Consider the following 106,454-nt stretch of genomic DNA (forward strand, 5'->3'; position numbering starts at 1 on the left):
GTCAGTACTGCCACATGTGATTGACGGGGCCGGAACCTTTGCCCATGTCAAAGCCGGCGGCGAGGGCGCCCGTTAGGTAGGCCTTGCCCGCGTTGACGGCGTCGGCAAGATCCATGCCCTGCGCCAGCGCGCAGGCGATGGCGGACGAGAGCGTGCAGCCGGTGCCGTGTGTGTTGTCGGTCTCGATGCGCTTGTGGCGGAACCACGTGGTGAGTGGATCTCCCAGATGGTTGCCCTCGTCATCGAGTGGCGCGGGTTCGGCCAGTACATCGTTGGCCTCGTTGACAAGATGCCCACCCTTAACGAGGGATGCGCAACCAAAGCGGCGGGTGAGGAGCATGGCAGCATTTTGCTGCGTGCGCTCGGAGTCGACCTCGTAGTCGAGCAGGGCCATGGCCTCGGGAATATTGGGCGTGATAACCGTCGCTAGCGGGAACAGGCGGCGGGTGAGCGCCTCGGCGGCATCTTCGGCAATCAGCCGTGCGCCCGAGGTGGCTACCATGACGGGGTCGACTACTACGTTTGTCGCGTTCCAAGCGCTCAGGCGGTCGGCGATAACCTCGATAATCTCGGCAGAGGAAACCATGCCAATCTTGACGGCGTTGGGGCGGATATCGTCAAAAACGGCATCGATCTGTGCCGCGACAATATCCGGGGAGATGTTCTGCACGGCGGTGACGCCCAGGGTGTTCTGTGCGGTGATAGCGGTGATGGCCGTCTCGGCATACAGGCGGTGCGCCGTGATGGTCTTGATGTCGGCCTGAATGCCGGCGCCACCGCTGGAATCGGATCCTGCGATGGATAGAACGGCAGGTACCTTACTGCGATCCATGTTCGCTCCCTTGTTCGGTCGGAATCAAATGGGTCTATAAGCCAGCATTATAAAGATGCCCGGGCCGACTCTATGTCGAACCCGGGCGGGCGATGCAATCTTTACGCAAATGCAAGCAAATGTTCACACGTCAACAATTGACAGGCACCGGCTCGCCGCCAGAAGCGGCCGCGGCGACAGGGCTAGTCCTCCATGCCGAGGTCGATCGTGGTGCCCTCGAAGATTTTGTTGACGGTGCGGACGGCGCACATCTTGCCACACATGGTGCAAGTGCCCTCGGTGGCGGCGGGGGACTCCTCGTAGCGCTTCTTGCCCGTAACCGGGTCGAGCGCGCACTTCCACATGGCGTCCCAGTCGAGCTTGCGGCGTGCCTGGCCCATCTTGTCGTCCATGTCGCGGGCGTGGGGCACCTTTTTGGCGATGTCGGCGGCGTGTGCGGCGATCTTGGTGGCCATGAGGCCGTCGAGCACATCCTGGGCGTTGGGCAGGCATAGGTGCTCTGCCGGTGTCACGTAGCACAGGAAGTCGGCACCGGAGCTGGCGGAGATGGCGCCGCCGATGGCAGCGGTGATGTGGTCGTAACCCACGCCGATATCGGTCACCAGCGGCCCGAGCACATAGAACGGAGCATTGTGGCACAGGCGCTTCTGCAGTTTCATGTTGGCGGCGATCTCGTCGAGCGCCATGTGACCCGGGCCCTCGACCATGACCTGGACGCCGGCGGCCCAAGCGCGCTTGCACAGCTTGCCCAGCTCGATCATCTCGGCGGTCTCGGTGGCGTCGTTGGAGTCGTAGAGGCAGCCCGGGCGGCAGGAGTCGCCGAGCGAAATCGTCACGTCGTACTCGTGGCAAATCTCGAGCAACTCGTCGTAGAACTCATAGAACGGGTTCTCGTTACCGGTGACCTCCATCCAGCCAAACAGCAGTGAGCCGCCGCGGCTCACGATGTTCATCAGGCGGCCGGTCTCCTTAAAGGTCTTGGTGACCGACTTGTTGATGCCGCAGTGAATGGTCATAAAGTCCACGCCGTCCTCGGCATGCGCGCGCACGACTTCGAACAGGTCGTCCTTGGTGAGCTTGACCAGCGGCTTTTCCATGTAGCCGATGGCGTCGTACATGGGGACGGTGCCTACCATGAGCGGCGTCTCGTCGATGAGCTGTTGGCGGAACTGGCGCGTCTTGCCCGAGTTGGAGAGGTCCATGATGGCGTCGGCGCCAAAGTCCTCGGCGATCTTGACCTTCTTCCATTCCTCGGTGGCATCGGCCTTGTCGCCCGAGATGCCCAAGTTCACGTTGACCTTGGTGGAAAGGCCCTCGCCGACACCAAAGGCGCGCATGCCCTTTTTGATATGCACGATGTTGGCGGGAATGGCGATGCGGCCGTCGGCCACGCGCTCGCGGATGTACTCGGGGTCGCGATGCTCGCGCTCGGCGACTTCCTTCATCTGCGGCGTGATCTGCCCGGCACGGGCGAAGTCGATTTGCGTGACGAGCTTGGGCTCGGTCTGTGTGCTCATTGGCACGGCTCCCTTCGTTGGCATTACCCATATCAGGTTTGCGGGTCAGGGCGGGCGCGCCCAATCTCAGCCTGCCGTCTTGTCCTGCAAGCTCCCCGTTTATGTAATGGGCTCAAGTATAGCCTGAATGGGTACGATTGGGCCAACGAGCGTGCCTGTGGGGAGGCGAACATGGAAGACAAGCATCTATATCGAGAGACGCAATGGGATGTATCGGCCGAGGAAAGCCGTGCGCACCATGGTCTTGTCGCGATTGGTTTTGCGGTGCTTGCCGTGCTGGTGATTGCCTTTTGTATCTGGACGTTTGGTGGTCGCGGCGGCGCTGCATGGGAGTTTGAGGCCGACGATGCCCTGCCGATCATGACGGTGAAGGTCACTGGCGGTAACACGGTGGCCGCGCCGGGCGACTACTGGTATCTGCGCGACGAGTTTGTGCAATTGCAGCTGAGCGGCGGGTCTATTCCGGGCGAGGAAATCGAACGCGTGACGTTTGATGAGGCGCTCAAAACACTGACGGTGGAGCTCAAAGATCAGGGCGATGTGCCCACGACCATGGATATCGCTCTGACGGAGTGGCGTCTGGAACCTCCGTCGGGCGTTACGGTATCCGACGTAGAGCGCGTTAAGGTTACCTACCAAGATGGCTCAACGAGCGAGATTGCAAAGGCCGATGGCTTGGCGGAGTAACGGGGCGTTTGGAAACGGCGGGCCTATTGTGCCTGCGCGTTCATGAATGCCAGGGTGTTTTTGTCTGAAAGCTCGGGGATGTGCCGATAGCCGATGTTGAATGCGGTAAGTTCGCTTGCATCCTCGAGCTTGTTTTCTGCCATCCACCGCACCATGGAGCCGCGCGCCTTTTTGCTGGCGGTCGAGCGCTGGATGGGCTTGCCGTTGCGGATACCCTCGCCAAAAAGGCATGTGACGGCCATGGCGTCGTCCGCGAGGTGGGGCAGAACGGTTTTGGCATACTCTACGCTGGCGAGATTGACGATCGTGGTGTTTGAGCCTGCCGGGGCGATAGCCCGCGCGAGCTTGTCGCTCCAAAACGCGTAGAGGTCTTGGGCATCGTCAACGGCGAGCTTCGCGCCCATCTCCAGTCGATACGGTTCGACGGCATGGAAGGGACGAACGCACCCGTAGAGGCCGGAGAGGATCCACAGATGGTCTTGCAGCCATGCGAGCTGCACTGAATCCATCACCTCGGGTGCCATGCTCTGGTACTGAATGCCGTGATAGGACATGATGGCGGGGGAGAGGTGACGGGCGAGTGCGGGATTGTCGAGATCGCCGTTCCCCAAGATGGGCTCGAACTCATGCAAAATGTCGAGACAAGGGGCCAGCAGCTTGTCGCTGACGTTCCACAGAGCTTGTAGGCCGCTGTCGCCTTCGGTTCGTTCGATGTCCAAGAGCGCATGGTGCAGCTGAGCGGTCTCGCGCGCAAAGGGCGGAATCCCCTGAACTTCAAAAGCATCTTGTGCCGCGCGCATTTGCTTGGCGGGTGAAACGATGACCTGGAGCATGAACTCTCCTCTGCCAAAAAAGTCGCGGCGGAATACGGTCTGCGCGAGCCGGTTGAAGGCCAGGTTAGTCCGTATTCCACCGCAAGTTATAAAGGGCTGGTTTGGTGCGCCTTACAAGGGTTGGTTAGGCGCGCTCGAGGAAGGCTTTGTACCCGCGATAGGCCTCGTAGATATCGGCCTTGTTGGCGACCTCCCACAGGGCGTGCATGGACAGGACGGCAACGCCGGAGTCGATGACGTTCATGCCATACTTGGCCATGATGTAGGCAATGGTGCCGCCGCCGCCCGCGTTGACGCGACCGAGCTCACAGGTCTGGAAGTCCACGCCGGCCTCGTCCATGATGTCGCGGACGAGGGCCACGTACTCGGCATCGGCGTCGTTGGAGCCGCCCTTGCCGCGGCTGCCCGTGTACTTGTTAAAGCACAGGCCGCGACCCATAAAGGCCGCGTTCTTGGTCTCGAACTTGCCGGCATAGCCCGGGTCGAAGCCGGCGGACACGTCGGAGGAGAGCATGCGGCTGCGGGCGAGTGCGCGGCGCAGGGCCAGCGGGCTATCCTCGCCGGCGAGCGTCATGATCTCGGCGACGGTGTTCTCGAAGAAGCGGCTCGTCATACCGGTGGCACCCACGGAGCCGATCTCCTCCTTGTCGACGATGAGCGTGATGCTCGTGCGCTCCACGTTGGCGACGTCGATCTGGGCGAGCATGGAGGGGTAGGCGCAGACGCGATCGTCGTGGCCATAGCCCAAAATCATGGAGCGGTCGAGGCCCATGTCGCGGGCGGGGCCGGCGGGCACGACCTCGATCTCGGCGGAGAGGAAGTCCTCCTCCTCGACGTCGTACTGCTCCTTGAGGATGTCCAGGAACATCTGCTTGACGGGCTCCTTGGGGGCGTCCTTGTCGTCCCCATCGAACTTGACGGGACGACCGCCCACGATCACGTCGAGGATCTCGGCATCGACGGCGTCCTTGGCAGGCTTGGACATCTGCTCGCTCGAGAGGTGGATCAGCAGGTCGGAGATGGTAAAGACCGGGTCGTCCGCCTTGTCGCCGATATTGATGTCGACGGTGGTACCGTCCTTTTTGCAGATGACGCCCACGAGTGCGAGCGGGGAGGCTACCCAGTGGTAGCTCTTGACGCCGCCGTAGTAGTGCGTGTCGAGGTAGGCCATGTCGCCGGCCTCGAAGGCGGGATTCTGCTTAAGGTCCAGGCGCGGCGAGTCCACGTGGGCGCCCAGGATGTTAAAGCCCTGCTCGAGCGGGGCGGTGCCCAGGTTGACGAGCATAAGGTCCTTGCCGTGGTTGGCGGCGTACACCTTGTCGCCTGCCTTGAGCTCGCGGCCCTCGGCGATCACGGTCTCCAGGTCGACGTATCCCGCCTCCTCGGCCATCTTGATGCCGGTCTTGACGCACAGGCGCTCGGTCTTGTTCTCGCTCAAAAACTGCTTATAGCCGCGGCAAAGCTCCTCGAGCTCCTCGACTTGCTGTGGCGTGTACTTTTTCCATGCGCAGGGACGCTCCATGACGCAGGCTCCTTTCGGATCGATCGTGCTGGTTGATGTACCGTGAGCCATCGTATCACGCGCGGGCCCGCGGCGGCAGGGAAGCCTGATGTGCGGTGGCCGCGGGGCGGGGAGCGTGTAAACTGGTGTGAGCAAACCGTGCCCAGCCCAAAGCGAGGTATTCAATATGTCTGACAAGCGCCGCACCTTTGCCGTTATCGACGGCAACTCGCTCATGCACCGCGCCTTCCACGCCGTGCCGCCCACCATGAATGCGCCGGACGGCCGCCCCACCAACGCGATCTTCGGCTTTCTGAACATGTTTCTCAAGATGATCGATGCCTTTAACCCCGACGGTGTGGTCGTGGCGTTTGACAAGGGCAAACCGCGCGTGCGCATGGAGATGCTGCCGCAGTATAAGGCGCAACGCCCGCCCATGGACCCCGATCTGCATGCGCAGTTTCCGATGATCAAGGAGCTGCTCACCGCGCTCAACGTGCCGATTCTGCAGTCCGAGGGCTGGGAAGGCGACGATATCCTGGGAACCATGGCGCGCCTGGGTGAAGAGGCCGGCTGCGACATGCTGCTGGTGACCGGCGACCGCGACATGTATCAACTCGTGACCGAGCACGTCAACGTGGTCTCGACCCGCAAGGGCCTGTCCGACGTGGCGATCATGACGCCCGAGAGCGTGGACGACCTGTATCACGGCATTACGCCGGCGCTCGTGCCCGATTTTTACGGTCTAAAGGGCGATACGTCGGACAACATTCCCGGCGTACCGGGCATCGGCCCCAAAAAGGCGAGCGCGCTCATCGCACAGTACGGCAGCTTGGACGAGGTCATCGCGCATGCCGACGAGGTCAAGGGCAAGATGGGCGAGAACCTGCGTGCGCACATCGACGATGCGCTGCTGAGCCGCAAGGTCGCAACCATTCGCACCGATGCGCCCGTCGAGCTCGACTTTGACGAAACGTCCTTCCCGGCGTTTTCTGCCGACGAAGTGTCCGCGGCGCTGGGCACACTTGGTATCACCGCCATGCAGAACCGTTTCTTGGCGCTGGTCGGCGGCGAGGGCGGGGCTGCTGCTGCCTCCAGTGTGGTTGAGATACCTGCTATGGTTCGCGCAGCCGCCGGCGATGCCGACGCGCTTGGTGCCGTTGCGGCTGAGGTCTCCCGCGCGATTGATGCCGGCGAGTGGGTCGCCGCCGTGGTGGACGACGACAAGGAAGAGGGCGCGCTCTTTGGACTGACGCGCACGCTGTGGTTGGCGACGTCCAAGGGCCTGTTCGCGCTCGAGGAGGGCGACAGCTGTGCGGCGGCTGAGGTTGAGGGCTTCAACTTCGTTCACGGCGTGATTGCCGGCGTGCTCGCGCGTCTGTTTATGGAGGGTCGCGTGGCGAGCCCGGATATGAAGGCGCTGTTGCACGAGCTTTCGCCCGTCGATTCTTCTGAGCCCGAGCTCATGGATCCGCTCGCTACCGATTCCACGCGTATCTTCGATACCGTGGTCGCTGCCTATCTGCTGGATTCCGATCGCTCCGAGTTCGATGAGGCATATCTTGCCGATACGTATCTGCAGATGGCGCTGCCTGCGGCGCGCGGCGCAGAGGGTGCCGGTGAGGACGCTCCGGCGCCTGCCGCCCGTACTGCGGCTCTGACGCTGGCGCTCGTGGCACCGTTGCGCGAGTGTATGGCCCGTGAGAATGCCGCCAACGTGTTCGATGGCATCGAGATGCCGCTCGTTCCGGTACTTGCCAAGATGGAGCGCGCGGGCATGCTCGTGGACCCCGACCGTCTGCACAGTCTGTCCGAGGGTCTGGCGACCCAGATTACCGAGGTTGAGCGCAGTATTCGCGACCTGGCGGGTGACGAGACCTTTAATATTGGCAGTCCCATGCAGCTGTCGCACGTGCTCTTTGATGTGATGGGGCTTCCGACCAAGGGCCTCAAGAAGACTAAGCGCGGCTATTATTCGACCAACGCCAAGGTGCTGAGCGACCTTGCGCGTGACCACGAAATCGTGCGTCTGATCTTGGACTGGCGTGAGAAGTCTAAGATCAAGTCCACCTATCTGGACACGCTGGGCCCGCTACGCCGTGGTGACGGTCGCGTACACACTACGTACAACCAGACCATCACGGCAACGGGGCGTCTGTCCTCGAGCGACCCGAACCTGCAGAACATCCCGACGCGCTCGGAGCTGGGTCGTACCGTCAAGACGGCGTTTTCGGCAGGCGAGGGAAGCGTCTTTTTGGCGGTGGACTACTCGCAGATCGAGCTGCGTCTGCTGGCGCATCTCTCAGGTGACGAGCACTTGGTGCGCGCCTTTAACGAGGGCGAGGACTTCCATGCCGAGACGGCGGCGCGCGTGTTCGGTGTGCCGGTGTCCGAGGTAACGCCCGACCTGCGCAGTCGCGCCAAGGCCGTGAACTTTGGCATCGTGTATGGCCAGCAGGCCTACGGCCTGTCGCAGTCGCTGCATATCTCGATGGCCGAGGCGCGCGACATGATCGACCGCTACTACGAGGCCTACCCGGGCGTGCGTACGTTCCTCGACAACGTGGTGGCGCGCGCCAAGCAGACGGGCTACGCCGAGACCATGTACGGCCGCCGTCGTCATATTCCGGAGCTCAAGGCCAAAAATCCGCAACTCCGCGGCTTCGGCGAGCGCACGGCCATGAACCACCCCATGCAGGGCACCGCGGCCGACATCATCAAGATCGCCATGGCCCGCGTAAGCCGCCGCCTGGAAGAGGAAGGCTTTGCCGCCCACATGATCCTGCAGGTACACGACGAACTGGACTTTGAGTGCCCCATCGACGAAGTCGAGCGCCTAACCACCATGGTCCGCGACGTCATGGAACACGTAGTAGACCTCCACGTCCCCCTAATCGCCGAAGCTTCGACTGGAGTGACCTGGGCAGACGCCAAGTAAGGGCATGACCACAATTCCAAAGTAATACAAAAACAGAAGGACGCCCCTCATCAACAAGGAGCGTCCTTCGTTCAATAAACGTCAGCCAAAGTATCTAGGCGCCAAGACGCCATCCAGACGGCAAGCAAGTCACCGCAGGACCTGGCCGGGCGAGGCGGGTAAGTTTTTCGTAGATTCCGCACGAGCCGGAAAGCACTTAATGTGCTTTCCGAGCGAGCCCAGGACCTGACCGAGCGAAAAACTTACCCGCCTCGCCCGGCCAGGTCCGACGAGCAACGTTAACGAGCCGCCAAGATGGCGTCGATGAGCGTCAGTACGCCTCCGTCGTTGTTGCTCGGAATGCGCCACTTGGCGTGCGCGTTCATGTGCTCCTCGGCATTGTCCACGATAAAGCTGTGCCCGACGCGCTCCAGCATGGGGATGTCGTTGTAGGTGTCGCCCACGGCGGCAGCATCGGCAATATCGATGCCCAGGTGCTCGCACAGGTGAGCGACGCCGGCGCCCTTGTCGACGCCCAGGTTCATAAAGTCGATCCACTCGCGCCCGGCGTTGGTGACGTAGAGCTTGTCCGAGAACTCGGGACTATAGGTCTCGCGGAAAGCGGGCTCGGCGTCGTAGCCGGGGAAGAAGACCGAAATCTTGTTGGACTCGAAATCAATGCCATCAAAGCTGTCGACGTAGTTGATTGTGTTGTAGTAGACGCTGATCTCGTCGTGGTATTGATGGTCGCGGGCAAGCACGTAGAACTCGTCGAAGCAGCAAAGGACGGGGACAGCGCGCGGATCCTCCGAGGCACGGCTCAAGACCTGCTGATACAGCTCCACGTCAATAGTGCTCTTATAGATATAGCTGCCGCGATAGATCACGCACGCTCCGTTGTCGGGACAAAAGGCGAGGCGGTTCTTAATGCCCTCGAACATCTCTTCGAGCTTGGGGGCGGGACGTCCGCTGGCGGGGCAGAATACGATGCCTGCGTCGGCGAGCTTGTCCAGACGCTCGTCGAGACCCTGGGGCAGTACGCGATCGTCGGTCAGCAGCGTCTTGTCCATATCGACGGCGAGAATCTTAATGTTGCCGATGTTGGCGTCCGATTCGTAAGTTTGCATAAAAATGCGCCTTTCGTTTCGAGATTGTTTCAGACGTTATAACCATCAACTAGTAGTCGAGCGTATTTTCGCAGGAATGGTGCGTATTTGCACTGCAATTCACAAACTAATGAAAAAACTTTTCAAAAATTTGAATTTGTCGCTTGCGCAGCGTGCACTTTATCGTAATATAGCGAACATCGAAAACGGAGACGGCAAAAGAGCCGTTTACCGAGGAAAAGGTACCGTTTGCGATATTTGAATTGCGCCCGGCGATACGTGAAAGGAGAGGCAGATGCAGTTCGTAAAGATCATCACCACTGCAGACAATGCCATCCGACGCCAGCGCGCAATTTCCCGACGACGATAACAATCGTCTCTGTCCGCATGGGGCGCAATGCCTCAACAGAGTCATTTTGAGGTCGTTGGGTTTAAGCACGACATAGCCGCATGTTTCTAGGGCATGCCTGTGATGCATTCTGCTGAATAACCTGATATTGCACGGTTTTTGACCTCAAGGTGACTTGCAATTGACCGATGTTCTAACTAGCTACCAAGGGCGAAAGGAAACAGCCATGAGCAAGGAAAAAGTCGTTCTCGCATATTCCGGTGGTCTTGATACATCCGTATGTGTCAAGTGGCTCCAGGACGAGAAGAATCTCGATGTCGTTTGTGTCTGCGGCAACGTGGGCCAGGAAGAGACCGGACTGGATGCCAAGAAGCAGAAGGCCCTCGACCTGGGCGTTCTGGACTGTCAGGTGCTCGACCTGCGCGATGAGTTCTCCGATGAGTTCCTGACCAAGGCCATCGCCGCAAACTCCATGTATGAGAATAAATACCCGCTGCTCTCCGCCCTGTCTCGCCCGCTGCTTGCCAAGAAGCTTGTTGAGGTCGCCCACGAGTTTGGCGCGACCTACGTCGCCCACGGCTGCACCGGCAAGGGTAACGACCAGGTCCGTTTTGAGGCCGCCGTCAAGGCCCTCGACCCCGAGCTCAAGGTTATCGCCCCGGTTCGCGAGTGGGACCTGAAGTGCCGTCCCGACGAGGTCGCCTACGCCCATGCTCACAACGTGCCGGTTCCCGAGGGTGCCAACGACAACCCCTACTCCATCGACGACAACCTGTGGGGTCGTGCCATCGAGTGCGGTCACCTGGAGGATCCCTGGAACGAGCCGCTCGATGACGCTTGGGTTATGACCAAAAACCCCGAGGATACGCCCGACACCCCGACCTACACCGAGATCGAGTTTGAGGCCGGCAAGCCCGTCGCCGTCGACGGCAAGAAGATGAAGCTCTCCGAGATCGTCATCGCCCTCAACAAGATCTCCGGCGACAACGGCTTTGGCCGTCTCGATCTGGTCGAGGATCGTCTGGTGGGCCTCAAGAGCCGCGAGTGCTACGAGGTTCCCGGAGCCCTGACGCTCATCACTGCCCACAAGGCACTCGAGGACATTTGCGTCGAGGGCGACCTGCTCAAGACCAAGATCAAGCTTGAGCAGGATTGGGCCACCGCCGTGTACAACGGCCAGTGGTACAGCCCGCTCAAGAACGCGCTCGACGCCTTTATGGCCGATACCCAGAAGTTCGTGACCGGCACCGTCCGTCTGAAGTTCTTTAAGGGCAACTGCCATGTCGTCGGCCGCAAGAGCCCCTTCAGCCTCTACGACTACGGTCTGGCTACCTACGACCGCGACACCACGTTTGACGAGAAGGCCAGCGCCGGCTTTATCGAGATCGATACGCTGTCGCTCAAGACGTGGGCTAAGGTCCAGGGTCCCAGCTCCGCTGCCGCCCAGGCCTAAGGCTTTTCCTTCCTTTGGTATCCGCGCGGCCCATCCGCGTGATACATAACGGGCGCACGGGGTCCCTACCTTTCGTTATGCTTGCTGACACTTCTTAACATCGGTGGCCCCTACGTTCCGCCCGCATATATGATGCCGCGTTTGCGGCTGAGTCCGAGCCCCGCCGGGGTTGTCCGGCGGGGCTCCTTCTATCAATTTGGCGGCTCTGCGCCTATATATAAGGAGTATCCATTATGTTCAATGCTATTGTGCATGCTTTACTTGCCCTCGCGCCCGAGTTCGATGCTGCAAGGGTCGAGGACGTCCCTATGAGCCTGAAAGCCTGGATTGATGGTTCGCAGGGCAACATCCGGAGGGAGACGTTGGGCGCCAAGTGCATGGCGCGTCACTTCTTTGCAAATTAGCTACATGGCTCCGCACACGGTGGGGAATGTGTAAAACTAGCGGTTGAAAAATCGCTTTAGCGATATGGCGCATTGCTTTGGGCGCTTGTTTTGGTATTTGAGAAAGGGGACGGTTCCATGGCTCTTTGGGGCGGTCGTTTTGAGGCGGGCGTGGCCGAGGTCACGCAGGAGTTTGGCGCGTCGCTGCCGGTCGACAAGCATCTCTATAAGCAGGATATCGCCGGCTCTAAGGCACATGCCAAGATGCTGGCCGCCCAGGGCATCATCAGTGCCGAGGATGAGCAGGCGATTGCCGAGGGCCTGACCGGAATCGAGCAGGATATCGATGCCGGCAACTTCATCTTCGATATCAACGACGAGGACATTCATATGTCCATCGAGAGCGAGCTGACTCGTCGCATCGGCGAGGCGGGCAAGCGCCTACATACCGGGCGTTCGCGCAACGACCAGGTGGCGACCGATACGCGCCTGGGCGTCAAGGCACTGGCCAAGGAGCTCATGGAGGCCAATCTTGAGCTGCGCCATGTGCTGGTGGATGCGGCCAAGAAGTACGACAAGGTGATTCTGCCGGGCTACACGCACATGCAGCATGCTCAGCCCGTGCTGCTGTCGCATCATCTGCTGGCGTATTCCTGGATGTTCGCGCGCGACTTTACACGCCTGAAGGCCGCCTTTGATGCTGCCGACAACTGCCCACTGGGCGCTGCCGCGCTTGCCGGTACGAGCTATCCGCTCGATCGCCAGATGACGGCTGCCGAACTTGGCTTTGCGGGCGTGATTCCCAACTCGCTCGATGCGGTTTCCGACCGCGATTTCCTGCTCGATCTGCATTACGCCGGCTCCGTCATGGCCATGCATCTGTCGCGTCTTTCCGAGGAGATCGTGCTGTGGTCGAGCTCCGAATTTGGCTTTATCACGCTTTCCGACTCGTACTCCACCGGCTCGTCCATCATGCCGCAGAAGAAGAATCCTGACTTTGCCGAGCTTATCCGCGGCAAGAGCGGCCGTGTGTATGGCAACCTGGTGCAGCTGCTCGTGACCATGAAGGGCCTGCCGCTTGCTTATAACAAGGACTTGCAGGAGGACAAGGAGGGCGCGCTCGATACCGCCCATACGCTCATGCAGTGCCTGTCGGTTATGGCCGGTATGATTTCGACTTGGACCGTCAACGAGGATGCCATGGCGCGCGAATGCGGCGTGGGACACCTTGCCGCCACCGATGTTGCCGATTACCTGGCTAAGCGTGGTCTGCCGTTCCGCGAGGCACATGCCGTGGTGGGCCATCTGGTCCTGATGTGTGAGAAGCGCGGCTGCAATCTTGAGGACCTGCCGTTTGAGGTGTTCCAGGAGGCAAGCCCGCTCTTTGAGCACGACATTACCGAGGCACTCGACATCCCGTCGATTGTCGCTGCACGCACGACCGAGGGCGGTACCGCCCCTGCCGCCGTTGCCGTGCAGTTGCAGCGTGCCGTGGCACAGCTCGTGGCCGACGAAGGCGTGTTTGGATCGCTGACCAAGGTCGTCGAGATGGGCCACGGGGTAAAGTAGGGCTTTGGCTGAAGCTGTTTTTGCCATGTATTGATAAATCATTTTTTGCTTAACGGGCGCCTGCTGATGCGGACGCCCGTATTTTGTTGCTATGGGGGAGGGGCTTGTCGAGAACTTCTGTAGGACCTTTGGGCAGGTTGTGAAGGGGTTACGTTCGCGGGCGGCAACCGACCGCCTGCTCTGTTCGATGCGGTTGATGGGCGGTCGGATGGTACTCTAATCGGGCTTCGAAACAGAAGTGACACATATGGAACGCTTCAATAAATTGCAACGTTTCAATAAACAGCTTTTTGTTTAACTGCAGCTAAAACTCTGTTACGATGCAGTCCAGGCGGGTGCCGGAATGGGACTTGGGCACGCGCGAACCTACTTGAAAGGCTACCTTATGGCTATCGAGAAGACCTTCATCATGATTAAGCCCGACGCCGTGCGCGACCGCAAGATCGGCGAGATTGTTGCTCGCATTGAGCGCAGCGGCCTTGTCATTGAGCGCATGGAGATGACCACGCTCGAGCGCGCTACCGTCGAGGAGCACTACGCCCATCTGGCCGACAAGCCCTTCTTTGGCGGTCTCTGTGACTTTATGACGAGCGGTCCGGTCGTCAAGATGGTCGTTTCCGGTCTCTCCGCTGTTGCTAAGATGCGCACCCTCATGGGCGCTACTAATCCGCTTGACGCTGCTCCTGGTACTATCCGCGGCGACTTTGCCGTCGATGTCAACGCCAACGTGATCCACGGCTCCGACTGCTTGGAGAACGCCGAGATTGAGATCAAGCGCTTCTTTGGCTAAACCAGCTTTGACTCCTTAAAGCTGTTAGCGTGTGGCTTGGGCGCCGCGGAACTCCATCCGCGGCGCTCTTTTATACCAAAACCTATGAAGGGGCCCGCTCGGATATGAGTTCCGAGCGGGCCCCAGCTGTTAGCTTGCGGCACTGAGTAGTTTAGGCCTCGTCGACGACCTTGAGGCCGCGTGTGTGGTCGATCTCGTTGAGGAGGTTAACGCGACGCTCGTGACGACCGCCCTCAAACTCGGCGTCGAGCCACTCGTCGACAATCATCTTAGCGAGCTCGGAGCCCACGACGCGGGCGCCAAAGGCGAGCACGTTGGTGTTGTTGTGCATACGGGAGAGCTTGGCGCTGAAGGGCTCGGAGCACACGACGGCGCGCACGCCCTCTACCTTGTTAGCAGCCAGGCTAATCCCGACGCCGGTGCCGCAGATCAGGATGCCCAGGTCGACGTCGCCGTTGGCAACGGCCTTACCCACCTTGTAGCCGGCGATGGGGTAGTCAAAGCTCTCGGAGGTGTCGGTGCCAAAGTTCACGACCTCGCAGCCGCGCTCCTTCAGGTGCTCGGAGATGATGTTCTTGAGCTCGACGGCGGCGTGGTCGTTACCGATACCGATCTTCATAGATGGTTCCTCTCTGGTCTGTGCGGCGCAAATGCTAAAGGTGTTTACCGCGTTCGACTGCATGATAGCGCGACTTTTGCGTAAACGCTCGAGCGTTTTTTGGTCAAACGCTTTAGCAGGCAACAAGATCGGCTTCTCATGAATAATGCCACCAATTTGTGCTCGAGCGCCGTCCGCCGGAACCATGGTTGCGGTTTTTGATGCATTGTTATCAAATAAAGGAACTAACCATTCTTGAGAGCCCAGCCCGTTATGCAAGCAGGAGATACCTATGCCTACCGATTCCATCCGTGATGCCGCGTTTTGCGATGTTTTGAACCGTGAGCTTGTCTGCGCGCTCGGCTGTACCGAGCCCATTGCCGTTGCCTATGCAGCAGCGCTGGCGAGCCAGACGCTCGGTTGCGAACCCGATCATATGGATGTTGCCTGCTCGGGCAACATCATCAAGAACGTTAAGAGCGTGACCGTGCCCAACTCGGGCGGTATGCACGGTATTGAAGCCGCGGCCGTGCTGGGTGCCGTGGGCGGCGACGCCAAGAGCGCGCTCGAGGTGCTCGAGAGCGTTAACGATGAAGACCGTGCTCGCGTGACCGAGCTCCTCGCCGACGCCGGCTACTGCGATGTGTCGCTTGTCGAGGGTGTGCCCAACCTCTACATCAAGGTGACTGCGACGGCCGGGGGCCATACCGCGGTCGTCGAGATTACCGACCACCACACCAATGTCACGTGCCATACCCTCGACGGTATTCCGGTGTGCGGCAAGTCGGCGGGGGAGTGTGCCGCCTGCGCCGAGCGCGTCGTGGCCGAGCGGGCGGCAGATAGCGCCGATACGCCCATGTCGATTGAGACCATCATCGACTTTATCGAGGACGGTGACATTGAGGACGCCCGCGCTGCCGTTGAGCGTCAGATTGAGCTGAATGGCGCAATCAGTGCCGAGGGCCTTGCGCACGCTTGGGGCGCCGAGGTTGGCCGCACGCTGCTGGGTGCTCGTGCCGATGACGTCGCCTGCCGTGCCCGCGCCCGTGCGGCCGCCGGGTCCGACGCCCGCATGAACGGCTGCGCGCTGCCAGTCGCCATTGTGTGCGGCTCGGGCAATCAGGGCATTACCTGTGCATTGCCCGTCATGGAGTATGCCGAGTACCTGCGCTGCGACCATGAGCGCCTGGTGCGCGCCGTGATGCTGTCCGATCTCATCGCCGTGCATATCAAGAGCTATATTGGTGCGCTCTCGGCGTTTTGCGGTGCTATTTGCGCCGCGTGCGGCGCCGGCGCTGCGATTACCTGGCTGTGCGGTGGCACGCGCGAACAGATTGGCGCGACGGTCTCGAATACGCTTGGCAACGTGGGCGGCATCGTGTGCGACGGCGCCAAGGCGAGCTGTGCCGCCAAGATCTCGGCTGCCGTCGATGCGGCGATTCTGGGCCACGATATGGCTATGCAGGGTCGCGGCTTCCGCGCCGGCGAGGGCCTGATCCAGGATACCGTTGAGCAGACAATCGCCAGCATGGGCTACGTAGGCCGCGTGGGCATGAAGGACACCGACGTCGAGATCCTCAACATCATGATCGGCAAGACTCGAGTGTGCTAGGACAACTCTTCGGCTACTTGGTGTTCGTAGAAGGCTTCTACTACGGCGTTAAAGTTGCGGGCGAAGTCTTCCATGGTTCCGCGCCAGGTGGCTCGGCTGGGCTTGCCTTGGCCCACAAAGGCAGTTTGGATTCCGCAATCGGGGGACGGGAAGTCGCGTTTGGGATCGTTGCCCACCATAAGGACCTCGTGTGGCTCGAGCCCCATCACCTGAAGCTGCTCTAGATAGTAGGTGGCATCGGGCTTGCAGCGGGTGGTGTTTCCCATGTGCGTGACGAGCTCAAAGGGGGCGTCGACTAGGTCGCCCCAACCCATACGGCACTCGATGGCCCCCTGCGGAAAGCTGGGGTTGGTAAAGAGCGCGCAACGCAGTCCAGCGTCCTGTACGGCCTGGAGCGCGGCGTGCGCGCCCGGCATAGCGTGAGCGTTAATGACCTCGTCGTTCTTGTACGGAAGAACTTCGCGGTCATAGTAGGTAAACGCCTCGTAGATGAGGGGATCGGAGAGGCGGATCCCGCATCGGCGCTCGACCTCTTCTTGGTAAAACTCAAGATTGGTTCGGTTGTCCGTGCCGCTGCGGCGATTGGCGTTGAGGTCGACCAGGATGGTGCCGAGGCGTGCCATCGTGCCACCGCGGCTGCGGCGCCCGATATCCGCGAGCATCGAAGAGACATCCTTAAAATAGCGAAGGATGAACGCGTTGAGGTTGATGCTGAGAAGCGTCTCGTCCATATCGAAAACGACTGCTTTGAGCACGCGGGCACCTTTCTCGAAAAATCGATCTAGAATCGTTGGCTCCGGATACTTTACCCCAAAGCCGAATGCCTAGCCGGTTATCGTCAAGTTGCGGAGACGTGTGTTCATAAGATTACGAAAAAGTCTCCACACGAGTAAAAAATCGCAGTTCACGCTTGAAATCGAACTCATTTCCCCGTAACCTATACGAACGTGATTGCATAAGCGTCACATTAGTATCTGTCGGCTCCCGAGTGTTCCTAAACGTTGTGTGCTTGTCGCACCCTTCTGTAGGTCCTAGCAATCGGGGCCCCGTAGTTCGAAAGGGGTCCACCTTTGAGTGAGATTCAGAACTCGTCCATTTTCTCTCTTGACGATGTCAACGAGGAGGAGATGAACAACCTCATCGACGGTACGATTACCGACTTTGATGAGGGCGATCTCGTTAACGGCACTGTCGTTAAGATCGAGCATGACGAGGTGCTCGTTGACATCGGATTCAAGTCCGAGGGCGTTATCCCGGTCCGCGAGCTGTCCATCCGCAAGGACGCTAACCCTGCAGACATCGTTGCACTCGGTGATCCCATCGAGGCTCTGGTTCTCCAGAAGGAGGACAAGGACGGTCGTCTGGTCCTGTCCAAGAAGCGTGCCGAGTACGAGCGTGCTTGGAACCGCATCGAGGAGAAGTTCAACTCCGGCGAGAACGTCGAGGGCGAGGTTATCGAGGTTGTCAAGGGCGGCCTGATCCTCGACATCGGCCTGCGTGGCTTCCTGCCTGCTTCCCTCGTCGACCTCCGTCGCGTCAAGGACCTCACCTCTTACATGGGCACCCGCATCGAGGCCCGCGTCATCGAGATGGACCGCAACCGCAACAACGTTGTCCTCTCCCGTCGCGTCGTGCTCGAGGAGTCCCGTAAGGCCGAGCGCTCCGAGATCCTGTCCAAGCTCAAGTCTGGCATGCGTCTCCAGGGCACCGTTTCCTCCATCGTCGACTTCGGCGCCTTCGTCGACCTCGGCGGTATCGACGGCCTCATCCACATCTCCGAGCTCTCTTGGAACCACGTCAACCATCCTTCCGAGGTTGTCAAGGTCGGCCAGGAGGTCGAGGTCGAGGTTCTCGACGTCGATCTCAACCGCGAGCGCATCTCCCTGGGTCTCAAGCAGACCACCGAGGATCCGTGGCGCGCACTGGTCAAGAAGTACCCCGTCGGCGCTATTGTCGAGGGCACTGTGACCAAGCTTGTCCCGTTCGGCGCTTTCGTCGATCTGGGCGAGGGCATCGAGGGCCTGGTGCACATCTCCGAGATGGCCAACAAGCACGTCGATCAGCCTTCTCAGGTCACCCACGTGGGCGACAAGGTTCAGGTCAAGGTCATGGAGATCGACCTCGACCGTCGTCGTATCTCCCTGTCCATGAAGTCTGCTGCTGAGACTCTGGGCGTCGAGATCGAGGTTACCCCGCTGCCTTCCGAGAAGAAGGACGAGGAGACCGACGCCGAGTAAATCGGTTTGACGATCACTTGTTTAAGGGATCCGTCCGCAATGGACGGGTCCCTTTTTGCATTTGGTGCCGAGATGCATGATGCTGCCCATGCTATCCACAAGCTATTTGGTTGTCGGTGCATGAAAAAATGCCGACATCCCGCCTCGGGGAGGAGGCGGGAACGCACCGAGTAGACGGAGGGGTGCGGAGCGCGGTCGCGTCTCGACTGACGACGTTGCCCATCGACAGGATTATTGTAGCGCATGGCGGTTCTTGGTATATCGTGTCGAGCGTTTGCGTTGTGCCATTGCCTGCGGCAACGGTGTGTTACACTCTTGCACTGCTGAGTGGGCCAGACGGTCGCGCGATGTGCTGCTTGCAGTACGCGTGAGGAAAGTCCGGGCTCCAGAGGGCGGGATGCCGGCTAACGGCCGGGCGGAGTGATCCGACGGAAAGCGCCGCAGAAAAGAAGACTCCCACCTGCGCCGCAAGGCGTAAAGGGAAAAGCTGAAACGGTGGTGTAAGAGACCACCAGCGTCGTGGTAACACGGCGGCTTGGCAAGCCCCATCCGGAGCAAGCGCGAATAGGAACGCTATGGGCCGGCCCGGTCCGCGTTCGGGTAGCGTGCGTGGAGCTGCACGGTAACGTGCAGACAAGATAAATGACCGTTCACGACAGAACCCGGCTTATAGGCCCACTTGGCATTTTTGTTACCCTAACAATCGATACGGTCTTTGCCGTATTATTGAGGCTGTTTGTTGCTTTGCTTGTTGTTGAGGGGCTTTGTTGGACAGCTATTTTACTCTGCAATCGAATAATGAGGCTACGGGCGAGTTTGTGGACCGCAAGAGCCGGTTTATTGCCCAGCTGGTCCATATTGAGTCCGAGGATGAGGCGAATGCCTTTATCGAGATGGTTCGCAAGCGTCATTACGACGCTCGACACAATGTTCCCGCGTGGATTTTGGTCGATGGACGCGAACGCCAGAGCGATGATGGTGAGCCGAGTCGAACGAGCGGCATGCCGACGCTCGAGGTGCTGCGCGGCGCGGGGCTCAAAAATGTTTGCTGCGTAGTGACGCGCTATTTTGGTGGCACGCTGTTAGGGCCCGGTGGCTTGGTGCGCGCCTATACCGCGGCGACGCAGGCGGCGGTGGCAGCTGCTCGGGAGGCTGGGCAGATCGTCGAGATGACGAGCGTCGTGCCCGTTGACGTGCATGTGGCCTATCCGCAGTATGAGCAGGTGCTTCGTTTGGCGCAGGATTCGGGTGCCAAGGTTTCGGATACCGATTACGCGGATGCCGTGACACTTCATTTGGTGTTTAAGGCGGGGGAGCAGGAGCCATTTTGCGCTAAGATGCGCGAGCTTATGGCGGGGCGCGAGGAGATTGAGGTCGGCGCTCCCGTATTTGCCGAGTTCTAACGGCGACGGCCGGCGTGCTTTTGGATGGATTCCAAGCGCGCCGGCCGTCGTTTTGCTGTTGCTGCCGTTTACTCGGCGAGCTGCTTTAGCATATCGCAGGCGATCTCGATGGCATCGTCGATGCAGCCGGGGCAGCTGCGGAGCGGACCCTTGTCCGATCCGATGCCCTTGAGCGTGCCACAGACGGTTGTCGTGTTCTTCTCGCCAAAACGTTTGGCGATCTCGCGCGACAGCTTGTAGGTCTGGCCCTTGGTCTTGGGGTTTTCCATGCCGTCGCTCATCACAAACCCCATGATGGCCACGGCGCCCGAGATGGCGCCGCAAGTCTCGGTCATGCCGCCCATGCCGGCGCCAAAGCCCTCGGTGAGGGTAAAGGCGACCTGGGGGTCGAGCCCGACGGCGGGCGCGAGCGTGCAGGCGACGGCCTGCGCGCAGTTAAAGCCGCGGACGTGGTACTCGGCAGCCTGAGCCTGGCAGGCGGTGATGTCGAGCTGGGCCGTATCGATTTGCTTCATCGTTGTCTCCTTGGTCACGGTGTACCCGCCTATGGTACCCGTGCCGGTGCATGTAATCATCGAGAGCTTCATGTATGCCTCATTTTTATCTATCGAGCAAATGCCCAAGGCTTGAGATAAATACCCCTGATCAATTAGTCCCATTACCTACCTTTGGGATGGGTTGAGAGGGGTGCAGGGTAGCGGTATCGTGAACCGAATAAAACGTAACCCAGGCAAGGGAGCTAGATATGAGCGAGCAGACCATCGGTACCACATGTGTTCAGGGCGGCTATCACCCGGGAGATGCCGAGCCGCGCCAGGTGCCCATCTACCAGTCCACCACATGGAAGTACGACACGTCGGAGCACATGGGCAAGCTGTTTGACCTGGAGGAGTCGGGCTACTTCTACAGCCGTCTGCAGAACCCCACGTGCGATCTGGTTGCCGCCAAGATCTGCGAGATGGAGGGAGGCACCGCCGCGATGCTCACGAGCTCGGGCATGGCTGCGAACTTCCTCGCGATCTTTAACGTGGCCGGTGCCGGCGATCATGTGGTCGCTAGCTCTGCCATTTACGGCGGTACCTATAACCTGCTCGCCCACACCATGGGCCGCATGGGCGTTACCTGCACGTTCGTCGCCCCCGACTGCACCGATGAGGAGCTCGAGGCAGCCTTTGAGCCCAATACCAAGCTCGTCTTTGGCGAGACGATCGCCAACCCCGCCCTTGCTGTGCTCGATATTGAGCGCTTTGCCAAGGCCGCACATGACCACGGCGTGCCGCTGATGGTCGACAACACCTTCCCGACGCCCGTGATGTGCCGTCCCTTTGAGTGGGGCGCCGACATCGTTACGCACTCCACCACCAAGTACATGGATGGACATGCTGCCTACCTGGGTGGCGTGATTGTCGATCACGGCCAGTTTGACTGGATGGCCCATGCGGACAAGTTCCCGGGTCTCACCACGCCCGATGAGAGCTACCACGGCGTGACCTATGCCGAGAAGTTTGGTCGCGAGGGTGCCTTCATTACCAAGGCAACCGCTCAGCTCATGCGCGATCTTGGTCCTATGCAGAATCCGCAGGCGGCCTTCTTCTTGAACAGCTCGCTCGAGAGCCTGCATGTGCGCATGCCGCGTCATTGCGAGAACGGCCTGGCCGTTGCCAAGTTCCTGCAGAGCCATCCCAAGGTGCGCTTCGTGAGCTATCCGGGCCTGGAGGGCGACAAGTACTATGACCTGGCTCAGAAGTACATGCCCAACGGTACCTGCGGTGTTGTGAGCTTTGGCTTTAACGGTGGTCGTGCGGCGGCCGAGACCTTTATGAAGAGCCTCAAGCTCGCCCAGATCGCCACACACGTGGCCGACGCACGCACTTGCTGCCTGCATCCCGCTAATGCCACACATCGCCAGATGAACGATGAGGAGCTCATCGCCTGTGGCATCTCCGCCGACATGGTGCGCCTGTCGTGCGGCCTCGAGGACACGGCCGATCTGATTGCCGACCTTGAGCAGGCGCTCGAGCAGTGCTAGGCTAGCGTGCGTGCGAGGCGTGGGACGGCTTTTCGGCTGACGACGTCCTCATAGTTCCGATTCCGTAGGCGGGACCCCGATCGTGTCCGTTTGTAGGCGATTGGGGTCCCGTTTTTGCGTTGCACGATAGAAAGGATATACATGGAGAAAACTGCCGAGCAGCTGCGCCGCGAACACATTGCCCTGGAGGGCGACACCCACGGTAAGAATAAATGGGCGATTCTGTTCACCGTGCTCGTCATGACCTTTATGGCGTGTCTGGATGCGAGCATCGTGACGGTGGCGCTCCCAGTGATGCAAAAGGAGCTGGGGGTGGGTCTCGACCGCATTCAGCTCGTGAGCTCGGTGTATCTGCTCGCGACGTGCGTCGCCATGCTGCCGTTTGGCCGCTTGGGCGATGTGCACGGCAAGGTCGGCGTGTTCCAGCTGGGCGTCATCGTCTTTTCGGTTGGTTCGCTGCTGTGCGGCCTTTCGGCTTCGCTCGAGGTGCTTATCTTGGCGCGTTTCGTGCAGGGCATTGGCTGTGCCGCCGCGATGGCCAACAATATGGGCATCATCACCGAGTCGTTTCCGGCGCGTGAGCGCGGCCGTGCCATGGGTATTCTGGCGACCTTTGTGGCTCTTGGCATGATGTGCGGCCCCGTGCTCGGCGGCGTGCTGGTGGCGAGCTTTCCCTGGGAGAGCATCTTCCTTATCAATCTGCCCATTGGCGTAATCTCGTTTATCGTGGGACTCTATACGCTGCCGCATGTGAAGCCGGAGGCTGGCGAACGCCCTATGCCGTTGACAGAGGCGGCGCGTCGCTGCTTTGCGAGCTCGGCTTTCACGATTAACCTGGCTTGCATGCTTATCGTGTTCGTGGGTATCGGTGCCTCCGAGTTTGTGCTGCCGTTTTACTTTCAGGATGCCCACGGCTTTAGCTCCGATATCTCCGGCCTGTTGTTTTTGGCGATGCCGGTCGTGAATGCCTTTGTGGGCCCGCTTTCGGGCTCGGTGTCCGACCGTGTTGGTTGTGAAGCGCCCACGGCCGTTGGCCTGGGCGTGTACGTGTGCGGTCTCTTTGCGGTGAGCACGCTTGACGAGCACTCTTCCATCTTGATGATCGTGTGCTGCGTTGCGTTTATGTCGTGCGGCACGTCGATCTTCCAGAGTCCCAATAATTCGCTGTATATGGGTTCGGCTCCGCGTGAGGCGCTTGGCTTTGCGGGCAGCTTGAGCAGCTTGGCGCGCTATGCGGGCATAGCGCTGGGTATTACGGCGGCGTCGCGCATCCTGTATGGACAGACGAGCGCGGCGATGGGCAAGACGGTCACGAGCTATGTGGCGGGTCGTCCGGACGTGTTCCTCTTTGGCTTCCGTTTGGTATTCTACGTGCTGATGGCCGTTGCTACCGTGGGCTTTGCGCTCACATTGGTACGTTTGGTGAGGACGCGCGCCCGCCATTAGCGCGTTGGGAGGCTGTCTGCCACGATTCGCGCCGTCCCAAAAAGACTGGTTTGTGGTGCGATGCGGCTTGTGGAGCAGGCGGGGGTCGGTCCGTGGTAGACTATCGAACAACGTTTATTAATCGCGCGGTATCGTTGCCGCGAGAAGGGGTTGCGCCATGCAGGAGCTTGAGGATCGTATTCGCCATGACGGCATCGTAAAGGCCGGTAACGTCCTTAAGGTTGATGCCTTCCTCAACCACCAATGCGACGTTGAGCTGTTCGACCACATGGGCGCCGAGTGGGCCCGTCTGTTCGAGGGCGTCGAGATCAACAAGATCCTGACGATTGAGGCTTCGGGCATTGGTATGGCTTGCATCGCAGCCCAGCATTTTGGCGGCGTGCCGGTGGTCTTTGCCAAGAAGGCACAGTCCATCAATCTCGACGGCGAGCAGTATGCCACGACCATTTACTCCTTTACCAAGCAAAAGGAGTACCCGGTCATCGTTGGCAAGCGTTTCCTGTCCGAGGGCGACAAGGTCCTGATCATCGACGACTTCTTGGCCAACGGCTGCGCGCTCGAGGGTCTTATCAAGATCTGCGAGGCTGCGGGTGCCGAGGTGTCCGGTATTGGTATTGCGGTGGAGAAGGGTTTCCAGGGCGGCGGCGATAAGCTCCGCGAGCGCGGCTTCCGCGTTGAGAGCCTGGCTCGTATCGCCGATATGGACTGCGAGACCGGCGAGATCACCTTCGCCTAAGCGCACAACACAAGCGATTGGTATGCGATGTGACAAAGGGACCGTCCCTTTGTCACATTTTTTGTATGAGGGGAGGTGTTGATATGGATGAGAACAAGATGGGATGGCGCGAGTATGCGCGCTATGCCGAGATGTCGGCCGAGGAGTTGGCGCGCGATTGCGAGGTGCAGGTGTTTCGCGCGACGGGTCCGGGTGGGCAGGGCGTCAACACGACGGACTCGGCGGTGCGTATGAAACATATCCCTTCGGGAATTACCGTGACGGCGCGCGAGAGCCGCAGTCAGTTCCAAAACCGTAGTAGCTGCCTGCGTAAGCTGCGCGCTGAGCTTGAGCGGCGCGGGCGTCCAGCGCGCCGACGCGTAAAGACCAAGGTGCCTCAGCGCTCTCGCCAGCGCAGGCTCAATGACAAGCACTTCAACGCCATGAAAAAGGCCAACCGTCGCAAGCCGGGCGGGGAGGAATGATCTTCTCAATAAGTTGCGGTGAAATAGGGACTGTTTGGCGGCTTTAGCTGCATAAACAGTCCCTATTTCACCGCAACTTAGGTTGGGTTAGCGGGTTGGGTGCCAGACTTCGAGAGCGGCGGGAAGGACGTCGACCTCAATGCGCGAGGCGACGATGGGCTCGCCGTCGGCCTGGATGGGGTAGTCGGGCTCCTCAAAGGTAAGCTCAGCATGGCGACAGCGGCGCATGCGAACCGGTGGCAGCTTGGTGTGGTGGCCGTCTTTGGCCGAAAGGAACATAGGCAGGGCTACCGCGCGAGGGACGGGGCCGCAGGCGTAGCAGACGTCGAATATACCGTCACAGGGGTCGGCGTCGGGACAGATGCGATAACCCGATCCATAGGTAGGGCCCAGCTGAATCGCCATGATGATCGCCCTCACGCGCTCGGCAGGCGTCCCGTCAAAGCTGACTGTCATGGGGTAGTTGCGATAGCGTAGGCCAAACTGCTCAAGTCCCGAGAGGGTGTAGAGCGGCGCGCCTGTCAAGCCGGTCTTTTTGCGCAGCTCGGTGGTGCCCAGGCCGATGGCGGCATCGATGCCGACCGAAAGCGTCTGGTCGTAGTACTCAACGGTAGCCTCGCCGCTGCCGCTTGCAGGGCTCCACGAGCGAATGCGCCCGACGTCCTGACGCTGCAGCTCGCAGGTGAGCAGCGCGCCAAAATCCTTGCCGGAGAAATCGTCGATGTCGAGCGTCTGGGCAAAATCGTTGCCGGAGCCCACGGGCAGGACGGCAAGAGCGGGGCGGGCGTCCTCCTCTTGCGTCATAAGCCCGTTGACGACCTCGTGGATCACGCCATCGCCGCCAAGGGCGATAACGGTGCGATAGCCCTGAGCCTGTGCGGCAAGTCCCTTGGCATGTCCCATGCGCTCGGTTAGCATCAGGTCAAACTGGGATGCGCGTGCAGTCATGTCCAAAAAGCGCTGCAGGCGCTCGGCAACTTCATGCGCCGCACCCGACTGGGCGGCTGGGTTGGCGATGATGAGCGTGCGACCAAAATCAGTTGCGTGCATGGGGTGACTCCCGGCGTATGACGTGACGGTGCGGTCGCGCTCAGGTCGAATTGCCCCCGATTGTGGCTGCACGGCGAATATTTACGTCTACTCTATCAGGTCGTTGTGGCGCTCGATAGCATCCGCTACCGTACCGCCCTCATCCACAATAAGCGAACGGCGCTTGGGTGAGATGATGCGCTGGGCGGGGTACACGCCACGGTGTCCGCCGGTTAGGTAGCTGATAAAGGCCACGATGACAAAGAACCCGGCGGCCGTGCCGTGGAACAGGTCGATGGCCATCATGCAGGTGGTGATGGGCACGTTGAGGCCGGCGCAGAACACGCCGAGCATGCCTAGCGCCGCCAGAAAGCTGGGGTCGATTCCGACGAGGCAACCGATCCAGCCGCCGAGTGCCGCACCGATGCCAAACAGGGGCGTGACCTCGCCGCCTTGGAAGCCGGCGCCCAGGGTGAGGGCCGTAACCACGAGCTTGATGGCTGCGTCCGCCAGGGTGGTGTTGCCGGCGAACCCGGCGCCTGAGAGCCAGGTGGCAAGGCCGGCATACTTCCAGGCGTCGAGCATCGCGTAGGCCGCGAGCACCACGAGCGCACCCACGAGCGCGCGAACGAGGTAATTGGTGATAATGCGACCGTACAGGCTCTTGACGGTTCGAACCGACCAGGCAAAGAGGCGTGCCGTCAGACCGAAGATAATGGCGCTGATAACAACGATGGCAACCGTCCGCGGCGTCATGCCGGGAACGCCGGCGATAACATTCGCTTCGTACTCGGTACCCAGGGCGAGTGATGTAAAGTAGCCGGTAAATGAGGCGACCAGGCAGTAGATGCCCGCCGTGTAGTCGATCTTGCCGATAAAGCACATCTCCATGCCAAAGAAAGCTCCGGCAAGGGGCGAGCCGAATACGGCGCCAAAGGCCGACGAGATGCCGGCGAGCATGAGGTCGTGGTGGTCATGCTTTTTGAGGTGGGCGAGGCTCGAGATGTTGCTGGCGATGGTGCCGCCAATCTGCACCGCGGCTCCCTCGCGACCGGCCGATCCGCCCGTTAGGTGCGTGAGCGTGGAGCAGACGAAGGTGAGGACGGCCATGCGCATGTGGATGAGGCGTGTGCCCAGAGCGGAGTCGATGACCAGGTTGTTGCCACGCTTGGCGGCAAGGCCGTGGTTTTTGTACACCCAGGCGGTGGCAACGCCCACAACGGGAAGTAAGGCGTAGACCCACGCATGGTGCTCGCGATAGTCGGTCGCGATATTCAGCGAGGCCAAAAACGCCCAAGCGGCAACGCCCATGGCGAGTGAGACGATGACGACGAGTACGAGCAACTTGGCGCTCGCGAGTAGGTTGCGGGCGTTGCGGCGCGTGTCGGCAGCCAAGAGATGCTCGGAGCGGGTGAGCTGATGCCTGCCTGCCGTGATGACGTCGTTAAGGGAGAAAAAGCCGCCGTCGTCGAGCGGCTGGGAATGATTCTGCGCCTCGTTTGCGCTTTCGGGTTTGTCGTTATGAGCCATACGTTCCTCTTTTAGGTTGCAACGCAAGCATTATAAAACGCGGTAAACGCGACGAGCCGGTGGGCTGGTTTCCATTCTGTTTCGCGGCCTGCAACCGACAGGTGTATTTGCGGGTACAGGCCAAGTCGCGGTAGTGCGGCGGGGGATTATACTGAGATAAGCATAAAGAATCGGCGCCCCTGTTGTGCGCCGTGGCATTAAGAGGTGCATATGGCAGAGAAACTCATTCCGCTGGAGGACGCGCAGTCGATTGTCCTGTCGCACGTTGCTCCGACCGATCTCGTCGAGATTCCCGTGTGGCAGGCCGCCGGTCTTCCCTTGGCCGAGGACGCGGTGGCCGATATCGACATCTCGCCGTTTGCCAACAGCGCTATGGACGGATATGCCGTGCGCTCGGCGGACTTGGCGCAGGCATCTGGCGAGGCACCGGTGACGCTCGATGTTATCGGACATGAGGCCGCGGGCCATGTGTTTGAGGGCACAATCGGAGTGGGCGAGACGGTCCGCATCATGACAGGTGCGCCGGCGCCCGAAGGTGCCGACGCCGTAGTGAAATACGAGATCGTCGACGTGCTCGATGGCGACGGCAACGAGGGCTCGCACGTTCGTTTTTCGGCGCCTACCAAGGTAGGGGAGAACGTTCGCTCTGCCGCCGAGGAGGCCCATGCTGGCGATGTTGTGATGCACGCCGGCGAGGTCGTGGCTCCGGCGGGCGCGGGTCTGCTGGCAAGCGCCGGATACGCTCGCGTGAAGGTGCACGCCGCCCCGCGTGTGGGCATCATCTCGCTGGGCACGGAGCTGGTCGCACCGAGTAACGTGCCGGCGCGTGGGCAGATTCGTGATTCCAACTCCTCGGCGTTGATGGCCGAGGCGCTCGATGCGGGAGCCGAGCCCGTGTTTTACGGCATTGCGCCCGACGATGAGCAGGCGATTGCCGAGCTGGTGCATCGCGCCGTGCAGGAGTGTGATTTTGTCATTACGAGCGGTGGCGCCTCGGCGGGCGATTACGACTACGTGACGGCGCTCGTCCGGCGTGAGGGCGAGGTGCTGTTCGATCGCATCTCGATGCGTCCGGGCAAGGCCATCACGTTTGGCTTGCTCGGGGGCAAGCCCTACCTGGGGCTTTCAGGCAATCCGGCCGCGGCGTATGTGGGCTTTGAGATGCTCGCCCGTCCGGCGATTCGCAAGATGCGCGGCTTTGCCGAGGGTGAGCGTCCCGTGCAGCAGGCGACGCTCACGCACAGCGTGAAAAAGCGACAGCATCGCCGCTTCTTCGATCGCGCCGCGGTTTTGCGCGACCCCGAGACCGGTGAGCTGTTGGTGACCGAGGCCAAGACGCAGAATTCGGCGCTGCTCGGCACGATGCAGCGGGCCAACTGCCTACTGCGTATTGACGAAGGACCGTGCGAGTTTGCGGCGGGCGACGTCGTGGACGTCGTGCGCGTCGACCTGCCTGAGGGAACGGTGCTATAGGAGGAACGCTATGGAGTTGAAAATTTCGATCGTGACGTGCTCGGATACGCGCGATCTTGCGCAGGACGAGGCTGGAGCCGCGCTCGAGGAGCTCATCGAGGCGCAGGGATGGACGGTTGCCTCACATGTGGTCGTGCGCGACGACGTTAGCGAGATTGGTGATGCCATTGTGGAAGCTGCCGATGCGTGCCACGCCAATGTCGTGCTCACCTGCGGCGGCACGGGTCTTTCGATGCGCGACGTGACACCCGAGGCGACGCGTGCCGTCTGTGACCGTGATGTGCCGGGTGTCGCCGAGGCAATCCGTGCCTACTCGATGACCAAGACGCGCCGCGCTATGCTCTCGCGCGCCGTGTGCATGCAGCGTGGGCATACGCTTGTCATCAACTTTCCGGGATCCACGAAAGCGGCCCGCGAAAGCTGGGAGGCCATAGCAGACCAGCTGGAGCATGCGGCTCAGATGACGGCGGGCGGCGGACATACCAACTAAGCGGTTTACCTGCGGCGGGGCGACCAGAACGGCTGCTCCGCTTTTGTTTTCCGCCGAAGCGACGCCAAGGTGCACGGCAACTCGAAACTATATTCTCTGGCGAGAATAATTTCTCACTATCATTATTCTCGTAGAAGTATAATCTGATTGCAGTTTAAAGCCTGCGGCGGGGTGCCCGGGCATAGCGTTCGAAAGGGTTGAATATGTTCGATATGGTTTCACGCCGCGGTTTTGTCTCGCTTTCTGCTGCCGCTGCCGCCGGCCTTGGCCTTGCCGGCTGCTCGGGCAACAAGACGTCCGAGCCCGCTGGCTCCGATGTCGGCTCCGCCAAGTCTTCCTCTAAGAAGAAGGCTGTCGAGCTGCAGGTCTTTGCCGCCAACTCGCTCGAGAAAGCTCTGCCCGAGGTTCAGGAGCTCTACGCCGAGCAGACCGGCACCACGTTTGCCGACACGCAGTTTAAGGCGTCTGGCGACCTTGTCGAGCAGATGCGCGCCGGTGCTGCGGTCGACGTGCTCATCACCGCTTCCAAGGGCACCATGGACGACGCCGAGGCCGCCGAGCTCGTCGATACCGATACCCGTGAGGATATGTTCGTCAACGATCTCGTGATCATTCGCGCCGAGGGCTCCGACACCAAGGTCGAGGCCATCGCCGACGTCGCGAATCTGGACGGCAAGATCGCCATTGGCGACGCCAAGACCGTTCCCGCCGGCAAGTACGCCAACCAGGCGCTGGCTTCTGTGGGCCTCTACACCGGCACCGAGGGCGATGACGGCGAGTACGTGCCCGAGATCGCCAACAAGGTCGCGCTGGCCGACAAGGTCGGCACCGCTGCCGCCTACGTTTCTGCGGGCGACTGCGTGGCTGGCTTTGTCTACAGTTCCGACATCTTCCGCTATGACGGCATCGAGGAGGCCTTCGTGTGCCCCGAGGATTCGCACAAGCCCATCGTGTACCCGGGTGCCGTTGCCGAGAGCTCCGAGCACGCCGACGAGGCCAAGGCGTTTATCGACTTTTGCCTGACCAACAAAAAGGCCCAGAAGATTTGGGCCAAGTACGGCTTTGAGCTTTCCGCGTAGTGCGGCTTGGCGCGATAATTCCATCGTTTTGTGTTTCACTCCGTCCTTGTATTCGCTTGGAGCTTTTCGTGCTTAATAGATTCTGCATCCTTGTCGCCTGTGCTTTAACCTTCACGCTTTGCTGGGTGCCGGGATTTGCGTTTGCTGGAGACGCTGAGGATGGAGCTCAGGTTGCTGCGACCGCCCATGGGCTTTCCTATGGGATCGAGGGTTTTGAGCGGTTGGCCAAGGGGACCGCTCGTGCCATGGAGGGCCAGCCTGAGGGCTACCGGTTTCCCGTTGACGAGGACGTGGACCTTGTAGTGGCGCCTGCTGCCGATCGCGTTGTGGTGTGGATATCGCCCAAGGCGGTCGAGAAGTATGGATTGGATCCGCAGGACAACGAGTGCGTATCGGGTCTCAAGGCCCTCGTCTGTGAGCTCGACAGCGTAAACTGCATGGGAGGTGCGCAGCTAGGGGACGTGGATCTTCCTTGGTATGTCACGGCGGAAACAACGTTTGACGCCGGCGGGTATACCTATGGCTTTGACGAGCGCGGTGCGGATGGGGACCGCTATGTGGTGATTGCATCGGCCTCGGGTGATGCCAAGGGCGGCGCGCGTTGGCTTGATAGCGCTCAAATGGTAGAGGCATCGTCTGTCGTGTTGCAGGATGAGCAGGGGCCCTTGACCTCTCTGACTTCCTTTTTGGGCGACATCGACTATCGCCCGTTTTGGGTGTCTATCAAAACGAGCGGCCTCGCCCTAGTGATTGCCTTTGCACTGGGCCTGTTTGCCGCGTGGAAGACTATGGGTACCTCGAGTCGCATCAAGGGCCTGCTCGATTCGGTCTTTACGATTCCTATGGTGCTGCCGCCCACGGTCTGCGGCTTTTTGCTCCTCATGCTGTTTGGCCGCTCGACCGGGGTGGGCCGGTGGCTCATCGCGCACGGCATCTCGATCGTCTTTACCTGGCCCGCGGCGGTCATTTCGGCCGTCGTTGTGTCGTTTCCGCTGGTCTACCGCACGGCGCTCGGAGCCTTCGAGAGCCTCGACACGCAGATGCTCGATGCGGCGCGCACGCTTGGCTGGTCCGAACGTCGCATCTTTGCCAAGCTCATGATGCCGCTCGGCTGGCCCTCCATCGCCGCCGGCACGGTGCTCGCCTTTGCCCGCGCGATGGGCGAGTTTGGCTGCACGCTGTTCTTTGCGGGCAACTACGCCGGTATTACGCAGACCATCCCCATTGCCATCTACTTTGAGTGGATGGGCGGCAACACGTCGGTGGCCCTCTTTTGGGTCGTGGTCGTAATTGCGTTCAGTTTCCTGGTCATCCTATTCATCAACATGTACACGGCGCATTCGCAAAAGTATCGCGAGCGCGGCCTGTCCCGCGCGGAGCGCAAGCAGGCCAAGCAGCTGGGCGGCCAGACCGATTCGCTCGACCCAGTCGGCGGAGATGCGCTGCGTATCGATCGCGAGGCGTTGGCCGAGCTTATGCGCGATGACACGGTCGCAAAGGGAGGTCGATAAGCCATGTCGCTCGTTCTGGATATCAAAAAGCGCTATCCCGGCTTTACTCTCGACATTCAGCTCGAGGCTGGCGAGGAGCGCGTGGCGCTGCTGGGTGCCTCGGGTTGTGGCAAGAGCTGTACGCTGCGCTGCATTGCCGGCGTGGAGACGCCCGACGAGGGCAAGATCGTCGTCAACGGTGTGACCTTTTTTGACTCGTCGGCGGGCATCAACCTGTCGCCCCAGGAGCGCAAATGCGCCCTGCTGTTCCAAAACTATCAGCTCTTTCCCAACATGACGGTGGCCGATAACGTATGCGCCGGTGTAAAGGATGCGGGCGACGCCGTGGCGCGCAAAAGGCTGGCCGAGCGCTATCTGGGCATTTTCGGTCTAGCCGATTTTGCCGACCGCTACCCCGCGCGACTCTCGGGCGGGCAGCAGCAACGCGTGGCGCTTGCCCGTATGGTGGCGGCGCATCCGGGCATTTTTATGTTCGACGAGCCCATGAGCGCGCTCGATTCCTATCTTAAGAGCGCGCTCGAGCAGAACATGCTCGACCTGTTCGATGTATGCAACCGCACCGTGCTCTACGTGAGTCACGATATCGACGAGGCGTGCCGTCTGTGCGAGCGCATCTGCGTGATGCACAACGGGCATGTTGAGGAGATCGGCTCCATCGAGGACGTGGTCCGTCGTCCGCAGACGCTGGCGGCGCTGCGCCTGACGGGGTGCAAGAACACAAGCCGGGCGCGCAAGATCGGCGACGAGGAAGTTGAGGCGCTCGACTGGGGCATGAGCTTTAACGTGGGTCGTGAGGTTCCCGATACTGTGGCGTTCCTGGGCATTCGCGCAAGCTACTTCCATGTTGACAATCGCGCTGAGCGGGGGCGCAACAGCTATGATTTGCACGTGGCCCGTGTGAGCGATTCGCGCTTTGAGCGGCTGGTATTGCTGGACGTGCCGCGCGCTGATGCGCCCACGCGTCTGCAGTGGAAGGTCAACAAAGTGAACGTTGCTGCCGACGGGCTGCCGCAAGCAGGCGAGACGCTGCGCATGCATTTTGATGCCAGCAGGATCCATTTGGTTTGTCGATAGCGTCGGGTAATGCTGTCGGGGATATAAGCCTCGGTGGCTTTGTTTTTACCGTTCGCCAAATGAGGGATGACAAACTCTTATCAATCAAGATAATAATTTATTAAACGACGGCACACGACGCTGTCGTACGAATGTCAACGGTGTTCGCATGGTCGATGACCGTTGATATAGTTGACCTCAACTTGTAAGGGAGGGTGCGCACATGCCACAAACGACATACATTCGCCGCGTTGCCGCGCGTGCCCTATATATGGCTCGGAGTCGCATATGAGCAGGTATGTTCACGGCTCCGGGAGAGACGACGCACAACTAAATAGTCAACCGCAAAGCAGGTTCCCCAAAATTCCGGGTTTGAGCACGGCCGGGCAATCGCCGCCCGTCGTGCATCGATACCGCTGTTATCCGTTTTTTGGTTCGAGAGGGGAACCGTCATGGCTGAAGAATTTGATTTCCATCCGATGTGGGAGAGCCTCGGCATGAATCTTGCCGACCACGACATGCTGCTGGGCGCCGTGGGCCAGATGTACGGCGATATGTTCCTGACGCAGAACAATCGCCCCAAGTCCACGTCCTACCTGGACTTTGTGGCCACCAACATCCACAGTGGCCGTATTAAGGAGATGCTCGACAAGAAGGAGGCTGGCGAGGCCACCAAGATCGTCGGTTCGTTCTGCGTGTACGTTCCCGAGGAGATTGTACTTGCCTGTGACGGCATTCCCGTGGGTCTGTGCTCGGGTGCCGATTGGGCAACCGATAAGGTTGAGGAGCACCTGCCACGCAACACTTGTCCGCTCATCAAGAGCTTTGCCGGCTTTAAGCTGGGCGAGGTCTGCCCCTATATTGAGTCGAGTGACTTGGTGGTAGGCGAGAACACCTGCGATGGCAAGAAGAAAGCCTACGAGTTCTTTGCAACGCAAAAGAACATGTACGTCATGGATATTCCCAACGTGCACGACGAGTCGACGCTCGTGACCTGGAAGGCCGAGGTCAAGAAGCTCGCCGCCAAGATCGAGGACGAGTGCGGCGTCAAGATTACGCCCGAGCGTCTGAAGGCCGCCATCCACGCCGTCAATGAGAAGCGCCGCGCCCTGCAGCGCCTCGCTGCAACCCGCGCTGCCGACCCGGCGCCCATCAGCGGTCTCGACAGCCTGCTGACCGTTCAGGCCGCCTTTATGGACGACACGCCGCGTCTGACCGGAGCCATCAACGATATGGCGGCTGAGTGCGAGCAGCGTGTCGAGGCCGGCGAGGGCGTGGCGCCCAAGGGGACCAAGCGCATCCTGTACACCGGTACGCCCATGGCCGTGCCCAACTGGAAGCTGTTCAACCTCATCGAGAAGGCCGGCGGCGTTGTGGTGGGCGAGGAGTCCTGCACGGGTTCGCGTTACTACAAGGACCTGGTGGACGAGAGCGGCGAGACGGTCGACGAGATGCTCGATGCCATCGCCGAGCGCTACTTTAAGATCAACTGCGCCGTCTTTACGCCCAACGACCAGCGTATGAAGGACATTGTCCAGATGGCCAAGGACCTGCATGCCGACGGCATCGTCGACGTGGCCCTGCAGTTCTGCACGCTCTACGAGATGGAGTCGTTTGCCGTGGAGAAGGCCGCCGAGGAGGCCGGCATCCCGTTTATGCACATCACGACCGACTACGCCGGCGAGGACGCCGGTCAACTGCAAACCAGGATTGAGGCTTTCTTGGAAACCATTTAGGACTATCCGTCCCGGCGGCTTCTCCAGGCACCCGATCTTGCCGTTCAAACCGTCGCTTGCGTGCCAAAGTACGCGGCGCGTCTCTTTCACGGCAACCTCGGGCACCTGGGAAAGCCGTTTCCTTGGTTGGTTAAAAGGTTTAGGAGTTATATGTCGGAAAATATTGAGCAGCCGTTGCCCAGCACGTTTGAGGAGTTCAACGAGCAGCGCAAGGCGGCGTTTATTCGCGTTAAGGATTACAAGCAGGCGGGTAATCGCCTGGTCGGCTTTTTGTGCAGCTATACGCCGCTCGAGATTATCGATGCCGCGGGGGCTGCGAGTGTCGCTCTGTGCGGTACGTCCGATGAGGTGATTCCCGAGGCCGAGAAGGTGCTGCCGGCAAACCTCTGCCCGCTCATCAAGTCGACCTACGGCTTTGCCTACTCGCAAAAGTGCCCGTTTACGTACTTTAGCGACATGATCATCGGCGAGACCACCTGCGACGGCAAGAAGAAGATGTACGAGCTGCTCAACGAGCTCAAGCGCACGCACATTCTGCATCTTCCGCAGGGTCGCGATCGCGCCTACGAGCGTGAAGGCTGGTACGAGGAGTGCCGCCTGCTCAAGGAGGAGCTCGAGAACTTCTACGGTATTACGATCACCGATGACGACCTTCGTGCTGCCGTTCGTCGCCGCAACCGCTTGCGTGCGGCCCAGCTCGAGATGTTTGCGCTGCAGGCCAACCAGCCGGCGGCCATGAGCGGCGTCGATCTGATGAGCACCATGTTTGCCGGTACGTTCAGCTTTGATATCGAGGCCTATACGCAGCAGCTGGAGCAAAAGGTTGCCAAGCTGCGCGAGGCCTACGACGCGGGCGAGCGCCCGGTCGCGGCAGACGCCAAGCGCATTCTGATCACCGGCTGCCCGGTGGGCGGCGTGATCAACAAGATCGGTCGCACCATCGAGTCCAACGGCGGCGTGGTCGTGTGCATGGACGACTGCTCGGGCGAGCGCACGGCGGCCATGATGATCGATCCGGAGGCTCCCGACATCCTGCGCTCCATCGCCGACCGCTACCTGGACATCAACTGCTCGGTCATGACGCCCAACGACGGTCGTATGGAAAACACGCTGGCTATGTGCGAGAAGTATCATGTCGATGGCGTGGTAGAGAGCGTGCTACAGGCTTGCCACACCTTCAACGTTGAGAGCGCGCGCATGCAGGAGGCCGTCGAGGGTGCGGGTATTCCGTATATGAAGATCGAGACCGACTACAGCAACGGCGACATGGGCCAGATCGAGACCCGCATCGCCGCCTTCATCGAAACCCTCTAGGTTTCTCAGGCACCGGATCTTGCCCCTCAAACCGTCGCTTGCGTACCAAAGTACGCTGCGCTCCTCTTTCGGGGCAACCTCCGGCACCTGAGAAACCTAGAGCTAAGGCGCCTGAACGCGCCGCTACCTTTGATGTTTAGATTGGGAGAGAGCCATGATGGGGATCGGGATCGATATCGGGTCTACGGCGGCTAAGGCTGCTGTGGTCGACGGGGAGGGTTCGGTGGCGTGGACGTGCGTGCAGCCAACCGGGTTCTCCTCGGTCGATGCTTCCGAGCGGCTGCGCGAGGCACTGGCAGCGGCCGGCTATGACGTGGCTGCCGACGACGTGCGTGTGGTCGCGACTGGCTACGGCCGTGTCGCCGTGCCCTATGCGCACAAGGTCGTGACAGAGATCACCTGCCACGGTACCGGTGCCGTGCGCCTGTTTGGCGATCACGGCACGGTGATCGACGTGGGCGGTCAGGACACCAAGGTCATTCAGCTTAAAAGTGGCCGCGTGGCCAAGTTTGCCATGAACGACAGGTGCGCCGCCGGCACGGGGCGCTTTTTGGAGATCATGGCCGACCGCCTAGGCATTTCCCAGCAGCAGATGGCCGACCTGGCGCGTTCCGGCGAGCCCACCAAGATCAGCAGCATGTGTACGGTGTTTGCCGAAAGCGAGGTTATCAGCCTGATCGGTCGCGGTGAGCCGCGCGAGAACATAGCCCGCGGTGTGATCGACAGCGTGGTCTCGCGCGTGGCGACCATGGCCGGGCAGGCGGCGGGCGCCCCGTATTACCTGACCGGTGGCCTGTGCGAGAACGCCTTCGTGGTGGAGCGGTTGGGCGAGCTACTGGGGTCGCCGGTGACCACCTCGCCCCAGGCTCGCTTTGCCGGAGCGATTGGCGCGGCGATTCGCGCACAGGCGCTCAATTAATGCATCCGCCGCAGGCTCGCATTCATGCGTATACTGGGAGAAAATGATTGACCGATGAGAGGAGGTATCGATGGCTGACGATCAGATTAGGCTCACGTCTATGACGGCCGCGAGCGGTTGAGCCGCTAAGTTGGCTCCTGGAGCCCTCGCCCAGGTCCTGGGCGACTTGCCAAATGTGCATAACGACAACTTGCTCGTGGGGTTCGATACCTCTGACGATGCGAGCGTCTTCCGCGTAGGGGAGAACCTGGGGCTTGTGCAGTCCATCGACTTCTTCCCGCCGATGGTCGACGATCCGTTTCTGTTTGGCCAGATTGCCGCGGCCAACTCGCTGTCGGACATCTACGCCATGGGCGGGCGGCCGAGCCATGCCATGAACCTACTCTGCATACCCAGTTGTCTGGGCATCGAGGGTGCCGGTCAGATTCTGGCGGGCGGCGCCGACAAGTGCGTCGAGGCGGGTTGCTCCATCGCGGGCGGCCATACCATCAACGACGACGAGCCCAAGTATGGCCTGTCTGTGAGCGGCTTTGTCGCGCTCGACCGCATGCTCGCCAACAGCGGCGCACGCGTGGGCGATGTTCTGCTGCTGACCAAGGCGATCGGCTCGGGCATTATCACCACGGCCATTAAGGGCGAGCTCATCGAGCAGGACGAGGCCGCGGCCATGTTTGACTCGATGCGCACCCTCAACGAGGCTCCGATTCGTCTGGCCGAGGGACTTGAGCTTCACGGCTGCACCGACATTACGGGCTTTGGTCTGATCGGGCACGCGTGCGAGATGGCCGAGGGCTCGGGCGTGCAAGTTGAGCTTGCGTCGGGGGCGGTACCGCTCTTTGACCAGGTGCTCGACATGGCGCGTCTGGGCATTATCCCCGCGGGCTCCTACCGCAACCAGGACTTCTTTGGCCCGCGCGTGGCTGCCGACGAGGACCTGGAGCCGGGCATGCTGGATGCGCTGTACGATCCGCAGACGTCTGGTGGCCTGCTTATCGCGGCACCTGCTGCCGATGTGGATGAGCTTGCGCGCCGTCTGCATGCCGAGGGTCGCATCGCCGCCGTCGTCGGTCGCGTGTGCGAGCCGGTGCCAGGCGGTCCTGCCGTTCGCGTTGTGCATTAAGGAAAACCGTTTATGCGACCGCCTACTGTTCTGGGCGGTCCCTTTTGAAAGGAAAAACTATGTCTACCAAGATTGAAGTCAATGCCATGGGCGATGCCTGCCCGCTGCCCGTCGTCAAGACGCTCAAAGCTCTGAAGCAGCTTAATGGCGAGGGCGCCGTCGTGACTGCGGTCGATAACGAGACCGCCGTCAAGAACATCTCCAAGATGGCGCAGGAGAAGGGCTGCACGGCCTCGGTCGAGAAGATCTCGGACGCCGAGTGGCACGTGACTGTCGTGACCGTCGGTGCCGTGGCCGTTGCGGACCCCGAGCAGGACGGTGTTGCTTTTTGCGACGCCAGCGCCGGCAAGGGCAAACTCGTCATTTCCGTCTACACCGATTGCATGGGCCGTGGCGACGACGAGTTGGGCCACAAGCTCATGAAGGCGTTTATCTTTGCCGTGACGCAGCAGGAGGAGCTGCCCGCGACTATGCTGTTCTACAACGGCGGCGCCAAGCTCACCGTCGAGGGCTCGCCGGTGCTCGATGACCTGAAGGGCCTGGCCGAGCAGGGTGTCGAGATTCTCACCTGCGGTACCTGCCTCGACCACTATGGCATTAAAGACCAGCTTGCGGTGGGCGAGGTCACCAACATGTACGTGATCGTGGAAAAGATGGAGCAGGCCGTGCGCGTCGTGCGCCCGTAGCGTATTGGTTGGAGTTGCCATGAGGGAGAAGCGCCCGGCGCTTGTCATCACGTTTCCTACCACGGCGGCCGCCATGGGCTGCGAGTCCCTGTGTATCGAGCGCGGCCTTCCCGGGCGAACGATTCCCGTGCCCGGGGAGGTCTCCGCTGGCTGCGGTCTGGCGTGGAAAGCCCTGCCTGCAGATGAGGAGCTGCTACGCGGCGAGCTTGCCGCGGCAGGCGTTCCCACCGAGGGCTTTACCGTGATCGATATGTGGGAGGTCGTGCGGTGATCTACCTGGATAACGCGGCGACGACCATGCACAAGCCGCAGACGGTCATCGGCGCCGTGACGCAGGCGATGTGTTCGCTCGGCAATGCCGGGCGCGGCGCCACGTCAGGTGCCCTCGATGCCGCGCGTACGATTCATGGTTGCCGCGCCAAGCTTGCGCGCCTGCTGGGATGCCCGCGTGCTGACCATGTGTGCTTTGCACCTAACTCGACGGCGGCGCTCAACACCGCCATCAACGGCGTGGTGCGTCCCGGCGACCGCGTGGTCACGACGGTGCTTGAGCACAACTCAGTGCTGCGTCCGCTTAATCGTCTTGCGGCTGAGCGGGGTGTGACCGTTGAGCATGCGGGCTGCGACGCGAACGGCGCGCTCGACTACGACGAGCTCGGGCGGTTGGTCACGCCGGGCACGCGTGCCGTGGTTGTGACGCACGCCTCCAATGTGACCGGCAACGCGGTCGACATTGCGCGCGTGGCTGCCATCGCGCATGCGGCCGGCGCGCTGTTGATCGTCGATGCTTCGCAGTCTGCCGGCGCGATGCATGTCGATATGCGGGCTATGGGCCTCGACGTCGTGTGCTTTACCGGCCACAAGGGGCTCATGGGTCCACAGGGCACCGGCGGCTTGGCCGTGGCGGAGGGCGTTGACGTGGCTCCGTGGGCCATGGGCGGCACGGGCGTGCACAGCTTCGATGCACTGCAGCCGCTTGAGTGGCCCACGCGCCTTGAGGCGGGCACGCTCAACGGTCACGGCGTTGCGGGACTTTCTGCCGGCCTCGACTTTATCGACGCCCAGGGTGGGGTCGAGGCGATTGCTGCCCACGAGCGTGCGCTCGCTGATCGCTTCCTTGCCGGTGTGCGCGAAATCCCCGGTATTGCGCTCTACGGTGCGTTTGATCAGCCCGTGCGCTCGGCGATCGTCTCACTCAACGTGGGCGATATCGACTCTGCCGAGATCTCGGACGCGCTCATGCAAGGGTGGGGGATTGCGACGCGCCCCGGCGCCCATTGCGCTCCGCTCATGCACCGCGCGCTGGGAACCGAGCGCCAGGGCGTCGTCCGCTTCTCGTTTGGGTATTTCAACACTACCGAAGAAGTCGACACGGCTATCGATGCTCTGTGCGATTTAGCCTGCTAAAGCTGCTAGACCGTTTATACTTGCGGGACGGGTGTATTTGCCCGTCCCGTTTTTGTTTCGACCCGAAAGGTGTGCCTATGGCCTCATCCGCTCCGCGCGGCCTGCGCTCCGACCATGTCGTTACCGTCGGCATTGCGCTGTTCTCGATGCTCTTTGGCGCCGGTAACCTCATCATTCCGCCGTTGCTGGCGCTCCAGGCCGGCACGGCCACACCGCTTGCCATGGTTGGCTTTTTGATTGCCGCCATCGGCCTGCCCGTCATGGGCTTTATCGCCGTGGCGCTTGCCGGAACGGCGCGCGAGCTTGCCGGCCGCGTGCACCCCAAGTTCGGTGAGTTCTTTGTCGCGGCGGTGTATCTGGCCATCGGCCCGTGCCTGGCCATTCCGCGTACGAGCTCCACGGCCTTCGAGATGCTGGTGCCGCTGCTGCCCGAGGGCGTTTCGCTTGGCACGGCTCGTCTGGTGTTTGCCGTTGGCTTCTTTGTCGTCGCGTTTGTGCTCACGCTGCGTCCGGGTGTCATAACACGCGTGCTCGGCCGCATTACGGGCCCTGCGCTCATTGCGCTCATCGTGCTGGTTGTGGGTGCTGCCGTGATCTCGCCGCTGGGACCCGCTGCCGCGCCTCAGGCTCCCTACGATGCAGGCGCTGCCGTGCAGGGCTTTTTGACCGGCTATCAGACCATGGACCTGCTCGCGTCGCTCGCCTTCGGCATCATCATCGCCGAGACCATCCACGAGCTGGGTGTTACCGATGACAAGCGCGTGGCCTTTGAGATTTCGCGTTCCGGCGTTATCGCCGGCGTGCTCATGGCCATCATCTACTGTGGCTTGGGCCTTGCCGGAATGCAGCTCGGCACCGTGATGCCCGACGCCACCAACGGCGCCGCCATCCTTGCCCGCTCTGCCTCCATGCACTTTGGCCTTGCCGGCACGGTCGTGGTCTTCGCCATCTTCTTCCTCGCCTGCATGAACGTGTGCATCGGCCTCATCAGCTGCTGCTCGCGCTACTTCTGCGAGACGTATGTGGTTAAAGGGGGAGCGGAGGCTTCCGAGGAGGCCATGCGCCGTCCCTTTGCGGTTCTCGCCTTTGTGTTCGCAGCGTTTTCGTGCGTGCTCTCCAACGTGGGCCTCGACGTGATCCTTATGTTCTCGGTGCCCATGCTTAACGCCTTGTATCCCGTCGCCATCGTGCTGGTTCTCATGGGTTTGGTACACGGCTTTTGCGACGCTCATCCGCAGGTGTGGGTCTGGGTCGGCGGTGTGGTTGCCGTGCAGAGCGTGATCACCTCGGTCCGCGATGCGTTCTTTGCGGGCGCGTGGCTACCGTTTGATGTTCTTCCGCTGGCGGATATCGGTGCCGCGTGGGCGCCGGTTGCCGTGGCGGCGTTTGTGATCGGTCTGCTCCACAGCAAGTTTGTCGCACATTCGAGGAGCTAGGGTTTCTGCGCTTGCACAGGCGGGGAGTCTCCCCTATAATTTCCTTCGCTTTGGGACACGCAAGGTTTAGACCTTAGCTGCTCAACACCTTCGGGACGTGGCGCAGTTTGGTAGCGCGCCTGCTTTGGGAGCAGGATGTCGCAGGTTCAAATCCTGTCGTCCCGACCATATCTTGCGGGCGTAGTTCAATGGCAGAACCCCAGCCTTCCAAGCTGATGACGCGGGTTCGATTCCCGTCGCCCGCTCCATAAGATAGCTTAACGGCTCTGATTCCCTTTGGGATCAGAGCCGTTTTCGTAAACGTGCCGGGGACCCCACATCCCCACCTAAGTTGCGGTGAAATACGGACTGTTTTTCGGCTTTTATGGCCCATGTAGTCCGTATTTCACCGCAACTATTTGTAAGGTTGGATTTTGATGCCGTTGGGAGGGTCGTAGCGACCGTCTACCGAGAGTGGAAATATTTTTTGAAGCTCTGACCTGCGGCGTCAAGCTTTTGGTCAGCTTTTGGCAAGGCCTGCGAACGGAAGCATGCGATAGCGTAATGGTATTCTCTCCGCCGTGATGGTTATGGGGTTGGCCATGCTCGATAAAGGCAAACATTTTCCGCAGTCATATGCAAGGATGCTATTCTCGGCCGTTGGAATTCATCAAGATGGACAGCTGCTTATAACAATTGATCCTTGGGATGAACGCCGCGCGCGTGAGCTTATGCAGGAAGAGATCATGCTTCGTCTTTACAACCACGTGTATGCGGATCCGGTCTATTGGAATAATCTTGGGGTTGAAGATCGTATCTTTCAGCTGGCATCCGCTATTGCGGTCGTTGAACCGGATGCTGTGTTCTGCGGAGCGACAGCAGCGCTGCTCTACGGCATCGGCTCGGCGTATACGCTTCTGGATAAAGTGCAAGTGCTGCTGCCACGGTCTACAAGGCGTGATACGTATGAGTTCGTTGAATACAAGCGCTGGCGCCCGGGCGAAGTGTGGCGGCTTGGTCTGTTTACACTGACGGATCCGTGTCGAACGGTTGTTGATATCGCGCGATCGAGCGCCTTTCGCTATGCGCTGGGTTATGTCGATGGCTTGGCCCGTGAGTACGATGTCGAGCGCGAAGAGCTGCGAGCATATGCGCAGGCAAATTGTCGAGGGCTGCATGGCATCGCGCGTGCTTTTGACGTTTTTGATTATATGGATGGCAGGTCAGGCAATGGCGGTGAGTCTGAGGCGAGAGCAGCGATGATTCTCGCTGGGGTTGCCGCGCCCGAGCTTCAAGTTGAGATAACGCGGCCGGGAAACGCTGGCTATTATCTAGCAGATTATGGCTGGCAGATGCCAGACGGCTCATGGACGCTGGCAGAGCTGCATGGGCTGGGCAAGTTTGAAGACGAGGCTCAAAATAATGCAGAGCGGGCGGCGGCAAAAACGTATCGAGCGGCCCTCATGCGCGACGCGAACCTTCGCGCCATGGGCCACAACATCATTCATTTCAAACTCTCGGACACCTACGACGTAGAATCGTTCGGTGCCATGATGCGCGGTTACGGCATTCCGACAACAAAACCCTACGCCGAATCCCGATAGAGAAATCGTTCGCGGTCCACCTTCAATAAGTTGCGGTGAAATACGGACTGTTGAGGCCTTTAAAGGCATGAAACAGTCCGTATTTCACCGCAACTTAGGAGGGGATGGGGTTAGTGGCGGGGGCGGTGGCGGAGTTTGTCGATGGTGGAGTCGGTGCTTCGGCTGCGGGCTTCGGAGGCGCGGTCGCGGGCGTCGGCCGCGGTTTGGCGTTGGCGGCGGTAGTCGATCATGCCTTGGATGATGGGCTTGCCAAAGCTCACGACATCATCGTTGTAGATGGCGGTTCGGGCTGCGAGGAGGCAGTCGGTAAAGTCCATATGGGTCTTGCCAAAGAGTTTGATGGCAAGAGCGATAACGGTGGGCTCGTCGACCATGACGTCATCGAGCAGCTTGGTCATGGCCGTCGCAATCTCCACGCGCGGGACCTTGTAGACGTCGCGCAGCGTGACCACGACGCGCGTGATGATTTCGGGGTAGACACGAGCGGTGCGCGTGGCGATGACCTTGGCGGCGCGCGGTGACAGGACCTCGTCGTCGTTAAGCAGGTAGCGCAGGATGACGGTCTCGTCGATGATGGTGCTACTCATGGATATCTACTTCCTCGGGACCCAAAACCGACTCATCGCTTTCTGTGGCTAGGTATTCAATCCAGGCATTGCGCTCCTCGGAGCGGCGATTGGGGTCCCGTATGCTTTGAGCAGTCCATAGGCGGCCGTGCCGTCCTTGGAGCGCACGGCGACCGGTTGAAATGGGAGCTTGCGCATCAAAATACTCTGCGCGACAAATAGACGGACAGCCTCGGCGAGCGATGTGCCCATGGCGTCGTAGAGACGCTCGGCATGCTGCTTGTCTTCCTCGCGAATGCGCACCTGCAGGATGGCTCGTTTTTGAGTCGATGACATCACTGGCCTCCCTTAATGAGCGTGCAATTTGAATAGTCAAATACAACATCGGCTAATAATAGCCAATCTTACAACCACTACTTTATTGCACTAGAGTAATTGAGTGTAAACGATATTACAAACGTACTACATCCTTCAGAAACGAGCGTGAAATCTCCCTTGGATGTACGCATGTAATACACTCACCTTTATAGCTTCTAGAGAATAATTCCAACCTGCCAAAACCCCTGCAATACACCCGTATTGCAGGGCCTATGCTCAAGTTTGCCGCCTGCAACTGCGTATATTTAACCTGTATATCGTTGGAGGAATTCTATCGAAGTGCCTGTTTCGCCGCATGCACTCGATACGCCGATGCCGGACCACGGGCGGTCCGGGGCAACGTCGACAGGGTCTCTCCGGCATGGGATTCAGGAGGGAGTGAACAACATGGGCAATAAACGAGTCGTGGCTGATTCTTCACGCTGCATTGGGTGCCAAACCTGTATGGCGGCGTGCATCGAGGCACACGATATTCCCGGCAACATCGCCGCACCTCGCTTGCGCGTAACGCGCACCTACGAGATCTCCGCGCCGGTGGCATGTCACCACTGCGAGGATGCTCCGTGCGCGAAGGCCTGTCCTACGGGCGCCTTGTTCTTTGATCCAAAGAACCATCGTATCGGCGTCAACGAGGACAACTGCATCGGCTGCAAGAGCTGCGTCATGGCCTGCCCCTTTGGCGCCGTGAGCGTGGCGACCACGCAGGTCCCCGTCTTGATGGGTGACGTTCGCGTGGGTTCGCAGACTAAGAGCTTCGTGCTCAAGTGCGACCTATGCGTGGACCGTCCCGGCGGTCCGGCGTGTGCCGAGGCGTGTCCGACCAAGGGCCTCACCCTGGTGGACGAGGAGCGTCTGGCAGAACTGACTGCCGAGCGTGCCCGCGCCACCATCGAAAACGAGGCGTAAGTGTCGGGCGACAGGCCCAATGATTGTCAAATAAGTACCGAGTATTCGGTAGCAGAGAAAGGAAGGAGGGTGTCATGGAGAAGCATAAAGTGATCTGCCCGTATTGCGGCGCCGGTTGCCAGTTTAACCTCCTGGTCCAAAACGGCCAGGTCGTGGGTACCGAACCGCTCAACGGCATCACCAACCAGAGCGAGCTGTGCCTTAAGGGCATGAGCGGCTATGACTTCATCAACGACACCAAGATCTTGACTCCTCGCGTACTGCACCCGATGATCCGCCGCACTAAGGGCGCGGATCTTGAGCGCGTAAGCTGGGACGAGGCACTGGATTTCACCGCATCTAAGATGCAGGCCATAATTGACGAATATGGTCCTAACGCTGTCATGACTACCGGCTCTTCGCGAGGCGGCGGCAATGAGGCGAACTACGTCATGCAGAAGTTTACGCGTGCGTGCATCGGCACCCACAGCGTGGACAACTGCGCCCGTACTTGACACGGCCCTACTGTCCTCGGTCTGATGGACACGGTTGGTTCAGGTTGCATGTCATGCTCCATCCCCGGTATGGAGGATGCGGGCTGCATTTTCCTCTTCGGCTATAACCCTGCCGATTCGCACCCCATCGTCGCAAGGCGTATCGTGCGAGCCAAAGAAAAGGGTTGCAAGATCATCGTCGCCGATCCGCGCCATATCGAAACCGCGCGTATCGCCGATCTCTACCTTCCGATCAAGAACGGTTGCAACGTTGCGTTCCTCAACGCCTTTGCCAACTGTCTGGTCAACGATGGCCTCTACGACAAGGAATTCGTCGCCGAGCACACGAACGGCTTTGACGAGTGGTGGGAGACCATCAAGAACTACACTCCCGAATCTGTACAGGACATCACGGGTGTCGAGCCCGCGTTGATCCACCAAGCTGCCGAGATGTACGCCACGGCGAAGCCCTCTGCCATCATTGGCTGGGGCATGGGCGTATGCCAGCAGAAGCAGAACCTGAAGACGGTGCACACCATCGCCTCCATCGCCTGCGTTGCCGGCCAGATCGGCAAACCCAATTCCGGCCTCGCGCCCGTGCGCGGTCAGAATAACGTCCAGGGCTCCTGCGATATGGGCATGCTGCCCAACCTGTACCCTGGCTACCAGAAAGTCACTGACCCCGCAGTGCGTGCCAAGTTTGCCAAAGCTTGGGGCGTGCCCGAGGAAAAGCTCCCGCTCGAGGAGGGCTACAAGCTCACCGATCTGGGCCACCTGGTCGACGAGGGCAAGGTGCACTGCTTCTACAACTACGGCGAGGACCCGGTGCAGACCGAGCCCGATTCGGCCGGTATGCGCAAGACGCTCTCCGAGCTGGATCTGTTCATTTGCCAGGACATCTTTATGACGCAGACGACCATGCTCGCCGACGTCATCCTGCCTGCCACCTCTTGGGGCGAGCACGAGGGTGTCTTTACCGCATCCGACCGTAGCTTCCAGCACTTTGACGCGGCCGTTCCGCCCAAGGGCGAGTGCCGTCACGACTGGGAGATCTTCGCGGACCTGTCCACGCGTATGGGTTACCCCATGCACTACGACAACACCGAGCAGATCTGGAACGAGTGCATTAGCCTGTGCCCCAATTTTGTGGGCGCGACCTACGAGAAGATGGCTCCCGAGGGCGGCTACGCCCAGTGGCCCGTCAAGAGCACCGATGTGAACGACCACGGTACGCCCGACATGTTCGCTGGTGGCAAGTTCACCACCAAGGACGGCCGCGCCAACCTGATGGCGCACGACTGGGAGGCGCCCTCCGAGCTTCCTGACGATGAGTACCCGCTCATTCTGTGCACCGTCCGCGAGGTCGGCCACTACAGCTGCCGTTCGATGACCGGCAACTGCAAGACGCTGGCGCTGCTTGCCGATGAGCCCGGTTTTGTCCGCATGAATCCCGCGGACGCCCAGGCGCGCGGCATCAAGAACGGCGACATCGTCTCGATTCACAGCCGCCGCGGCCAGGTATACAGCCGCGCCGACGTGAGCGACCGTATCAACAAGGGCACGGTCTATATGACCTACCAGTGGTGGATCGGCAAGTGCAACGAGCTGACCATGCACAAGGTCGACCCGGTCTCGCATACGCCCGAGGACAAGTTCTCCGCCTGCCAGGTCGACGCCATTGCCGACCAGGTCTGGGCCGAGGGCGAGGTCGAGCGTCAGTACACCGAGCTCAAGCAGGCTCTGGTGGATGCCGCCGCTCCCCAAGACGTTGAGCCCGGCGCCGCCAAGTTCGACGACGAGGCGCACGTGAACCAAATCGTGTAGTCCCGTTCTCGTTGGCTTTTTGGGCCGGGCGTCCCGTACGTTCGGGAGCCCGGCCCGTTATTTTGAAAGGAAGTGGGGATGAACCGCTTCATCGACATCAACCCGGAGAGGTGCATCGGCTGCGGAACATGCCAGTCCGCCTGTGCCGACGCCCACCGGATGCAGGGTCTTCAGGATACGCCGCGCCTGGCGCTCGTGAAGACCGGCGGTATTTCGGCCGCCCTTGCCTGTCACCATTGCGAGGGTGCCCCCTGCGCCGAGGTTTGCCCGGTGAATGCCATCGAGCACGATGGCGACCGCATCCACGTCAAGGAGCAGGAGTGCATCGGGTGCAGGCTGTGCGCCATCGCGTGCCCCTTCGGAGCCATCCATCCCGATGGCACGTCTATCGCCGGTGTCGCAGGCATGTGCGACCCGACGCCTTCGTATCCTAAGTCCCTGAGCAGCCTGCTTACGTGGGCTCCCGGCCAGTACACCTGCGCTGTCAAGTGCGACCTGTGCGCCTTTGATCCTGACGGCCCGCATTGTGTGGCGGCGTGCCCCACCAAGGCGCTGACCGTCATGGGCGGCGCGGCCGATCGCGAGCTCGACGAGGCCAAGCGCCTGCGCTCGATCGAAAACGGTCCGGTCGTCGACGTTGCCGCTGTGGCCCAGGGCCTCTCCGAGAAAGCAGAAGGGAGCGTAAACAATGGATAGCATGACGCTGTTTATCGCATCGCTTGCCGTCTCGTGCATCGGTGCGCTCGCCTCGGTTCTGCTGATCAAGGCCGATAACGCCGCCAAGACCGCCGGCTGCCTTATCGGCGCCGTCGCCGCGGTGCTTTCGTTTGTGGCCGGTATCCAGGCCGTGCTGGGCGACGTCACGTCGGTCGACACCATCGTGTTCTTCCCGTTTGCCCATTTCCAGCTGCTGCTCAATCAGCTGTCCGGCCTGTTCGTGGCGCTCATCTCGGTGCTCGCGTTTGCCGGCTCGATCTACGGTCTCAACTACTTTGATGAGTACCCGGGCAAAAAGGGCCGCGCCGGCTTCTTCTTTAACACCTTCGTGGCGTCCATGATGCTCGTCATCACCGCCGACAACGTGTTTTGGTTCCTGGTCGCCTTTGAGCTCATGTCGCTGACCTCGTATTTCCTGGTCGTGATCGAGGAGAACGAGAACTCCATCCATGGCGGTTGGCTCTACTTTGTGATCGCGCACGTGGGCTTTGTGCTCATCATGGCGAGCTTCCTCACCATGACCAACTTCGCCGGTGGCTCGTTTGCCTTTGCGGATTTCCGCGCCACGCAGTTTAGCCCCGCGGTCGCATCCGTGTGCTTCGTGCTCGCCTTCTTTGGCTTTGGCGCCAAGGCCGGTATCATCCCGCTGCACGGCTGGCTGCCCAAGGCACATCCCGAGGCGCCGTCCAACGTGTCGGCCCTCATGTCCGGCGGCATGATCAAGATCGGTATCTTCGGCATCCTCAAGGTTGGTCTCGACCTGCTTTCCGCCTCGGGCGTTCAGGTCTGGTGGGGCCTTATGGTCATGGTCTTCGGTGCGATCTCGTCGGTCCTCGGCGTGGCCTTCGCCCTGCAGGAGCATGACATCAAGCGCCTGCTGGCCTATCACTCCGTCGAGAACATCGGCATCATTCTGCTCGGCGTCGGCGCCTCCATGGCCGCCATGGCGCTCAACTCTGTCGGCATCGCCGTCCTGGCCCTGATGGCCGCCCTCTACCACACGTTTAACCACGCGATGTTTAAGGGCGAGCTGTTCTTGGGCGCCGGTGCGCTGCTGTACTCCACGGGTACGCGCAATATGGAGAAGATGGGCGGCCTGTTCCGTCGTATGCCGGCAACGGCCATCTGTTTCCTCGTTGGCGCGCTTGCCATCTCGGCCATCCCGCCCTTCAACGGCTTTGTGTCCGAGTGGTTTACCTACCAGTCGCTGTTTAATGCCGCCATGCAGGGCGACAAGGCCGTCATGATCGTGGCCGTGTTCGCTGCCGTCGCGCTTGCCATTACCGGCGCGCTGGCTGTTACGTGCTTCGTCAAGGCCTATGGCGTCTCCTTTGCCTCCGCGCCCCGCTCCGAGGCCGCTGCCAATGCCAAGGAGGTTCCCGCCCCCATGGTGTTTGCGCAGGGCCTGCTCGCGGCCATCTGCGTCGTGCTGGGCATTGGCGCTCCCGTGATCGCGCCCGTGCTGGTCGATGTCGCCGCGTCCGTGCTGCATCCGTACGATGGCGTGTTTGCCGCCGAGGGCATGGAGCTCATGAACCAGTACTCCGGCGCTGCCACCTCCACGCCCGCGATCGCCATTGCGCTCGTGGTGCTTGTCGGTCTTGCCTGCGGTTATCGCAAGCTCAAGACCGTCGGCAAGGTGCAGAAGTCCCAGCCGTGGGCATGCGGCTATGCTCCCAACGAGCATATGCCCGTCGTGGCCACGACCTTTGCCTCCGAGGTGTCCTGGTTTATGCAGCCGCTCTACACGCTGCGCGACCGTTGCACGGCCGTCTGCTGGTCCATCGCGCACTTCTTCCAGAAGCTCACCGGTGTGGCCGAGGCTGTGGAGCCCGTACCCGACAAGGTTCTCGTCGATGCCCCGCATAAGGGTGTCGAGAAGCTCGCCGACCTCGCGACTAAGCTCGAGGGCGGCAACTACAGCATCTATATCTGCTACATCGTCGCGGCACTCGTGGTGTTCCTCGTGCTCGCCGTGCAAATGGGTTAAGGAGGGGAGAGCATGAACAACATCGTACTTGCCGTTCTGCAGGGCGTGGTCGTCATGGCCGTCGCACCGTTCTTCTCCGGTCTCGGCCGCGTGATCCGCGCCAAGATGCACAACCGTCGCGGCCCCAGCATCATGCAGGACTACCGCGACCTGGCCAAGCTCTTTGCGCGCCCCGAGTCCCAGAGCGAGGATGCGAGCTTTGCGCTGCGCATCATGCCGCCGCTGTTCTTCGCCGTCGCCTTTATGCTCGCGATGGGCCTGCCGCTCTTTACGGCAAAAAGCCCCATCCCGGTCTTTGGTGACGCCATCACCATCATGTACAGCCTGGCGCTCGCCCGCTTCTTCTTCGCCCTCTGCGGTGTGGATTCGTCCAACGCCTACGCCGGTATCGGCGGCGTTCGCGAGCTGCTCATGAGCGTGCTCATCGAGCCGTCCATGCTGCTGGCGCTGTTTGCCGCCGCCCTGGTGTGCGGTTCCACCGACATCGCCACCATGGGTCAGCACATCATGACGGGCGCCATCGACGCGCCGGTCGCCGTGATCCTCGCCGGCATCGCCTTTGCGATTGCCTGCTACATGGAGCTCGGCAAGCTGCCGTTTGACCAGGCCGAGGCCGAGCAGGAGCTTCAGGAAGGCCCGCTCGCCGAGCTTTCCGGCCCGTCGCTCGCCATGGCCAAGCTTGCCATGTCTATGAAACAGGTCCTGGTCGTCGCCTGGTTCTGCGCGATCTTCGTCCCCTGGGGCGAGCCCGCGACCGTGGGGGCCGCCGCCGTTCTGGGCGCAGTCATCTTCCTGGTGAAGTGCCTGGTCGACTTTGTCGTATGCGGCGTGATCGAGAACTCCTGCTCGCGCTCGCGTTTTAAGGTACTCGGCAATCAGACCTGGGCCGTCGTTGGCATCGCCGTTCTGGCGTTTGTCTTCGTGGTCGTCGGCGTGTAGGAGAAGGGAGAAACAATGTCATTTGCAGTCAGTCTGTCCCTTCTCGGCTTGGTCGCTATCGCGGCCCCGATGGTGGCCTCGGTGCTCGTCGCCCTGTTCCCCCGTCCGTACGCCAAGTGGTTCAGCGTTTTGGGTGCCGCCGTCTCTACGGTCTGCACCATCGCCCTCGCCGCGAATTTCGCTGGCGCCGGCATGCCCGACACGCAGGTCCCCCTGATCTCGTTTGGGCAGACCCTCGTCATGGGATTCACCTTCGATCGCATGAGCACGCTGCTCGCGCCCGCCTTTGTGGGTATCGGCCTGCTTGTCGTGATCTATTCGATTCCCTATATGAGCGAGAATAACCGTGAGCATCCCGATGCGCCGCGTCGTCGCTTCTACGCGTACCTCGCGACCTTCATCGGTGCCATGGCCGGCCTTGTGTACAGCTCGACCCTTTTGGGCCAGCTCGTGTTCTTTGAGATCACGGGTGCGTGCTCTTGGGGCCTCATTAGCTACTACATGTCGCCTACGGCCAAGAAGGCCGGCATGAAGGCCCTGATCATTACGCATATCGGTGCGCTCGGCCTGTATCTGGGCGCCGCCATCGTGTTTGCCCATACCGGCACCTTCGCCATCACCGCGATTGCCGGCCTCGACGCCAAGCTCAAGGCTATCGTCCTTTTGCTCGTGCTGTTTGCGGCCTGGGCCAAGTCCGCACAGGTCCCCATGTACATGTGGCTGCCTTCGGCCATGGAGGCGCCGACGCCTGTTTCGGCCTACCTGCATGGTGCCTCGATGGTCAAGGTCGGCGTGTGCGTGTTCGCGCGTGCACTCGTATCTGCCGGCGAGATTCCCGAGATCGTGGGCTGGGTCGCCATTATCGACGCCATGGTCACCATGCTCTTTGGTTTCCTTATGTACCTGCCGCAAAAGGACATGAAGCGCCTGCTGGCCTTCTCCACGATCGCCCAGCTCTCCTATGTGTTCTTTGGTCTGGGCCTTTCGGTCTTTGGCAGCCAGCTCGCCTTCGATGGTGCCGTGTGCCACATCTTTAACCACGCCTTCGCCAAGACCCTGTTCTTCCTGATCGCGGGTTCGTTCTCCTTTACGCTCGGCACGCGTATGCTGCCCAAGCTTCGCGGCATCGTAAAGAAGTACCCGATCTCGGGTGTGGGCTTTGGTGTGGCGGCGCTCGCCATTGCCGGCGTGCCGCCCATGAACACGTTCTTCTCGAAGTTCCAGATTATCGCCGGCGGCTTTTCCGTTGGTGCCGGCAACGTCGCGATTCTGGTGCTCGTGTGCATCATGGTCGCCGAGACCGTCGCCACCTTTGCCTGGTTCCTCAAGTGGATGGGCTATTGCCTGCCCGGTGAGCCGAGCGAGGAAGTCGCTGCGGGAGCCCCGCTTCCCCGCGCGATGGCGTTCGTGTTCATCGTGCTCATCATCATGGTTATCGTCAGCGGCCCGCTTTCGGCCAGCTGGATCGGTTAGGAGGTAGAACGACATGGGTTATTCGATCGTCAACATCCTTGGCGGCCTTCTGATCGTCACGTCCACCATGGTGGTCGTCTCAAAGAACATCAAGCACGCCATCAGCTGGTATGCGGTGCAGTCGCTGGTGCTCGTGGGACTGCTCGCCACGCTCGGTGTCACTACCGGCGCGCAGGAGCTGCTTATGTGGGCTGGATCTGCCTTTATCACCAAGGTCGTCCTGGTCCCTTACATCCTCAACCGCGCATACAAGAAGATGGGCGAGCCGAGCGACGCATCGCTCAAGGCCGGCCTTAAGCCCGCATGGGCCATTTGCATCATCGCCGTCGAGGTTGCGATCTGCTTTACCGTCGTGACGCAGATCAGCCTGCCCACGGCCGAGGTCGCAACGCCTGCGCTCGCTATTAGCTTCGCTCACTTCTTTGTGGGCCTCACCTGCATCATCTCGCAGCGCAACATCATGAAGCAGATCTTTGGATACTGCCTTATGGAAAACGGCAGCCATGTGACGCTCGCGCTTTTGGCCCCCACCGCTCCCGAGATCATCGAGATCGGTATTGCCACCGACGCCATCTTTGCCGTCATCATCATGTCCATCGTCGTGCGTCGCATTTGGGACGACTCCCACTCGCTCGATGCGCGCGACCTGTCCGAGCTGAGGGGGTAGTCCATGGAAACGTTGATTCTCGCCCTGCTCGCGACTCCTTTGGTGTTCTCGCTGGTCATGGCGTTTTTGCCCAAGAATACGTCCTATAACGTGTTTGCCGGTCTCAACCTGGTCTCCGTCGCAGCCGTGCTGGTGCTGTCGATTATGACGGCCGGTGACGTCCTTATGAGCGGCGAAACCGCGAGCGCTCTTGGCCTGTGGTTCCACCTCGATTCGCTGGGCGCCATCTTTGTGCTGCTCATCGGCTTTATCGGTTTTCTTACGGGGCTGTTCTCGCTGCCCTATGTAAAGGCCGATATCGAGGAGGGCTCCATGCCCGCCGAGCGCGCCAAGCAGTATTTTGCGCTGTTTAGCCTGTTTGTGTTCACCATGCTGCTCGCATGCCTGTCCAACAACATGATCCTCACCTGGGCCGCCGTGGAGGCAACCACGCTTTCCACCGTGTTCCTCGTGGGTATCTACAAGAACAAGACGGCCCTCGAGGCTTCTTGGAAGTATGCGATGGTCTGCACCGCCGGCGTGGCCTTTGGCCTGTTCGGTACGCTGCTGATCTACGCCAACGCCGCCGACGTGATTCCCAACGCCCACGAGGCCGCATTCCTGTCGTGCGTGCTGCCGTATGCCGACCAGTTCGACCCGACGCTCATGCGCCTCGCCTTTGCGTTTGTCGTGATCGGCTTTGGCACCAAGGCCGGCCTGTTCCCCATGCATACTTGGCTGCCCGATGCCCACTCCCAGGCTCCGAGCCCTGTCTCGGCCCTGCTCTCGGGCGTGCTGCTTAAGTGCGCCATGCTTGTGATCATGCGCTTCTACGGCTTTACTATCCAGGCCGTGGGCGCCGAGTATCCGCAACTTTTGCTGCTGATCGTCGGCACGCTGTCCATTTTGGTGGCGGCGCTTTCGATGTTTCGCCAGGACGACCTCAAGCGCCGCTTTGCGTACTCGTCTGTGGAGAACGTGGGCGTTATCGCCCTGTGCCTGGGTATCGGTGGCCCGCTGGGTATCGCCGCGGCCCTGCTGCACTGCGTGTTCCACGGCTTTACCAAGACGCTTGCCTTCTGCGTGTCCGGCAACATCCAGCACGCCTTTGGCACGCGTAGCCTGGCCAAGATCCAGGGCGTCGTCGAGGTTGCCCCCGCAACTGCCGCGCTCGCCATCCTGGCGCTGCTCGGTCTTGGTGCCTTCCCGCCCTTTGGCATGTTTATCTCTGAGTTCCTGACTTTTGTCGCCGGTGTTACCGCCGGTCCCATGTGGCTGGTCGTCGTGGTCGCCCTCGGTCTTACCGTGGCCATCTCCGCGCTCACCCGCATCGCACTCAAGTCGGTGTTCGGCCATGCGCCCCAGGGCATGGGCAAGCATGAGGCCCCGGCGCTCATGCTTATCCCCGAAATCATCCTGGCTGTCATGATCTTGTGGTTTGGCATCGCCACCCCGCTGCCCCTCGTGCACGGTGTGGAGACCGCGACCGGCATCGTGCTCGAGCAGAGCACCGAGGAACTTCACGCGACGCCGATGTACCGCGCTGTGTTCGGTACCGAGACCGCTCAGAGCGAGGTGGAGTAACGAATGATTGAAACTGAGAACAAGGTGTATGCCCGTCGCTGCGAGAGCCATGTCGAGGCCCTGCGCCGCGCCGTTCCGGGCTGCATCGAGAAGGTCGAGTGGCAGTGTGAGGACCAGCTGACGATTACCGTTAAGCAGGACAAGCTGCCCGAGGCCGTCCACTACCTGTATTACGAGCGCTACGGCTGGATTCCCGTGATCATCGGCAACGACGAGCGCAGTCTGTGCGGCCGTTACGCCGTGTACTACGTCATCTCCATGGAGGGGGAGGACCCCGGCTGGGTGACCGTGCGCACCGAGGTCGATCCCGCCAAGATGACGTTCCCGTCCGTGACGCCGTTCGTCCCCGCCTGCGTGTGGGGCGAGCGCGAGCTGCGCGATATGTTCGGCCTGATTCCCGAGGGCCTTCCCGATCGTCGCCGCCTGGTGCTGCCCGATGACTGGCCCAGCGGCCTGTACCCGCTGCGCAAGGACTCCATGGACTACCGTTTCCGTCCCGCTCCCGCGAGCGACATGGAAAACTACGAGTTCTTGGCCGATACCAAGGGCAAGGAGACGACGCTCGTCCCCATGGGCCCGCTGCACATTACCTCCGACGAGCCCGGCCACTTCCGCCTGTTCGTTGAGGGCGAGACGATTGTGGACGCTGACTACCGTCTGTTCTACGTGCACCGCGGTATGGAGAAGGTCGCCGAGACGCGCCTGAACTATGACGCCGTGACGTTCCTCGCCGACCGCATCTGCGGCATCTGCGGCTGCGCCCACTCGGTGGCCTACGCCGAGGCCGTCGAGCGCGCCCAGGGCATTCATGTCCCGCCGCGCGCCCAGTACATCCGCGCCATCATGCTCGAGGTCGAGCGTCTGCACTCGCATCTGCTCAACATTGGCCTGGCGTCGCACTACACGGGCTTCGACTCCGGCTTCCAGCAGTTCTTCCGCGTCCGCGAGAAGTCCATGGATCTGGCCGAGAAGCTCTCCGGTCACCGCAAGACCTACGGTCTCAACGTGATCGGCGGCGTGCGTCGCGACATTTTGGCCGAGCAGAAGCTCTCCACGCTCACGACCATCCATCAGCTGCGCTCCGAGGTTCAGGAGCTCGTCGACGTCTTGCTCTCCACGCCCAACTTTATTGAGCGTACGAGTGGCATCGGCATTCTGGACCGCAAGATCGCACGCGACTTCTCGCCGGTCGGCCCGCTCATGCGTGGCTCGGGCTATGCCCGCGACGTGCGCTTTGACCATCCCTTCGACGGCTACGCCGATCCGGACGTCCAAAAGATGCACGCCGCTACGGCCGACACCTGCGATGCCTTCGGCCGTACCGCCGTTCGCATCCAGGAGGTCTACGATTCGATCGACATGATCGAGACCATGCTCGAGAACTGCCCGTCGGGCCCCATCCTCACCACGGATTGGGAGTACACCCCGCACAAGTACGCCATCGGCGCCACCGAGGCGCCGCGCGGCGAGGACGTGCACTGGGCTATGCTCGGCAACAACCAGAAGTGCTACCGCTGGCGCGCCAAGGCCGCCACGTACAGCAACTGGCCGGTCCTGCGCTATATGTTCCGCGGCAACACCGTGGGCGACGCGGCGCTGATCGTCGGTTCGCTCGACCCGTGCTACTCCTGCACCGACCGCGTGACGGTGACCGATGTCGCCGCCAAGCGCGACCACGTGCTCGACAAGGAGCAGTTCGAGAACGTATGGCGCGACAAGTCGCCGCTTGCGGGCGAGGGCACCATGGCCGCTCCGCTCGATGAGGAGGCGCTCTAATATGCTGAAGCTTTGGAAGGTTAACGCCAAGGCCGGCGATGCGACGGTCAAGTACCCGTTTGCGCCGTTCCCCACCAACAAGGACATGCGCGGCAAGCCCGAGCACAACGCCGAGCTCTGCATCGCCTGCGGTGCCTGCGGCGTGGCGTGCCCGGCCGATGCCATCCGCATGGACACCGACCTTGCGGCCGATACCATCACCTGGTCGATCGACTACGGTCGCTGCATCTTCTGCGGCCGTTGCGAGGAAGCCTGCCCCATGGAGGCCATCAAGCTCACCGAGGAGTTTGAGCTGGCCGTCATGAGCAAGGACGACCTCACCAGCAAGAGCGTCTATACGCTCGAGCACTGCTCTCGTTGCGGCAAGCCGTTTGCCCCGCACAAGGAGATCGACTACGCCAAGCGCCTGCTGCAAAAGGCCGGCGGCATGGAGGCCGAGCAGGCCGCCCGCACCGTCGGTATGTGCCAGGAGTGCAAGCGCGAGCTCGACGCCCTGCGTGCCGCCTCGGCCGTAAAGACCGGCAACGCTGCTGGCATGGCTGCCAACGAAACGCTTGCGTCCGGTGAGCCCCAGGGCCCCGGCATGGAGTATCTGGGCGGCCACGGCGTGAACCCGGAGTATATCGACCGCGAGCTCAACCCCGATGCGCCCGAGATTCCCGCCGGTCCTGCACCGGTCGAGGGCATCATCATGGATTTTGAAACGAAGGAGGAGTAACCATGGCCGAACCCACGCTTTTGCCCGAGCGGCTCCAGTACCGCCCGACCAAGATCGAGCTCGACGAGAGCATCGAGAAGGCCAAGGCGACCCTTCTTAAGAAGATCAAGCGCTCGGTGTACGTTTACCGCGTTGACTGCGGCGGCTGCAACGGCTGCGAGATCGAGATCTTCGGTTCCATCACGCCCGTCTTCGACGTCGAACGCTTTGGCATCAAGGTCGTGCCCTCGCCCCGTCACGCCGATGTGCTGCTGTACACCGGCGCCGTGACGCGTGCCATGCGCATGCCGGCCCTGCGCGCCTTTGAGGCCGCACCCGATCCCAAGATCGTGGTGTCCTATGGCGCGTGCGGCTGCACCGGCGGCATCTTCTACGACAACTACTGCGTCTGGGGCGGCACGGACAAGATTCTGCCGGTCGATGTCTACATCCCCGGCTGCCCGCCCAGCCCCGCGCAGACCATCTACGGCTTCGCCATGGCACTTGGCCTGCTGGACCAAAAGCTCCATGCCGAGACCACGGTGGAGGCCGCCGGCGAGCAGGCCGATATTCTGCACCCCGGCGTGCCGTACAAGCTGCGCGTTGCCATCGAGCGCGAAGCTCGCGCCATGAGCGGCTATCGTTACGGCCGCGACCTGGCCAACGAGTTTATGGATACGCTCGAGGGCGCGCCCAAGGGCGATATTCGCGGTGCCATGGCGCTGCTCATCGACAAGCAGGATGATCCGCGCCGCGTCGAGGTGTACTCGGCGCTGCAGGATCTGGTGCTGGCCGGAGGCCGCTAGATGAAGCTCACGGACCGCTCTGGTTACTTTGCGGGCCCCGGCATGCTCGGCGGCTCTTTTGGCGATGCCTCGCGCGCAAGCGACGAGGCCGCCGAGGGCGTCGCCGACCCCTGCCTGGGCCATACGCCCGACCAGGTGGTCTTCTACGAGCTCACGCGTAAGTTTGTGGAGACCGAGGAAGACGTTCCCCAGGAGGCCTGCGACGTGCTGTACTACACGCTCGCCGTGGGCCACCACACCGGCGTGCTCGACTGCTTTGAGCCGCGCCTGTCGGTGCCAGTGAACGTGTTCTATTCGCTCGTCGACGCGCTGCCGGAGGGGGAGGCCAAGACCAAGTTCGAGGCCATCCGCTCTTTTGGCGAGTGCCAGCTCGACAAGGCGGCGGTGCCGTCGCTGCTCGAGGCCTGCGACACGCTGCTCGACGAGCGCGGTTTTCGCGGTTCGGCCAAGGCCGGCATCTCGGTGTTCGATGACGACTTTGGCCTGCATGCCCAGCAGGTCGCGTTCTTAATGAAGTTTCGCGATCTGGTTGAGCGCGTGCGCGATGTGTCGGGCGTGTATCTGACGGGAAGGTTGCAATAATGGGTCGCGTTGTGGATGGTCGTGTGAACGGCGCCCCGTTTGCGGGTATCGTGCTCACGGCGGGAAGCGTGCTGCGTGCCGACGATGCCGCCGGCCCCGTGCTCTCCAAAAAGATGGAGGACGCTCCGCTTGCCGGCTGGTACACCATCGATGGCGGTCAGACGCCCGAGGATGACATCATCGAGGTCAAGCGCGAGCGTCCGCCGCGCCTGGTTTTGGTCGATGCCGCCGACATGGCGCTGCCCGTCGGGTCCATCCGCTTGCTCGACAAGCGCGATGTGGCCCGTAAGTCGATGTTCACCACGCATTCGCTTCCCTTATCGATTCTGATCGAAGAGATTGAGCAATCGTGCGAAGATATCGTCTTCATAGGGATTCAGCCGGGCGATACGGAGTTCTATAACCCCATGTCCCCGGAGGTCTTTGAGGCCGTCGACGCCGTGTACGACGCCGTGGCCGCCAACGACTTTTCCCACTTTGTCCGCTTGGGGCAGGAGCTGTAGCAGCGCTTGCCTCTGCTGAATAGGAAAGAAGTGATTGACATGGCAGATTCCAAGGTGGAGTACCCCGCTCCCGATTGCCTGGCGCCCGCCGCGATCGAGGCCAAGACCGAGACCGCCGGCGTGACCAAGGTTAACCTGCCGGTCGCTAAGGCCTTTCTGTTGGCAATGTTCGCCGGTGCGTTTATCGCCTTCGGTGGCCTGTTCTTTACGGTGTTTTTGAGCGACAGCACGCTGGGCTGGGGTGCCCAGCGCGTCGTGGGCGGCCTGTGCTTTTGCCTGGGCCTGGTGCTGGTGCTGGTGTGCGGCGCCGAGCTGTTTACCGGCAATTCGCTTATGGTCTGCTCGCTCAAGAGCAAAAAGATCACCTTGGTCCAGATGCTTAAGGCCTGGGTCGTCGTGTGGGTCGGCAATTTTGTCGGTGCTCTATTCATCGTCTTTTTGGTGTACATGGCCGGCATTTACAAGCTCAACGGCGAGGCGGTCGCCAATTCCATGGTGAGCGTCGCCGCCGGCAAGGTGACGATCGACTGGGTGACGATCTTCTTCCGCGGCATCCTGTGCAACATCTTTGTGTGCCTGGCTGTTTGGATCGGTACCGCCGGCAAGACCGTGGTCGATAAGGTCGTGGGCATTTTGCTGCCCATCGCCGCCTTTGTGGCCTGCGGTTTTGAGCACTGCGTCGCCAACATGTACTTTTTGCCCATGGGCGCCGTGATGCATGCATGCGGCTACGGTGCCAAGGTCGCCGGCGCCGATGCGCTCAACGCTGCGGGCATTGCATTTAACCTGTCCGCCGCCACGCTGGGCAACATCGTGGGCGGCGCGGTTCTGGTCGCGCTCGGCTACTGGTTTATCTATGCCAAGAAGTCCGAGGCGTAAGGTACCGTCTGTTTGACATTGGGCCTCCCGCGGGGCGTTGCCGTGCGGGGGGCTTTTTGGGTCTGGCGTTCGTTGCCGGGCTGTTGGCCTGTTGTGTTTGGCTGGCGAAAGGGGTAATCGAGATGGCATCTGCTGTGAAGCGTGACGGTCGCGCCGTGGTGACCACATGCGGGGGATGCTATGCCGATTGCGCCTTTGCGGCACGCGTTGAGGACGGTCACGTGGTGGCCGAGTTGCCGGTGCCGGGACATCCGTGCGCGGCGCGTGCCCTGTGCGCCCGCGGACGGCATCGCCTGGACATGCCGTTTGACGAGCGCGATCGCATTGTGCACCCCATGCGACGTCGCCAGGATGGCTCGGGGTTCGATGCGATTTCCTGGGACGAGGCGTTTGCTCAGATCGCCAAGCGTCTTTTGGGGATTGTTGACGAGCGCGGGCCTCGTGCGCTGGGCCTGACACTCGGCGTGCCCTCGTTCGACCGTTACTGGGCGTATCGCTTTATGTACGCGCTAGGCTCGCCCAACGTGTACGGTGCCGACGGCGCCTGCGAGGTAAGCCGTCTCACCGGTTGGGAGCACAGCCTGGGCTACAGCCCCGCCTCCGATCTGGCGCACACCGATTGCATCATGTATTTGGGGCGTTCTATCGTGGATTCCTCGACAATGGGAGCCGTCGATGCACTCAACGATGCGCGCCGGCGCGTGGCGAAGATCATTGTGGTTGACCCCCGGCGTAGCGGCTCGGCTGCGCTTGCCGACCGCTGGCTGCGTGTGCGTCCCGGATGCGATCTGGCGTTGCTGCTGGGCATCGCCCACGTGCTGATTGCCGAGGGCCTGTACGACCACGAGTTCGTTGCCCGCTATACCACGGGTTTTGACGAGCTGGCGCAGGCGGCTGCTGTTTGGACGCCCGAGTGGGCCGAGTCGATGTGCGACGTGCCGGCCGCAGAGATTGTCGCCACGGCGCGCGATCTGGCTGCCGCCGCGCCTGCCGCCGTGGTGGATGCGGGCTTTCATGGTGGCATTGGTATCGCGTATGCCAATAGCACCCAGACCGCGCGTGCTATCTGCTTGGTCGATGTGCTGTTGGGCTGCATCGGGCATGCGGGCGGCGCGCTCAATCCGCCCACGCCGCTTGTGTTGGGCGACCTCGATCCCGCACGCTTTGCGACGCCGCCGGTGCCGCGTGAGCCCAAGCTGGGGTCCGAGCGCTATCCACTGGTCGATCCGGTGCGCGGCCTGTGCACGACCATCGGTCAGTCGATTCTTGCCGGCGATTTGCGTGGGCTCATCGTCTATGCCAGTAACCCCGGTGCGGGCTATGGCAATGCGCAGGCTTGGTTGGACATCTTGCAGCAGCTCGACTTGCTCGTGACAATTGATATTCGCTGGTCCGAGACGGCGCGCGCTTCCGACTTCGTGCTGCCCGACGTGACGTATCTTGAGGCCGACCGCGGCGTGGGTGTGGTCGTGGGCCGCAACGACGCGCGCGTTTTCTACCGCAACGCCGTGCTGCCCGTGCAGCATGACGATACGCGTCCCGGTCGGGAGATCTTTGCCGGGTTGGCGCAGGCGTGTGGCGCGGGCGAGTACTTCCGGTTTACGTCTGACGATCTGGCGGCTGCCCAGGTGGCGCCTTTTGGGATCAATCTGGACGAGCTCAAGGAGCGCGGCTGGGCCGACACGGGTGTTGCGTTGCCGTCGCGTACGGGCGATCCGGCGATTTTCTTGGATGGCGGCAAAATTGCGCTGGCAAGCGACGTATGGGAACGTGCCGGCCTGGGTCGTGTACCCAACTGGATCGCGCCCATGGTGGAGCCCGGTCCGGGGATGTTTCGCCTCATTAGCGGCAACCGTCCCTTTGAGTCGCACACTTCGCGCAGACTTGCTGCGGCGGGTGCTGCCGAGGCAGGTTCCGACTTGGACGCCGTGCAGATGAATGCCGACGTCGCCGAGCGCATGGGTATCGCCAACGGCGAGGTCGTCGAGCTGGTGAGCGACATGGGCCGCGACCGCGTACGCGTGGAGACCACGCCCTATCTGCATCCGGCGTGCATCTTTACGTCGGCGGCTCCGGGCGGGCGTTCGTTTGGCGCTGGCGCGGATGGCGCCCAGGCACTTGGCGTCGGCCCGCTCGACCACACGCCGCTGCGCTGGGATCCCATTACGGGAGCCGCGCTCACCCAGGAAAATGCCGTTCGCGTGGAAAAGATTGCTGCGCGCGGGGATAATGACGAGTAATTGACTCAGCTGATGCGTTCGACTGATTTACGTTTGTTTTGAAAGGCCGTACATGAGCGATAGCCAGAACATTTCCGATGAGGTGCGCGCCCGTCTGCGCGCCATTCCCTCCGTCAACGAGCTGCTCGCCGAGTGGCCAGTGGTGAAGGCGGCGGGGGAGACGTGTGATGCGGTAGTCCATGCCGCCGTCACGGCCGTGCTCGACGAGGAGCGCGCCGCCATTCGCGCCGGCGCCGCTCCGCGCTCTAAGCGCGAGCTGGCCTCGGCCATCGAGTGGCGTGCGCATCGCTCCGCGCTGCCGAGCCTGCGTCCCGCCGTCAACGCCACGGGTGTGGTTATCCATACCAACTTGGGTCGCGCCCCGCTCGCGGAATCGGCCGCCAAGGCCGTGGCCGAGGTCGCGCGCGGCTACAGCACGCTCGAGTACAGTGTAGACACCTGCTCGCGTGGGTCGCGCAAGGAACATGCCGCGCAGCTGATCCGCTCGCTTACCGGTGCCGAGGACGCGCTGGTCGTTAACAACAACGCCGCCGCTGTGCTGCTGGTGCTGGCGACCCATGCCGCAGGCAAGGAGGTCATCGTCAGCCGCGGCGAGCTTGTCGAGATCGGCGGCAGCTTCCGCATCCCCGATGTAATGGAGGCTTCGGGCGCCAAGCTCGTCGAGGTCGGAGCCACCAACCGCACGCACCTGGCAGATTATGAGCAAGCCATTACGCCCGATACGGCCATGATCCTCAAGGTCCATCCTTCCAACTATCGCATCGAGGGCTTTCACGAGGAAGTGGGCTCTCGGGAGCTTGCCGCCCTGGCCCACAAGCATGGTCTGCTGTTCTATGAGGACCAGGGTTCGGGCGCGCTTTTGCCCGATGACATCCTGGTGCGCGGCGGTGAGGAGCCCACGCCGGCTTCGGTCGCGGCAGGGCTCGATCTGGTGTCGTGCTCGGGCGATAAACTGCTCGGTGCAGCACAGGCGGGCATTATCATGGGCCGTCGCGATCTGGTCCAGGCCTGCGGCGCACATCCGCTCATGCGCGCTCTGCGTCCGGGCAAACTGGCTCTGTCGGCGCTCGAGGCCACGCTGCGTATCTACATGGATGGCGCCGATGTTGCCCATCGCGATATTCCGGTGCTCAGCATGCTTACGCTGCCGCAGGCTCATTTGGAGCGACGTGCCCGTAAGCTGCGTGATCGTATGGTCGCCGGGCTCGATAAGGCAGGTTGCCCGTGTGCCGTTGAGTTGGAGATTGTCGAGGAATCGTCGACCCCCGGTGGCGGCTCGCTGCCTACCGTGGAGCTGCCCACGATGTGCGTTGCCGTGCGTCTTGTTGACGAGCGCCTGACGGTCGACGCGCTCAAGCGCTCGCTTGTCCAGGACTTCGACACGCCGGTCGTCACGCGCACCTCGCACGACCGCATTCTGTTTGATGTGCGCACGCTCGTGGGCGACCGCGATATCGAGACGGCGGCATCGACGCTCGTCGCGTGCGTTGCCAAGGCGGCGCGCCGATGAGTGGGGTCGAAGCGTTGGTGGAATGCCCTGTTATCGTTGGAACGGCGGGCCACGTCGACCACGGTAAGTCGGCACTGATCGAGGCGTTGACCGGCAAGAATCCCGACCGCTTGGAGGTCGAGCGTCGCCGCGGTATGACCGTGGAGCTCGGCTTTGGCGAGCTGGCGTTGCCGAGTGGCAAGATCGTGGGCCTGGTCGACGTGCCGGGACATGCACACTACCTGCGCGCCATGGTGCAGGGCGCCACGGGCATCGATGTAGCCGTGCTGGTGGTCTCGGCCGTCGAGGGTGTGATGCCGCAGACCCGCGAGCACGTACATGTGCTGGAGCTGCTGGGCGTCATGCATATGGTGGTCGCGCTGACGATGTGCGACCTGGCTGATAACGAAATGATCGAGCTGGCCGAGCTCGATGTTGATGACTTTTTGTCGGGCACTGTGTTTGCGGGCGCGCCGATCGTTCCCGTGTCGTCCAAGACGGGCGAGGGGATTGATGCGCTGCTTGCCGCGCTCGATGAGTGCGTGGACGCCTGCTGGGCTGCCTGTCGCGATCGCGCCGAGCGAACCGACGCCGCACCGCGCCTACCGATCGATCGCTGTTTTACGATCAATGGTGCCGGCACCGTCGTGACGGGTACGCTGCACGACGCGCCGGTTGCGGTGGGGGATGAGCTGGTCGCGCTGCCGTCGCGCACGGCCTGCCGCGTACGCGGGATTCAAGTGCATGGCGACACGCAGCAAGCACTGCCCGGACAGCGTGTGGCGCTCAACCTGGTGGGCGATGGCGTCGCTGCGCTCGATCGCGGTGAGATGCTCGGCGTGGCGGGTCGCTTTGGCCAGACGCTGCGCTTTATGATGACGTTTACGTATTTGGGTCGCGAGGGAGCCAAGCCGCGTGTGCTCGAGTCGGGTGCGCGTGTGCACGTGATGGCCGGTACGGCCGAGGTCGTCGGCCGCATCATGCTTATGGAGGGCGAGGCCCCCATGGCGGTGGGCGAGACCCGTATCGTTCAGGTGCGCCTGGAAGACCCGCTTCCGCTGCGCGCCGGGGACCATGCCGTGGTGCTGTCCTATTCGCCCGTGATGCTTATTGGCGGCGGTCGCGTGCTGCTTTCGCGCTGCCGTCGCTCGCGTGAGCTTGCCGACGGGGAACGCGCACTGTATGCGGCGCTCGAGTCTGGGGATGTTACCGCTGGCGTGGGCGCTTGGTTGGCACTGCAGACGCTGCCGGTTGCGGTTGCCGATGTTACCGCGGCGCTCGATCTTGTTGCCGGTGAGGCTGAGGCATCGTTGCGCGAGTTGGTGACGAAGGGCGCTGCTTGCGCGCTTGCTGGCTCGGATGGCTTGCTATATGCAGATGCTTCCGCGCTCGATGCCGCGATGGGTACACTGGCGGCGACTCTGTCCGCCATGCACGCGGCTGCCCCCAAGGAGACGGGCTTTACGCCCGGCGCCGTCGCCCATGCTGCGTGGCCTACCGCTGACGAAGACGTTGCCGCGGCTCTGATTGCCGAGGGCTGCTCGCGCGGCGTGTGTGCCTCCGTGGGCGCCGAGGTATTCGACCCGCACTCCGCTGCCGCCGCGGCGCGTGTGGTGCGCGAGGCCTGCGAACGTATCGTTGCCTTGCTGGACGAAGCTGGCCTCGATGCACCGACATTGCCCGAGGTGGGCGAGCGGTTGCAACTCGATCGCGACACTATGACGCGTGCCCTGCGCGAGCTTTCGCTCAACCGCTCGATCGTTAAGGTCGAGCGCGACGTTGCCCTGTCTGCTGCCGCCGAGGCCCATGCGCGCGAGCTTGTTGCCGTCGCCATTGAGGCCGCCGGCGGAGCTGCCACCACGAGCGTACTGCGCGAGGCCCTGGGCGTGTCGCGCAAACGCGCCATCAGCATCTTGGAGCACCTGGATGCCGTCCGCTTTACGGTGCTCGACAAAGAAGCCGGCGGCCTGCGCTCGCTGCGCTAGGGTAGTCATTTTGGGCGGATGATTTTTCTGGGACGGGGATTAAAAAATCATTGTGTACCTAATGATTTTTTAATCCCCGTCCCAGAAAAATCATCCGCCGTCCCAAATTAGCTACCCTGGTGCCCTTTGCGGCTGCGGGCTGCCTGGTTTGGTAAAATATCGCCGCACTTGGGAACGGATGGGCTCCGGTGGGCTCCGCGGTCCTCAAAACCGTTGCGAGGCGTGCAAAACGTCTTGGATGTGTTCGATTCACATACGTTCCCGCCATACGCTACCAGCGCTTTTGTGCTCGCGGTCTTGCTGCGTGCCGCAAAGGCGCTGTTTTGTTTTTGCACGAGCTTTTCGTAGTGCCGCTATTTCGGCGGCGGTATTTAGCTTCGTGCACCGGGTTTCGAGCATGCCGATGGGGGTGTTTTGCCGTATGACTACCGTAAGACGAGCCGATCTTTCTTGTGTCGTCCAGGCGGGCGGGCTGTCCTCGCGCATGGGCTGCGATAAGGCGCGCATGGCGTTTTGCGGCGAGCCGCTCATCGAGCGTGTGCTGGGTCGGCTGGCGCCAGTTGCCGGCGAGTTAGTTGTGACGACTTCGCGTCCCAGCGAGCTTGTCTACCTTGAGGAGTGCGCGTTTGGCGGCTTGGTACCGCGTGTGGTGGCGGACCTTGAAGGGTCGGCGGGCGCCATGCGCGGCATCGCGAGCTCGTTGGCCGCGGCCCGATTGCCGCTCGTAGCGATCGTCGCCTGCGATATGCCGTTTGTCTCGCCGGAACTCATTGGCGCGCTTGCCGATCGTGTCGAGGCCGAGGCGCTCGACGTGTGCGTGCCGCGCGAGGAGCGGGGGATTGAGCCGCTTTGCGCCGTCTGGCGCCGTGACGCGTGTGCGCCGGTCGCCCAAGAGCTGCTCGCCTGCGACCGTCAGCGCATTCGCTGCCTGATTAATCGCGTTCAGGCTGGTTATATGGATGAGCCGCAGATCGTTAAGGTCGCAGGCTCGACGCTCTGCTTCGAGAATGTCAATACGCCCGAGGAGTTTGCGGCAGCCGAGCTGCTCGCCTAGATCTGCACACATCAATGACGGGAGATGCCGTGTCACATGATATTTGCCCCGATACCGGGGAACCTTGCACTTGCGATGGGTCCGAGCCTTGCACCTGCGGCTGTGGCGGCTGTGGACATACGGCCGAGGAAGAGGCAGCGGCGGCTGCGTATCGCGAGTCGCACCGCGAGGCCTCGTTCGGTGATGCCCCTGATCACGAACGCAAGATCATCGTGTCGTTTGACAGTACCTTCGATGTGATGGAATGCGAGCAGCTGTGCCTTGCCGCCGGTGTGCCCGGGCGCATTATGCCTTTGCCCGGCTCCATTACCGCAGGTTGCGGGCTGTGCTGGGCCATGCCGTTCTCGGGCGATGCACTCGCCGCTTTCCGCGCTGCCACCGAAGGCCGCATTACCCCTGCCGACTACCATCAACTCGTCCTCTAACTACCACACCACCACAAAGGTGCCTGTCCCCAATGTGGTGGTGTGGAACATGTGGACGAAACAGCTTCGAAACACGCGATTTGTGCGTCGGGTACTCAAAAACGCTTCTACCTGCATCGTAATCAAAACGAAACATCTGCTCGTCGGCTTATGCGAAACTTTGCTGCAACAGTGCGATATTATCCATACTCGATAAAGCTCGCGGCGCATGGGGCGCCTCGAACGACACTTTTCTTTTCCATCAATTGGAGGAAGCATGAGCTACACGCAGAAAGTTCTCGACGAGCTCAAGGCCCGCTATCCCGAGCAGCCTGAGTTCATCCAGGCCGCGACCGAGATCCTCGGCACCATCCAGCCGGCGCTCGACGCCCATCCCGAGTACGAGGAGGCCGCCCTGCTCGAGCGCCTCGTCGAGCCCGAGCGCATCGTTATGTTCCGTGTCCCCTGGGTCGACGACCAGGGCAAGGTCCAGGTCAACCGCGGCTACCGCGTCGAGTTCAACTCAGCCATTGGACCCTACAAGGGCGGCCTGCGCTTTAACCCGACGGTCACCCTGGGCATGCTCAAGTTCCTGGGCCTGGAGCAGATCCTCAAGAACAGCCTGACCACCCTCCCCATGGGCGGCGGCAAGGGCGGCTCCGACTTTGACCCCAAGGGCAAGTCCAACAACGAGATCATGCACTTCTGCCAGTCCTTCATGACCGAGCTCTATCGCCACATTGGCCCCAACACCGACGTTCCCGCCGGCGACCTGGGCGTTGGCGGCCGCGAGGTTGCCTACCTGTTCGGTCAGTACAAGCGCCTGACCAATGAGTGGACCGGCGTCCTTACCGGCAAGGGCCTCTCCTTTGGCGGCTCGCTTGCCCGTACCGAGGCCACCGGCTACGGCCTGGCCTACTTTGTGGACGAGTACCTCAAGAGCCGCGGCGACTCCTTCGAGGGCAAGAACGTCGTCGTTCACGGCTCCGGCAACGTCGCCATCTACGCCGTCCAGAAGGTTTCCCAGCTCGGAGGCAAGGTTCTCGCCTGCTCCGACACCCACGGCTGGGTCGAGGATCCCGACGGCATCGACTACACCGTGCTCGAGCATGTCTACAACAAGAAGCGCTCCGGCCACGACAAGGGCGTCACGCTCGCCATGTACGTTGACGAGAAGCCCAACGCCGTGTGGCACGAGGGCGACGGCCGTGGCGTGTGGCAGCTGCCCTGCGACATCGCGCTGCCCTGCGCTCGCGAGAACACGCTGCTGCTCGAGGACGCCCAGGCGCTCGTCGCCAACGGCTGCAAGGTGGTCGGCGAGGGCGCGAACATGCCTACGACCATCGAGGCCACGACCTACTTCCAGGAGAACGGCGTTGCCTTTATGCCCGGTAAGGCTGCCAACGCCGGCGGCGTACTCGTGTCCGGCCTGGAGATGAGCCAGAACGCCGAGCACCTGTCCTGGACCTTCGAGGAGGTCGACGGCAAGCTCGAGCAGCTCATGCGCGGCATGTTCCACAACGTGGACGACACCGCCGAGGAGTACGGCCAGGAGGGCAACTTTGTCATGGGCGCCAACATCGCCGGCTTCCTGAAGGTCGCCGACGCCATGCTCGCCCAGGGCGTCTGCTAAATCTTCGCTCGACATAGCATGTGATGAGGCTCCCAGCTATCTGGCTGGGAGCCTTTTTTGATCCGTTGGGGACGGAGGAAAACGGATCATTTCCCTTGGTCCTCTGCCGGCCGCCCCTTAAGTTGCGGTGAAATACGGACTGTTGGGCGCCCTAAGCCCGACAAACAGTCCGTATTTCACCGCAAGTTATGGATGGGAGGGAGGTTTTTGTGCTGTGGAAGGTCGCGGCCCCTCGTTTGGTACACTTAAAAGTACTGGACAAGTGAAGAGATGGGGGAGAACGTGCTCAAGTTCGGTACCTACGTCCGTGTTGGAAACGCGGCCGAAGCCTATGAGCTCTTACAGAAGAACCGCAACAACAAGATTGTCGGCGGCGGCATCTGGATGCGCCTGGGATCGCGTCGCGTGGCGACGGCGATTGACCTTTCGGCCTGCGGACTCGATCAGATTGAGGAGACCGAGACCGAGTTTCGCATCGGCGCCATGTGCACGCTGCGTCAGCTTGAGCGCCACGCCGAGCTCAACGCGCTCGTCAACGACGTGTTCGAGTTCGCCGTCCATGACATCGTGGGCGTGCAGTTGCGCAATACCGCCACGGTGGGCGGCAGCATCTACGGCCGCTTTGGCTTCTCGGACGTTCTCTCCGCCTTCCTCGCGCTCGATTCGTACGTTGAGCTGACGGGTGCCGGCCGCGTGTCGCTCGCGGAGTTCGTGCGGATGGGCTACGTGCGCGACGTGATCGAGCACGTCGTGGTCGTTAAGCACGACTATCGCGCAAGCTACGAGGCCGTGCGCAAGGCTGCGACCGACTTCCCCTCGCTCAACGTCACCGCCGCCTGGTGGGACAACAGCTGGCACGTCACCGTGGGCGCCCGCCCGCTGCGCGCGACCCTGCTGCAAGGTGAGGAATGCGGCCTTACCGCCGAGCAGCCTTCCGAGGACGAGTTGCGCGCCCTGGCCGCATCCGTGCGCTCGCTGAGCTACGGCACCAACCTGTGGGGCTCGGCCGACTACCGCCGCCGCATCTCGGCCCCGCTTGCGATTCAGGCCGTGCGCCGCGCCGCCGGCATCGAGCTTTCGGCCGCGCTTGCCCGCGAGCTCGAGACCGTGCAGATCCCCAAGTTTGCCACGGACGAGTATTCCTGCCGCCGCGTGCCCGGCGTCGATTCTAGCGAGGTGCGCTAATGGCTGCCAAACTCATCGATCTTTCCTTTACGCTCAACGGCCGCAAGGTCAAGGTTCAGATTGCCCCCGACACCATGCTCTTTGCACTGCTGCGCGAGCAGGGGTGTGCGTCGGTGCGCTGTGCCTGCGAAACCACCAACTGCGGCCTGTGCACGGTGTGGCTCGACGGCGACCCGGTGCTGAGCTGCTCGGTTCCCGCCGCGCGCGTCGAGGGCCGCTCCATCACCACGCTCGAGGGCCTCAAGGCCGAGTCCGAGGCGCTCGCCCGCGCAATGGCTGCCGAAGGTGCCGAGCAGTGCGGTTTTTGCGCCCCTGGCCTTATCATGAACGTGCTGGCGCTCGCCCGTGCCGCCAAGGAGGACCCGAGCCTCGTCGCCACGCGCGAGGAGCTCTCGCGCCAGCTCGCCGGCAACCTCTGCCGTTGCAGCGGCTACGAGAGCCAGCTGCGTGCCATCGTTCGCTTCCTCAACGAGTCCGGCGTGCAGGTGGGCTTCGAGATGCCCGAGCTGCCCGTCAACGATACGAGCTGCGACGGTGTCGCGTACAAGCAGATCACCCATAAGCAGCCCAAGAAGGACTCGAAGGCTCTGCTCGAGGGCCGTCCCGTCTACACGGGCGATATGGTGCCCGCCGGCGCGCTCATCGTCAAACTCAAGCGCAGCCCCTATGCCCGCGCCAAGATCCGCTCCATCGATACGTCGCGCGCACTGAAGGTGCCGGGCGTTGTGGGCGTCTACACCTATGAGGACGTGCCCAAGCGCCGCTTTACCATCGCCGGCCAGAGCTATCCGCAGCCGAGTCCCTACGACCGCCTGATCCTCGAGAACCTCGTGCGCTACCAAAACGAGGAAGTGGCGATCGTCGCCGCCGAGACCGAGGAGGCTGCCGACAAGGCACTCAAGCTCATCAAGGTCGACTACGAGGTACTCGAGCCGCTGCTCGACTTTACCCAGGCACTCGATAACGACATCGTGGTCCACCCAGAGGGCGACGTGACCTTTATGTTCCCGCAGGGCGGCGACGTTGCTCGCAACCTGGTGTGCAGCGGTACCAGTGATTTTGGCGATCTGGACGAGGCCTTCGCCCAGAGCGACATCGTCTTTGAGCGCACCTACACCAGCCAGGCCACGCAGACCGCACCGATGGAGACCTTCCGTGCCTTCGCGACGACCGACGCGTTCGGCCGCATCTCGGTGACCACCTCCACGCAGGTGCCCTTCCACGTGCGCCGCATGGTCGCGCAGTCGCTCGACATTCCGCAGTCGCAGGTGCAGGTTATCAAGCCGCGCATCGGCGGCGGCTTTGGCTCCAAGCAGACGGGCTGCTGCGAGATCTTCGTGGCGTTCGTCACCCAGCAGACCGGCCGTCCCAGCTACTGCTGCTACACCCGCGAGGAGACCATCACCGCGGGTAACTCGCGCCACCAGATGCAGATGACCGTTAAGCTGGGCGCCATGAACGACGGCACTATCACGGCCATCGATTTGCACACGCTGTCCAACGCCGGCGCGTATGGCGAGCATGCCACCACGACGATCGGCCTTTCGGGCCACAAGAGCCTGCCGATTTACAACCATGTGAAGGCGAGCCGCTTTAGCTGGGACGCCGTCTACACCAATACCAACCGCGGCGGCGCGTATCGCGGCTACGGTGCCACCCAGGGACAGTTTGCCGTGGAGAGCGCCGTCAACGAGCTCGCCGACATGCTGCACATGGACCCCGCCGACTTGCGCCTCAAGAATATGGTGCGCGAGGGCGAGATTATGCCGCAGTACTACAACGAGAAGCTCAACGCCTGCGCGCTCGACCGTTGCCTGCTGCGCGCGATGGACATGATCGGCTGGCGCGACAAGCCGCTGGCCGTCGACCTGGGCGATCGCGTGCGTGCTCTGGGCTGCGCGCTCACCATGCAGGGCTCGGGCATCTCCAACGTGGATATCGCCGGCATCGACATGCGCCTGGAAGAGGACGGCTTCATTACGATTTCGACCGGCGCCACCGACAACGGCATGGGCGTCGATACGATCCTGGCGCAGATTGCTGCCGAGGAGCTGGGCGTGGAGAGCTCGCTGATCGTGGTGCGCGGCGTGGACACCGACGTGTCGCCGTTCGATGCCGGCTCGTACGCGAGCTCGGGCACGTACGTGACAGGTCTGGCAGCCAAGAACGCCGCGACCGAGCTGCGTGAGAAAATCTGCGCCAAGGCCGCCCAGATGTGGGACGTGGACGCCGCCGATGTGGTCTTTGATGGTCAGTACGTGCGTCTGTCCGACGAGCGTGCCGCGCGCGAGCAGAACCGCTACCTCACGCTGCGCGACTTTGCCAACCTGTGCGTCAAGAACATCGCGGGCGGCGACGCGCTCACCTCGCATGCCTCTGCCTGCCTGCCTGTTTCGCCCCCGCCGTTTATGGCTGGCATTGCCGAGGTCGAGGTCGACAAGGCCACCGGCAAGGTGACTGTGGTGGACTACGCCGCGGCCGTCGACTGCGGCACCGTGATCAACGAGGCGCTCGCCCGCGTCCAGGCCGAGGGCGGCATTGCCCAGGGTATCGGCCACGCGCTCTACGAGATTGTCGAGCACGATGACCGCGGCCGCCTGCGCACCGGCAACTTTATGAGCTACAAGCTACCCACGCGACTGGATATCGGTAGCATCCGCGTGGCCTTTGAGCCGAGCTACGAGCCGACGGGCCCGTTTGGCGCCAAGTCGATCGGCGAGGTCGTCATCAACACGCCGCTCGCCGCCGTGGCCTCGGCCGTCGCACACGCCACTGGCCACCAGGTCCGCTCGCTGCCCATCACGCCGGAGAAAGCGCTGCTAGGGGAGTAGTGGGTCAGCGAGCAAGTCGTAATTGGCGGGGCGGGGCAACTCGCCCCGCCTTTCGCACTCGTGGTGAGGTCGTGAGCCTGTAAAAGGTGTGCGTGCGCTTGCCGTTCGTATCTGCTATCATTCCTAGTCTGTGCGCTCATGCGGGCGTGGCGGAATTGGTAGACGCGCCAGATTTAGGTTCTGGTGGGATTCCCGTGAAGGTTCGAGTCCTTTCGCCCGCACCATCGCACCTGCGTCGGCCCCGGCCGTCGCGACACTTTGTTGCATAAAGGTACCAGCACCTCAGATAAGCTGGGCAGTATGAGGAGGAACGTGTTGAACATCACCGCTTCTGACGTCAAGGACGCCAAGCTCACCGCTACGGTCACCATCCCGGCCGCCGACGTCGACGCCGCGATCAAGAAGGCCTACAAGGACACCGCCAAGAAGTACCGCTTCCCGGGCTTCCGCGCTGGCAAGGCTCCCCGTCCGGTCATCGACTCCGCACTTGGCGCCGAGGCTACCCTCGCTCAGGCCACCAACGACCTGATCGCCGCCAACGAGCCCGCCGTCCTCAACGAGCTGGACATCGTCCCCACCAAGAACGGTGACTACAAGGAGCTCGACCTCGCCAAGGATCACGAGGACTACACCTACACCGTCGAGTTCTCCCTGCGTCCTGCTGCCGAGCTCTCCTCCTTCGACGCCGTCGAGATCGAGATGCCCCCCGCGGAGGTCACCGAGTCCGAGATCAACAACCAGGTTGAGATGCTCCTCAACTACCGTGCCACCTTCGAGGACGTTGAGGGTCGCGCCGTCGAGGCCGAGGACTACGTCACCGTCGACCTCAAGGCCGTCGAGAACGCCGACAGCTTTGCCGCCGAGGGCCGCATGCTCATCGCCGGTAGCGACAGCAACCCCAAGGAGTTCAACGAGGCCCTGATCGGCGCTAACGTTGACGACGTCAAGACCGTCACCTGGACCGACGAGGTCGAGGAGGGCGAGGAGGCCGAGACTCACACCGTCGAGGTCACCGTCAAGGGCATCAAGGTCCGCAACACCCCCGAGCTCACCGACGAGCTCGTCAAGTCCGACTTTGGCTTCGACAGCATCGAGGCCATGCGCGACGCCATCAAGATCGAGATCGAGCAGGACAAGGCTTCCCGCCTCCCGGCCGAGAAGGAGAACCGTTGCGTCTCCGCTCTCGCCGAGCGCCTGCAGCTCGACGAGATGGATGCCGACTACGAGCAGTCCGTCTTTGAGGAGCTTGGCCAGAACTTCCTGTCCAACCTCGCTGCCCGCGGCATGACGCTGGACACCTGGCTGCCCGCTTCCGGCCTGACCATGGAGCAGTTCATCGGCGACCTGCACAAGCAGGCCAACGACGTTGCCCGTGAGTCCCTGGCTCTGGACGCCCTCGCCCGCGAGCTCAAGATTGAGGTCACCGAGGACGACGTCAACGCTGAGTTCGAGAAGGCTGGCGTCAAGGACGTCGAGGCTTCCAAGGCCGAGTTCATCGCCGATGGCCGCATGCCTGCCGTCCGCGAGTCCATCCGCCGCTCCAAGGCCGTCGACCACCTGGTCGAGAACGCCAAGGTGACCGAGGTCGACGAGACCGCCAAGGACGTCGAGTAATTCTCGCCACCTTGCCCGCGAGCGCATGCACGCGCCCGTGATGGGGTAAAGTTATACACCGGTTATCCGGTTGCTTCGTACGGTGCCAGCCAATGCATAGCATGCGGGCACCGTACGTTTATCTAGAACCAATTTGGTCCGCAAGAGAGAAATGGAGATGCGTATGATCGCTAAGTTCGATTCCGCCCTCGTGCCATACGTTATCGAGCAGACGCCGCGCGGCGAGCGCAGCTACGATATCTATTCGCGCCTGCTCAACGACCGCATCATCTTCTTGGGCGAGGAGATCAACTCCGTCAGCGCCAACCTGGTCGTTGCCCAGCTGCTGCATCTTGAGAGCCAGGATGCCGAGAAGGATATCTCGCTCTACATCAATTCGCCCGGTGGCGAGGTCTACTCCGGTCTGGCGATTCTTGACACCATGAACTTCATCAAGCCGCAGGTTTCCACCATCTGCGTCGGTATGGCCGCGTCCATGGCCGCCGTGCTGCTTTCGGCCGGCGCTAAGGGCAAGCGCTTCTGCCTGCCGCACTCCAAGGTCATGATTCACCAGCCCAGCGGCGGTGCCCAGGGCCAGCAGACCGAGATTGAGATCGTTGCCGAGGAGATCAAGAAGACTCGCCGCGAGCTCAACCAGATCTTGTCCGACGCCTCGGGTCAGCCCATCGAGAAGGTCCAGGCCGATACCGAGCGCGACAACTACCTGACCGCTGCCGAGGCCCTCGACTACGGCCTGATCGACCGCATCGTCACCTCGCGCGATCTCGCCGCGAAGGACGCCTAGGATGGCCGGTAACATGCAGGACAACTTCGACGAGAACGGCAACCCCATCCGCTGCTCCTTCTGCGGAAAAGAGCAGGGCCAGGTCCGTCGCCTCGTAAAGGGCCCGACTAACATCTTTATCTGTGACGAGTGCGTCGCCGCCTGTTCCGAGATTCTGGAGGAGTCGCTGGCTTCGGACTTTATGGACGCTGCCCGCAACGGCAAGCTGCCGGGCTTCCTCAACGACCACGGTCAGGCTGCATCCCAGCCCGCCGTGGACCCCGAGACCGAGGGCTTTGAGCTTGAGGACGACCGCCAGGTCATCACGCACGTGCCGACGCCGCATGAAATCTATGACGAGCTTTCGGCCTATGTTATGGGTCAGGAGGACGCCAAGCGCGCCATGTCGGTGGCCGTGTACAACCACTATCGCCGCGTGATCGAGGGCGGCGCCGCGGTGTCTGCCTTTGACGACGGCATGGGCTCGCAGTTCGACGACGGCATGGACGAGGTAGAGCTCGCCAAGTCCAACATCCTGCTGCTCGGTCCCACCGGTACCGGTAAGACCCTGCTCGCCCAGACGCTTGCGCGCATCCTCGAGGTGCCGTTTGCCATCGCCGATGCCACCGCACTCACCGAGGCCGGCTATGTGGGCGAGGACGTGGAGAACATTCTGCTCAAGCTCATCAATGCCGCCGATGGCGATATTGAGCGCGCGCAGGTCGGCATTATCTACGTGGACGAGATCGACAAGATCGCCCGCAAGGCCGAGAACCTCTCCATCACCCGCGATGTTTCGGGCGAGGGCGTTCAGCAGGCGCTGCTTAAGATTCTTGAGGGCACGGTGGCAAGCGTTCCGCCCACCGGCGGCCGCAAGCATCCCCAGCAGGAGCTGCTGCAGATCGACACGACCAACATCCTGTTCATCTGCGGCGGTGCCTTTGTTGGTCTGGACAAGATCATCGCCGACCGCGTGGGCAACAAGGGCGTGGGCTTTAACTCCGAGATCGCCGGCCCCACCTCGGTCGACGAGAACGACCTGCTGCGTCAGGTGCTCCCGCAGGACCTCAACGCCTTTGGCATGATCCCCGAGTTTGTGGGACGTACGCCCGTCGTCACCCAGACGCAGGCGCTCGACGAGGACGACCTGGTGTCGATCCTTACCGAGCCCAAGAACGCCGTGGTGCGCCAGTACCGTAAGATGTTCCAGCTCGAGGACGTTGAGCTTGAGTTTGAGGATGCCGCCCTGCACGAGATCGCCCGCATGGCGCTTGCCCGCAAGACCGGCGCCCGCGGCCTGCGCTCAATCTGCGAGGACGTGCTGCAGCAGACGATGTTCGATCTCCCCAGCGAGGAGGGCGTCACCAAGGTCATCGTGACCGAAGCCTCCGTAAAGGGCGAAGAACAGCCCCAACGCATCTACGGCTAAACCAGCCTAAAACGTGTTTGCAAATAGCCTCTGACCAGCCGTGGTCGGAGGCTATTTTATATATGCGCAATAACCCCAACTACCTGTGCTATTCTGTGTGTTTGTTTAAGCCTCGGCGAAGTCATATCAGACTGAAGTAATCGATACCTAAGGGGAGGAATGTAGGCCCGATTTTCGTAGATTCCGCACGAGCCGAAGACCACTTAATGTGGTCTTCGAGCGAGCCCAGGACCTGACCGAGCGAAAATCGGGCCTACATTCCTCCCCGGCGGGACAGGGAGAGATATATGGAAGAAATGCCCAAGAACTACGATCCGTCGACCAACGAGCCGGCGATCCTGCAGAAGTGGCTCGACGGCGGCTACTACAAGCGCCGTGAGGGCGTGGGCGACTGCACCGTCACCATTCCGCCTCCCAACGTGACCGGCAAGCTCCACATGGGTCACGCCACCGACGACTCCATCCAGGACGCCATCATCCGCATGGCCCGCATGCGCGGCAAGTCCACGCGCTGGGTACTCGGCACCGATCACGCCGGTATCGCCACACAGACCAAGGTCGACAAGAAGCTCAAGAGCGAGGGCATCAGCCGCCTGGAGATCGGTCGCGACAAGTTTGTCGACGCCTGCTGGGATTGGACCCACGAGTACGGCGGCATCATCGTCGAGCAGATCAAGCGCATGGGCTGCTCCGTCGACTTCGACAACGAGCGCTTCACCATGGACGAGGACTACGCCCAGGCCGTGCGCAAGGTGTTCTGCGACTGGTACCACGACGGCCTGATCTATCGCGGCAAGCGCATCGTAAACTGGTGCCCCAACTGCACCACCGCCATCTCGGACGACGAGGCCGAGTACAAGGACGAGAAGGGCCACCTGTGGCACCTGCGCTACCCGTTGACCGAGCCGGTCAACGGCCAGGACTACATCGTCGTCGCCACCACGCGCCCCGAGACCATGCTCGGCGACACGGGCGTGGCTGTCTCCCCGAAAGACCCCGAGAAGGCCGCCTTTGTGGGTAAGACCGTCAAGCTCCCCATCGTCGATCGCGAGATCCCCATCTTTGAAGATTGGCATGTCGACGCCAACTTTGGCTCCGGTTTTGTCAAGGTCACCCCGGCCCACGACCCCAACGATTACGCTATGGGTCAGGCCCACGACCTGCCGCAGATCAATATCTTCGATGAGCACGCGGTGGTCGTTGAGGGCTACGGCGAGTTTACCGGCATGAACCGCGACGAGTGCCGCGAGGCCGTCATTAAGTGGTTTGAGGAGCATGACCTGCTCGATCACGTCGAGGACCTCGATCACTCCGTCATGCACTGCTACCGTTGCGACGCCGCGCTTGAGCCGTGGCTTTCCGAGCAGTGGTTCGTGGCCGTCGATAAGCTCAAGGGGCCGGCGCTCGACGCCGTCAACTCCGGCAAGGTCACCTTCCACCCCGCGCGCTGGACGCAGACCTACACCACCTGGATGGAGAACCTCAAGGATTGGTGCATCAGCCGCCAGCTGTGGTGGGGCCACCGCATCCCCGTGTTCTACTGCGAGGACTGCGGCTGGGAGGATGCCCTTACCGAGGACACCGACGTGTGCCCCAAGTGCGGCGGTCATCACGTGCATCAGGACGAGAACGTGCTGGACACCTGGTTCAGCTCGCAGCTGTGGACCTTCGCCACGCAGGGCTGGCCGCAAAAGTCGGAGCTGCTCGAGGGCCATCACCCCACGACGGCGCTCGTCACCGCGCGCGACATCATCGCGCTGTGGGTCGCCCGCATGGTCATGAGCTCGCTGTACTTCCTGGACGAGGTGCCGTTTAAGGACGTCGTCATCTACCCGACGATCCTGGCCAAGGACGGCAGCCGCATGTCCAAGTCCAAGGGCAACGGCGTTGACCCCATGGACCTCATCGGCATGTACGGCGCCGACGCTATGCGCTTCAACCTGCTCACGCTGTGCACCAACAACCAGGACGTCAAGTTCGACGCGAACATCGACAAGAAGACCAAGAAGCTTATCGACAGTCCGCGCACCGAGCAGGCCAAGTCGTTTGTGACCAAGATTTGGAACGCCAGCCGCTTCCTGCTTATGAACATGGAGGGCTACACGCCCGGCGAGCCCGTCGTGGAGACGCCGGCCGACGCCTGGATGTTCAGCCGCCTGGCCAAGGCCGTCCAGATGGTCACCGAGGGTATCGAGAAGTACACCTTTGGCGACATGGCCCGCGGCGTGCAGCAGTTCTTCTGGAACGAGGTCTGCGACTGGTACGTCGAGGTCACCAAGGCCCGCCTGAAGGGCGAGGGCCGTCTGCAGGCTCAGCGCAACCTGATTTTTGTGCTCGACACCTCCATTCGCCTGATGCACCCGCTCATGCCGTTTGTCACCGAGGAGATTTGGGACAACATGCCGGCGAGCGTGCTCGACCTGGATGCCGAGGGCAACGTTGATCGCGCCGAGGCGCTCATGATCGCCAAGTGGCCCGAGCCTGCCGACTACGCCAAGTATGTCGACGAGGACGCCGAGCGCGCGTTTGAGCTGTGCCGTGCCGTCGTGTCCGCCGCCCGCGCCACCCGTTCGCGTTATCGCTTGAGCCCCAAGGCCGAGCTCGACGTGGTCGTGCGCGCCGGCGCCGAGGACATCGAGAAGCTCGAGAGCCTTCGCTCCACGATTGAGCCGCTGGCCAACACGGCTTCGCTGGTCATGGGTACCGACGTTGAGAAGCCGGCTGCGAGCATCGCCGTTGTTGACAGCGGCGTCGAGGTCTTTGTGGTGCTCGAGGGCAAGGTTGACCTTTCGGCCGAGAAGGCACGCCTGGAGAAGGAGATTGCCGCGGCCCAGAAGGAGCTCGCCGGCTGCGAGAAGACACTGGCCAACGAGGGCTTTGTGGCCAATGCCGCGCCCGCCGTGGTCCAGAAGAAGAGAGACCGTGCAGCTGAGCTCAAGGAGATCCTGGCGGCGCTGACTGCTCAGGTTGCTGACTTCTCGTAGGCGTAACTGGGGGACGCGGTTTGGGGCATTGCTCGCTGCTGCGGACAGTCCTGCTCGCACGAAGGCCACATTAAGTGGCCTTCGGCTCGTGCGGAACTTGTATCGAGCAAAGCCCCAAACCGCTCTCATAGCGGTTACGGGGGCGTCCGCTGCCTGGTAGGGCCACTTGGTTGTGGCCTTGATCTCGCCGCAAAGCGGTGTTTGGCTGATATTTTGAATGGGAGGGGCTCGTTGTTGCTTACGGGCCTCTTTTTATGTTGAGGGGACTTTGGCTATGGCAAAGCGTTCTGGGTTGTATTCGGTGCCGTTTGAGGTTCCGGAGCTTTCTTTTGATGAGGCTGTTGCACTTGCGGCCGATACGGGCAAGATCGCGCGTTATTCCACGCCGCTGCTCGAGACCGTCGTCGAGATGCTCGATGAGCTTTGTCGTCCTGACGAGTTCTATGATTGCGTCCAGATAGCGGGTACCAATGGAAAGACCTCGACGACGCGATTCTCGGCTGCCATTCTTCGTGGTGAGGGCCTTAAGACGGCACTCTTTACGTCTCCTCATCTGGTACGCTATCCCGAGCGTATGGAGATTGACGGAAAGGTCGTCACAGACGAGGTCTTTGCCCATGGTGTCTCTGCGGCGTATGAGGCGGGCCGTCGTCTCAACGCACGTCGTGAGGCGGCGGGCGAGGAGCTCCGTTCTATTACGCCCTTCGATCTTTTGTCCGTGGCTGGTTTGACTATGTTTGCCGAGGCTTGCGTGGACGTGGCCGTGCTTGAGGTTGGCATGGGCGGACGCTGGGATGCTACGAGCGCGACCGATCCCGTGGCCGTCGCCATTACGGGCATTGGACTCGACCATACGAAGGTCCTTGGCGATACCCTCGAGGCCATTGCGGGGGAGAAGGCTGCGGTTATTAAGCCTGGACGTTTGGTTGTTTTGGGCGAGGGTACCCATGAGGCGAGCGTTCAGCGCGTGATGGATGCCCGTTGCCGCGAATGCGGTGTGGTGCCGCTCGTGGTGAACCATGCCACAACAAAGGTTCCGGCACACGTTGGTGATACGGTGGAGTTTAGCTGCACCACGCCGCGTGCGATCTATACGTCGAGCATGGTCAAGCCGGCCTATCAGCCGCAGAATGCCGCGTGCGCGATTATGCTGTGCGAGGGCTATCTGGGTCGCGAGCTCGACCATGAGGCGCTCGACGCTTCTCTTATGGGTTGCCCCACGCCGGGTCGCTTTGATGTGCTGGGAACCGATCCGCTCAAACTGATCGACGCCTGCCATAACCCCCAGAGCTGCGAGAACTTTGTGGGCGCGCTGGATGAGATCGATCCGTGCGTAGAAAATCGGCCCACGCTGCTGTGCGCCGCACTGGCAGACAAGGACGTGGCGGGCATCGTCGACGTGCTGATCCCGGCCTTCCCGCGCGTGGTTGTGACGCAGACCGATTCCGACCGCGCTCTGCCGGCGGAGGAGCTCGCTGCCCTGGTGGACGCCGATAAGCTCGCTGGCGTGTATCCCAGCGTATCCGAGGCCCTCGCAGCCCTCGATGCCGCGGGTGAGCCCTTCGTAGCCGCCGGCACCATCACCCTAGCCGGCGAAGTAGCGGGGCTGCTCCGTTAACCCATCCCCTCATCAGTTGCGGTGAAATAGTTCCTGTATTTGGGTTCTAGCAGCCCATCCAGGAACTATTCCACCGCAACTCAAAAACAGTCAAGTACTTGTAAAGTGTCCTCCCGCTTACGAAAACGTTTATGCCGCTTGACCTATCTCATATTGCGTTGCCACACTGGGGAGGGGTACGCTCAGCCTAACTTGCAATCCGGACCAGTGCTGTGGCCCGTTGAGCCAGTCGGGAGGAACTATGAATAGAAGGCATGTCAACGCGGCGATCACCGCGGGCCTGGCCCTTACCATGACGGTCGGTTCGGTGCCGCCGCAGGCGTTCGCCGAGATGATGCAGGGTGATACCACCCAGGTCGTTGCCGAGCAAAGCGATGCGACGGGTGCGACTGCTACGTCTGCGGACACCGGCCAGGCAACCTCGGAAGATCAGGCGGTCGACAAGATCACCTCGCTTGCGGTCCTGACCGACCTGCATGTTGCCGAGGGCTCCGACGCCACGCTGCCTAAAACCGTGGCGGCGACCTACGAGAGCGGCGCCACTAAGCAGGAAAACGTTACCTGGAAGCTGAACGGCGCCGATGCTCCGGCAACCTTGGCGCAGCTACCTGCCGGCTCGTATGAGTTTGAGGGCACCGTCGATGGCGCTACCCAGACGGTCAAGCAGCGTGTGATCATCGAAGCCCCGGCGGATCCGGCTGCAGTTAATGCTGTTGCACCCGTGAGCTCAAACGGGGACCTGAAGATTGCGTCCGTTGATAGCACTCCAATTGTAAAAAAATATGTGGGACAGGGCTATGTTGGCGAAGTGTACGGCACCTCAGTCAATCTGACGCTGACAAATGGAACTAAAGCTACCGGCATGGTCAATTGGGACGAAGCCTCAAGGAACACTATCAAGACTGCTTCCGATGAATCGGAGGTGCCGATCCAAGGCTCCATTTCGTATATCTACATCGGTAACATGGGTTATTCGCTTAGTGAGCCCTATTCCGTTGCCGGAACGCTCAAGGTTTTTGTTCCCAGGTCTTCAAATTACATACAAAGCGTGACTACGTCGCCCGGCGTCGCGCCGTCTCTTCCTTCGACTGCCTATATATCCTATTCCGATAACTCGGGCTGTTCCTGCGATGTTGAGTGGGATGAGGTCTCCGAGGTAGACTATCAAAAACCTGGCTCATTTGTCGTTGAGGGACATTTGACATACTCGCCTTCAACTTTGGTGAGTTGCACGGTAAATGTCCGTGAAATCAAGTCTGTTCAAACCGAATTTGAATGCATGACGGCAGTAGGGATGTCGCCGTCTCTTCCGTACCAGGCAATAGTTACTTTCGATCAAAATGAATCTCAGCCAGTTCATATCAATTGGGATTCCGTCAATCCCGATTCGTACGCTCAACCAGGTACTTTTGTTGTTAAGGGCAGGCTCGATGGGCTTGACCGGCGCGAAGTTACTTGTACGGTTGCAGTGAAGGATGCTAAAGACTATTTTGACCTGGATTCGTTGACGTACGAACGTGTTGTTGGTGATGAATCGCCCCTTGACTCTGACGTGCACCTTAAGGTGACTCGACCAGATGGCGAGTATTGGTATAACTACCCCGTGGAATGGGAAAATGCTGACGCCTCTCGATTCCAGACGGCTGGCACCTATGAAGTTAAAGGTATTATCGGGAACTGCGGCGTTTCTTCTCTTGCTGGTCTAGAGGTTAAGGCGAAGGTCGTCGTTAAAGAGGTTGCCTCTATCGCACAAGTTGCACCCATTGATACACCAGTTGGCATCCGTCCTACAACGGGCTCGAGTGCCGGCTCCCTTCCATATACCGTTAAGGTGACTTTCACCGACGGGTCTACAGTTAATGGTGGCGTTACCTGGGATACAATCCTGGATTTCATGGTCGCGCAGGAGGGTTCCTTTACCCTCGGAGGCTCTATCATGTATAGCCGAAGTAAACCCGGCTCTCCGTCTATACCAGTCTCGTTGGGCAGTGCCCATCGTGCCTCTATTAACGTCAACGTTCGTGCGCTGCAGATGCCATCTACGACTTCGATAAGTACGCTCGTTGGCGCGCAAATTCATATGCCGTATACCATAGAAGCAACGATGTGGAATGGCTCTCGTGGCAACTATTCTGTTCAATGGCCTGCTATTAGTCAGAATACGTTGAACAAGCTGGGCAAGTCGACTATTACGGGTTATTTCTTGGGTTCGAATATTCCGGTAACAGCGACTATTAATGTGTGCGACCTTGCCAACGATGATTTGGGAAGGATCGCCTACATTCCCGATGTCGGATTCGCTTATTCGTACGAATCGAATCAATTTCTGCTGTCGGACGGAAACTACTACAGCCTTTGGGGGGTTGGAGACTCCCTTTATACATGGGATGAGATCCCGCAGGACCTCAAATACGGCAAGCCGGGCGACTATGAGATAAGCGGAACAATTACCGGTACGCTTGCAAAGATTCGTGCAACGGCTACGTGTGGAGAGGTCAAGGGCATCAATCACTACAGTGAGACTGGCGCGACTCTCGTGCAGTCTTATGAAGATACTTACGTTATCTATCCTGGCGAGCGGCTCTATCTTGATGATACGACCGTCGAAGGCGTTCTAAAGGATGGAACACGTTTCTCTAACCTTAAGGTTAACTGGGATGAGTATGATAACTATCCAAAGGAGAACTGCACGATAACCGGTACGGTTGCGGGGACGAAAATTCCGGCAACGATCCATGTGATCGTGACTGACAAGTGGAAAGCGGAACTCGATACCATTAAGGTCCTCAAGGGACATGATGGTTCAGGATTGCTTCCAACCAACGTTATACTGGTAAGCCCTGACGAAAAAGATCAGTCTGGCCATCATTCCAAGTATGCTCCCGTGACATGGAACACAAAGGGGTTTGACTGGAGCCAAGGCGGAATCGTTTCGGGTACCGCTCAGCTGTCTTACTATACGGGCAGTAACAGTAGTGTTGTGGATATTCCTGTGACTGCAAATGTTCAGGTTGTGAATAGGGCTACATCCGTTCAGGGCGGCACGTTGTGGACCGTTCCTGGCGTTGCGCCTGATTTGCCAGAGACCCTTGAGGTCGTCTACGACAATGACATGTCCGTTGGGCCGCAACGCGAAAACGTCATCTGGGAAGACGTTTCCCCCGATGCCTATGCCAAGGAGGGCACGTTTAAGGTTAAGGGCAAGCTCCAAGGTGGTGCCGAGGCGACGGTTACTGTTGATGTTTGCTCGATTTCGTCCGTGAACGTTCCCGAGCGTATTGTGACGGCCAACGGCGTTGAACCCGAGATGCCGTGGAACAATATTTCGGTGACTACGAGCGACGGTAAAACGCGCACTGCGTGGATTGAATGGAACGGCTATCGTTCTTCGGACTATACCGGCGAGCCCGGCAAGGTCTCCACGGTTACCGGTAAGCTGTACGCTAGCAGCCTTGATAGGTTCGGCGTCGGCACCAACACCGGCCTTACTGTCCAAACCAAGATCGTGATTGCTGGAGTCGAGAAAGCGTTTGATAACGGTGAGACTGCGGTGACCACGAAGGCCGGTGCCGCTCCTACGATGCCTTCCAAGCTGGCAGTCGAGATGAGCGACGGTTCGATCTCGACGGCTGCTGTTAAGTGGGATCCGATTGCGCCCGAGAAGTATGAAAAGCCTGGTACGTTCTATGTAACGGGCCATGTTGTCGGCTTTAATGGTGCTGCTGTCATGGCGCTCGTGGACGACGAGGGCCAGAAGGTCGGCGTGGATGAGAACGGCATCGTGACCGCGAAGGTTACGGTTGCCGACGAGAAGGCTCAAAAGGTTGCACTGCAGCCCGAATCGCTTGTGATTAACACGACGGTTGGGTCGACTTTGGAGCTTCCTGATCAAGCGACTGTGAAGTTCTCCGATGGTTCATACCGCATGACGCAAAGCGACGCTGGCGGCGTCGAGATCGAAAAATGGACCGATACCGACGGCCTCGACATCACCAAGCCCCTTGCCAAGACCGGCACCTACAAGCTTGTCGGCAAGCTCAAGGGTATCGATAACGTCAACGCTATCGTATATGTCAACGTTCGCGAGGCGCCGCGGACCATCACCAAGCTCGAGGCTAAGTCGTTTAGCGTGGCCAAGGGTACGTCCAAGCAGGACCTGTACCAGCAGATGCCCAAGCAGGTTGTGGCGACTTACTCCGACGGTTCGACCGACCTACTCGACATTGACGTGTGGGATCTTTCCAGCGTTACGGACGAGCTGCTCGGCGGAACCGGTACCGTGAAGATCACCGGCACGGTTAAGCTTATTGGCGCCAAGGTGACCTGCAATGTGACCGTAGTGGACCAGGATGCCCAGACGCCAGACCACGTTGAGCCGATCGATGTAATTGAGATTGCGGACAATGCCAAGGTCGCGGATCTGATGGACAAGCTTCCGTCCAAGGTGACGGTAGTCATGAAGGACGGCAAGACTAAGAACGAGACGCCCGTTAAGTGGGCTCAGGTCGATAGCCTGGGTCGCGCCGGCAACGAGTTTGAGGTCACGGGTCTGACGGACAACGGCATGACCGTAAAGGTGAAGGTCAAGGTAACCGCGCATATCGTGGGCTTTGATACCGTTGACGAGATTGAGGTCGAGCGCGATGCCAAGGCGGATGAGGCTAAGGCCAAGCTGCCCACCACGGTCACGGCGATTTACTCTGACGGTACCGATTCCGAAGCCGACGTAACGTGGGATACCAAGGGCCTCTCCGACAAGGACTTTGCCAAGGAAGGTAAAGTTACGGTTAAGGGCACTGTTGTCGGCACGGATCAGAAGGCGGAGTGCACCATCAAGGTCGTCAAGCCACTGCGCGAGATTCCTGATCATCTGGCCGGCACGGTTGACGCTGTGACGCTCGACGACGGGGCGAAGCCCGATGCTGTTGTGGCCGCACTGTCCAAGACCGTGAAGGTCGCCATGAAGGACGGCTCCGAGGTCGATTCGAAGATCGATTGGATTGCTCCTAAGGAGGCTCTCACCATTAAGAATGACGGCGCGAGCGTTGTCATTACGGGTAAAACCGCGGTTGGCAGCTTTGAGGTCAAGGCTACGGTCAACCTGATGCCGGTCGTCGAGAGCGTCGTCGACGCCCAGCTTTCTGTTGCCCGTAATACGGCTGCTGCTGACATCGTGCTGCCTGCCCAGGTGACCCTCAACATGTCCGACGGCTCGACGAAGACTGCCGCCGTTACGTGGGTTAAGACCCCGCTTACGGCAGATGTCTTGGGCAAGCTGGGCGATGTTGCGCTTGAGGGCAAGGTAGAGGGCACTTCGGTTAAGGCCAAGTGCACGGTGAGGGTTGTAAGGAGCGATGCCGAGATTCCGATGTCCGTTGAGCCTGTCGCGGGCGTTAGCGTTCCCGAGAACTCGTCCGTCGATGCCGTGCGAGATGCGCTCAAGGGCGTGAAGGCGACCGTTCGCATGAAGGACGGCAAGACGACTGCGGAGTCTGAAATTACGTGGACCGAGGTCCCTGCCGCTGCCGCCACCTATGGCAACACCGTTGTCGCCAAGGGCGTAACGGTGAACGGCAACCTGCCGGTCGAGGTCGTCGTTACTTCTACGACTACGATCAATAAGATAGCCGAGGCGCCGCAGATTACGGTCGAGCGCGACGCGAAGGCCGATGCAGTGACGAGTCACCTGCCCAAGACCGTTACCGTGACCTACACCGACGGCCACACGGACCTGGCTGCGGTTACGTGGAACACGGACGGGCTCGACAAGCAACTTGCCGCTGTCGGCGAGCACACGATCGAGGGTTCCGTTGAGGGCACGACGCTTAAGGCCACTTGTAAGCTGGTAGTCGAGACGCCTAAGCGCGAGATTCCCGATCACGTGAAGAGCGACAGTCTGACGCTTGAGCAGCCAGTGCTCGATGGCGCGTCTTCCGAGGACATTGCCAAGGCGCTCGCCGGCCTTAAGGCGACCGTGGTGATGGCTGATGGCAAGTCCGAGGTTGCGTCCGATGTCACGTGGACTGATGTCCCCGCTGCCGATATCGCCACGACGGGCAAGACCCTCACGGTGCACGGCACCACCGATGAGGGCGGCTTTGCGGTGACGGCGACCGTTTCGGTTAAGCCGGTCATCACGAGCGCGTCGCTTGCCGAAGGCGCTGGTGCCATTGCCGCCAAGCGCGATGATAGGGTTGATGACGTCGTGGCCCAGCTGCCCAAAAAGGCGAGCGCGACGTATTCCGATGGCGCTGCCAAGGACCTGGATATTACGTGGGATACGAGTGCACTGACCCAGAAAGCGCTCGGCGAGCTCGGCGACATTGTCGTTACGGGCACCGTCAAGGACGAGACCGGTTCTGCCACGGTGACGGCCACCGTTACCGTGTCCGAGAAGGACTCGAACATTCCCGTGACGCCCGGCACGCCCGATGCCGTTGAGGTCTTTGAGTTTAGCTCGCCCGATGAGGTGCTTAAGGCGCTGCCCAAGAAGGTCGCCGTAACCATGAAGGACGGCAGCCAGAAGGATTACGGCATCGACTGGGAGAACGTGCCCGCACTCGGCTGGGAGGCCGACGATGTAACCGTGACCGGCAAGGTGCACGGCACGGAGCTGACGGTCAGCTGTGAGGTGCGCGTTAAGCCGCGTCCGGCTGCCGAAGGCATGGTGATTATTGATCAGAACGGCAAGCCCACGACTTCGCAGACCACGCTCAAGGTCGAGCGCGGCAAGGAGATTGACCTGGCCGCCGCGGCGAGCAATGCGGACAAGGGCGCCATGCTTCGCTATCCCGTGAAGTGGGACTCGGAGAAACCGACGATCGCGACAGTCGAGAACGGCAAGGTAAAGGCCCCCAAGAACGGCACCGTTGTCATTACGGCGACGATGGATGTTAAGGGCGGGGCTGTGGCGATTTCGCTGGCTGACGAAGATGGCGTCGCGGAGGCGCCGGCAGCCCAACAGTTCACCGCTTCGGTGACCGTTGAGGTTGTTGAGCCGGTCGTTGAGCAGCAGCCGACGGACGGCAAGGATAACGGTGGCAAGTCTGATGCCAAGCCGGCTTCGGACGTGAAGAAGGACGCCAAGAAGGCTGCTGCTGGAAGCCTGGCGCAGACGGGTGACAACACGGCTGTGACTGTCGCCGCACTGGGCGGAACCGGCCTGTTGGCGCTGCTCGCCGCCGCGATCGAAAAGCTGCGCCATCGCGTTGAGTAGCGCAGAGCTCATGAAGCTCTAGGACACAAGAAGGCCTCCCGGTCCTCGTAAACCACGAGGACTGGGAGGCCTTTCGTTTGGCTGCCCTGAGCCCTAGAGTGATTTGCTCGCCACGAAATGGGCCTATCTACTACGTTTGGTCGGTAACCCTCGACCACGCCGAGAATTGCGAAATTAAAACCGCAGGTAGAAGGCTTGCCAGTTTTCAAAAAAGACCCGCATGGTCGACCCATGCGGGTTAAGCGTAGTAGATGGCCCGTTTTCGTGGCGCATCTCTAGACTGTCAAATTGGCCGACTTGGCCCCATGGCAGTTGCGGTGAAATAGTTCCTGGATTATGCCTCTGTGGGCCAATCTGGGAACTATTCCACCGCAACTTATTGAGGGGCTATTGGGTAAGGGCTAGTCGAGGCGGACTGGGTCGTGGGAGTAGGCGTTGAGAATCTCGACGTCGGACTCGGTTACCAGGGCAAGGTCCTCGATGCGGACGCCGGTGCGGCCGGTGAGGTAGATGCCCGGCTCAATGGAGAACGTCATGCCCGGCTCTACGACCTGTTCGTTGACGAGTGAGACGTCGCCCGGCTCGTGGTCCTGCAGGCCGATCGAGTGTCCCAGACGGTGCGTAAAGTACTGCCCATAGCCCGCTTCCTCAATCACGTTGCGCGCGGCGCGGTCCAGGTCGCACATGCGCACGCCCGGTGCGATGAGCGCCTCGGCGGCTTCGTTGGCGCGGCGCACGATGTCGTAGATGCGTGCGGTCTCCTTGTCCGGCTCGCCCCAAAAGAACGTGCGCGTCATGTCCGAGCAGTAGTTGCGATGACGCCCACCAATGTCGAACAGCACCACGTCGCCGTGCTTGAGTGCCGTATCGTCGGGCTCGTGATGCGGGTCGCCGGCGTTGGCGCCAAAGCTCACGATGGGCGGAAAGCTAAAGCCCTCGCAGCCGTGCTTGCGATACAGACCGAGCATCTGGTCGGCAATTTCGCGCTCCGTTACGCCCTCGTGGACGAGCTTGATGGCGTCGGCCATCACGGCGTCGTTGGCGGCCGAGGACGCGCGCATGAGCTCCTGCTCGGCTTCGTCCTTGTGGGCGCGCGCAGCGGTGACGGCAAAGTCGCCCAGGAAAAACTCACTTGCGGCGTGGCGCTCCATGAGCGGCATCAAAAAGCCGGAACGCATGACGGTGTCGATGCCGAGGGGCTTGGATGGATCGACCTCGCGAGCGATGGCGTCGGCCACGACGTCGGTATCGGTGTGATAGGCGACGCGGGCATTGTCATACTCGGGCAGCTGATGCAGGGCGTTGACCAAGATCACGGGCTCGCAACCGCGCGCGAGCAGCACGCCGCAAAAACGCTCGAACATATCGGCATAAAAGCCGGTCAGGTAATAAATCGACCACGGGTCGTTTACGAGCAGCTGCGCGCCGGGGTGCTGAGCCTCGAGCGCATCGAGCACGCGCGCCACACGCTGGTCATCGACATGTGCCATACATCGTCCTTTCGCTAGGGTGCCACCATGGTATCCCATGCGCCCCCACATAAGTTGCGGTGAAATGGTTCCTGTTTGCCGGGGTAATGGCCTAAAACAGGAACTATTCCACCGCAGCTGCAGAGGGGGATGAAGTCCCGTCCCAAATGGGCTGCTTAGGCTGGGTCGATGTCCATGCTGGCGATTAGGTCGATGCCCGTGTGGAGGAGGTCTTCCAGCACGACGTCGCCCATGCGGACTGGGGCGTCGACGACTAGGCCGCGGATGAGGTCCATCGCCTGGGCGTGAAGTGCCAGCGGGATGGCTTCGGCCGTGCGCACGGGTAGCAGCGCCTCGTCGCCGCCGGATACGGCTACGGTGGTGGTGAGCACGCGCATGGGGCAGGTGAGCTCCTGATGCGCGAACTTATCGCCGCGCGGGCGGCTGTTGCCGGCCACGGAGCGCATCTCTACCACGGCACCGTCTGCGTCGCGCTCCACCTCCACGGTCAGGAGGCATTCGAAGGGGCAGGTGGTGCAGTTGAACTGCAGCGTTTCGATCGCGTTTATGCTCATGGCCCTACGCCTCCTCAACGGGGTCGACGGACAGGACGATTTCGCTGGCGCCTAGGTCGAGTGCGCGCTGAATCACCTTTGCCGGCAGCGGGAAGCTCTCCATGACGCTCGGTTTAAACGGGCGGACCTTGCCGGCGAATAGTTCCTCATCGCCTGCCAGAATACGTACGCGGGCGGCATCGACCGGTCGGCGCACACGGAAGTTGAGTTTGGTGAGTGCCGCAGCCGTAATGCGTCCCGGAAGTGAGTAGCCTGCAATGCCGGCGGGGGAGACCGTGAGCTGGCAGACCGGGTCCGCAGTACCGTGTTCGACATTCGCGCTGCCACCCAGCGCGTACGCCGCCGCAGCCGCACCGGCGCGCTCGGATTCGGTCGTCACGTTGTCTGCCAGGTCGTGCACGTGCAGCACGTTTCCGCAGGCAAAGATGCCAGGCACGCCCGTTTGCAGGCTCTGGTCCACCACGGCGCCGCGCGTGCGCGGGTCAAGTTCAACGCCCGCGCCCACCGAAAGCTCGTTCTCGGGAATCAGACCCACCGAAAGCAGCAACGTGTCGCACGGAACAACGCGCTCGGTCCCCGGAATGGGTGCCAGGTGCTCGTCGACCTTACTAACCTCGACGGCCTCCACGCGGTCGCGTCCGATTACGCGTGTGACGGTAGTAGACAGGTGAAGCGGAATGCCAAAGTCGTCCAGGCAGTTCTTGAAGTTGCGGCGCAGACCGTTGGCGTACGGCATGAGCTCGTACACGCCCTCGACCGAAATTCCCTCGAGCGTACAGCGGCGCGCCATGATCAGCCCGATGTCACCCGAGCCCAAAATGACGGCACGTGAGCCGGGCTTGAGGTTTTCGATATTGATGTATCGCTGCGCCAGGCCCGCCGTAAACACGCCGGCGGGACGGCTGCCGGGGATCTTGATCTCGCTGCGTGTGCGCTCGCGGCATCCCATAGCAAGGACGACCGCACGCCCGGTGAGCTGCAATATGCCGGTGGGGCGCATGAGCGTGACGGTGTGGACCGCGGTAGCTCCTGCGATCTCGTCCGTGCCCGGGTCGCCCGCGCCCTCGCCCGAATCGATCTCAAGCACCATGCTGCCCAAGAACAGCGCGATGTCGGTCGCGCTCACCTGGTCGATAAAGCGCTGCGCGTACTCGGGGCCGGTGAGCTCCTGCTTAAAGTGCGAAAGGCCAAAACCCGGGTGAATGCACTGGCGGAGTATTCCGCCCAGATGCTGCTCACGTTCCACGATGGCCACGCTCGCGCCGGCCTTATGCGCGGCAAGCGCGGCCGCCATGCCGGCAGGGCCGCCGCCGATAACGACCACGTCGAACGCCTGCGTCGACACCGACGCTACAGCTCCGGCCACCGCGCGTCCGTCGCGCGTATCAAATGTCGCCATCCTAGCGCACCCCCTTCAGCGGTCCCTCTACCAGCCAAGAACCGGCATCCTCCAACAGCACCTCGCTGGGCTCGCAGCCCAGCTCGCGGGCAAGGATCGCCACCACGCGGCTCTGGCAAAAACCACTCTGGCACCGACCCATGCCGGCACGGCAGCGGCGCTTGACGCCCTCGACCGAAACCGCGCCCGGGCGGCGCCGAATCGCGGCCACGATCTCGGCCTCGGGCACCGTCTCGCAGCGGCAGACGATCTGCCCCCAAGCGGGGTCGGACTCAATGAGCTCTTCCTTACGCTCGAGCGGCGTGCGGTCAAAATCGTCCGGCGCGTGGCGGATCGGGTTCCAATCGTCCCGTTCGCGCAGGTCGTCGCCGGCATTGCGCAGTACCTGCTCCATGCGCTCGGCGATGGCCGGCGCGCTCGCCACACCCGGCGACTGAATACCTGCCGCCTGGAATACCCCCGGCACCAGGGCCGACTGCCCAATAAAAAAGTCGTTCGTTCCCTGAATGACCGGGCGACCGCCGGCAAACGCGCGCACCACGCGACGCGTGTCCAGATCGGGCACCAGCTTGCGCGCGCCGCTCAGCAGCGCGTTAACATCGGTCGCGTAGGTCTGCGTATCGCCCGGCTCGCGCACGGCGGCGGTCGCGGTAATCACGGTGTTGCCATGTACGGTGCCCGTGATGATAACGCCCTTGGACACTGGCGTGGGCACGGGGTAGAGCGGCATGAGCGTGCGCGGCTCCTTGTCCAGTACCACTATGTTGCCTTGGCGCCAGACCATCTGGAACTCCTCGGCGCCCGCCATGTGCGAGATGCTCGCGGCACCGTTGCCCGCGGCGTTGATCAGGTAACGGCAGCGCACGTCTCCGGCGGGCGTTGCCAGCGTAAAGCGTGCGGCTCCGTCATCCGAGCCGGCAACTTCAATGGCCTCCACCGGTGCGGAGCGCATAAACGTCACGCCGTTGGCAACGGCGTTCTCCAGCGCGGCGATGGCCACTTCAAATGGGTCAACGTAACCGGTCGAGGGGCACCACAGCGCGCACGAGGCCTGGGCACTCGCGCGCGGCTCCAGCTCGTGGATGCGCTCGGGGCCGATAATCGACAGCTCGGGCACGCCGTTGGCCAGGCCATTCTGGCGCAGCTTCTCCAGGTGCACGCAGTCTTCGTCGTTGAAGCCCAGCACCATCGACCCGGTGCGGCGGAACAAAAAGCCTAACTCCTGGGCCCACGTGCCATATAGCTCACAACCACGGGCGTTGACCTGCGCCTTTACCGTGCCCGGTGCCGGATCGTAGCCTGCGTGCACCAGGCCGCCGTTGGCCTTCGACGCGCCCAGGGCGATGTCGTTGGCCGCCTCGATCACGCATATGGACAGGTCAAACCGCGCGAGCTGACGCGCGATGGCGCATCCCGTGATGCCCGCGCCCACAATTGCGATATCAAACGTTTCCATCACAGTGCCTCCCAGACAAGTTGACAGGCTGTCAATAGGACTATCCTACGGTCTGCACACCCCCAGTGCAGCGGCAATGCGGCGAACAGCCCCAACTGTATCCGCCAACGGCAGGCGAGAGCCGGCCCAGCACGGATGCCGGCCCCGCCAGACCGCGAGACTCTCCCAACCAACCTCGCGGACTGTGCCGTTGTCTGTTACAGATTGAGATGTCGAGTCCACAGGAGCACGTCCGTCTCAACCTGTAACAGTAAGAGGGGGATTGCGGTCCTACGTGTTACAGATCGAGACGTTAGCCCGTCGGGTTATTCGTATGTCTCGATCTGTAACAGCTGGCAAGGTTTTTTGGTCCTTTCTGTTACAGGTTGAGACAGTTCTTCCGACGGATTCTGGTTGTCTCGATCTGTAACAGTAAAGAACTGTTTTGGGTTCTAGATGTTACAAATTGAGATTTAAGTCGGGGAGAGAATGGTTTGTCTAAATCTGTAACATCTGGGATTGTTTTTGCCGAGTAACTGTTACAGATTGAGACATTCGGTTCGGACGTTTTCCTTTGTCTCAATCTGTAACAGTTAGCTGATGATTTGGGTTGTAGATGTTACAGATCGAGACAAACCTTCCGACGGATTTTGAATGTCTTGATCTGTAACAGTAAGAGGGGTTTTGGGGCCCAAGATGTTGCAGATCGAGATTGAAGTCGGGGAGGGACCCCTGTGTCTCGATCTGTAACACCTAGACCCGGAATCCGCCCTCCACCTGTTATAGATTGAGATGTTTGTGTCCGCACCGGCCCCGCTTGCAACCGTGGTCCCATATAAACAAACCCCGTGGTAAACTTGACCGTACTGTAAATATTCCGAAAGGTACACCCCAATGTCCAAGTACATCTCTGAGCTCATGTCGCCGCAGCTTATGGGCGTCATCTATGCCTTTGTTGGCTTTATCATCGCCCTGTACGTGCTGTCGGTCGTCTATGTGTTCATCGACGCTCGCCGCCGCGGCGCCAGCGCCTACGTGGCATGGGGCATCATCGCCCTCATCCCGTTCGTGGGCCTCATCGCCTACCTGGTCCTGCGTCCGCACTCCTACGCGGCCGACCGCGAGGAGCAGGAGCTGGACATGGCCCTGCGCGAGCGCCAGCTTGCCCAGTACGGCACCTGCCCGCAGTGCGGCGCCCCCATCGAGAAGGACTTTGTCGTGTGCCCGGTGTGCGACACCCAGGTTCGTAACGTGTGCTCCAGCTGTCATCGCCCGCTCGACGCGCACTGGAAGGTCTGCCCCTACTGCCGAACTCGCATCCAGTAACGCATCCATCGCCGGGCCAGCCGTAAGCTACGGGCACCGCGCGTCACGCGCAAGCCACACACGCGCCCCGCGGCCCCGCCCCACACGATGAAGCATGCGTAGAAAATCGCCCGCCGTGCCATTAAGGTGCGGCGGGCGCTTGTATACAAAGGCAACCTGCCTATAATGATGCAAGTCAAAAACGCCGAGCGCATCGCACACACTTGCATTAGGCATCCGAGAGGAGAAAACATACCCATGAAGGCACTCTACAATGACGGTTCGGTGGCCGAGCTCCCGCAGGACGAGGTCACGCACGTCATCCGCCACTCCGCCGCGCACATTATGGCGCAGGCCATCAAGCGCCTCTATCCCGAGGCCGACTTTGCCTACGGCCCCGCGACCGACAACGGCTTCTACTACGACGTCGACCTGCCCGAGGGCGTCAAGATCAGCGAGGACGACTTCCCCGCGATCGAGGCCGAGATGAAGAAGATCGTCAAGGAGAACCTCAAGTTCTCCGTGTACGAGAAGCCCCGCGCCGAGGCTATCGCCCTTATGGAGGAGCGCGGCGAGAAGTACAAGGTCGAGCACATCGGCGACCTGGACGACGACGCCCGCATCACCTTCTATCAGCAGGGCGACTACATCGACATGTGCGTCGGCCCCCACATCTGCTACACCAAGGCCCTCAAGGCCTTTAAGCTCACCGGCGTCTCGGGCGCCTACTGGAAGGGCGACAAGGACAACAAGATGCTCACCCGCATCAACGGTGTCGCCTTTGCCACCAAGGAAGAGCTCGACGAGCACATGCACATGCTGGAGGAGGCCAAGAAGCGCGACCACCGCAAGATCGGCCGCGAGATGGACCTCTTTATGATGCGCGACGAGGCCCCCGGCTTCCCGTTCTTCCTGCCCAACGGCATGATCCTTAAGAACACGCTGCTGGACTACTGGCGTGAGATCCACCACAAGGCCGGCTACGTGGAGATCTCCACGCCGCTCATCATGAACAAGCAGCTGTGGAAGACCTCGGGCCACTGGGACCACTACAAGGACAACATGTACTCCACCGTCATCGACGACGAAGAGTACTGCATTAAGCCCATGAACTGCCCGGGCGGCGTGCTGGTGTACGCCTCCAAGCCGCACTCCTATCGCGAGCTGCCCATTCGCGCCGGCGAGATTGGCCTGGTGCACCGTCACGAGCTGCGCGGCGCCCTGCACGGCCTGTTCCGCGTGCGCTGCTTTAACCAGGACGACGCCCACCTGTTTGTGCGTCCCGACCAGCTGACCGACGAGATCGTGGGCGTGGTCAACCTCATCGACTCCGTGTACCAGAAGTTTGGCTTTAAGTATCACGTTGAGCTTTCCACCCGCCCCGAGGACTCCATGGGTTCGGACGAGGACTGGGCGCGCGCCGAGGAGGGCCTGCGCACTGCTCTGGAGAAGCTGGGCATGGACTACGAGGTCAACGAGGGCGACGGCGCCTTCTACGGCCCCAAGATCGACTTCCACCTGGAGGACTCGCTCGGCCGTACCTGGCAGTGCGGTACCGTCCAGCTCGACTTCCAGATGCCGCTCAACTTTGACCTGGAGTACGTGGACGCCGACGGCACCAAGAAGCGCCCCATCATGCTGCATCGCGTGTGCTTTGGCTCCATCGAGCGCTTCATCGGTATTCTGATTGAGCACTTTGCGGGCAAGTTCCCCACCTGGTTGGCCCCCGTGCAGGTCAAGGCACTTCCGGTTTCCGAGAAGAGCCGCGACTACGCCCACGAGGTGTGCGCCAAGCTGGAGGAGGCCGGCATTCGCGTGGTCTGCGACGACCGCGACGAGAAGATCGGCTACAAGATCCGCGAGGCCCGCGGCATCGACCGCGTGCCCTACATGCTCATCCTGGGCGAGAAGGAGGTCGAGGCCGGCAACATTTCCGTCCGCGATCGTTCCAACGAGACCGTTCAGATGAGTGTTGACGAGTTTGTGGCCAAGGTGCTCGAGGAGATCAAGACTCGCGCCTAGCACAAACTATACAAGAATTAACAAAGGCGATCGTCCTATAGGGTGGTCGCCTTTTTTTGTATATAGAAGAAAAGCCGCTGGTTAGAGCGGCTTTTTTGTTGTGCAAAAAGGTACAGGTTTTTGTAGAGGCGTATGGAGATGCACCCATTCGCGGCGCATTTTGTGCAATCTGGGAAAACGCGAGCAGTTTGCTCGTATAATGAAGCCCGTCAAAAGATACAAAAACCTGTACTTTTGCGACTGCGCCTAGCTGCGAGCGAGAAGCCTGTTCTTAACGCCCCTGCATCCGCGTGTGTCGCGGAGCTGGAGAAGGGGGCGAGAATATGGAACAGACAATGCGGCGCCAAGAGCAGCTGCCCGGTGCCTTTAGTGGCGCCACCACCAACAGCCAGCATGGCCGTGTCCGCTGGTATCTGGTCCACACCCCCAACGGTAAAGAGCGCGAGACCTGCGAAAAGGTCCGCCGCATTATCCCGCACGAGCTAATGCAGGACGCCTTTGTGATGCAAAAGGAGTTCTGGTTTAAGCGGGACGGTGCCTGGTCGCTCCAAACCAAACCCATGTACAAGGAATACTTCTTCGTCGCCACGCGCGATGCCGCCCTGCTCGATAAGGCTTTGGCCCAGTTGAGCTTTGGCTGCCGAATTGCTGGCAGCAGGGAGCGGGCGTATGCGCCCATGCCGGACGATGCGCAGGACTGGTACCGCAGCGTGCTCGACGACGACGGCGTGGTACGCAACAGCGTAGCGCGCATAGAAGACGGCGTGCTGCACATAGAGCAGGGGCCCTTGGTGGGGCAAGAGGCCCGTGTAAAGAAGATCGACCGTCATAAACGCTGGTGCCTGGTGGACGTGGGCGAAGGCGACTCCGCATTTAGGGAGCTGCTTCCGTTGGACGTGCCTAGTAAGACGTAAGGGGACGTCGCATTGGCAATTCATTCGCAATTTGAATTCATCGATGGGGGGGGGATCCCTGAAGACAGGGACGTGGATTTGAACTTGACTACTAAAGAAATGACAGGGAAAAACGCGCCGGTGGGGGCCGCGCTCGTTGCCCAGGCAATGAGCGGCGGCGACGCGAGCGTGCGCTACAAGGCCATGCAGGTCGTGAAAGACAGGGATCGCACGCGCCTGGCCTACCGCACCGTCAAGCGCGCGTTCGACATCGTGTTCAGCGGCTGCGTGCTGGCCGTCATCGCCGTGCCCAGCCTTGTGCTCGCAGCCGCCATCCGCCTGGAGAGTGAGGGCAACCCGTTCTACAGCCAGATCCGCGTGGGGCAGACCCACCGCGACGGCAGCCTGTCCACCTTCCGCATGTGGAAGTTCCGCTCCATGTACAGGGACGCCGACGAGCGCCTCGCCGAGCTCAAGGGGCAGAACGAGATCGCCGGCGCCATGTTCAAGATGAGGGACGACCCCCGCGTCACCAAGATCGGCAAGTTCATCCGCAAGCACTCCATCGACGAGTTCCCGCAGTTCCTCAACGTGTTCCTGGGCCAGATGTCAGTCGTGGGCCCGCGCCCGCCGCTGCCGAATGAGGTGGCCGAGTACACAGAATTCGACCTGCAGCGCCTGGCCGTGAAGCCCGGGATCACCGGCTGGTGGCAGGTGACGGACCGCAACGACACCGACTTCGACGGCATGGTCCGACGCGATCTGGAGTACATCGCCAAACGCGGCGTGGTCACCGATTTAAAGATTGTTCTCCTTACAGTCGTTGAGGTCTTTACCGGTGGCGGTGCTTGCTAGATGACTGAACCGATTAGGGTAGCCCAGGTTGTTGGCAAGATGGTTGGCGGCGGCGTCGAGGCCGTTGTCATGAACTATTATCGCCATATTGACCGAAGTAAAGTCCAGTTCGATTTTCTTGTCGATTCAGATTCGACGCTCGTGCCACGTGAAGAGATCGAATCGCTTGGTGGTCGAATCTTTGAGATTCCGCCCTACCAGCATGCGATTGAATATCAGCGAGAGCTTCAAGGTCTCTTTACGCAAGAGGGCTGGAAGATAGTGCACAGCCATATCAACGCGCTTTCCGTCTTTCCGCTTCGCGCCGCGAAGAAGGCAGGGGTACCCGTGCGTATCGCCCACAGCCACTCGACGAGCGGCAAAGGCGAGTTTGCAAAAAATGCCCTTAAAGGCTTTTTGAAACTGTTTTCGACAAGGTATCCAACTGATTTGGCGGCCTGTACTGAGTATGCCGGTAAATGGCTGTTCGGCTCATCCCATTTTACCGTCTTTAATAATGCTATCGATTTGAGCAGTTTTTCTTTCAATCGTTCGATTAGGGATGAGCAACGTGCTGGGCTTGGAGCGCAGGACGATACGCTGGTATTGGGGAATATCGGTAGGTTCATCCCCCAGAAGAATCAGCTGTTTTTGCTTGATGTTTTCAAGGCGGTTTATGCTCAGAATCCTGATTCCATCCTTGTTATCTGCGGCGATGGAAAGTTGAGACCGCAGGCGGAGGAAAAGGCGCGCTCGCTGGGAATTGCGTCAGCGGTGCGTTTTCTCGGTCAGATTTCCAATGTACAGGACGTCTATCAGGCGCTTGATTTATTCGTTCTCCCTAGTCTGTACGAGGGCCTCGGAATGGTCGCGATTGAGGCCCAGGTCTCCGGTCTCCCGTGCATCTGCTCTGAGAGGGTCCCCAACGAGGTCGCGCTATCCGGTCGGTGCAGCTTCGTTCCGTTGAGTGCGGGCATTGAGGGCTGGTCCAATGCGATCCTTACCACACGCACAGATGTCGTTAATCGTTCCGATCCCCAAGCATCTCTGGGGCTTGAATGTTATGACATCTTTAGGGCTGCGCCCAAGCTCGAAGAGTACTACCTGAAGTTATTTGAAACGGTGAATTAATGAATATTTGTATTTTAACGTGGCTCCATAATCAAAATTTCGGTACGTTGCTTCAGGCTTATGCCCTACAGCAGTTTTTGAAGGCAGAAGGGCATGACGTTGTCGACGCCGACTATCTTCCCTGCGTTAAAGAAAAGCTACTGAACTGGGCGATCAACCGGAACTCCTTCGATTTATTTGCTGGCAAAGCACGCGAGCTATTCAATCGTAAGAAGGAACATGATGACTTCGGATCCTCGACGGCTGACGTATTCAATCGCTTTTTGAGCCAGAACATCGAGACCACTGATCGGATTGTCGATACAGACGGACTGGTCGATTTACGGGGAAAATACGATGCATACGTCTGTGGATCTGATCAAATCTGGTCCCCTTATCTTTTGAATAGGAATTTCTATCTCTCCTTTCTAAGCGACAGCGATAAGAGAATCGCGTATGCACCCAGCTTCGGTGTCACGAGCACCACGCAGAGGAAGAAAAAGATCATTACCGATCTGATTAAAACGTTCAGCTCTGTGTCTGTTCGTGAAGATGCGGGCGCGGATTTTGTCGAATCCCTCGGTCTCGAGCGCCCTTCACAGGTTGTGGACCCCGTCCTGCTCCTGTCGAAAGAGGACTGGGCCCCGCTCATCAACGGTAAATGTCCTGAGCCCGGGAAAATCGTCTGCTATTTCCTTGGGAATAGGCCGTTTTACAGGAAAGCTGTCGATTTGATTTCAAAAGAGCTCGGCTGCGAGGTCGTGACGCTTGTCGGTTCAGGTAAAAATGCTGTCGACGAGCAGCTCAATCCGCGTTACGGGCTTGGTCCCGATGAATGGCTCGCTTATCTGGCGAGCGCGCGGTTCGTGTTAACCGATTCGCTGCACGGTACGCTGTTTTCTCAAATTTTCCGCAAAGACTATTACTGCTTCAAGAGATTTGAGGAGACCGACAAGCGCTCTCAAAACTCTCGAGTCGAGAGCCTCTCGAGGCTTTCGAATACCGAGGATCGTCTGCTAGATGGCTATGACAGTCACATGAACGCTACGGAAATCGAGGGCTATGAGAAGCGACTGTCCGACGTGGAGTCGCTCATCACGTTTTCGAAAAAATGGCTCTTGGATGCTCTTGAGCAATAGGGGGAAGTTAGCTTGAGCAAGAACATCGACACAGTTTCTCACCGGGCCTGCTTTGGTTGCGGAGCTTGCGCGGCCAAATGCCCTTTTTCCGCTATTACTATGCGTACCTCGCCCGACGGTTTCGAATATCCCGTGGTGGACGCAGCGAGATGCACCTCCTGCGGTCTTTGCCTGCGTACCTGTCCGGCGGAAAACCAAGTCGACGCGGACTCGGAGGCCATTCGCGCCGCTGTCTTGCAGAGCGATGACCCGGACGAGCTCGCGCAAAGTTCGTCCGGCGGCGTCTTCTCCCTTCTTGCGAAACGTATACTATCGGACGGCGGGCGCGTTTACGGCGCCGCCTGGGATGGCGTCGATCACGTCAGGCATATCGGTATATCCGAGCTTGCCGAAATCGCGCTCCTGCAAAAGTCCAAATATGTCCAGAGCGATGCTAGCGAATCGTATCCCGAAGTGCTCAGCGATCTCAAATCCGGCAAGCGAGTCCTCTTCAGCGGTACTCCTTGTCAGGTTTCCGCGCTGCGTCTCTATTTGGGTAAACCGATGGATGGGCTGACAACCGTCAGCGTTGTTTGCCACGGTGTACCAAGCTCTTCCATGTTTCGTTCCTATGTTGACTGGCTCGAGCTTCGGGAGAAGTCCGATGTCACCGCACTGACTTTTAGAGATAAATCGAAATTCGGATGGGGCCATAACATAAAAATCGAGTTATCCGACGGCAGGATTATAAAGAGGCCCGCTGCATTCGATCCCTTTTATGGTTCCTACATCAAAGGCCTGATCAGCAGATCGTCTTGCTACGGCTGTCCTTTCAGAGGGTGTGACAGTCCTGCCGACATCATCCTCGGTGATTCCTGGCGTTCTGAGTCTGTCCAAGACTGCGGACATCCCGAGAAGGGTGTTTCGGCCGTTATCGTGAAGACCGAGCGCGGGGCAAAATTGATCGATGAAATAAGCGATTGCGTCGCCTGCTCTAACAACGGCCTTGCTCCGGATGATGTGCTGCTGCATGAAGATCCTAATAAGCGCTCGGATCTTGAGGAGAGGCGCGATGCCGTTATCGAGCATTTCGAGGCTACAGGATTACAAATCTTTGATTCCGTCCTGGCGCCGAATGCGACTCTTTTCGACCGTCTGAAAATGCTGCTCCCCCCGTCGTTGCGCCTGCGTGTAAAGCGGTTTGTCCGATCTATCAAACCTAGGACCGTGCATGAGTAACTTCACCACAGTGATAACGATTTGCGACCGTCCCCATATCGGGGGCGGAGCCTCAAAAATCGCAATTGAGACAGCTTCGGCTTTGGCGAAGATGGGGCTTAACAGCTATTTCTTCTCAGCGCTGGGAGATCCTGATCCGGCGTTGGTCGAATCTGGAGTCATCTGTGTCAATTGCGGGCAGGGTGATGTCTTGAATGGTGGCGTCTCCGGTGCTGCCCAAGGTGTCTGGAACCGACGCTCGGAATTGGCGCTGAGTGATCTGCTCGGGCAGCTTAATCCAGAGACGACGGTCGTTCATGTGCATTCATGGACGCACTCCCTTTCCTCGTCGATATTCAGAGCAATAGAGCGACGGGGTTTCAAATGTCTGATTACCGCCCATGAGTACTTCCTCGTTTGTTCCAACGGTGGGCTCTACGACTATGTGAATCAGTGCAACTGCGGAATTGCCCCCGGTTCCCCGAAGTGCCTGCTGCATAACTGTGACAAGCGCTCGTATATCCAAAAACTGTATCGGTCTGTTCGTTTTTCCGTGCAGGACCATGTATTGAGGGCTCTGCATCCGGCGGTTGCCTTCGTTTCAGATTCCAGTCGTCGGTTGATTGAGCCTTATCTAACATGGGAAGCCAAGCGATTCGACTGCTTGAATTACGTTGATGCTAACAAATTCCAACATGGGTTTGATTCAGATTGCAAGGCTTACCTATTCGTTGGCCGCCTGAGCCCCGAAAAAGGCTGTGATTTATTTTGCGAAGCCGCCAGCAGGGCCGGTTTGGACGCTATCGTCATCGGTGACGGCACCGAACTGAAGAAGCTGTCGGACAGCTATCCTGATATCAAATTTATGGGTGCGCTGTCCCATGATGAGGTACTTTCCGTTATGGGACGCTCGCGTGCGATTGTTATGCCTTCGGTTTGTCGAGAGACGTTCGGGCTTGTCGCCTATGAAGCAATGATTGCTGCTGGACTGCCGTGTATCGTTTCGGATGTCGGCGATGCGGCCTCCTTTGTGACGTCGAAAGGTCTCGGCGAGGTCTTCAGCGCGGGCAGCACTGAGTCGTTATCTAGTGCAATGCTCAATATGCTCAATCCCGATGTTTACTCGCGTTACAGGGAGGCGGTTGAGAAGGCTGACTTCAGCTGCCTCGAAAAGACCGCGTATGTTGAACGTCTTATCAGTATCTACGATCAGCTAATCGCTGAGCATTAATTGGACGAAGGTTTTTAATGGTTACGGTTGTGATGTCAGTTTACAACGGCACGCGATATCTTACTGAGCAGCTAGACAGCTTGAGGCTTCAGGCCGTGTCTCCGGACCGAGTACTAATCGCGGATGATTGCTCGACGGATGGCTCGTTCGATCTTATTTGCAGATACATCGAGAAATACAGTCTCAGTAATTGGACCCTCAGCAGAAACTGTTCGAATTTCGGCTGGCGCAAAAGTTTCAAGGCGCTTCTCGACCTTGCGTCTAAAAACGACTGTATCGTATTTCCGTGTGATCAGGACGATATCTGGGATTCGGATAAAATCGCCGTGATGTCCTCGATTCTCCAGAAGGATCCTTCGATTGACGTCCTATGCTGTGCCGTCGAGCCGTTTTATGAAGATGGCGGTAAAAAAGTAACAGTATATGGTGCAGTTGATAATGCCAAATCTGTTGATGATTTGGATGCTCCGTCTTTTGACGAAAAGTTTATGGCAGTACGTCGACCTGGATGCTCATATGCTGTTAAATCGAACTTTATTAGAGAAATCTTGCCATATTGGCAGGATGATTTTGCGCATGACGGAATGCTGTGGCGATTCTCTTTGTTGAAGGGAACCCTCAGGCTCTTGAATCGGCCCTTGATTCGATTCCGTAGACATGACTCTAATGCAACCGAGATGCGTTACCTTGATAAAAGATCTCGTATTGGTGAGATAGAGATGTGTCTGAGGTTTTCTAATGCTTTAGAAGAATACTGCAGTAGCAATCCTGGTGATTATCGTGGTTCTTCTGCGCATATAGAACATTACCGTTCTGTTTTGGATGCCCGCATGCACTTGCTTGAAGGCGGTCTAAGAATTAGCGATCTAGGCATCATTTTAAAATATCGTGAGTATGAACTGTCAAATTGTTCCCTGCTTGGTGATTTAAAGGCCTTAATCAGTTCCGGTGACAGTAAGTAGGCGTTTAGAATGCTTGAGCTCTTAACTAACGAATTCACTATTTTGATTTTCGCCGCAATCCTAAGCGTTATTTCTCCTGTTAAAGGGTTATTTTTTATAGTTCTAGGATTGCTCGTTTTCAAAGAAGTTCTTTCCGGGCGTCTTTATAAAGTTCTTTTAGATAACGCCATTCCTGTTGCCGTGTCGGGCGCGATAATTTTCTTTTCTGCCATTGCGTTTGCGTCCCGAAGCATGGATGAATCCCTCCTTACGGTCTGCTCGTACTTCTTCTGTATTCTTCTTGGTTTTATTTACGGTAAAGAAAAGAACGATGGCTGGGTTGGGGCTGCATTGCTCATGCTTCGCAATATAACCGTGTTCGCCTGCCTATTTAGCTTTGTCCTTGAAATTGTTTTAGGTCAACGATTAGTTACAAATGGTTCTTTTTCTTTTCTGCAAACTATAACGATTGATAATCCATCCCTGTATCGACTGCGTAGTTTTTTCGGACATGCAATCGTATTTGGTCAAATAATAGTTATTGCGGTGGTAATTAACTTTAAATTGGAGACGAGCAAAATGAAACGTCTCTTATACTCTGTGATTCTTTTGGTCGCTCTGCTTCTGACGAAGAGCCGTAGCGCTTGGATCATTCTCACGGCGTTAGCATTGGTGTACCTGGTTTTTCGCCTAAAGAATCCTGAGTATTCTAAATGGAATTTAATTGCTCTTTTAACCCCAGCTGTATTGCTGCTCGTTTTCATGCTTTACAAGTCTGGGCTGTTTAACTTTGTTGGTTCACGATTTGGTGAACTTGAAACTGATGTGTCATATAGCCAGCGCTCTGGAGCGATTTCCTACATTATTCATAGCTTCCTAAGCAGACCGCTGTTTTGGCTTACTGGAAATGGTTATGGCAGTAGTCGCATAACCATGTTGGACACCACAGTTGAAATCAGTGGTTTTTCAACGGTAGACAACGGTTTCCTTGCAATGCTGTATGAATATGGTTTTCTTGGAATTTGTGGTTTTGCATCCTTGCTGATTTCCGCTGGCATCAGTTCGTTCAAGTCAGATTGTGAACTTGATCAAGTGCTTTTTTCCGTTTCCTGTATATGCTGTGCGGAGTTAATGTTTTACTGCGAGCTTGGTTGGTGGGTGCCAACGGTCATCTTGTTTGCTACCTGTGGACTCGCCCTGGGCAGAGCGAGTGCTCGGCATTCAAATTTGTGTGAGTCAGGCCCTAATTTGATTTCTGAATAAATCAAGGTTGATAGTTTAATCAAACGAGGTCAAATGAATTATTCGTCTATTGCACGCAACACTATGATTGCGTTTGCTGCACAGTTTATTTCTCTATCGGTCAGTGTCGTCATGTCGCTGCTCGTGCCGAAAATCGTCGGCGTTGCCGATTATGGTTATTGGCAGCTGTTCATGTTCTATACGACCTATTCTGGCTTTTTCCACCTTGGCCTGAACGATGGTGTCTACCTGATCAACGGCGGTCTCTCTCGTGAGGAAATCGATAAGAGCTCGATCAAGTCTCAATATATTTTAGGCGCTTGTTTCCAGGCGCTTATCTGCCTTGTCATCACCCTTGTTTCGATGCCTCTCGTCGATGATGCTAATCGAGTCTTTGTTATCGCGTCTTTCGCGCTTTACACCGTCGTCTACAATCTGACAAGCTATCTTGGCTTTGTTTTCCAGGCAATGAACGAGACTAAGCTGTTCTCGTTTTCCACTATGCTGGACAGGCTGGTGTTTCTGGCCCCGCTTCTTGTTCTAATTGGACTAAAGGTTTCGGACTACCACCCCTATGTCTACGCGTATCTCGTTTCGAAGATCATCGCGCTCATTTATTGCTCTTGGATGGGTAGGGATATCCTTCGAGCTAAATCGATGTCTTTTTGCAACGCGCTTAAGGACGGTATTCACAGTATCGTCGTCGGCGTAAAGCTGATGATTGCTAACATTGCCGACACGTTGATTCTCGGCGTTTCTAGGTTTCTTATCGATCATTTTTGGGGAATCGTCGCCTTTGCGAAAATTTCTTTCTCCCTCTCGCTGGTCAATTTCTTTATCACTTTCGTTTCGCAGGCGAGCATGGTCTTATTTCCTGCTCTTAGGACAGGTTCTGATGAGGAGAGGGTTCGTTTTTACATTGGCATAAGAAATGCTATCGAGCTCATATTCCCTGCAATCTTTTTGCTCTATTTCCCTATGGTTTGGATTTTGGGGGCGTGGCTTCCTCAATATTCCGAAAGCCTTAGATATTTTGCGCTTTTACTCCCGATATGCGTCTTTAATACAAAGATGAGCCTTTGCTGTACTACCTATTTCAAGGTTCTTCGTAAAGAACAGCTGCTCCTGAAGTTGAATATCGTTGCCGTTATTTGCAGCACCGTCTTTTCGGTATTCGGTGTTCTCGCTCTCGATTCACTCGATGCTGTCCTGTGTGGCGCTGTAATCTGCATTATCGGAAGGTCGCTGTGGTCCGAACTATATTTAAATGAAAGGTTAAGTGCTCCGGGTTCGTCCAGGCCGTTTCAGGAGATTTTGCTTACAGTTGCCTTCGTCTTATTTACCGAGCTCATGCCCGGTGGAGTGGCGGCACTCCTGTATTCGATAGTTTATATTGGCTATCTTTTACTTAATCATTCTGAATTGAAAAACGTTGCCTCGCATTTGAGCAGGCTTAAGCATTAGTAAATGTCATTCAACTAGATTGGATTAGGATATGAAGGGCATCATCCTCGCCGGCGGGTCCGGCACCCGCCTGTACCCGCTCACGCTCGTGACCTCCAAGCAGCTGCTTCCGGTCTACGACAAGCCCATGATCTACTACCCGCTGTCCACCCTCATGCTGGCGGGCATCCGGGACATCCTGGTCAT

The 106,454-nt window shown here is 60.2% G+C and carries 83 protein-coding genes, 4 tRNA genes, 1 other RNA gene and 1 pseudogene; 73 read left to right on the plus strand and 16 right to left on the minus strand.

The genetic code is table 11. From position 1 onward, the window contains the following. Position 1: 1 nt before the first annotated feature. Positions 2-832: a bifunctional hydroxymethylpyrimidine kinase/phosphomethylpyrimidine kinase gene (thiD, locus tag FGQ67_RS03105; protein WP_138339983.1), complete on the minus strand. Its 831-nt coding sequence runs from the start codon at positions 830-832 to the stop codon at positions 2-4. A 182-nt stretch (positions 833-1,014) separates the two neighbouring features. Then, on the minus strand, positions 1,015-2,349 hold the full coding sequence (thiC, locus tag FGQ67_RS03110) for a phosphomethylpyrimidine synthase ThiC (RefSeq protein ID WP_138339985.1): 1,335 nt from the start codon (positions 2,347-2,349) through the stop codon (positions 1,015-1,017). A 171-nt stretch (positions 2,350-2,520) separates the two neighbouring features. Here thiC and FGQ67_RS03115 point away from each other — a divergent pair, with 171 nt between their 5' ends. Then, entirely contained in the window at positions 2,521-3,036 is a 516-nt protein-coding gene (locus FGQ67_RS03115) for a hypothetical protein (protein ID WP_138339987.1), read from the plus strand. Between the two features lie 23 nt (positions 3,037-3,059). Here the strand turns inward: FGQ67_RS03115 and FGQ67_RS03120 are convergent, their stop codons facing one another. After that, positions 3,060-3,869, minus strand: coding sequence for a YaaA family protein (locus FGQ67_RS03120; protein ID WP_117746764.1), 810 nt, complete (start codon positions 3,867-3,869; stop codon positions 3,060-3,062). Between the two features lie 124 nt (positions 3,870-3,993). Next, complete coding sequence (locus tag FGQ67_RS03125; RefSeq protein ID WP_138112211.1) at positions 3,994-5,391, minus strand: aminopeptidase; 1,398 nt, start codon at positions 5,389-5,391, stop codon at positions 3,994-3,996. Positions 5,392-5,557: 166 nt separating this feature from the next. Here FGQ67_RS03125 and polA point away from each other — a divergent pair, with 166 nt between their 5' ends. Next, entirely contained in the window at positions 5,558-8,308 is a 2,751-nt protein-coding gene (polA, locus tag FGQ67_RS03130; protein ID WP_138339989.1) for a DNA polymerase I, read from the plus strand. Between the two features lie 278 nt (positions 8,309-8,586). Here the strand turns inward: polA and FGQ67_RS03135 are convergent, their stop codons facing one another. Next, complete coding sequence (locus FGQ67_RS03135; protein WP_138339991.1) at positions 8,587-9,414, minus strand: Cof-type HAD-IIB family hydrolase; 828 nt, start codon at positions 9,412-9,414, stop codon at positions 8,587-8,589. A gap of 554 nt (positions 9,415-9,968) precedes the next feature. Between FGQ67_RS03135 and FGQ67_RS03140 the strand changes: the two genes are divergently transcribed. From FGQ67_RS03140 to ndk, 4 genes are all read left to right on the plus strand, one after another. Next, positions 9,969-11,195, plus strand: coding sequence for an argininosuccinate synthase (locus FGQ67_RS03140; RefSeq protein ID WP_035138001.1), 1,227 nt, complete (start codon positions 9,969-9,971; stop codon positions 11,193-11,195). A gap of 233 nt (positions 11,196-11,428) precedes the next feature. Further along, complete coding sequence (locus FGQ67_RS10070; protein WP_171025168.1) at positions 11,429-11,599, plus strand: hypothetical protein; 171 nt, start codon at positions 11,429-11,431, stop codon at positions 11,597-11,599. A 117-nt stretch (positions 11,600-11,716) separates the two neighbouring features. After that, on the plus strand, positions 11,717-13,147 hold the full coding sequence (argH, locus tag FGQ67_RS03145) for an argininosuccinate lyase (protein ID WP_138339993.1): 1,431 nt from the start codon (positions 11,717-11,719) through the stop codon (positions 13,145-13,147). A 385-nt stretch (positions 13,148-13,532) separates the two neighbouring features. Then, the gene (ndk, locus tag FGQ67_RS03150) at positions 13,533-13,937 is read left to right on the plus strand and encodes a nucleoside-diphosphate kinase (protein WP_006234152.1); all 405 of its coding nucleotides are present in this window, start codon (positions 13,533-13,535) and stop codon (positions 13,935-13,937) included. A gap of 151 nt (positions 13,938-14,088) precedes the next feature. Here the strand turns inward: ndk and rpiB are convergent, their stop codons facing one another. Then, on the minus strand, positions 14,089-14,556 hold the full coding sequence (gene rpiB, locus FGQ67_RS03155) for a ribose 5-phosphate isomerase B (RefSeq protein WP_006234151.1): 468 nt from the start codon (positions 14,554-14,556) through the stop codon (positions 14,089-14,091). A 271-nt stretch (positions 14,557-14,827) separates the two neighbouring features. Here rpiB and FGQ67_RS03160 point away from each other — a divergent pair, with 271 nt between their 5' ends. Next, on the plus strand, positions 14,828-16,147 hold the full coding sequence (locus FGQ67_RS03160; RefSeq protein ID WP_138339995.1) for an L-cysteine desulfidase family protein: 1,320 nt from the start codon (positions 14,828-14,830) through the stop codon (positions 16,145-16,147). On the opposite strand, the gene FGQ67_RS03165 is transcribed toward FGQ67_RS03160, so the two are convergent. Continuing rightward, positions 16,144-16,902, minus strand: a complete 759-nt coding sequence (locus FGQ67_RS03165) for an HAD family hydrolase (RefSeq protein ID WP_138339996.1) — start codon at positions 16,900-16,902, stop codon at positions 16,144-16,146. The two genes, FGQ67_RS03160 and FGQ67_RS03165, sit on opposite strands and share 4 nt — an antisense overlap. A gap of 315 nt (positions 16,903-17,217) precedes the next feature. On the opposite strand from FGQ67_RS03165, the gene rpsA reads away from it, so the two are divergent. From rpsA to FGQ67_RS03180, 3 genes are all read left to right on the plus strand, one after another. After that, positions 17,218-18,384 carry a 30S ribosomal protein S1 gene (gene rpsA / locus FGQ67_RS03170; RefSeq protein WP_022095232.1) on the plus strand — a complete coding sequence of 389 codons (1,167 nt, stop codon included), beginning with the start codon at positions 17,218-17,220 and terminating at the stop codon, positions 18,382-18,384. A 324-nt stretch (positions 18,385-18,708) separates the two neighbouring features. After that, positions 18,709-19,070: RNase P RNA component class A (rnpB, locus tag FGQ67_RS03175), an RNA gene on the plus strand. A 78-nt stretch (positions 19,071-19,148) separates the two neighbouring features. Further along, positions 19,149-19,787 (plus strand): YigZ family protein, encoded by a 639-nt coding sequence (locus FGQ67_RS03180; protein ID WP_171025169.1) that lies wholly within the window; start codon positions 19,149-19,151, stop codon positions 19,785-19,787. A gap of 68 nt (positions 19,788-19,855) precedes the next feature. Here FGQ67_RS03180 and FGQ67_RS03185 read toward each other — a convergent pair whose 3' ends face one another. After that, positions 19,856-20,374: a C-GCAxxG-C-C family protein gene (locus FGQ67_RS03185; protein ID WP_138340000.1), complete on the minus strand. Its 519-nt coding sequence runs from the start codon at positions 20,372-20,374 to the stop codon at positions 19,856-19,858. A gap of 158 nt (positions 20,375-20,532) precedes the next feature. Between FGQ67_RS03185 and FGQ67_RS03190 the strand changes: the two genes are divergently transcribed. From FGQ67_RS03190 to FGQ67_RS03205, 4 genes are all read left to right on the plus strand, one after another. Continuing rightward, positions 20,533-21,816, plus strand: a complete 1,284-nt coding sequence (locus tag FGQ67_RS03190; protein ID WP_117776343.1) for an O-acetylhomoserine aminocarboxypropyltransferase/cysteine synthase family protein — start codon at positions 20,533-20,535, stop codon at positions 21,814-21,816. A gap of 141 nt (positions 21,817-21,957) precedes the next feature. Next, entirely contained in the window at positions 21,958-23,262 is a 1,305-nt protein-coding gene (locus FGQ67_RS03195; RefSeq protein WP_138340002.1) for an MFS transporter, read from the plus strand. A gap of 157 nt (positions 23,263-23,419) precedes the next feature. Then, entirely contained in the window at positions 23,420-23,998 is a 579-nt protein-coding gene (locus tag FGQ67_RS03200) for a xanthine phosphoribosyltransferase (RefSeq protein WP_022095227.1), read from the plus strand. Positions 23,999-24,081: 83 nt separating this feature from the next. Next, complete coding sequence (locus tag FGQ67_RS03205; RefSeq protein WP_371740568.1) at positions 24,082-24,462, plus strand: peptide chain release factor family protein; 381 nt, start codon at positions 24,082-24,084, stop codon at positions 24,460-24,462. Between the two features lie 87 nt (positions 24,463-24,549). Here FGQ67_RS03205 and FGQ67_RS03210 read toward each other — a convergent pair whose 3' ends face one another. Continuing rightward, a complete protein-coding gene (locus FGQ67_RS03210) occupies positions 24,550-25,512 on the minus strand; it encodes a diacylglycerol/lipid kinase family protein (protein ID WP_138340004.1) in 963 nt (320 codons plus the stop codon). 87 nt (positions 25,513-25,599) lie between these two features. Continuing rightward, positions 25,600-27,021 carry a chloride channel protein gene (locus FGQ67_RS03215; RefSeq protein WP_171025171.1) on the minus strand — a complete coding sequence of 474 codons (1,422 nt, stop codon included), beginning with the start codon at positions 27,019-27,021 and terminating at the stop codon, positions 25,600-25,602. A 210-nt stretch (positions 27,022-27,231) separates the two neighbouring features. Between FGQ67_RS03215 and FGQ67_RS03220 the strand changes: the two genes are divergently transcribed. From FGQ67_RS03220 to FGQ67_RS03295, 16 genes are all read left to right on the plus strand, one after another. Beyond that, positions 27,232-28,494: a molybdopterin molybdotransferase MoeA gene (locus FGQ67_RS03220; protein WP_138340006.1), complete on the plus strand. Its 1,263-nt coding sequence runs from the start codon at positions 27,232-27,234 to the stop codon at positions 28,492-28,494. Positions 28,495-28,504: 10 nt separating this feature from the next. Beyond that, positions 28,505-28,984, plus strand: a complete 480-nt coding sequence (locus tag FGQ67_RS03225; protein ID WP_138340008.1) for a MogA/MoaB family molybdenum cofactor biosynthesis protein — start codon at positions 28,505-28,507, stop codon at positions 28,982-28,984. 203 nt (positions 28,985-29,187) lie between these two features. After that, positions 29,188-30,063, plus strand: a complete 876-nt coding sequence (gene modA, locus FGQ67_RS03230) for a molybdate ABC transporter substrate-binding protein (protein ID WP_138340009.1) — start codon at positions 29,188-29,190, stop codon at positions 30,061-30,063. A gap of 68 nt (positions 30,064-30,131) precedes the next feature. Further along, positions 30,132-31,574, plus strand: a complete 1,443-nt coding sequence (gene modB / locus FGQ67_RS03235) for a molybdate ABC transporter permease subunit (RefSeq protein ID WP_249934368.1) — start codon at positions 30,132-30,134, stop codon at positions 31,572-31,574. Between the two features lie 3 nt (positions 31,575-31,577). Further along, positions 31,578-32,648 carry a sulfate/molybdate ABC transporter ATP-binding protein gene (locus FGQ67_RS03240; RefSeq protein WP_138340011.1) on the plus strand — a complete coding sequence of 357 codons (1,071 nt, stop codon included), beginning with the start codon at positions 31,578-31,580 and terminating at the stop codon, positions 32,646-32,648. A 431-nt stretch (positions 32,649-33,079) separates the two neighbouring features. After that, positions 33,080-34,363 (plus strand): double-cubane-cluster-containing anaerobic reductase, encoded by a 1,284-nt coding sequence (locus FGQ67_RS03245; protein WP_138340013.1) that lies wholly within the window; start codon positions 33,080-33,082, stop codon positions 34,361-34,363. A 150-nt stretch (positions 34,364-34,513) separates the two neighbouring features. Then, on the plus strand, positions 34,514-35,677 hold the full coding sequence (locus FGQ67_RS03250; protein WP_138340015.1) for a double-cubane-cluster-containing anaerobic reductase: 1,164 nt from the start codon (positions 34,514-34,516) through the stop codon (positions 35,675-35,677). A gap of 154 nt (positions 35,678-35,831) precedes the next feature. Continuing rightward, positions 35,832-36,596, plus strand: coding sequence for an acyl-CoA dehydratase activase (locus FGQ67_RS03255; RefSeq protein WP_138340017.1), 765 nt, complete (start codon positions 35,832-35,834; stop codon positions 36,594-36,596). A 70-nt stretch (positions 36,597-36,666) separates the two neighbouring features. Continuing rightward, the gene (gene selD / locus FGQ67_RS03260; RefSeq protein ID WP_138340019.1) at positions 36,667-37,716 is read left to right on the plus strand and encodes a selenide, water dikinase SelD; all 1,050 of its coding nucleotides are present in this window, start codon (positions 36,667-36,669) and stop codon (positions 37,714-37,716) included. A 59-nt stretch (positions 37,717-37,775) separates the two neighbouring features. Beyond that, on the plus strand, positions 37,776-38,402 hold the full coding sequence (yedF, locus tag FGQ67_RS03265) for a sulfurtransferase-like selenium metabolism protein YedF (protein WP_138340021.1): 627 nt from the start codon (positions 37,776-37,778) through the stop codon (positions 38,400-38,402). A gap of 19 nt (positions 38,403-38,421) precedes the next feature. Further along, the gene (locus FGQ67_RS03270; protein WP_138340022.1) at positions 38,422-38,673 is read left to right on the plus strand and encodes a putative Se/S carrier protein; all 252 of its coding nucleotides are present in this window, start codon (positions 38,422-38,424) and stop codon (positions 38,671-38,673) included. Then, positions 38,670-39,809, plus strand: a complete 1,140-nt coding sequence (locus FGQ67_RS03275) for an aminotransferase class V-fold PLP-dependent enzyme (protein ID WP_138340024.1) — start codon at positions 38,670-38,672, stop codon at positions 39,807-39,809. Before FGQ67_RS03270 ends, FGQ67_RS03275 begins: the two co-directional genes overlap by 4 nt. A 77-nt stretch (positions 39,810-39,886) precedes the next feature. Further along, positions 39,887-41,245 carry a branched-chain amino acid transport system II carrier protein gene (gene brnQ, locus FGQ67_RS03280; RefSeq protein WP_138340026.1) on the plus strand — a complete coding sequence of 453 codons (1,359 nt, stop codon included), beginning with the start codon at positions 39,887-39,889 and terminating at the stop codon, positions 41,243-41,245. A gap of 91 nt (positions 41,246-41,336) precedes the next feature. Further along, a tRNA-Pro gene (locus FGQ67_RS03285) sits at positions 41,337-41,413 on the plus strand. Between the two features lie 6 nt (positions 41,414-41,419). Then, positions 41,420-41,493 (plus strand) — tRNA-Gly (locus FGQ67_RS03290). Positions 41,494-41,826: 333 nt separating this feature from the next. Further along, complete coding sequence (locus FGQ67_RS03295; RefSeq protein WP_138340028.1) at positions 41,827-42,828, plus strand: hypothetical protein; 1,002 nt, start codon at positions 41,827-41,829, stop codon at positions 42,826-42,828. Between the two features lie 110 nt (positions 42,829-42,938). Here the strand turns inward: FGQ67_RS03295 and FGQ67_RS03300 are convergent, their stop codons facing one another. Continuing rightward, entirely contained in the window at positions 42,939-43,415 is a 477-nt protein-coding gene (locus FGQ67_RS03300; RefSeq protein WP_212746000.1) for a PIN domain-containing protein, read from the minus strand. 48 nt (positions 43,416-43,463) lie between these two features. Then, positions 43,464-43,730: a type II toxin-antitoxin system RelB/DinJ family antitoxin gene (locus tag FGQ67_RS03305; protein WP_138340029.1), complete on the minus strand. Its 267-nt coding sequence runs from the start codon at positions 43,728-43,730 to the stop codon at positions 43,464-43,466. A 429-nt stretch (positions 43,731-44,159) separates the two neighbouring features. On the opposite strand from FGQ67_RS03305, the gene FGQ67_RS03310 reads away from it, so the two are divergent. The 31 genes and pseudogenes from FGQ67_RS03310 (at position 44,160) to FGQ67_RS03450 (ending at position 88,012) form a co-directional block, all read left to right on the plus strand. Further along, entirely contained in the window at positions 44,160-44,678 is a 519-nt protein-coding gene (locus tag FGQ67_RS03310) for a 4Fe-4S dicluster domain-containing protein (RefSeq protein ID WP_022095206.1), read from the plus strand. Positions 44,679-44,752: 74 nt separating this feature from the next. Continuing rightward, positions 44,753-44,902: pseudogene (locus tag FGQ67_RS10415) on the plus strand (hypothetical protein); the annotation flags it as partial. Beyond that, a complete protein-coding gene (fdhF, locus tag FGQ67_RS03315) occupies positions 44,888-46,975 on the plus strand; it encodes a formate dehydrogenase subunit alpha (protein ID WP_465038301.1) in 2,088 nt (695 codons plus the stop codon). The pseudogene FGQ67_RS10415 and the gene fdhF, both read left to right, overlap by 15 nt. 78 nt (positions 46,976-47,053) lie before the next feature. Then, complete coding sequence (locus tag FGQ67_RS03320) at positions 47,054-47,671, plus strand: 4Fe-4S dicluster domain-containing protein (RefSeq protein ID WP_138340033.1); 618 nt, start codon at positions 47,054-47,056, stop codon at positions 47,669-47,671. Further along, positions 47,664-49,682, plus strand: coding sequence for a hydrogenase 4 subunit B (gene hyfB / locus FGQ67_RS03325; RefSeq protein ID WP_138340035.1), 2,019 nt, complete (start codon positions 47,664-47,666; stop codon positions 49,680-49,682). The genes FGQ67_RS03320 and hyfB overlap by 8 nt, the downstream gene beginning before the upstream one ends. Before the next feature lie 12 nt (positions 49,683-49,694). Continuing rightward, a complete protein-coding gene (locus FGQ67_RS03330) occupies positions 49,695-50,621 on the plus strand; it encodes a respiratory chain complex I subunit 1 family protein (protein ID WP_138340037.1) in 927 nt (308 codons plus the stop codon). Between the two features lie 15 nt (positions 50,622-50,636). After that, positions 50,637-52,094 carry a hydrogenase 4 subunit D gene (locus tag FGQ67_RS03335; protein WP_138340038.1) on the plus strand — a complete coding sequence of 486 codons (1,458 nt, stop codon included), beginning with the start codon at positions 50,637-50,639 and terminating at the stop codon, positions 52,092-52,094. 13 nt (positions 52,095-52,107) lie between these two features. Beyond that, the gene (hyfE, locus tag FGQ67_RS03340) at positions 52,108-52,761 is read left to right on the plus strand and encodes a hydrogenase 4 membrane subunit (RefSeq protein WP_138340040.1); all 654 of its coding nucleotides are present in this window, start codon (positions 52,108-52,110) and stop codon (positions 52,759-52,761) included. 3 nt (positions 52,762-52,764) lie between these two features. Further along, positions 52,765-54,324: a hydrogenase 4 subunit F gene (locus tag FGQ67_RS03345; RefSeq protein ID WP_138340042.1), complete on the plus strand. Its 1,560-nt coding sequence runs from the start codon at positions 52,765-52,767 to the stop codon at positions 54,322-54,324. 3 nt (positions 54,325-54,327) lie between these two features. Then, the gene (locus FGQ67_RS03350) at positions 54,328-56,100 is read left to right on the plus strand and encodes a hydrogenase large subunit (RefSeq protein ID WP_022095197.1); all 1,773 of its coding nucleotides are present in this window, start codon (positions 54,328-54,330) and stop codon (positions 56,098-56,100) included. 1 nt (position 56,101) lies between these two features. Beyond that, positions 56,102-56,818, plus strand: a complete 717-nt coding sequence (locus tag FGQ67_RS03355) for a formate hydrogenlyase complex iron-sulfur subunit (RefSeq protein ID WP_070097519.1) — start codon at positions 56,102-56,104, stop codon at positions 56,816-56,818. Between the two features lie 2 nt (positions 56,819-56,820). Beyond that, the gene (locus FGQ67_RS03360) at positions 56,821-57,603 is read left to right on the plus strand and encodes an NADH-quinone oxidoreductase subunit B family protein (RefSeq protein WP_022095195.1); all 783 of its coding nucleotides are present in this window, start codon (positions 56,821-56,823) and stop codon (positions 57,601-57,603) included. After that, a complete protein-coding gene (locus FGQ67_RS03365; protein WP_138340044.1) occupies positions 57,604-58,185 on the plus strand; it encodes a formate hydrogenlyase maturation HycH family protein in 582 nt (193 codons plus the stop codon). It begins immediately after the preceding gene. Beyond that, a complete protein-coding gene (gene hycI, locus FGQ67_RS03370) occupies positions 58,185-58,688 on the plus strand; it encodes a hydrogenase maturation peptidase HycI (RefSeq protein WP_138340045.1) in 504 nt (167 codons plus the stop codon). Before FGQ67_RS03365 ends, hycI begins: the two co-directional genes overlap by 1 nt. Positions 58,689-58,727: 39 nt before the next feature. Beyond that, on the plus strand, positions 58,728-59,567 hold the full coding sequence (locus FGQ67_RS03375; protein ID WP_138340046.1) for a formate/nitrite transporter family protein: 840 nt from the start codon (positions 58,728-58,730) through the stop codon (positions 59,565-59,567). 122 nt (positions 59,568-59,689) lie between these two features. Continuing rightward, positions 59,690-61,807, plus strand: a complete 2,118-nt coding sequence (locus tag FGQ67_RS03380) for a molybdopterin-containing oxidoreductase family protein (RefSeq protein ID WP_138340048.1) — start codon at positions 59,690-59,692, stop codon at positions 61,805-61,807. Positions 61,808-61,859: 52 nt separating this feature from the next. Next, positions 61,860-63,317 (plus strand): L-seryl-tRNA(Sec) selenium transferase, encoded by a 1,458-nt coding sequence (gene selA / locus FGQ67_RS03385; RefSeq protein ID WP_138340050.1) that lies wholly within the window; start codon positions 61,860-61,862, stop codon positions 63,315-63,317. Then, positions 63,314-65,281: a selenocysteine-specific translation elongation factor gene (selB, locus tag FGQ67_RS03390; RefSeq protein WP_138340051.1), complete on the plus strand. Its 1,968-nt coding sequence runs from the start codon at positions 63,314-63,316 to the stop codon at positions 65,279-65,281. The genes selA and selB overlap by 4 nt, the downstream gene beginning before the upstream one ends. A 170-nt stretch (positions 65,282-65,451) precedes the next feature. Further along, positions 65,452-65,548: transfer RNA gene (locus FGQ67_RS10075), tRNA-Sec, on the plus strand. Between the two features lie 154 nt (positions 65,549-65,702). Beyond that, positions 65,703-66,335: a molybdenum cofactor guanylyltransferase gene (gene mobA, locus FGQ67_RS03395; RefSeq protein WP_171025172.1), complete on the plus strand. Its 633-nt coding sequence runs from the start codon at positions 65,703-65,705 to the stop codon at positions 66,333-66,335. A 29-nt stretch (positions 66,336-66,364) separates the two neighbouring features. Further along, the gene (locus FGQ67_RS03400; RefSeq protein WP_171025173.1) at positions 66,365-66,760 is read left to right on the plus strand and encodes a putative Se/S carrier protein; all 396 of its coding nucleotides are present in this window, start codon (positions 66,365-66,367) and stop codon (positions 66,758-66,760) included. Between the two features lie 256 nt (positions 66,761-67,016). After that, the gene (gene gdhA, locus FGQ67_RS03405) at positions 67,017-68,372 is read left to right on the plus strand and encodes an NADP-specific glutamate dehydrogenase (RefSeq protein WP_138340057.1); all 1,356 of its coding nucleotides are present in this window, start codon (positions 67,017-67,019) and stop codon (positions 68,370-68,372) included. Positions 68,373-68,642: 270 nt separating this feature from the next. Continuing rightward, positions 68,643-69,557, plus strand: a complete 915-nt coding sequence (locus tag FGQ67_RS03410) for an FAD binding domain-containing protein (RefSeq protein ID WP_138340059.1) — start codon at positions 68,643-68,645, stop codon at positions 69,555-69,557. After that, positions 69,557-72,388, plus strand: coding sequence for a molybdopterin-dependent oxidoreductase (locus tag FGQ67_RS03415; protein WP_138340061.1), 2,832 nt, complete (start codon positions 69,557-69,559; stop codon positions 72,386-72,388). The genes FGQ67_RS03410 and FGQ67_RS03415 overlap by 1 nt, the downstream gene beginning before the upstream one ends. Before the next feature lie 140 nt (positions 72,389-72,528). Then, a tRNA-Leu gene (locus FGQ67_RS03420) sits at positions 72,529-72,612 on the plus strand. 88 nt (positions 72,613-72,700) lie between these two features. Next, positions 72,701-74,002: a trigger factor gene (gene tig, locus FGQ67_RS03425; RefSeq protein WP_249934369.1), complete on the plus strand. Its 1,302-nt coding sequence runs from the start codon at positions 72,701-72,703 to the stop codon at positions 74,000-74,002. Positions 74,003-74,165: 163 nt separating this feature from the next. After that, on the plus strand, positions 74,166-74,786 hold the full coding sequence (locus FGQ67_RS03430) for an ATP-dependent Clp protease proteolytic subunit (protein WP_022095182.1): 621 nt from the start codon (positions 74,166-74,168) through the stop codon (positions 74,784-74,786). A 1-nt stretch (position 74,787) separates the two neighbouring features. After that, positions 74,788-76,194 carry an ATP-dependent Clp protease ATP-binding subunit ClpX gene (gene clpX, locus FGQ67_RS03435; protein WP_138340063.1) on the plus strand — a complete coding sequence of 469 codons (1,407 nt, stop codon included), beginning with the start codon at positions 74,788-74,790 and terminating at the stop codon, positions 76,192-76,194. A 287-nt stretch (positions 76,195-76,481) separates the two neighbouring features. Next, on the plus strand, positions 76,482-79,178 hold the full coding sequence (locus FGQ67_RS03440; protein ID WP_138340064.1) for a valine--tRNA ligase: 2,697 nt from the start codon (positions 76,482-76,484) through the stop codon (positions 79,176-79,178). Between the two features lie 274 nt (positions 79,179-79,452). Beyond that, positions 79,453-80,796: a bifunctional folylpolyglutamate synthase/dihydrofolate synthase gene (locus FGQ67_RS03445; RefSeq protein ID WP_171025174.1), complete on the plus strand. Its 1,344-nt coding sequence runs from the start codon at positions 79,453-79,455 to the stop codon at positions 80,794-80,796. A 241-nt stretch (positions 80,797-81,037) separates the two neighbouring features. Then, positions 81,038-88,012, plus strand: a complete 6,975-nt coding sequence (locus FGQ67_RS03450; RefSeq protein WP_138340068.1) for an Ig-like domain-containing protein — start codon at positions 81,038-81,040, stop codon at positions 88,010-88,012. A gap of 401 nt (positions 88,013-88,413) precedes the next feature. On the opposite strand, the gene FGQ67_RS03455 is transcribed toward FGQ67_RS03450, so the two are convergent. From FGQ67_RS03455 to FGQ67_RS03470, 4 genes are all read right to left on the minus strand, one after another. Continuing rightward, positions 88,414-89,502: a M24 family metallopeptidase gene (locus tag FGQ67_RS03455; protein WP_138340070.1), complete on the minus strand. Its 1,089-nt coding sequence runs from the start codon at positions 89,500-89,502 to the stop codon at positions 88,414-88,416. A gap of 155 nt (positions 89,503-89,657) precedes the next feature. Beyond that, positions 89,658-90,056 (minus strand): DUF1667 domain-containing protein, encoded by a 399-nt coding sequence (locus FGQ67_RS03460; RefSeq protein WP_138340072.1) that lies wholly within the window; start codon positions 90,054-90,056, stop codon positions 89,658-89,660. A 4-nt stretch (positions 90,057-90,060) separates the two neighbouring features. After that, entirely contained in the window at positions 90,061-91,455 is a 1,395-nt protein-coding gene (locus FGQ67_RS03465) for an NAD(P)/FAD-dependent oxidoreductase (RefSeq protein WP_138340074.1), read from the minus strand. Position 91,456: 1 nt separating this feature from the next. Then, entirely contained in the window at positions 91,457-92,911 is a 1,455-nt protein-coding gene (locus tag FGQ67_RS03470) for an NAD(P)/FAD-dependent oxidoreductase (RefSeq protein WP_138340076.1), read from the minus strand. 873 nt (positions 92,912-93,784) lie between these two features. On the opposite strand from FGQ67_RS03470, the gene FGQ67_RS03475 reads away from it, so the two are divergent. The 12 genes from FGQ67_RS03475 to FGQ67_RS03530 form a co-directional block, all read left to right on the plus strand. Next, positions 93,785-94,216 (plus strand): double zinc ribbon domain-containing protein, encoded by a 432-nt coding sequence (locus FGQ67_RS03475; RefSeq protein ID WP_138340077.1) that lies wholly within the window; start codon positions 93,785-93,787, stop codon positions 94,214-94,216. Between the two features lie 237 nt (positions 94,217-94,453). After that, positions 94,454-96,217 (plus strand): threonine--tRNA ligase, encoded by a 1,764-nt coding sequence (thrS, locus tag FGQ67_RS03480; RefSeq protein ID WP_138340079.1) that lies wholly within the window; start codon positions 94,454-94,456, stop codon positions 96,215-96,217. Positions 96,218-96,540: 323 nt separating this feature from the next. Continuing rightward, positions 96,541-97,131 carry a hypothetical protein gene (locus FGQ67_RS03485; RefSeq protein ID WP_138340081.1) on the plus strand — a complete coding sequence of 197 codons (591 nt, stop codon included), beginning with the start codon at positions 96,541-96,543 and terminating at the stop codon, positions 97,129-97,131. A 99-nt stretch (positions 97,132-97,230) separates the two neighbouring features. Beyond that, on the plus strand, positions 97,231-97,965 hold the full coding sequence (locus FGQ67_RS03490; RefSeq protein WP_249934370.1) for a sugar transferase: 735 nt from the start codon (positions 97,231-97,233) through the stop codon (positions 97,963-97,965). Further along, positions 97,966-99,075: a glycosyltransferase family 1 protein gene (locus FGQ67_RS03495; protein WP_171025175.1), complete on the plus strand. Its 1,110-nt coding sequence runs from the start codon at positions 97,966-97,968 to the stop codon at positions 99,073-99,075. Then, a complete protein-coding gene (locus FGQ67_RS03500) occupies positions 99,075-100,193 on the plus strand; it encodes a polysaccharide pyruvyl transferase family protein (RefSeq protein WP_138340083.1) in 1,119 nt (372 codons plus the stop codon). Before FGQ67_RS03495 ends, FGQ67_RS03500 begins: the two co-directional genes overlap by 1 nt. Before the next feature lie 12 nt (positions 100,194-100,205). Continuing rightward, positions 100,206-101,411 (plus strand): Coenzyme F420 hydrogenase/dehydrogenase, beta subunit C-terminal domain, encoded by a 1,206-nt coding sequence (locus FGQ67_RS03505; protein ID WP_138340085.1) that lies wholly within the window; start codon positions 100,206-100,208, stop codon positions 101,409-101,411. Beyond that, on the plus strand, positions 101,404-102,621 hold the full coding sequence (locus FGQ67_RS03510) for a glycosyltransferase (RefSeq protein ID WP_138340087.1): 1,218 nt from the start codon (positions 101,404-101,406) through the stop codon (positions 102,619-102,621). The genes FGQ67_RS03505 and FGQ67_RS03510 overlap by 8 nt, the downstream gene beginning before the upstream one ends. 17 nt (positions 102,622-102,638) lie before the next feature. After that, on the plus strand, positions 102,639-103,583 hold the full coding sequence (locus tag FGQ67_RS03515) for a glycosyltransferase (protein ID WP_138340089.1): 945 nt from the start codon (positions 102,639-102,641) through the stop codon (positions 103,581-103,583). A gap of 9 nt (positions 103,584-103,592) precedes the next feature. Beyond that, positions 103,593-104,825: an O-antigen ligase family protein gene (locus tag FGQ67_RS03520; RefSeq protein WP_138340091.1), complete on the plus strand. Its 1,233-nt coding sequence runs from the start codon at positions 103,593-103,595 to the stop codon at positions 104,823-104,825. Between the two features lie 33 nt (positions 104,826-104,858). After that, positions 104,859-106,268, plus strand: a complete 1,410-nt coding sequence (locus FGQ67_RS03525; RefSeq protein WP_171025176.1) for a lipopolysaccharide biosynthesis protein — start codon at positions 104,859-104,861, stop codon at positions 106,266-106,268. Positions 106,269-106,299: 31 nt separating this feature from the next. Next, positions 106,300-106,454, plus strand: a 155-nt coding sequence (locus FGQ67_RS03530; RefSeq protein ID WP_171025177.1) for a sugar phosphate nucleotidyltransferase, incomplete at its 3' end; no start/stop codon positions are given.

This window comes from Collinsella aerofaciens (assembly GCF_005845035.1).
GTDB lineage: Bacteria > Actinomycetota > Coriobacteriia > Coriobacteriales > Coriobacteriaceae > Collinsella > Collinsella aerofaciens_I.

What these genes read in the sequence shown, in the direction of transcription:
- FGQ67_RS03240 (WP_138340011.1), top strand. Translation starts at nt 31,578, where the DNA reads ATGTCGCTCGTTCTGGATATCAAAAAGCGCTATCCCGGCTTTACTCTC.
- yedF (WP_138340021.1), top strand. Translation starts at nt 37,776, where the DNA reads ATGTCTACCAAGATTGAAGTCAATGCCATGGGCGATGCCTGCCCGCTG.
- FGQ67_RS03190 (WP_117776343.1), top strand. Translation starts at nt 20,533, where the DNA reads ATGAGCGAGCAGACCATCGGTACCACATGTGTTCAGGGCGGCTATCAC.
- FGQ67_RS03415 (WP_138340061.1), top strand. Translation starts at nt 69,557, where the DNA reads ATGGCTGCCAAACTCATCGATCTTTCCTTTACGCTCAACGGCCGCAAG.
- FGQ67_RS03410 (WP_138340059.1), top strand. Translation starts at nt 68,643, where the DNA reads ATGGGGGAGAACGTGCTCAAGTTCGGTACCTACGTCCGTGTTGGAAAC.
- polA (WP_138339989.1), top strand. Translation starts at nt 5,558, where the DNA reads ATGTCTGACAAGCGCCGCACCTTTGCCGTTATCGACGGCAACTCGCTC.
- selA (WP_138340050.1), top strand. Translation starts at nt 61,860, where the DNA reads ATGAGCGATAGCCAGAACATTTCCGATGAGGTGCGCGCCCGTCTGCGC.
- FGQ67_RS03510 (WP_138340087.1), top strand. Translation starts at nt 101,404, where the DNA reads ATGAGTAACTTCACCACAGTGATAACGATTTGCGACCGTCCCCATATC.
- brnQ (WP_138340026.1), top strand. Translation starts at nt 39,887, where the DNA reads ATGGCCTCATCCGCTCCGCGCGGCCTGCGCTCCGACCATGTCGTTACC.
- FGQ67_RS03205 (WP_371740568.1), top strand. Translation starts at nt 24,082, where the DNA reads ATGGATGAGAACAAGATGGGATGGCGCGAGTATGCGCGCTATGCCGAG.
- FGQ67_RS03220 (WP_138340006.1), top strand. Translation starts at nt 27,232, where the DNA reads ATGGCAGAGAAACTCATTCCGCTGGAGGACGCGCAGTCGATTGTCCTG.
- mobA (WP_171025172.1), top strand. Translation starts at nt 65,703, where the DNA reads ATGACTACCGTAAGACGAGCCGATCTTTCTTGTGTCGTCCAGGCGGGC.
- FGQ67_RS03225 (WP_138340008.1), top strand. Translation starts at nt 28,505, where the DNA reads ATGGAGTTGAAAATTTCGATCGTGACGTGCTCGGATACGCGCGATCTT.
- FGQ67_RS03335 (WP_138340038.1), top strand. Translation starts at nt 50,637, where the DNA reads ATGTCATTTGCAGTCAGTCTGTCCCTTCTCGGCTTGGTCGCTATCGCG.
- FGQ67_RS03485 (WP_138340081.1), top strand. Translation starts at nt 96,541, where the DNA reads ATGGAACAGACAATGCGGCGCCAAGAGCAGCTGCCCGGTGCCTTTAGT.
- FGQ67_RS03250 (WP_138340015.1), top strand. Translation starts at nt 34,514, where the DNA reads ATGTCGGAAAATATTGAGCAGCCGTTGCCCAGCACGTTTGAGGAGTTC.
- FGQ67_RS03360 (WP_022095195.1), top strand. Translation starts at nt 56,821, where the DNA reads ATGGCCGAACCCACGCTTTTGCCCGAGCGGCTCCAGTACCGCCCGACC.
- gdhA (WP_138340057.1), top strand. Translation starts at nt 67,017, where the DNA reads ATGAGCTACACGCAGAAAGTTCTCGACGAGCTCAAGGCCCGCTATCCC.
- FGQ67_RS03365 (WP_138340044.1), top strand. Translation starts at nt 57,604, where the DNA reads ATGAAGCTCACGGACCGCTCTGGTTACTTTGCGGGCCCCGGCATGCTC.
- FGQ67_RS03380 (WP_138340048.1), top strand. Translation starts at nt 59,690, where the DNA reads ATGGCATCTGCTGTGAAGCGTGACGGTCGCGCCGTGGTGACCACATGC.
- FGQ67_RS03465 (WP_138340074.1), bottom strand. Translation starts at nt 91,455, where the DNA reads ATGGCGACATTTGATACGCGCGACGGACGCGCGGTGGCCGGAGCTGTA.
- FGQ67_RS03300 (WP_212746000.1), bottom strand. Translation starts at nt 43,415, where the DNA reads ATGAGTAGCACCATCATCGACGAGACCGTCATCCTGCGCTACCTGCTT.
- FGQ67_RS03455 (WP_138340070.1), bottom strand. Translation starts at nt 89,502, where the DNA reads ATGGCACATGTCGATGACCAGCGTGTGGCGCGCGTGCTCGATGCGCTC.
- thrS (WP_138340079.1), top strand. Translation starts at nt 94,454, where the DNA reads ATGAAGGCACTCTACAATGACGGTTCGGTGGCCGAGCTCCCGCAGGAC.
- FGQ67_RS03115 (WP_138339987.1), top strand. Translation starts at nt 2,521, where the DNA reads ATGGAAGACAAGCATCTATATCGAGAGACGCAATGGGATGTATCGGCC.
- FGQ67_RS03185 (WP_138340000.1), bottom strand. Translation starts at nt 20,374, where the DNA reads ATGAAGCTCTCGATGATTACATGCACCGGCACGGGTACCATAGGCGGG.
- FGQ67_RS03140 (WP_035138001.1), top strand. Translation starts at nt 9,969, where the DNA reads ATGAGCAAGGAAAAAGTCGTTCTCGCATATTCCGGTGGTCTTGATACA.
- FGQ67_RS03120 (WP_117746764.1), bottom strand. Translation starts at nt 3,869, where the DNA reads ATGCTCCAGGTCATCGTTTCACCCGCCAAGCAAATGCGCGCGGCACAA.
- FGQ67_RS03270 (WP_138340022.1), top strand. Translation starts at nt 38,422, where the DNA reads ATGAGGGAGAAGCGCCCGGCGCTTGTCATCACGTTTCCTACCACGGCG.
- FGQ67_RS03215 (WP_171025171.1), bottom strand. Translation starts at nt 27,021, where the DNA reads ATGGCTCATAACGACAAACCCGAAAGCGCAAACGAGGCGCAGAATCAT.
- FGQ67_RS03295 (WP_138340028.1), top strand. Translation starts at nt 41,827, where the DNA reads ATGCTCGATAAAGGCAAACATTTTCCGCAGTCATATGCAAGGATGCTA.
- FGQ67_RS03200 (WP_022095227.1), top strand. Translation starts at nt 23,420, where the DNA reads ATGCAGGAGCTTGAGGATCGTATTCGCCATGACGGCATCGTAAAGGCC.
- FGQ67_RS03495 (WP_171025175.1), top strand. Translation starts at nt 97,966, where the DNA reads ATGACTGAACCGATTAGGGTAGCCCAGGTTGTTGGCAAGATGGTTGGC.
- selB (WP_138340051.1), top strand. Translation starts at nt 63,314, where the DNA reads ATGAGTGGGGTCGAAGCGTTGGTGGAATGCCCTGTTATCGTTGGAACG.
- FGQ67_RS03350 (WP_022095197.1), top strand. Translation starts at nt 54,328, where the DNA reads ATGATTGAAACTGAGAACAAGGTGTATGCCCGTCGCTGCGAGAGCCAT.
- FGQ67_RS03345 (WP_138340042.1), top strand. Translation starts at nt 52,765, where the DNA reads ATGGAAACGTTGATTCTCGCCCTGCTCGCGACTCCTTTGGTGTTCTCG.
- FGQ67_RS03525 (WP_171025176.1), top strand. Translation starts at nt 104,859, where the DNA reads ATGAATTATTCGTCTATTGCACGCAACACTATGATTGCGTTTGCTGCA.
- clpX (WP_138340063.1), top strand. Translation starts at nt 74,788, where the DNA reads ATGGCCGGTAACATGCAGGACAACTTCGACGAGAACGGCAACCCCATC.
- ndk (WP_006234152.1), top strand. Translation starts at nt 13,533, where the DNA reads ATGGCTATCGAGAAGACCTTCATCATGATTAAGCCCGACGCCGTGCGC.
- FGQ67_RS03450 (WP_138340068.1), top strand. Translation starts at nt 81,038, where the DNA reads ATGAATAGAAGGCATGTCAACGCGGCGATCACCGCGGGCCTGGCCCTT.
- FGQ67_RS03210 (WP_138340004.1), bottom strand. Translation starts at nt 25,512, where the DNA reads ATGCACGCAACTGATTTTGGTCGCACGCTCATCATCGCCAACCCAGCC.
- FGQ67_RS03460 (WP_138340072.1), bottom strand. Translation starts at nt 90,056, where the DNA reads ATGAGCATAAACGCGATCGAAACGCTGCAGTTCAACTGCACCACCTGC.
- FGQ67_RS03470 (WP_138340076.1), bottom strand. Translation starts at nt 92,911, where the DNA reads ATGGAAACGTTTGATATCGCAATTGTGGGCGCGGGCATCACGGGATGC.
- FGQ67_RS03520 (WP_138340091.1), top strand. Translation starts at nt 103,593, where the DNA reads ATGCTTGAGCTCTTAACTAACGAATTCACTATTTTGATTTTCGCCGCA.
- FGQ67_RS03195 (WP_138340002.1), top strand. Translation starts at nt 21,958, where the DNA reads ATGGAGAAAACTGCCGAGCAGCTGCGCCGCGAACACATTGCCCTGGAG.
- hyfB (WP_138340035.1), top strand. Translation starts at nt 47,664, where the DNA reads ATGGATAGCATGACGCTGTTTATCGCATCGCTTGCCGTCTCGTGCATC.
- FGQ67_RS03305 (WP_138340029.1), bottom strand. Translation starts at nt 43,730, where the DNA reads ATGTCATCGACTCAAAAACGAGCCATCCTGCAGGTGCGCATTCGCGAG.
- hycI (WP_138340045.1), top strand. Translation starts at nt 58,185, where the DNA reads ATGGGTCGCGTTGTGGATGGTCGTGTGAACGGCGCCCCGTTTGCGGGT.
- FGQ67_RS03125 (WP_138112211.1), bottom strand. Translation starts at nt 5,391, where the DNA reads ATGGAGCGTCCCTGCGCATGGAAAAAGTACACGCCACAGCAAGTCGAG.
- FGQ67_RS03375 (WP_138340046.1), top strand. Translation starts at nt 58,728, where the DNA reads ATGGCAGATTCCAAGGTGGAGTACCCCGCTCCCGATTGCCTGGCGCCC.
- thiD (WP_138339983.1), bottom strand. Translation starts at nt 832, where the DNA reads ATGGATCGCAGTAAGGTACCTGCCGTTCTATCCATCGCAGGATCCGAT.
- FGQ67_RS03515 (WP_138340089.1), top strand. Translation starts at nt 102,639, where the DNA reads ATGGTTACGGTTGTGATGTCAGTTTACAACGGCACGCGATATCTTACT.
- FGQ67_RS03430 (WP_022095182.1), top strand. Translation starts at nt 74,166, where the DNA reads ATGATCGCTAAGTTCGATTCCGCCCTCGTGCCATACGTTATCGAGCAG.
- FGQ67_RS03160 (WP_138339995.1), top strand. Translation starts at nt 14,828, where the DNA reads ATGCCTACCGATTCCATCCGTGATGCCGCGTTTTGCGATGTTTTGAAC.
- FGQ67_RS03445 (WP_171025174.1), top strand. Translation starts at nt 79,453, where the DNA reads ATGGCAAAGCGTTCTGGGTTGTATTCGGTGCCGTTTGAGGTTCCGGAG.
- FGQ67_RS03245 (WP_138340013.1), top strand. Translation starts at nt 33,080, where the DNA reads ATGGCTGAAGAATTTGATTTCCATCCGATGTGGGAGAGCCTCGGCATG.
- FGQ67_RS03475 (WP_138340077.1), top strand. Translation starts at nt 93,785, where the DNA reads ATGTCCAAGTACATCTCTGAGCTCATGTCGCCGCAGCTTATGGGCGTC.
- FGQ67_RS03310 (WP_022095206.1), top strand. Translation starts at nt 44,160, where the DNA reads ATGGGCAATAAACGAGTCGTGGCTGATTCTTCACGCTGCATTGGGTGC.
- FGQ67_RS03490 (WP_249934370.1), top strand. Translation starts at nt 97,231, where the DNA reads ATGACAGGGAAAAACGCGCCGGTGGGGGCCGCGCTCGTTGCCCAGGCA.
- modA (WP_138340009.1), top strand. Translation starts at nt 29,188, where the DNA reads ATGTTCGATATGGTTTCACGCCGCGGTTTTGTCTCGCTTTCTGCTGCC.
- rpiB (WP_006234151.1), bottom strand. Translation starts at nt 14,556, where the DNA reads ATGAAGATCGGTATCGGTAACGACCACGCCGCCGTCGAGCTCAAGAAC.
- FGQ67_RS03135 (WP_138339991.1), bottom strand. Translation starts at nt 9,414, where the DNA reads ATGCAAACTTACGAATCGGACGCCAACATCGGCAACATTAAGATTCTC.
- FGQ67_RS03440 (WP_138340064.1), top strand. Translation starts at nt 76,482, where the DNA reads ATGGAAGAAATGCCCAAGAACTACGATCCGTCGACCAACGAGCCGGCG.
- FGQ67_RS03500 (WP_138340083.1), top strand. Translation starts at nt 99,075, where the DNA reads ATGAATATTTGTATTTTAACGTGGCTCCATAATCAAAATTTCGGTACG.
- argH (WP_138339993.1), top strand. Translation starts at nt 11,717, where the DNA reads ATGGCTCTTTGGGGCGGTCGTTTTGAGGCGGGCGTGGCCGAGGTCACG.
- thiC (WP_138339985.1), bottom strand. Translation starts at nt 2,349, where the DNA reads ATGAGCACACAGACCGAGCCCAAGCTCGTCACGCAAATCGACTTCGCC.
- FGQ67_RS03320 (WP_138340033.1), top strand. Translation starts at nt 47,054, where the DNA reads ATGAACCGCTTCATCGACATCAACCCGGAGAGGTGCATCGGCTGCGGA.
- hyfE (WP_138340040.1), top strand. Translation starts at nt 52,108, where the DNA reads ATGGGTTATTCGATCGTCAACATCCTTGGCGGCCTTCTGATCGTCACG.
- FGQ67_RS03330 (WP_138340037.1), top strand. Translation starts at nt 49,695, where the DNA reads ATGAACAACATCGTACTTGCCGTTCTGCAGGGCGTGGTCGTCATGGCC.
- FGQ67_RS10070 (WP_171025168.1), top strand. Translation starts at nt 11,429, where the DNA reads ATGTTCAATGCTATTGTGCATGCTTTACTTGCCCTCGCGCCCGAGTTC.
- FGQ67_RS03255 (WP_138340017.1), top strand. Translation starts at nt 35,832, where the DNA reads ATGATGGGGATCGGGATCGATATCGGGTCTACGGCGGCTAAGGCTGCT.
- FGQ67_RS03355 (WP_070097519.1), top strand. Translation starts at nt 56,102, where the DNA reads ATGCTGAAGCTTTGGAAGGTTAACGCCAAGGCCGGCGATGCGACGGTC.